At 67.1% G+C, this 112,269-nt stretch carries 112 protein-coding genes (1 of these 112 only partly in view); 57 read left to right on the top strand and 55 right to left on the bottom strand.

All coding sequences use genetic code 11. From position 1 onward, the window contains the following. The 3 genes from GVV86_RS08745 to GVV86_RS08735 all read right to left on the bottom strand — a co-directional run. Positions 1-580, bottom strand: the start of a protein-coding gene (locus tag GVV86_RS08745) for an ATP-dependent helicase (protein WP_159802632.1). 2,816 nt of this gene lie to the left of the window's left edge; only the first 580 of its 3,396 coding nucleotides appear in the window; its start codon is at positions 578-580; its stop codon lies off the left edge, out of view. 68 nt (positions 581-648) lie between these two features. Next, positions 649-3,954 carry an ATP-dependent helicase gene (locus GVV86_RS08740; RefSeq protein ID WP_159802535.1) on the bottom strand — a complete coding sequence of 1,102 codons (3,306 nt, stop codon included), beginning with the start codon at positions 3,952-3,954 and terminating at the stop codon, positions 649-651. 30 nt (positions 3,955-3,984) lie between these two features. Beyond that, a complete protein-coding gene (locus GVV86_RS08735; RefSeq protein ID WP_159802534.1) occupies positions 3,985-4,392 on the bottom strand; it encodes an MGMT family protein in 408 nt (135 codons plus the stop codon). A gap of 64 nt (positions 4,393-4,456) precedes the next feature. On the opposite strand from GVV86_RS08735, the gene GVV86_RS08730 reads away from it, so the two are divergent. From GVV86_RS08730 to GVV86_RS08715, 4 genes are all read left to right on the top strand, one after another. Next, positions 4,457-5,173: a 3'-5' exonuclease gene (locus tag GVV86_RS08730; RefSeq protein ID WP_159802533.1), complete on the top strand. Its 717-nt coding sequence runs from the start codon at positions 4,457-4,459 to the stop codon at positions 5,171-5,173. A 229-nt stretch (positions 5,174-5,402) separates the two neighbouring features. Further along, complete coding sequence (locus tag GVV86_RS08725) at positions 5,403-6,410, top strand: methionine ABC transporter ATP-binding protein (protein ID WP_159617987.1); 1,008 nt, start codon at positions 5,403-5,405, stop codon at positions 6,408-6,410. Then, a complete protein-coding gene (locus GVV86_RS08720) occupies positions 6,407-7,150 on the top strand; it encodes a methionine ABC transporter permease (protein WP_159617986.1) in 744 nt (247 codons plus the stop codon). The genes GVV86_RS08725 and GVV86_RS08720 overlap by 4 nt, the downstream gene beginning before the upstream one ends. Positions 7,151-7,310: 160 nt before the next feature. Continuing rightward, positions 7,311-8,153: a MetQ/NlpA family ABC transporter substrate-binding protein gene (locus GVV86_RS08715; protein ID WP_159802532.1), complete on the top strand. Its 843-nt coding sequence runs from the start codon at positions 7,311-7,313 to the stop codon at positions 8,151-8,153. A 98-nt stretch (positions 8,154-8,251) separates the two neighbouring features. Here GVV86_RS08715 and hemL read toward each other — a convergent pair whose 3' ends face one another. The 8 genes from hemL to hemE all read right to left on the bottom strand — a co-directional run bounded on the left by hemL (position 8,252) and on the right by hemE (position 16,930). Then, positions 8,252-9,574: a glutamate-1-semialdehyde 2,1-aminomutase gene (gene hemL, locus GVV86_RS08710; RefSeq protein ID WP_159802531.1), complete on the bottom strand. Its 1,323-nt coding sequence runs from the start codon at positions 9,572-9,574 to the stop codon at positions 8,252-8,254. Positions 9,575-9,585: 11 nt separating this feature from the next. Further along, a complete protein-coding gene (gene hemB / locus GVV86_RS08705) occupies positions 9,586-10,572 on the bottom strand; it encodes a porphobilinogen synthase (RefSeq protein WP_159802530.1) in 987 nt (328 codons plus the stop codon). After that, the gene (locus tag GVV86_RS08700; RefSeq protein ID WP_159802529.1) at positions 10,569-11,441 is read right to left on the bottom strand and encodes a uroporphyrinogen-III synthase; all 873 of its coding nucleotides are present in this window, start codon (positions 11,439-11,441) and stop codon (positions 10,569-10,571) included. Before GVV86_RS08700 ends, hemB begins: the two co-directional genes overlap by 4 nt. Before the next feature lie 5 nt (positions 11,442-11,446). Then, a complete protein-coding gene (gene hemC, locus GVV86_RS08695) occupies positions 11,447-12,394 on the bottom strand; it encodes a hydroxymethylbilane synthase (RefSeq protein ID WP_159802528.1) in 948 nt (315 codons plus the stop codon). After that, on the bottom strand, positions 12,394-13,548 hold the full coding sequence (locus GVV86_RS08690; RefSeq protein ID WP_159802631.1) for a ferrochelatase: 1,155 nt from the start codon (positions 13,546-13,548) through the stop codon (positions 12,394-12,396). Before GVV86_RS08690 ends, hemC begins: the two co-directional genes overlap by 1 nt. A gap of 44 nt (positions 13,549-13,592) precedes the next feature. After that, a complete protein-coding gene (hemQ, locus tag GVV86_RS08685; protein ID WP_159617980.1) occupies positions 13,593-14,318 on the bottom strand; it encodes a hydrogen peroxide-dependent heme synthase in 726 nt (241 codons plus the stop codon). Between the two features lie 72 nt (positions 14,319-14,390). Beyond that, the gene (gene hemG / locus GVV86_RS08680; protein WP_159802527.1) at positions 14,391-15,866 is read right to left on the bottom strand and encodes a protoporphyrinogen oxidase; all 1,476 of its coding nucleotides are present in this window, start codon (positions 15,864-15,866) and stop codon (positions 14,391-14,393) included. A gap of 2 nt (positions 15,867-15,868) precedes the next feature. Next, positions 15,869-16,930 (bottom strand): uroporphyrinogen decarboxylase, encoded by a 1,062-nt coding sequence (hemE, locus tag GVV86_RS08675; protein ID WP_159802526.1) that lies wholly within the window; start codon positions 16,928-16,930, stop codon positions 15,869-15,871. A 183-nt stretch (positions 16,931-17,113) separates the two neighbouring features. On the opposite strand from hemE, the gene GVV86_RS08670 reads away from it, so the two are divergent. Next, complete coding sequence (locus GVV86_RS08670) at positions 17,114-18,511, top strand: glutamyl-tRNA reductase (RefSeq protein ID WP_159802525.1); 1,398 nt, start codon at positions 17,114-17,116, stop codon at positions 18,509-18,511. A 173-nt stretch (positions 18,512-18,684) separates the two neighbouring features. Here the strand turns inward: GVV86_RS08670 and moeB are convergent, their stop codons facing one another. Continuing rightward, complete coding sequence (gene moeB, locus GVV86_RS08665; RefSeq protein ID WP_159617976.1) at positions 18,685-19,881, bottom strand: molybdopterin-synthase adenylyltransferase MoeB; 1,197 nt, start codon at positions 19,879-19,881, stop codon at positions 18,685-18,687. Positions 19,882-19,987: 106 nt separating this feature from the next. Between moeB and GVV86_RS08660 the strand changes: the two genes are divergently transcribed. Both GVV86_RS08660 and GVV86_RS08655 read left to right on the top strand, forming a co-directional pair. Then, the gene (locus GVV86_RS08660; protein ID WP_246669922.1) at positions 19,988-20,608 is read left to right on the top strand and encodes a TetR/AcrR family transcriptional regulator; all 621 of its coding nucleotides are present in this window, start codon (positions 19,988-19,990) and stop codon (positions 20,606-20,608) included. A 47-nt stretch (positions 20,609-20,655) separates the two neighbouring features. Further along, positions 20,656-20,880 (top strand): DUF3107 domain-containing protein, encoded by a 225-nt coding sequence (locus GVV86_RS08655; protein WP_120165026.1) that lies wholly within the window; start codon positions 20,656-20,658, stop codon positions 20,878-20,880. A 37-nt stretch (positions 20,881-20,917) separates the two neighbouring features. On the opposite strand, the gene GVV86_RS08650 is transcribed toward GVV86_RS08655, so the two are convergent. Further along, positions 20,918-21,652: a ferritin-like fold-containing protein gene (locus GVV86_RS08650; RefSeq protein WP_159617974.1), complete on the bottom strand. Its 735-nt coding sequence runs from the start codon at positions 21,650-21,652 to the stop codon at positions 20,918-20,920. Between the two features lie 124 nt (positions 21,653-21,776). Between GVV86_RS08650 and GVV86_RS08645 the strand changes: the two genes are divergently transcribed. From GVV86_RS08645 to GVV86_RS08635, 3 genes are all read left to right on the top strand, one after another. Continuing rightward, positions 21,777-23,279 (top strand): RNB domain-containing ribonuclease, encoded by a 1,503-nt coding sequence (locus tag GVV86_RS08645; protein ID WP_159617973.1) that lies wholly within the window; start codon positions 21,777-21,779, stop codon positions 23,277-23,279. Between the two features lie 243 nt (positions 23,280-23,522). Beyond that, positions 23,523-25,238, top strand: coding sequence for a DEAD/DEAH box helicase (locus GVV86_RS08640; RefSeq protein WP_159617972.1), 1,716 nt, complete (start codon positions 23,523-23,525; stop codon positions 25,236-25,238). A gap of 6 nt (positions 25,239-25,244) precedes the next feature. Continuing rightward, the gene (locus tag GVV86_RS08635) at positions 25,245-26,117 is read left to right on the top strand and encodes a DNA-methyltransferase (RefSeq protein WP_159617971.1); all 873 of its coding nucleotides are present in this window, start codon (positions 25,245-25,247) and stop codon (positions 26,115-26,117) included. Positions 26,118-26,132: 15 nt separating this feature from the next. On the opposite strand, the gene GVV86_RS08630 is transcribed toward GVV86_RS08635, so the two are convergent. Further along, complete coding sequence (locus GVV86_RS08630) at positions 26,133-26,975, bottom strand: PHP domain-containing protein (protein ID WP_159617970.1); 843 nt, start codon at positions 26,973-26,975, stop codon at positions 26,133-26,135. 83 nt (positions 26,976-27,058) lie between these two features. On the opposite strand from GVV86_RS08630, the gene GVV86_RS08625 reads away from it, so the two are divergent. Further along, positions 27,059-28,690 carry an aminopeptidase P family protein gene (locus GVV86_RS08625; protein ID WP_159617969.1) on the top strand — a complete coding sequence of 544 codons (1,632 nt, stop codon included), beginning with the start codon at positions 27,059-27,061 and terminating at the stop codon, positions 28,688-28,690. A 94-nt stretch (positions 28,691-28,784) separates the two neighbouring features. On the opposite strand, the gene GVV86_RS08620 is transcribed toward GVV86_RS08625, so the two are convergent. Further along, entirely contained in the window at positions 28,785-29,675 is an 891-nt protein-coding gene (locus GVV86_RS08620) for a YflT domain-containing protein (RefSeq protein WP_201291407.1), read from the bottom strand. Between the two features lie 126 nt (positions 29,676-29,801). Next, on the bottom strand, positions 29,802-30,161 hold the full coding sequence (locus GVV86_RS08615) for a hypothetical protein (protein WP_159617968.1): 360 nt from the start codon (positions 30,159-30,161) through the stop codon (positions 29,802-29,804). An 89-nt stretch (positions 30,162-30,250) separates the two neighbouring features. On the opposite strand from GVV86_RS08615, the gene GVV86_RS08610 reads away from it, so the two are divergent. Continuing rightward, on the top strand, positions 30,251-30,925 hold the full coding sequence (locus tag GVV86_RS08610) for a winged helix-turn-helix transcriptional regulator (protein ID WP_159617967.1): 675 nt from the start codon (positions 30,251-30,253) through the stop codon (positions 30,923-30,925). A gap of 45 nt (positions 30,926-30,970) precedes the next feature. Here GVV86_RS08610 and GVV86_RS08605 read toward each other — a convergent pair whose 3' ends face one another. After that, a complete protein-coding gene (locus GVV86_RS08605; protein WP_159617966.1) occupies positions 30,971-31,651 on the bottom strand; it encodes an SDR family NAD(P)-dependent oxidoreductase in 681 nt (226 codons plus the stop codon). Between the two features lie 102 nt (positions 31,652-31,753). Here GVV86_RS08605 and GVV86_RS08600 point away from each other — a divergent pair, with 102 nt between their 5' ends. From GVV86_RS08600 to GVV86_RS08585, 4 genes are all read left to right on the top strand, one after another. Next, positions 31,754-32,605 (top strand): helix-turn-helix transcriptional regulator, encoded by an 852-nt coding sequence (locus tag GVV86_RS08600; RefSeq protein ID WP_159617965.1) that lies wholly within the window; start codon positions 31,754-31,756, stop codon positions 32,603-32,605. A gap of 68 nt (positions 32,606-32,673) precedes the next feature. After that, positions 32,674-33,957 carry a magnesium transporter MgtE N-terminal domain-containing protein gene (locus tag GVV86_RS08595; protein WP_159802523.1) on the top strand — a complete coding sequence of 428 codons (1,284 nt, stop codon included), beginning with the start codon at positions 32,674-32,676 and terminating at the stop codon, positions 33,955-33,957. Then, positions 33,950-34,549, top strand: coding sequence for a DUF1003 domain-containing protein (locus GVV86_RS08590; protein ID WP_159617963.1), 600 nt, complete (start codon positions 33,950-33,952; stop codon positions 34,547-34,549). Before GVV86_RS08595 ends, GVV86_RS08590 begins: the two co-directional genes overlap by 8 nt. Next, complete coding sequence (locus GVV86_RS08585; RefSeq protein ID WP_246669921.1) at positions 34,546-35,667, top strand: Mrp/NBP35 family ATP-binding protein; 1,122 nt, start codon at positions 34,546-34,548, stop codon at positions 35,665-35,667. The genes GVV86_RS08590 and GVV86_RS08585 overlap by 4 nt, the downstream gene beginning before the upstream one ends. A 79-nt stretch (positions 35,668-35,746) precedes the next feature. Here GVV86_RS08585 and GVV86_RS08580 read toward each other — a convergent pair whose 3' ends face one another. Then, positions 35,747-36,130 (bottom strand): sec-independent translocase, encoded by a 384-nt coding sequence (locus tag GVV86_RS08580; RefSeq protein WP_159617962.1) that lies wholly within the window; start codon positions 36,128-36,130, stop codon positions 35,747-35,749. A gap of 54 nt (positions 36,131-36,184) precedes the next feature. After that, positions 36,185-36,808, bottom strand: coding sequence for an RNA polymerase sigma factor SigE (gene sigE, locus GVV86_RS08575; protein WP_159802522.1), 624 nt, complete (start codon positions 36,806-36,808; stop codon positions 36,185-36,187). 251 nt (positions 36,809-37,059) lie between these two features. Here sigE and GVV86_RS08570 point away from each other — a divergent pair, with 251 nt between their 5' ends. Further along, positions 37,060-37,698 carry an O-methyltransferase gene (locus tag GVV86_RS08570; RefSeq protein WP_159802521.1) on the top strand — a complete coding sequence of 213 codons (639 nt, stop codon included), beginning with the start codon at positions 37,060-37,062 and terminating at the stop codon, positions 37,696-37,698. A gap of 37 nt (positions 37,699-37,735) precedes the next feature. On the opposite strand, the gene GVV86_RS08565 is transcribed toward GVV86_RS08570, so the two are convergent. The 5 genes from GVV86_RS08565 to GVV86_RS08545 all read right to left on the bottom strand — a co-directional run bounded on the left by GVV86_RS08565 (position 37,736) and on the right by GVV86_RS08545 (position 41,128). Beyond that, on the bottom strand, positions 37,736-37,903 hold the full coding sequence (locus tag GVV86_RS08565) for a DUF3117 domain-containing protein (protein ID WP_081737717.1): 168 nt from the start codon (positions 37,901-37,903) through the stop codon (positions 37,736-37,738). 177 nt (positions 37,904-38,080) lie between these two features. Then, positions 38,081-39,301: a hypothetical protein gene (locus GVV86_RS08560; RefSeq protein WP_246199744.1), complete on the bottom strand. Its 1,221-nt coding sequence runs from the start codon at positions 39,299-39,301 to the stop codon at positions 38,081-38,083. Continuing rightward, positions 39,298-39,915: a DNA-3-methyladenine glycosylase I gene (locus tag GVV86_RS08555; protein ID WP_159802520.1), complete on the bottom strand. Its 618-nt coding sequence runs from the start codon at positions 39,913-39,915 to the stop codon at positions 39,298-39,300. Before GVV86_RS08555 ends, GVV86_RS08560 begins: the two co-directional genes overlap by 4 nt. Beyond that, complete coding sequence (locus tag GVV86_RS08550; protein ID WP_246199743.1) at positions 39,912-40,265, bottom strand: DivIVA domain-containing protein; 354 nt, start codon at positions 40,263-40,265, stop codon at positions 39,912-39,914. The genes GVV86_RS08555 and GVV86_RS08550 overlap by 4 nt, the downstream gene beginning before the upstream one ends. A 53-nt stretch (positions 40,266-40,318) precedes the next feature. After that, entirely contained in the window at positions 40,319-41,128 is an 810-nt protein-coding gene (locus GVV86_RS08545; protein WP_159617958.1) for an LOG family protein, read from the bottom strand. Between the two features lie 116 nt (positions 41,129-41,244). On the opposite strand from GVV86_RS08545, the gene GVV86_RS08540 reads away from it, so the two are divergent. The 4 genes from GVV86_RS08540 (at position 41,245) to GVV86_RS08525 (ending at position 44,570) form a co-directional block, all read left to right on the top strand. Beyond that, positions 41,245-42,021 carry an amino acid ABC transporter ATP-binding protein gene (locus GVV86_RS08540; protein WP_159617957.1) on the top strand — a complete coding sequence of 259 codons (777 nt, stop codon included), beginning with the start codon at positions 41,245-41,247 and terminating at the stop codon, positions 42,019-42,021. Positions 42,022-42,086: 65 nt separating this feature from the next. Then, on the top strand, positions 42,087-42,941 hold the full coding sequence (locus tag GVV86_RS08535; RefSeq protein ID WP_159617956.1) for a glutamate ABC transporter substrate-binding protein: 855 nt from the start codon (positions 42,087-42,089) through the stop codon (positions 42,939-42,941). Positions 42,942-43,017: 76 nt separating this feature from the next. Continuing rightward, on the top strand, positions 43,018-43,695 hold the full coding sequence (locus tag GVV86_RS08530) for an amino acid ABC transporter permease (protein ID WP_159617955.1): 678 nt from the start codon (positions 43,018-43,020) through the stop codon (positions 43,693-43,695). Then, positions 43,692-44,570 carry an amino acid ABC transporter permease gene (locus GVV86_RS08525; protein ID WP_159617954.1) on the top strand — a complete coding sequence of 293 codons (879 nt, stop codon included), beginning with the start codon at positions 43,692-43,694 and terminating at the stop codon, positions 44,568-44,570. The genes GVV86_RS08530 and GVV86_RS08525 overlap by 4 nt, the downstream gene beginning before the upstream one ends. 148 nt (positions 44,571-44,718) lie before the next feature. On the opposite strand, the gene dapE is transcribed toward GVV86_RS08525, so the two are convergent. Then, positions 44,719-45,813: a succinyl-diaminopimelate desuccinylase gene (dapE, locus tag GVV86_RS08520; protein WP_159617953.1), complete on the bottom strand. Its 1,095-nt coding sequence runs from the start codon at positions 45,811-45,813 to the stop codon at positions 44,719-44,721. 33 nt (positions 45,814-45,846) lie between these two features. On the opposite strand from dapE, the gene dapD reads away from it, so the two are divergent. Both dapD and GVV86_RS08510 read left to right on the top strand, forming a co-directional pair. Next, positions 45,847-46,824 (top strand): 2,3,4,5-tetrahydropyridine-2,6-dicarboxylate N-succinyltransferase, encoded by a 978-nt coding sequence (gene dapD / locus GVV86_RS08515; protein WP_159617952.1) that lies wholly within the window; start codon positions 45,847-45,849, stop codon positions 46,822-46,824. A 6-nt stretch (positions 46,825-46,830) separates the two neighbouring features. Then, positions 46,831-47,697: a hypothetical protein gene (locus tag GVV86_RS08510; RefSeq protein WP_201291406.1), complete on the top strand. Its 867-nt coding sequence runs from the start codon at positions 46,831-46,833 to the stop codon at positions 47,695-47,697. Positions 47,698-47,780: 83 nt separating this feature from the next. Here the strand turns inward: GVV86_RS08510 and GVV86_RS08505 are convergent, their stop codons facing one another. Further along, positions 47,781-48,392 carry a hypothetical protein gene (locus GVV86_RS08505; RefSeq protein WP_159802519.1) on the bottom strand — a complete coding sequence of 204 codons (612 nt, stop codon included), beginning with the start codon at positions 48,390-48,392 and terminating at the stop codon, positions 47,781-47,783. A gap of 124 nt (positions 48,393-48,516) precedes the next feature. Here GVV86_RS08505 and galE point away from each other — a divergent pair, with 124 nt between their 5' ends. Next, positions 48,517-49,530: a UDP-glucose 4-epimerase GalE gene (galE, locus tag GVV86_RS08500; protein WP_159802518.1), complete on the top strand. Its 1,014-nt coding sequence runs from the start codon at positions 48,517-48,519 to the stop codon at positions 49,528-49,530. A gap of 103 nt (positions 49,531-49,633) precedes the next feature. Here galE and GVV86_RS08495 read toward each other — a convergent pair whose 3' ends face one another. From GVV86_RS08495 to fdxA, 3 genes are all read right to left on the bottom strand, one after another. Next, entirely contained in the window at positions 49,634-50,917 is a 1,284-nt protein-coding gene (locus GVV86_RS08495) for a citrate synthase (protein ID WP_159802517.1), read from the bottom strand. Positions 50,918-51,071: 154 nt separating this feature from the next. Then, entirely contained in the window at positions 51,072-52,226 is a 1,155-nt protein-coding gene (gene dapC / locus GVV86_RS08490) for a succinyldiaminopimelate transaminase (protein WP_159802516.1), read from the bottom strand. After that, positions 52,223-52,549 carry a ferredoxin gene (fdxA, locus tag GVV86_RS08485; protein ID WP_159617946.1) on the bottom strand — a complete coding sequence of 109 codons (327 nt, stop codon included), beginning with the start codon at positions 52,547-52,549 and terminating at the stop codon, positions 52,223-52,225. Before fdxA ends, dapC begins: the two co-directional genes overlap by 4 nt. Before the next feature lie 220 nt (positions 52,550-52,769). On the opposite strand from fdxA, the gene GVV86_RS08480 reads away from it, so the two are divergent. Then, positions 52,770-53,000 (top strand): putative acetyltransferase, encoded by a 231-nt coding sequence (locus GVV86_RS08480; protein ID WP_159617945.1) that lies wholly within the window; start codon positions 52,770-52,772, stop codon positions 52,998-53,000. A 51-nt stretch (positions 53,001-53,051) separates the two neighbouring features. Here the strand turns inward: GVV86_RS08480 and GVV86_RS08475 are convergent, their stop codons facing one another. Further along, positions 53,052-53,600: a hypothetical protein gene (locus GVV86_RS08475; RefSeq protein ID WP_159802515.1), complete on the bottom strand. Its 549-nt coding sequence runs from the start codon at positions 53,598-53,600 to the stop codon at positions 53,052-53,054. A 275-nt stretch (positions 53,601-53,875) separates the two neighbouring features. On the opposite strand from GVV86_RS08475, the gene GVV86_RS08470 reads away from it, so the two are divergent. Further along, a complete protein-coding gene (locus tag GVV86_RS08470) occupies positions 53,876-54,370 on the top strand; it encodes a helix-turn-helix domain-containing protein (protein WP_159617943.1) in 495 nt (164 codons plus the stop codon). Here the strand turns inward: GVV86_RS08470 and GVV86_RS08465 are convergent. From GVV86_RS08465 to GVV86_RS08435, 7 genes are all read right to left on the bottom strand, one after another. Next, positions 54,367-54,870, bottom strand: a complete 504-nt coding sequence (locus tag GVV86_RS08465) for a hypothetical protein (protein ID WP_159802514.1) — start codon at positions 54,868-54,870, stop codon at positions 54,367-54,369. The two genes, GVV86_RS08470 and GVV86_RS08465, sit on opposite strands and share 4 nt — an antisense overlap. Positions 54,871-54,889: 19 nt before the next feature. Continuing rightward, on the bottom strand, positions 54,890-56,806 hold the full coding sequence (gene typA, locus GVV86_RS08460; protein ID WP_159617941.1) for a translational GTPase TypA: 1,917 nt from the start codon (positions 56,804-56,806) through the stop codon (positions 54,890-54,892). 210 nt (positions 56,807-57,016) lie between these two features. Then, entirely contained in the window at positions 57,017-58,738 is a 1,722-nt protein-coding gene (locus GVV86_RS08455; protein WP_159802513.1) for an ABC transporter ATP-binding protein, read from the bottom strand. After that, a complete protein-coding gene (locus GVV86_RS08450) occupies positions 58,735-59,727 on the bottom strand; it encodes an ABC transporter permease (RefSeq protein WP_159617939.1) in 993 nt (330 codons plus the stop codon). The genes GVV86_RS08455 and GVV86_RS08450 overlap by 4 nt, the downstream gene beginning before the upstream one ends. Continuing rightward, positions 59,720-60,646: an ABC transporter permease gene (locus GVV86_RS08445; RefSeq protein WP_120164991.1), complete on the bottom strand. Its 927-nt coding sequence runs from the start codon at positions 60,644-60,646 to the stop codon at positions 59,720-59,722. The genes GVV86_RS08450 and GVV86_RS08445 overlap by 8 nt, the downstream gene beginning before the upstream one ends. Before the next feature lie 133 nt (positions 60,647-60,779). Further along, positions 60,780-62,423, bottom strand: coding sequence for a peptide ABC transporter substrate-binding protein (locus GVV86_RS08440; protein ID WP_159617938.1), 1,644 nt, complete (start codon positions 62,421-62,423; stop codon positions 60,780-60,782). Between the two features lie 351 nt (positions 62,424-62,774). Further along, positions 62,775-64,586, bottom strand: coding sequence for an ABC transporter ATP-binding protein (locus GVV86_RS08435; RefSeq protein WP_159802512.1), 1,812 nt, complete (start codon positions 64,584-64,586; stop codon positions 62,775-62,777). Positions 64,587-64,681: 95 nt separating this feature from the next. Between GVV86_RS08435 and GVV86_RS08430 the strand changes: the two genes are divergently transcribed. Beyond that, entirely contained in the window at positions 64,682-65,311 is a 630-nt protein-coding gene (locus GVV86_RS08430; protein ID WP_159802511.1) for a PH domain-containing protein, read from the top strand. Positions 65,312-65,322: 11 nt separating this feature from the next. Here the strand turns inward: GVV86_RS08430 and GVV86_RS08425 are convergent, their stop codons facing one another. From GVV86_RS08425 to GVV86_RS08395, 7 genes are all read right to left on the bottom strand, one after another. Beyond that, positions 65,323-66,357, bottom strand: coding sequence for an ABC transporter permease (locus GVV86_RS08425; protein WP_159617935.1), 1,035 nt, complete (start codon positions 66,355-66,357; stop codon positions 65,323-65,325). After that, positions 66,354-67,895: an ABC transporter permease gene (locus tag GVV86_RS08420; protein WP_159802510.1), complete on the bottom strand. Its 1,542-nt coding sequence runs from the start codon at positions 67,893-67,895 to the stop codon at positions 66,354-66,356. The genes GVV86_RS08425 and GVV86_RS08420 overlap by 4 nt, the downstream gene beginning before the upstream one ends. A 184-nt stretch (positions 67,896-68,079) precedes the next feature. Further along, positions 68,080-69,873 (bottom strand): ABC transporter family substrate-binding protein, encoded by a 1,794-nt coding sequence (locus tag GVV86_RS08415; protein ID WP_159802509.1) that lies wholly within the window; start codon positions 69,871-69,873, stop codon positions 68,080-68,082. 597 nt (positions 69,874-70,470) lie between these two features. Then, a complete protein-coding gene (locus GVV86_RS08410) occupies positions 70,471-70,662 on the bottom strand; it encodes a hypothetical protein (RefSeq protein WP_159617932.1) in 192 nt (63 codons plus the stop codon). Positions 70,663-70,813: 151 nt separating this feature from the next. Beyond that, positions 70,814-71,005: a hypothetical protein gene (locus GVV86_RS08405; RefSeq protein WP_159802508.1), complete on the bottom strand. Its 192-nt coding sequence runs from the start codon at positions 71,003-71,005 to the stop codon at positions 70,814-70,816. A 325-nt stretch (positions 71,006-71,330) separates the two neighbouring features. Continuing rightward, positions 71,331-72,938, bottom strand: coding sequence for a cryptochrome/photolyase family protein (locus tag GVV86_RS08400; protein WP_159802507.1), 1,608 nt, complete (start codon positions 72,936-72,938; stop codon positions 71,331-71,333). A gap of 121 nt (positions 72,939-73,059) precedes the next feature. After that, positions 73,060-73,668 (bottom strand): TetR/AcrR family transcriptional regulator, encoded by a 609-nt coding sequence (locus GVV86_RS08395; protein ID WP_159802506.1) that lies wholly within the window; start codon positions 73,666-73,668, stop codon positions 73,060-73,062. Between the two features lie 156 nt (positions 73,669-73,824). Here GVV86_RS08395 and GVV86_RS08390 point away from each other — a divergent pair, with 156 nt between their 5' ends. The 5 genes from GVV86_RS08390 (at position 73,825) to GVV86_RS08370 (ending at position 77,842) form a co-directional block, all read left to right on the top strand. Next, the gene (locus tag GVV86_RS08390) at positions 73,825-74,769 is read left to right on the top strand and encodes an alpha/beta hydrolase family protein (RefSeq protein WP_159802505.1); all 945 of its coding nucleotides are present in this window, start codon (positions 73,825-73,827) and stop codon (positions 74,767-74,769) included. 43 nt (positions 74,770-74,812) lie between these two features. Beyond that, positions 74,813-75,835: an aldo/keto reductase gene (locus GVV86_RS08385; protein WP_159802504.1), complete on the top strand. Its 1,023-nt coding sequence runs from the start codon at positions 74,813-74,815 to the stop codon at positions 75,833-75,835. A 123-nt stretch (positions 75,836-75,958) separates the two neighbouring features. Next, positions 75,959-76,813 (top strand): alpha/beta fold hydrolase, encoded by an 855-nt coding sequence (locus tag GVV86_RS08380; protein WP_159802503.1) that lies wholly within the window; start codon positions 75,959-75,961, stop codon positions 76,811-76,813. Beyond that, on the top strand, positions 76,806-77,444 hold the full coding sequence (locus GVV86_RS08375; RefSeq protein ID WP_159617925.1) for a TetR/AcrR family transcriptional regulator: 639 nt from the start codon (positions 76,806-76,808) through the stop codon (positions 77,442-77,444). Before GVV86_RS08380 ends, GVV86_RS08375 begins: the two co-directional genes overlap by 8 nt. Further along, positions 77,441-77,842, top strand: coding sequence for a hypothetical protein (locus GVV86_RS08370; RefSeq protein WP_159617924.1), 402 nt, complete (start codon positions 77,441-77,443; stop codon positions 77,840-77,842). Before GVV86_RS08375 ends, GVV86_RS08370 begins: the two co-directional genes overlap by 4 nt. A gap of 55 nt (positions 77,843-77,897) precedes the next feature. Here GVV86_RS08370 and GVV86_RS08365 read toward each other — a convergent pair whose 3' ends face one another. Continuing rightward, positions 77,898-78,503 (bottom strand): TetR/AcrR family transcriptional regulator, encoded by a 606-nt coding sequence (locus GVV86_RS08365; RefSeq protein WP_159617923.1) that lies wholly within the window; start codon positions 78,501-78,503, stop codon positions 77,898-77,900. Between the two features lie 409 nt (positions 78,504-78,912). On the opposite strand from GVV86_RS08365, the gene GVV86_RS08360 reads away from it, so the two are divergent. Next, positions 78,913-79,848, top strand: coding sequence for a CPBP family intramembrane glutamic endopeptidase (locus GVV86_RS08360; RefSeq protein ID WP_159617922.1), 936 nt, complete (start codon positions 78,913-78,915; stop codon positions 79,846-79,848). 250 nt (positions 79,849-80,098) lie between these two features. Here the strand turns inward: GVV86_RS08360 and GVV86_RS08355 are convergent, their stop codons facing one another. Beyond that, positions 80,099-81,076, bottom strand: coding sequence for a DUF5996 family protein (locus GVV86_RS08355; RefSeq protein WP_246669920.1), 978 nt, complete (start codon positions 81,074-81,076; stop codon positions 80,099-80,101). A 321-nt stretch (positions 81,077-81,397) separates the two neighbouring features. Here GVV86_RS08355 and GVV86_RS08350 point away from each other — a divergent pair, with 321 nt between their 5' ends. From GVV86_RS08350 to GVV86_RS08325, 6 genes are all read left to right on the top strand, one after another. Continuing rightward, positions 81,398-81,763: a GNAT family N-acetyltransferase gene (locus GVV86_RS08350; RefSeq protein WP_246669919.1), complete on the top strand. Its 366-nt coding sequence runs from the start codon at positions 81,398-81,400 to the stop codon at positions 81,761-81,763. Positions 81,764-81,857: 94 nt separating this feature from the next. After that, positions 81,858-82,595, top strand: a complete 738-nt coding sequence (locus GVV86_RS08345) for a flavodoxin family protein (RefSeq protein WP_159617920.1) — start codon at positions 81,858-81,860, stop codon at positions 82,593-82,595. 320 nt (positions 82,596-82,915) lie between these two features. Further along, on the top strand, positions 82,916-83,281 hold the full coding sequence (locus GVV86_RS08340; protein ID WP_159802501.1) for a TetR/AcrR family transcriptional regulator: 366 nt from the start codon (positions 82,916-82,918) through the stop codon (positions 83,279-83,281). Beyond that, complete coding sequence (locus GVV86_RS08335; protein WP_159802500.1) at positions 83,278-83,637, top strand: hypothetical protein; 360 nt, start codon at positions 83,278-83,280, stop codon at positions 83,635-83,637. The genes GVV86_RS08340 and GVV86_RS08335 overlap by 4 nt, the downstream gene beginning before the upstream one ends. Before the next feature lie 65 nt (positions 83,638-83,702). Beyond that, positions 83,703-84,653 carry an alpha/beta hydrolase family protein gene (locus GVV86_RS08330; RefSeq protein ID WP_246669935.1) on the top strand — a complete coding sequence of 317 codons (951 nt, stop codon included), beginning with the start codon at positions 83,703-83,705 and terminating at the stop codon, positions 84,651-84,653. Between the two features lie 227 nt (positions 84,654-84,880). Beyond that, a complete protein-coding gene (locus GVV86_RS08325) occupies positions 84,881-85,882 on the top strand; it encodes a zinc-binding alcohol dehydrogenase family protein (protein ID WP_246669918.1) in 1,002 nt (333 codons plus the stop codon). Between the two features lie 223 nt (positions 85,883-86,105). Here GVV86_RS08325 and pbp4b read toward each other — a convergent pair whose 3' ends face one another. Then, positions 86,106-88,415 carry a penicillin binding protein PBP4B gene (gene pbp4b / locus GVV86_RS08320; RefSeq protein ID WP_159802498.1) on the bottom strand — a complete coding sequence of 770 codons (2,310 nt, stop codon included), beginning with the start codon at positions 88,413-88,415 and terminating at the stop codon, positions 86,106-86,108. A gap of 187 nt (positions 88,416-88,602) precedes the next feature. Continuing rightward, on the bottom strand, positions 88,603-89,490 hold the full coding sequence (locus GVV86_RS08315) for a MurR/RpiR family transcriptional regulator (protein ID WP_246669917.1): 888 nt from the start codon (positions 89,488-89,490) through the stop codon (positions 88,603-88,605). Positions 89,491-89,680: 190 nt separating this feature from the next. Here GVV86_RS08315 and GVV86_RS08310 point away from each other — a divergent pair, with 190 nt between their 5' ends. From GVV86_RS08310 to GVV86_RS08290, 5 genes are all read left to right on the top strand, one after another. After that, complete coding sequence (locus GVV86_RS08310) at positions 89,681-90,640, top strand: N-acetylmuramic acid 6-phosphate etherase (protein WP_281406943.1); 960 nt, start codon at positions 89,681-89,683, stop codon at positions 90,638-90,640. Between the two features lie 14 nt (positions 90,641-90,654). Further along, complete coding sequence (locus tag GVV86_RS08305) at positions 90,655-91,962, top strand: ABC transporter substrate-binding protein (RefSeq protein ID WP_159802497.1); 1,308 nt, start codon at positions 90,655-90,657, stop codon at positions 91,960-91,962. A gap of 56 nt (positions 91,963-92,018) precedes the next feature. Beyond that, positions 92,019-92,906, top strand: coding sequence for a carbohydrate ABC transporter permease (locus tag GVV86_RS08300; RefSeq protein ID WP_159802496.1), 888 nt, complete (start codon positions 92,019-92,021; stop codon positions 92,904-92,906). Further along, complete coding sequence (locus GVV86_RS08295; protein ID WP_246199738.1) at positions 92,903-93,790, top strand: carbohydrate ABC transporter permease; 888 nt, start codon at positions 92,903-92,905, stop codon at positions 93,788-93,790. Before GVV86_RS08300 ends, GVV86_RS08295 begins: the two co-directional genes overlap by 4 nt. Before the next feature lie 160 nt (positions 93,791-93,950). After that, a complete protein-coding gene (locus GVV86_RS08290; protein ID WP_159802495.1) occupies positions 93,951-94,460 on the top strand; it encodes a MarR family winged helix-turn-helix transcriptional regulator in 510 nt (169 codons plus the stop codon). 78 nt (positions 94,461-94,538) lie between these two features. Here the strand turns inward: GVV86_RS08290 and GVV86_RS08285 are convergent, their stop codons facing one another. Then, positions 94,539-95,489, bottom strand: coding sequence for an NmrA/HSCARG family protein (locus GVV86_RS08285; RefSeq protein WP_159617912.1), 951 nt, complete (start codon positions 95,487-95,489; stop codon positions 94,539-94,541). 612 nt (positions 95,490-96,101) lie between these two features. Next, positions 96,102-96,974, bottom strand: a complete 873-nt coding sequence (locus GVV86_RS08280) for an enoyl-CoA hydratase/isomerase family protein (protein WP_201291405.1) — start codon at positions 96,972-96,974, stop codon at positions 96,102-96,104. A 119-nt stretch (positions 96,975-97,093) separates the two neighbouring features. Here GVV86_RS08280 and GVV86_RS08275 point away from each other — a divergent pair, with 119 nt between their 5' ends. From GVV86_RS08275 to GVV86_RS08265, 3 genes are all read left to right on the top strand, one after another. Then, entirely contained in the window at positions 97,094-97,489 is a 396-nt protein-coding gene (locus GVV86_RS08275; RefSeq protein WP_159617911.1) for a winged helix-turn-helix transcriptional regulator, read from the top strand. Positions 97,490-97,964: 475 nt separating this feature from the next. Further along, positions 97,965-98,942 carry an ABC transporter ATP-binding protein gene (locus GVV86_RS08270; RefSeq protein WP_159802494.1) on the top strand — a complete coding sequence of 326 codons (978 nt, stop codon included), beginning with the start codon at positions 97,965-97,967 and terminating at the stop codon, positions 98,940-98,942. Further along, entirely contained in the window at positions 98,939-99,820 is an 882-nt protein-coding gene (locus tag GVV86_RS08265; protein WP_159802493.1) for an ABC transporter permease, read from the top strand. Before GVV86_RS08270 ends, GVV86_RS08265 begins: the two co-directional genes overlap by 4 nt. Before the next feature lie 394 nt (positions 99,821-100,214). Here the strand turns inward: GVV86_RS08265 and GVV86_RS18465 are convergent, their stop codons facing one another. After that, on the bottom strand, positions 100,215-100,406 hold the full coding sequence (locus GVV86_RS18465) for a nuclear transport factor 2 family protein (RefSeq protein WP_201291404.1): 192 nt from the start codon (positions 100,404-100,406) through the stop codon (positions 100,215-100,217). A 9-nt stretch (positions 100,407-100,415) separates the two neighbouring features. Between GVV86_RS18465 and GVV86_RS18460 the strand changes: the two genes are divergently transcribed. Next, complete coding sequence (locus GVV86_RS18460; protein WP_201291403.1) at positions 100,416-100,775, top strand: hypothetical protein; 360 nt, start codon at positions 100,416-100,418, stop codon at positions 100,773-100,775. Between the two features lie 87 nt (positions 100,776-100,862). Here GVV86_RS18460 and GVV86_RS08250 read toward each other — a convergent pair whose 3' ends face one another. Continuing rightward, positions 100,863-101,393 carry a CGNR zinc finger domain-containing protein gene (locus tag GVV86_RS08250; protein ID WP_159617907.1) on the bottom strand — a complete coding sequence of 177 codons (531 nt, stop codon included), beginning with the start codon at positions 101,391-101,393 and terminating at the stop codon, positions 100,863-100,865. An 89-nt stretch (positions 101,394-101,482) separates the two neighbouring features. Between GVV86_RS08250 and GVV86_RS08245 the strand changes: the two genes are divergently transcribed. The 4 genes from GVV86_RS08245 (at position 101,483) to GVV86_RS08230 (ending at position 104,827) form a co-directional block, all read left to right on the top strand. Continuing rightward, positions 101,483-102,343: an alpha/beta fold hydrolase gene (locus GVV86_RS08245; protein ID WP_159802491.1), complete on the top strand. Its 861-nt coding sequence runs from the start codon at positions 101,483-101,485 to the stop codon at positions 102,341-102,343. A gap of 358 nt (positions 102,344-102,701) precedes the next feature. After that, complete coding sequence (locus GVV86_RS08240) at positions 102,702-103,262, top strand: small multidrug efflux protein (protein ID WP_159802490.1); 561 nt, start codon at positions 102,702-102,704, stop codon at positions 103,260-103,262. A gap of 46 nt (positions 103,263-103,308) precedes the next feature. Continuing rightward, positions 103,309-103,989, top strand: coding sequence for an NAD(P)H-binding protein (locus GVV86_RS08235; RefSeq protein WP_159617904.1), 681 nt, complete (start codon positions 103,309-103,311; stop codon positions 103,987-103,989). Positions 103,990-104,077: 88 nt separating this feature from the next. After that, entirely contained in the window at positions 104,078-104,827 is a 750-nt protein-coding gene (locus tag GVV86_RS08230) for a MerR family transcriptional regulator (protein WP_159802489.1), read from the top strand. A 50-nt stretch (positions 104,828-104,877) separates the two neighbouring features. Here the strand turns inward: GVV86_RS08230 and GVV86_RS08225 are convergent, their stop codons facing one another. Further along, on the bottom strand, positions 104,878-105,828 hold the full coding sequence (locus tag GVV86_RS08225; protein ID WP_159620655.1) for an AraC family transcriptional regulator: 951 nt from the start codon (positions 105,826-105,828) through the stop codon (positions 104,878-104,880). Positions 105,829-105,947: 119 nt separating this feature from the next. On the opposite strand from GVV86_RS08225, the gene GVV86_RS08220 reads away from it, so the two are divergent. After that, positions 105,948-106,700, top strand: a complete 753-nt coding sequence (locus GVV86_RS08220; RefSeq protein ID WP_159620657.1) for an SDR family NAD(P)-dependent oxidoreductase — start codon at positions 105,948-105,950, stop codon at positions 106,698-106,700. A gap of 359 nt (positions 106,701-107,059) precedes the next feature. After that, positions 107,060-108,004, top strand: coding sequence for a MerR family transcriptional regulator (locus tag GVV86_RS08215; RefSeq protein WP_246669916.1), 945 nt, complete (start codon positions 107,060-107,062; stop codon positions 108,002-108,004). Between the two features lie 151 nt (positions 108,005-108,155). Here GVV86_RS08215 and GVV86_RS08210 read toward each other — a convergent pair whose 3' ends face one another. Together GVV86_RS08210 and GVV86_RS08205 are read right to left on the bottom strand one after the other, a co-directional pair. Further along, on the bottom strand, positions 108,156-108,821 hold the full coding sequence (locus GVV86_RS08210; RefSeq protein ID WP_159802488.1) for a response regulator: 666 nt from the start codon (positions 108,819-108,821) through the stop codon (positions 108,156-108,158). Next, positions 108,818-110,113, bottom strand: a complete 1,296-nt coding sequence (locus GVV86_RS08205; protein ID WP_246669933.1) for a sensor histidine kinase — start codon at positions 110,111-110,113, stop codon at positions 108,818-108,820. The genes GVV86_RS08210 and GVV86_RS08205 overlap by 4 nt, the downstream gene beginning before the upstream one ends. Before the next feature lie 213 nt (positions 110,114-110,326). Between GVV86_RS08205 and GVV86_RS08200 the strand changes: the two genes are divergently transcribed. The 3 genes from GVV86_RS08200 to GVV86_RS08190 all read left to right on the top strand — a co-directional run. Beyond that, on the top strand, positions 110,327-110,506 hold the full coding sequence (locus tag GVV86_RS08200) for a hypothetical protein (protein ID WP_159620663.1): 180 nt from the start codon (positions 110,327-110,329) through the stop codon (positions 110,504-110,506). Between the two features lie 198 nt (positions 110,507-110,704). Beyond that, positions 110,705-111,907: an AI-2E family transporter gene (locus GVV86_RS08195; protein ID WP_159620665.1), complete on the top strand. Its 1,203-nt coding sequence runs from the start codon at positions 110,705-110,707 to the stop codon at positions 111,905-111,907. Between the two features lie 215 nt (positions 111,908-112,122). Beyond that, on the top strand, positions 112,123-112,269 hold a 147-nt coding region (locus GVV86_RS08190; protein ID WP_159802486.1), incomplete at its 3' end, for an ATP-binding cassette domain-containing protein.

The following is a 112,269-nucleotide window of genomic DNA, read 5'->3' as shown; positions in this document are numbered from 1 at the left end:
CGGCCCGCACAACCGAGGGGGGCGTCAGGTGCTCGGCGCATTCCCCGGCCATGCCCAGCACGGCGTTCACGAGGGTCGACTTGGCGGCGGTGAAGTGGCTCCACTCCCCGCTGTAGGCCTCGACGACGGACACCGCGAGCTGCCAGGCCTGAGCGGTTCCGAGCATCACCGAATCGCGTTCCACCCCGATGCGGAGTCCGTAGTCCTGGACGATTCCATTGGCGAAGGAATGGTAGGTCGACACTGTCGGGTCCAGCCGGTCCTGCCCCGGGGCCTCCTCGCCGTCGAGGGCGCGGTACAGGGCCGCCAGGCGCTGCCGGATCCGGGTTCCGAGCTCGCCGGCGGCCTTGCGGGTGAAGGTCACCCCGAGGATCTGCTCGGGGCGGACCAGTTCGTTGGCGACAAGCCACACCACCCGGTCCGCCATGGTCTTGGTCTTGCCCGAGCCTGCCCCGGCGACCACCAGCAGCGGCTCCAGGGGTGCCTCGATGACACGCGCCTGGTCGGCGGTGGGGTACTGAACCGGCGAGGCCGGGTCGGTGTGGAGCAGCTCGGCCAGCGCCCGGGCCGAGAAGCGCATGCCTGCCGCCCCGGCGGGCCCGCCGGTGCCGCCGGGCCCGCCGGCGGGCCGCTCCTGGACGTCCCGGGTCACTCGGTGACCTGCTTTCCCTCGGCGCACAGCGGGCAGATCTCCGGAAGCCGGCACCCGCTGCCGCCGAATCCGGACCGGCCCGGGTCGTGCACCGAATCGAATTCGGCGGCGGCCATCAGCAGCGCCGCCTGGCCGATCATGTCCTTCGCCCAGGTGTCCCCCGGCTCAAGGGGGGGCTGTTCCTGCACCGAGGCGCCCTTCGCCGTCGTCCCGAGCTGCACCAGGGCGGCGCCGCCCGGGGTGTCCGACCCGGCGGCCTCGAGCAGGCCGCCTTCGCCCACCGCCGCCTGGTAGGCGGCCAGCTGCGGGTGCTGGCCCAGCTCATTCTTGGCCGGCGCGGACTTTCCGGTCTTCAGGTCCACCACTACGAGGCGTCCAGCGGTGTCGATTTCGAGCCGGTCGATCTGGCCTTTGAGCCGGGCCGTGCGCTCGGCGTCACCGGCCTGCACGGGAATGTCGACGGTGAAGTCGACCTCGGTGGCGACGAGGGACCTGCCGGCCTGGCGGGCGTCGACAATGTAGGAGGCGAGCTTGCGCACCATGGTTTCCGCCCGCCGATAGTCGAGCTTGCCCTCCCAGTTTTCCTTCATGCCCAGCGTGGGCCAGCGGCGCTGCAGCTCCGCGACGTACTCCCCGCCGCTGGCATGCGGGAGGTCCTGGGCGATCTGGTGCACCAGGGTCCCCAGCGAGCGGGCGAAGTCGGTGGCCGGTTCCCCGCCGGCGGCCGAGACGAACCAGTTCAGCGGGGAGCGGAGCACCGACTCCACCTTGGAGGGCGAGACCGGGATGGCCTCGTCGGGCGGGACCACCGGGCCGTCGGAACTCAGCGGCAGCAGGCCCCACCATTGGGAGGGGTGCGCACCGGGCACCGGCGGTGAGACCCCGGCCATGCGGCCCAGGTGCAGGACGGCTTCCGCGGCCAGGGCCGGACTCCGCACCGGTTCCTGCACGAACTTGCGCAGTTCGGCCACGAGGGCGCGCAGCGTGAGGGGACGCTGGACCTCGGTGCGGGCCCGCTCGTCCACTCCCGGTGGCAGCGGGTCCACGAGGTCGAGGAACTGCGAGGGCTGCTCATCCGGGGAGGACACCCCGATGCACAGCAGCTGATCCGTGGCGCGCGACACGGCGGTGGAGAAGGTCCTCAGCTCGTCGAACCGGATGTCCTGAAGCAGGCTCAGCGGGTCCCGGTGCTGGCGGAAGGAGGCACCGTGGTCGAGCAGGGCGCGCAGCTCGCCCGATCCGAGCAGCTCCCCGCGCAGCCTCAGGTTGGGCCACACCCCTTCCTGCAGCCCGGCGACAATCACCAGGGGCCAGTGCCGCCCGGCGGCGCTGGCCGGGGTCAGCACGGACACCGACGCCCGCCGGTGGGCCCGGGGAGCGAGGGTGTCCATCGGGAGTTCCTGGCTCAGGAGGTATTCGAGGAAGAGCCCCGCCGGTGCCCCCGGCATCTGGTCGACGAACCGCTCGGCGGCCTGGAACAGGGCAAGGACGGCGTCGAGGTCGCGGTCGGCGCGGGCGGAGGACGAGCCTTCGGCAACGGCAGCGGCGGACCAGGTGGCGGAGAGCCCCGAGGCCGACCAGAGGGCCCACACCACCGACTCCGGATCGCCGGCCGCGGCGAGCGCGTTCCGGCCCGCCTCGATCATCCGGGCGATGCGCTGCACCGGGCGGGCTTCCCGCGGCAGGGTGCCTGCCGGCACGGGCGCCGACAGCAGTTCCACGAGGAGTTCATCGCTGGTGCGCCCACCGCCCTCGGTGAGCTCTTCGCGGCGCAGCACCTGGCGCAGGCGCCGCAGCTCAAGCGGGCTGGCGCCGCCGATGCGCGAGGTGAGCAGCGACACGCACAGTTCGGGGGTGATCTCGGTGGCGCCCACGACCACCGAGAAGATGTCCAGGAGGGGGCGGACGGCCGGTTCGTCGCGGATCGCCGTCTCGGCGGCCGGCACATTGACCGGGAGCCCCTGGGCGGTCAGGAACCGCTGGACCGCCTGGACCTGCCCGCCGTTGCGGACGATCACGGCGATGTCATCGAAGCTGCGGCCGTCATACAGGTGCGCCTCGAGGATCCGCTGGGTGAGGTAGCGCTGTTCGTGGAACACGGAGTCGACGAGGTGGACCTCGACCCCGGGCGTTCCGCCGGCCGGGACGGATCCGGCGTCCGGCGGGGTGGGGGAGGTCCCGGCGATCGAGCCCCGCCCGGCCTGCTCGGGTGCCGGCCGCCCCGCCAGTTGGCGGTAGGCACTGCCGGCGCCGGCCGTGGCGATGCGGGAGGCGACATTCCGCCACGCCCCCAAAAGGTGCTCGTGCAGGGTGAAGGAGGTGGGAAGCACCACGGTGCGCAGGCCCTGCCCGGCGTCGAGGAGTTCCTCGAGCCGCCCGGTGAGTTCAGGTCGGGCTCCGCGGAAGCCCTGGACGGCGGTGTCCGGGCAGGAGGTGATGACCGCCTCGCTCCCCCGCGCCAGGAGGCCAAGCAGGGCGTGGATTGCCGGGTTCGCCTCCTGGTAGTCGTCGACGAGGATCAGTTTCAGCCGCGCCCGTTCCTCGTCGAGGAACTCCGGGTCCTGCTCCAGCAGCTGGCGCGCCCCGGTGAGGATACCGGCCGGGTCGAAGGCCTCGGGCATCCTCAGGTCGAGGACGTCGCGGTACTCCTGGTACAGGGCGGCGGCCGCGCTCCAGTCGGGCCGGTCGAAGCGCAGGCCCCACGCGTGGAGTTCCTCGGCGGACGCTCCGTACTCGCTGACCCGGTCGAAGAGCTCGCGGATCTCCTGCCGGAAGCCGCGCGTGCCCAGGGCCAGCGCCAGGCTGGCCGGCCAGGCAGGGGCCGGAGCGCCCTCGCCTCCGTGGCCCGCAAGGAGCTCCTTGATGATGAGGTCCTGCTCGGCGCCCGAGAGCAGCCGGGGAGGCCGGCTCAGGTGGGGCATCCGGCCCTCGATCTTCGCGCGGCGGATCAGGTCGAAGGCGTAGGAGCCCCAGGTGCGGGCCGGGGCCGTGCTGAGGCTTCGGTCAAGGCTGCTGGTGAGCTGATCGCGCAGCCGTGCCGCCGCGGCGCGGGTGGGGGCCAGGAGCAGGAGCCCCGAGGGCTCGAGCAGGCCCGAGTTGATGCGGTGGACCGCCAGGTCGACGAGCAGCCTGGACTTCCCCGCCCCCGGGCCGCCGAGCACGAGCGTTCCCCCGGGGGCCGGCGGAGCGGTCACCACCGACGCCGCGTCCGCGAAGCCGCGCGGGCGGCCGGGCTTCGCCGTGTCGGTGAACGCACCGGAGGTTTCGGCGTCGGTCCCGGGGCCGGAAAGGGTGGTGGTCATGCCTTAAGCCCATCACGAGGTACCGACAATTCAGGCGAGGGTCGGCGCTGTGTCGGTCTCGGACTGCCTGCGCAGCCGCTCCCGGATCCGCGTCAGCTCCCCCAGTTCCTCCGCCGAGGGCGTCCACCGGGCGGAGCGGAGGTCGACGGCGTAGTCGCCGTCCTGACCCGGGCCGCCCCGGGCGGCGCGCAGCGGGGTGCCCTCGGCGGTGTAGTGGGGGTGGGCTTCCCCGGCGAGCCCGCGGGGAGGGAATCCGCCCGCCCTGATCACCCGCCACCAGGGCACAGCCGATCCGCTGCGGCTCATCGCCGCTCCGACCTGCCGCGGCCCGCCGCTCTCGAGCAGTTCGGCGATATCCCCATAGGTCAGAACGAACGCCGGCGGGATGAGCCGGGCCACGTCGAGCACCGACTCCTGGTAGTCGGCAGCACTCCTCATGGTTTCAAGCCTAGCCGGAGCGTCGCCGCCGGAAACGTCGGTGGCTGCCGTTAGCGTGGAATCCATGACCAGCTGGCACTCCCTCCCCCGGGCAGGGTTCGACCTCGAAACCACCGGGCGCGATCCGTTGGACGCCCGCATCGTCACGGCCTCCATCCTGGTTGTGGACGGCGGCGGATCCGTCGTTGAGCAGCACGAGTGGCTTGCGGATCCGGCGGTGGACATCCCGGAGGAAGCGGCGGCGATCCACGGCATCAGCACCGCCTACGCGCGGGCCCACGGCCAGCCGGCCGGCACCGTGGTGGCGGAGGCGGCGGCGGTCCTGCGTCGGCTGTTCTCCGCCGGCGTTCCCGTGCTGGCGTTCAATGCCCGGTACGACTTCACGGTCCTTGCGCGCGAGAGCGTCCGGTACGGGATCGACGCGCCCACTCCGTCGCCTGTGCTTGACCCGTATGTGATGGACAAGCAGGTGGACCGCTACCGGCGAGGCAAGCGGACCCTGACTGCTCTGTGCGAGCACTACGGCATCGAATTCGAGAACGCCCACACCTCAGCCGCCGACGTGCTGGCCACCCTGCGCGTGGCCGAAACGCTCGCGGCCCGCTATCCGAGCCTTGCCCGCCCCGCCGGAGACCTGCACGAAGCGCAGGTGGTGTGGGCCGACCGCCAGGCCGCGAGCCTCGAGGAGTACCTGCGCCGCGCCGATCCCGACGTGGTCGTGGAGCGGGCCTGGCCCGTGATTCCAGCCCCGGCGGAGGAGACCCTGCTCGTCGCCGGCTGAGCCGGCCCTAGGCACCGAACGGCCCGGAGAGGTTCCGGAGGGCGCCTGGAATAGACGGAAGCGGGCAAGGCTGCGGCCCGGACTCCAAATTTCTTACGACACATGACGCGTGTCGGCGTGATCTCCAGCACACGATTTCCCCGCGTCCTGCGTCCGTGCGACTATCGAAGAGATATCTTCCTGCCGCAGCGCCGCGCCGAATCCATCCCCAGTCAAGCCATGAGGACACATGATTACGGTTACTGAGCTGCGCAAATCCTACCGCCAGGGCGGACGCACCATTGATGCCCTCGACGGCGTCAGCCTTGAGGTTCCGCGCGGGACGATCCACGGTGTCATCGGCCATTCCGGAGCCGGCAAATCGACACTGGTGCGCTGCCTGACCCTGCTCGACCGCCCCACCTCCGGGTCGGTCTCCATCGACGGCCGGGACCTCACCTCCGTTCGGGACTCCGAGGTGCGTTCGGCGCGCCGCCGGATCGGCATGGTCTTCCAGCACGCCAACCTCCTTGACTCCCGCACCGCCGCGGGCAACGTCGCCCTTCCCCTGGAACTCGTGCGGCTCCCCAAGAGCGAAAAGGACGCGAAGGTCGCCCGCCTGCTCGGCCTCGTGGGCCTTGCGGAATTCGCGGACGCCTATCCTTCCCAGCTCTCCGGCGGCCAGCGGCAGCGGGTGGGCATCGCCAGGGCGCTCGCCGCGGATCCGACGGTGCTGCTGTGCGACGAACCGACCTCGGCACTCGACCCGGCCACAACCAACGAGATCCTCGATCTGATCCGTGAGCTGGCGGACACCCTCGACCTGACCGTCCTGATCATCACCCATGAAATGAACGTTGTGAAGCGGATCTGCGACTCCGTCTCGCTGCTGGAGAAGGGCCGCGTTGTGGAACAGGGCCTCCTGCGCGAGGTGGCCGGCTCCCTCAACGGCAGGCTGGTCCAGGCGCTGCTCCCGCTGCCGCCCCACAGCCCTTCCGGCACCGGCCCTGTCCTCGACTTGCTCACCGCGGGCGGCCCCGGCTCGGGCCCGGTGCTCTCTGAACTCTCCCGGCGCTTCTCCCTCGACGTGACGCTCCTTGCCGGAAGCGTTGAAACCCTCGCCGGCGAGCAGTTCTCACGGATGCGCGTAGGGCTGGCACCGGCTCTGGAGGACAACGCTCCGGCCGGGCCCTTTGAACTGAACGAGGTGGTGTCCCATCTCCGGGCCCGCGGAGTCACGGTGGAGGTGGCGGCATGAACTTTCTTGAGGAGATTGCAAACAATCCCGGGCTGACCGAGGCGCTGCCCAAGGAGTTCGGCGCAACGCTTCAGATGATCACCATCTCCGGTTTCTTCACGGTGCTCATCGGACTCCCCCTCGGGGTCTTCCTCATCGCCAGTGCCCCGGGTGGGCTCCGCCCGATGCCGGTGACCCACCGCATCCTCTCGGATGTGGTCGTGAACATCACGCGCTCGGTCCCGTTCGCGATCCTCATGGTGTCCCTCATTCCGCTGGCACGCCTGATCACCGGCACCTCGATCGGCCCGGTCGCGGCCTCGGTGTCGCTGAGCATCGGCAGCATCCCCTTCTTCGCCCGGATCGTTGAGACGAGCCTGCGCGACGTGGCCGCCGGCAAGGTCGATGCGGCCCTGGTGATGGGATCCACCCGCATGCAGGTGATCCGCAAGGTGCTCCTTCCCGAGGCGCTGCCCGGGCTCATCGCCGGTTTCACCTCCACCCTCGTCGCCCTCGTCGGATACTCGGCGATGGCCGGCATCATCGGCGGCGGCGGCCTGGGCCGGCTCGCCTACAACTACGGGCTCCAGCGCTTCGATACCACCGTGATGGTGGTGATCATCGTGATCATCGTCGCGATCGTCCAGCTGATCCAGCTGGCCGGGGACCGGGCGATGGCCCGGGTGGACCACCGCAACGCCGCCACCGCGGGGGCGGGACGGCGCCGCCGGCGCACCCCGGCCGTCGAGGTCTCCGCCTAGGCGGGTCCCGCACTCCACCAGATTTCGACCTCCACAGGTCGACCGATGCAGGTTTCCGCATGCCGGACCACCATCCGGCCGCTGCGGTTCGGCAGCCAGTAGCCGCTAGCTGCCCCGTTCCCGGCCCCTGGGCGCCGGACTTCCGAAAGGAAACGCACCCGTGCGTAAACTGCTCTCCCTTGCCGCCACCGGCCTTGCAGCCACCCTCACGCTCTCCGCCTGCGGCGCCTCCGCTGCCGAGAATGAGACCGTCGAATCTCTGGATCCGGCCAACCCCGTCACCGTGACCGTCGGGGCCAGCCCGCTGCCGCACGCCCGCATCCTCGAATTTGTTGACGAGAACCTCGCCGAGGAAAGCGGCATCGACCTCGACATCGTCGAGTTCGACGACTACACCACCCCGAACATCGCCCTGAACGACGGGGACCTCGACGCCAACTACTTCCAGCACCTGCCCTACTTTGAGCAGCAGGTGGAGGGCCAGGGCTACGAGTTCTCCCATGGGGAGGGCGTCCACATCGAGCCGTACGCCGCCTTCTCGGAGAAGCACGACGACGTCTCAGAGCTTCCCGAGGGCGCCCGGATCGCCATCACCAATGACCCCTCGAATCAGGCCCGCGCGCTGACCCTGCTGCAGGAAGCCGGGCTGCTGACGGGGATCGAAGAGGACGCCTCGGTCCTCGCGCTCACCGAGGCGCAGAACCCGAGCGGCTACGAGTTCGTTGAGAACCAGCCGGAACTGCTGCTCAACGACGTCAAGGACCCGTCGGTGGACCTGGCGATCATCAACGGCAATTACATCCTCGACGCCGGGCTCAACACCGAGGACGCCCTGATCGTAGAGTCGACGGAGGAGAACCCGTACGCGAACTTCCTGGCCTGGAACACCTCTTCCGAGGGTGATGCCCGGATCGAGAAGCTCGACGAACTGCTCCACTCCGACGAGGTCCGTGCCTTCATCAAGGAGCAGTGGCCCAGCGGAGACGTCACCCCCGCCTTCTAGGAGGGACCTCCACACCGCTTAAACATCCACTGCGCAGTAATGCCGGACCCCGAGGGGTTTTCCGGTCATTACTGCGCAGTGGATGCGTTTAAGGCTCCCTAGGCCGGCTGGGCAGCCGCCGCGGCCTTGGCCGCCGCCGGAAGCGCCGCGAAGATCTCCTCCATGGCGGCGTCGTCGTGCGCCGCGGAAAGGAACCACGCCTCGAACACCGACGGTGGCAGGTACACCCCGGAGTCGAGCATCGAGTGGAAGAACGGCCCGTACCGGAAGGACTCCTGCGCCTGGGCGTCGGCGTAGTTGCTCACGCCGCGCTCCGAGGTGCCGAAGGCGACGCTGAAGAGGTTTCCGGCGCGCTGGATCGAGTGGTCCACCCCGGCGCGGTTCAACTCCTCCGAGAGCGCGGTCGACAGTTCGAGGGACCGGGCGTCGACGTGGCGGTAGACCTCGTCGGTCGCGGCCGTCAGCGTGGCGACGCCGGCGGCCATGGCCAGCGGGTTCCCGGAGAGCGTCCCGGCCTGATAGACCGGCCCGATCGGGGCGAGGTGGTTCATCACGTCGGCGCGGCCGCCCAGTGCCGCCGCGGGGATGCCGCCGCCGATCACCTTGCCGAAGGTCAGCAGGTCCGGCGTCCACGGTTCGGCGGCGTCGGGGGCTCCGCCGGTCAGCTTCCAGTACCCGCCGGGGTGGGTCCGGAACCCGGTCATCACCTCGTCGACGATGAACAGGGCGCCGTGTTCGGTGGTGATGCGGGACAGGAACGCGTTGAACCCCTCCCCCGGGGTCACCACGCCCATGTTCGCCGGCGCCGCCTCGGTGATCACGGCGGCGATGCGGTCCCCGTGTTCGCGGAACGCCTCCTCGACGGCGGCGGTGTCGTTGTAGGGAAGCACCAGGGTCTCGGCGGTCGTCGCCTCGGTCACCCCGGCCGAGCCTGGCAGCGCGAGGGTGGCCACCCCGGAACCGGCCGCGGCGAGCAGGCTGTCGACGTGCCCGTGGTAGCAGCCGGCGAACTTGACGATCAGGCTGCGGCCTGTGAAGCCGCGCGCAAGGCGGACCGCCGTCATGGTGGCCTCGGTGCCGGTGGAGACCATGCGCAGCAGTTCGACGGCGGGGACGCGCTCCTGCACGAGCTCGGCGAGGTCGGCCTCGGCCGGGGTGGAGGCCCCGAAGGTGAGTCCGTGGTCGACGGCGCGGTGCACCGCCTCGATCACCGCCGGGTGGGAGTGTCCGAGCAGCGCCGGGCCCCAGGAGCCGACGAGGTCGACGTAGGTCTTCCCGTCGGCGTCGGTGACGCGGGCGCCGTGGGCGTCGACGAGGAAGCGCGGGGTGCCGCCGACCGAGCCGAAGGCCCGCACGGGCGAGTTGACGCCGCCGGGCATGAGGGCACGGGCGCGGTCGTACAGTTCTTCCGAGGTGCTCATTGTCTCTTCCTTCAGCTGCGGGTTTCGTTGAGCCAGAGCGCCAGCTCCGAGGCCCAGTAGGTCAGGATCATGTCGGCGCCGGCCCGGCGGATGCCGAGGACGGACTCCTCGATGGCCCGGCGCCGGTCGATCCAGCCGTTGGCGGCGGCCGCTTCGATCATGGCGTACTCCCCCGAGACCTGGTAGGCGGCGACCGGGACCGGGGACGTCGCGGCGACGTCGGCCAGGATGTCGAGGTAGCTCATGGCGGGCTTGACCATGACCATGTCGGCGCCTTCCTCGAGGTCCAGTTCGACCTCGAGCAGCGCCTCGCGCCGGTTTGCGGCGTCCATCTGGTAGGTGCGGCGGTCGCCCTTGAGCTGGGAGTCGACGGCCTCCCGGAAGGGCCCGTAGAAGGCCGAGGCGTACTTCGCCGAGTACGCCAGCACGCCGGTGTTTGAGTGTCCGGCGGCGTCGAGGGCCTGCCGGATGACCGCCACCTGCCCGTCCATCATGCCCGAGGGGCCGAGCACGTGCGCCCCGGCGTTGGCCTGCTCCACGGCCATCTGCGCGTACACGGCCAGGGTGGCGTCGTTGTCGACCGACCCGTCCGGGGCGAGGACGCCGCAGTGGCCGTGGTCGGTGAACTCGTCGAGGCACACGTCGCTCATCACCACGAGGTCGTCGCCCACCTCGGCGCGCACGTCGGCGATGGCGCGGTTGAGGACGCCGTCGGGGTCGATACCCGCGCTGCCGGTGGCGTCGCGGCGGGCCGGGATGCCGAAGAGCATGATGCCGCCGACGCCGAGGCTGACGGCCTCGGCGGCGGCCCGCCGGAGCGTGTCGGTGGTGTGCTGGACGACGCCGGGCATCGAGGAGATGGACGCGGGCTCGGTCAGGCCCTCGCGGATGAAGGCCGGGAGGATGAGGTCGGCGGGGCTGAGCCGGTGCTCGGCGGTGAGCCGGCGCATCGCCGGGGTGGTGCGCAGCCGGCGCGGCCGGTGCTGGGGGAAGCTCATGGGGTGACTCCGTTCGTCGGCGATGGTGGTGGCGGGCTGACGGCACCGGCGACGGCGTCGGCGACGCCGCGGGGGGTCGGTGCGTCGGCGGTGGCGGCGAGCCGCAGCCCCAGGCGGGCGGCTTCGGCCGCCGTGCTGGGTCCGATGGCGACGGCGGCGAGGCCGGCGGGGGGTGTGCCGTTCAGCAGGGTGGAGAACCGGCGTGCCGTGCTGGGGGAGGTGAGCACCACGGCGTGGACGCCGGCGGCCGCCAGCTGCCGGTACCCGGCGGCGTCGAGCACGGCCGGCGCGGAGGGCGGCGGCGTTTCGGCTGCGGCCAGCCGCAGCGCGGGATCGGCGGGGTAGTTCACGGTGCGGTACGCCTCGACCCGGTCCACCCGCCACGCCCTGCCGGTGAGGCCCGCGTCGAGCGCGTCGTCGGCGAGGGACGCCTGCGGCAGCAGCAGCGCCCCGGGTCCGGGGGGAAGTTCGGCGAGCAGGCCCTGAGCGGAGCTGTTCCGGGCGGTCAGCGCCACCGGAACCCCGGCGCGGGAGAGGGCGGCCGCGGTGGCCTCCCCGACCGCGGCGGTCCGGGTGCCGGCTGGTACGGCTCCGGCCAGCGTTGAGCCGGTGCGCAGGGCCCAGCCTTCGAGGGCCGTGACCGTGGTGGCGCTGGTGACCACGAGCCAGTCGTACCCGCCCGCGGCGAGCCGCTCCAGGGCCCGTTCCAGCGGAGCGGGATCGTCGGGCCGCTCGAAGTCGATCAACGGCAGGCACAGCGGGAGCGCCCCGCGCCGGGCGAGTTCCCTGCCGAAGTCCACCGACCGGCCCGGGGTGCGCAGCAGGACCACCCGGAGGCCGTTGAGGCGCTGGCTGTCGGGCAACTGCATGGTCCTCAGACGCTGAGGGGCGCGATCCGGGCGGCCCCCGCCTCAAGGAGTTCCTCCGCGAGGGACACCCCGAGCCGGGCCGCGGCCTCGGGCCCCTCGTTGGGCGCGGAGCGGCTGCGCCGGAGCAGATGGCGCCCGTCGAGGCTGGCCACCACCGCCTCAAGGGTCAGCGTGTCGCCCTGCACCGTGCCGAGCGCCCCGATCGGCGCGGAACATCCGGCCTCGAGCCGCAGCAGCACCGCGCGCTCGGCCGTGACGGCGGCCCGGGTCTCGGCATGGTCGTAGGCGGCCAGGGCTGCGCCGAGGCCGTCTTCCTCGCCGTCGGTCCGGAACTCCACGGCCAGGGCGCCCTGCCCGGGAGCGGGAAGCATGACCGCCGGGTCGATGTACTCGGTGATGGCGGCCTCCCGGCCCAGCCGGTGCAGGCCCGCGGCGGCGAGGACCACGGCGTCCAGGTCGCCCACGCCGCCGTCGACGGCGCCGGCCACGCGGCCCAGCCGGGTGTCGACGTTGCCGCGGATGTCGACGACCTCGAGGCCCGGACGGGCGGCCCGGAGCTGGGCGGCCCGGCGCGGCGAGCCGGTGCCCACACGGGCACCATCGGGCAGGGTGGCAAGGGTCAGGCCGTCGCGCGCGCACAGGGCGTCGCGGGTATCGGCGCGCTCGGGGACGGCAGCGACCCGCAGCCCCGGGGCCGGGGTGGTGGGCAGGTCCTTCAGCGAGTGCACGGCGAGGTCGCACCGGCCGTCGAGCAGCGCCTCGCGCAGGGCCACGACGAAGACCCCGGTGCCGCCCATCTGGGACAGCGGCCCCTTCAGGACGTCGCCCTCGGTGCGGATCCGCACCAGTTCATAGTCCCGCCCCGCCAGTTCGGCGACCCGCTCGGCGACGGTGGTGGTCTGAGTGAGGGCCAGGGCGCTGCCCCGCGTCCCGACCCGGATGCCGGAAGACATCAGGATCCGGGATTGGGAAGGGGCGTTCCCACGGTCGAATCCACTGCGGCGATCGTCGGCTTCTCGCCCCGCCGGTTGGCGCAGCAGTTCGGCCGGCAGACATCGAACCAGGGGCCCAGCGCGGTGGCCGCGGGCCGGTCGGCGATGTTGTTCTCGATGGTGCGTTCGGAGACGAGGTCGATCAGCCCGGCGACAAATTTTTCGTGGGTGGCCGGGGTCGGCACCCGGTCCGCGACGAGGTCCAGCTCCCGGCAGGTCTCCAGCGCCTCCGTGTCGAGGTCCCAGGCCACTTCCATGTGGTCGCTGACGAAGCCAAGCGGCACGATCACGACCCCGCGGAAGCCGGCGTCGGCGCGTTCGCGCAGCGCGTCGTTCACGTCGGGTTCGAGCCACGGGATGTGCGGGGCGCCGGAACGGGACTGGTAGACCAGGGACCAGTCCACCCCTTCGGCCTCGGGGATGCGGTCGAGGACCGCCTGGGCGGTGGCGAGGTGCTGGGCGACGTACGCGCCATCCTCGTAGGCCGGGCCGCCGTCGGCGGCGCGGGGGCCGGAGGCCTCGGCGTCGCCGGTGGGGATCGAGTGGGTGGCGAACATGATGTGCACGGGCGCATCCGCCTCGCCGCGCTCGGCCAGTGAGGCGCGGACCTTCGCGAGTCCGCCGGCCACCCCTTCGACGAAGGGTTCGACGAAGCCGGGGTGGTCGAAGTACTGCCGGGTCTTGTCCACCTCGAGCAGGCCTTCGAGCCCGGTCTCCACGAGGGCCATGCCGAGGTCCTCGCGGTACTGGCGGCAGCTCGAGTAGGAGGAGTAGGCGCTGGTGGTGACCGCCAGGATGCGCCGGTGGCCGGCGTCGTAGGCCTCGCGCAGCGTGTCGGCGATGAACGGTGCCCAGTTGCGGTTGCCCCAGTAAACGGGGAGATCGATGCCGCGCCGGCGGAGTTCGGCCTCCATGGCCGCCCGCAGCGCGCGGTTCTGCCCGTTGATCGGGCTGATCCCGCCGAACGCGCGGTAGTGGTGGGAGACCTCTTCGAGGCGCTCGTCGGGGATGCCGCGCCCGCGGGTGACGTTGCGCAGGAAGGGGAGCACGTCGTCCTGGCCCTCCGGCCCGCCGAAGGAGGCGAGGACGATCGCGTCGTAGTTTTTCGGGGCCATCCGGCCGGAGTCGTCGACGCCGTCGAGCGGGTTGAAGGTCTGGGTCACTGGAGAACCTCTGCGATCTCTTCGGGGGTGATGCGCCGGCCGGTGTAGAACGGGACTTCCTCCCGCACGTGGCGGCGCGCTTCGGTTTCGCGCAGGTGGCGCATGAGGTCGACCAGGTCGACCAGTTCGGGGGCCTCGAGGGCGAGGATCCACTCCCAGTCCCCCAGCGCGAAGGAGGAGACGGTGTTGGAGATGACCTGGGGGTACTGCCGGCCCTTCATACCGTGGTCGTAGAGCATTTCGCGGCGTTCCTCGGTGGGCAGGATGTACCAGTCGTAGGAGCGGACGAAGGGGTAGACGCAGACCCACTCCGCCGGCTCGACGCCCCGGGCGAACGCCGGCACATGGCTCTTGGAAAACTCGGCGTCCCGGTGGACGCCCATGGCCGACCAGGCGATGGTGGTGCCGGCAAAGGGTTCCGACCGGCGGATCCGCCGGACTGCGGCCTGCAGGTCCTCGGGGCGCGGACCGTGCAGCCACACCATCACGTCAGCGTCCTCGCGCATGGCCGAGACATCGTAGAAACCGCGCACGGTCACCCCGCTGCCGAGGGTACCCAGGACCTCCGTGAGCGGCAGGCCCGTGGCGCCGGAGCCCGAGCCGGCCCGCCGGAAGACCGTCCACAGGGTGAAGAACTGCGCCGTCTGCGGCTCGTCACCGGCGCTTCCTGGGGCTTCGGAGGAGGTGGTTGGGGAGACCCTGTCGCCGGTTAGCTCGCTCATGCTACTAGTCTGCCCCCTGCACTGGAGCAAAGAAAATCTCGGTGTTCTACAAGACGTAGAAAGTAATGAAGATCACAGGAGATCGTCCTGCGGCCCCCCGGAAAGGCCCAGTTCGACGGCGAGCGCCCGCGCCCGGGCGGTGGCATCGTCGATGACCGACACCAGTCCGGTGCCTGCGAGCCAGCCGCCGGTGACCTCGAGTGCCGCGAGGGGGCGAACCGCCTCCCGGAGCCGGGCCACGCGGTCCCGGTGCCCGACGGCGGCGTGCGGGAGGGCTCCCGCCCAGCGCACGACGTCCCAGTCGAGTACGTCGGCGGCCTCGAGGCGGACCCCGAGCAGCGCCGAGGCGTCGGCGAGGGCCTGCCGGAACAGGTCCTCATCCCCTGTTGAGGCACCGGAATCCGCTGGGGAGTCCCCGGCCCGGCCATAGGAGACCCGCAGGATGTGCGAACCTGGGCCCGCCTGCTCCCGCAGCCATTTCCATTTGGCGGTCGAGTGGGTCAGTGCCTTGGCCTGGACCCCTGCCACGCCGCGCGCCACCAGGACACCGGTGCCCCGGGGGCTGGCGTCGAGTTCGGGCTGGTCGACGATCAGGGTGACCAGTGCGACGCCGGGCACCGGGTCGGGGCGTTCCGCCGCGGCCTGCGGCAGTACCCCGGCGAGCAGATCGACGGCGCCGGGGCCGTCGGCGGCCAGCACCACCGCGGAGGCGCTGACGCTGTGCTGGAGGGTCGAATGTTCGGTGGAGACGGTCCACCCGCCTCCGGGTGCGCGCCGGAGGGCCCGGACGGTTTCGGAGGTGCGCAGGTCGACTCCGCCGTCCCGCAGGGAGGCGACGAGGGCATCGCGCAGCTGGACCATGCCGCCGCGCAGCCCGGCGACCGCGGAGCCGGCGGGCGCCGCCTGCCGCAGGGCGCCGGCGGCCGCGCCCAGGGAGCCGAGCCGCGCCAGAGCCGGCCGCAGTCCGGGGGCGACGGAGTCGACGTCGAGCGTGTCGGGGTCGGCGGAGAAGACTCCCCCGGCGACGGGGGCCACCAGCCGGTTCAGGACCTCTTCGCCCATCCGGGCCCGCACGAGTTCGCCGAGGCTCACGCCCGGGCGGGTGGCCAGGGCTCCGGGCGGCAGCACCTTGTCGAGGGCAGCGCGCAGCGCTCCGGCCCTCCCGATGAGCGCGGCGGTGCCCGGCTCGGTGGGATCCGCGGGGATGCCCAGGACGCCGGAGGCGGGCAGGGGGTGGGCGCCGGCCGGGAGATCCCGCGCCGGCAGCTGCACCCACGCCCCGGGGGCGTCCGGGGTGACGATGAGGCCCTCGAGGCCGAGCTCGGCCGCGAGGGCGGGCACCGTGTCGGAGCGGGTGGAGAAGGACTCGGCGCCGCTGTCGAGGACGAATCCGCCGAGTTCGCGGCCGCCGAGGTTGCCCCCGAACCCGTCCGCACGCTCAAGCACGGTGACCTGCGCCCCGCGCAGCATCAGGACCCGCGCCGCGACCAGGCCGGCGACGCCACCGCCGACGACGACGACTGCCGGACGTGCGCTGCCCCCGGCCATGCTCAGGGCTCCACCGAGTGGATCAGCTTCACCACGCGCGTCAGTACGTCCGGGTCGGTCTCCGGCGGCACGCCGTGGCCGAGGTTCACCACGTGCCCTGGCGCGGCCGCCCCGGCCTCGAGCACGGCCAGGACGTGCTGTTCGAGCACCGGCCAGGGGGCGCCGAGCAACGCCGGGTCGATGTTGCCCTGAAGCGGGACGGTGCCGCCCAGCCTCCGGCTGGCCTCCGCCAGGTCCAGCCGGTAGTCGACGCCGATCACGTCGACGCCGACGTCGTGCATGGCTCCGAGCAGCTCGGAGGTTCCGGTGCCGAAGTGGATCAGCGGGGCCCCGAGCCCGCGGACGGCATCGAGGGCCCGGGCCGACGCGGGCGCGGCGTACTTCCGGTAGTCGGCCAGTCCGAGGGAACCGGCCCACGAATCGAAGAGCTGGGCAGCGCTCGCGCCGGCCTCGAGCTGGGCCCGCAGAAACCGCCCGGAGGCATCCGCCGCCCACTCGGCCAGCGCCTGCCAGGTCTCGGGGTCGGAATGCATCATCGTGCGCGGGCCCAGATGGTCGCGGGAGGGCTTGCCCTCGACCATGTAGGCGGCCAGGGTGAAGGGCGCCCCGGCGAAACCGATCAGGGGGGTGCTGCCCAGTTCGGCGACCGTCAGGGCGACAGCGGCGCGGATCGGATCGAGGGCCTCGTCGGTGAGGACGGGAAGGGCAGCGACGTCGGCGGCCGTGCGGACCGGGGAGCCAAGGACCGGGCCCACCCCCGGGACGATGTCGACATCGACCCCGGCGAGCTTGAGCGGGATCACGATGTCGGAGAAGAAGATCGCGGCGTCCACGTCGTGGCGGCGGACCGGCTGGAGGGTGATCTCGGCGGCCATCCCGGGGTCGAGGCAGGCGTCGAGCATCGCGGTTCCCTCACGCAGCGCCCGGTACTCCGGCAGGGACCTTCCCGCCTGGCGCATGAACCAGACGGGACGGCGGGACGGTTTCCGCCCGCGGTAGGCCGCAATCAGCGGGGAATCTACGGTGCGGCCGTCCACCAGCGGGTGGGATGCTCCAAGGGTCATACCCTGATTCTGCCCAAGATCCCGGGCGATGGTTAACCGGCGGGCGCTCCGGCGGGCACCCGGGTGGTGAAAATCACGTGCACCCCGGCACGTGGAATTCCGCGGAAGTCCCATGAAACGATGCCCGCACTTAGGGTTTCCTATTACCATCCGCAACCATCGGCTCGCTATGCTTGGAGAGCTGTGGTTCTACTTTCTCTCGTTGCGACTCACTCGAATGTGGACCTGGAAACCGTTGCCCGCCTGAGCGTGGGGGCGCCCCAGGTCCCTTCAGCCGTGCTCGCGGACGACCGCCCCGTGTCCGGCGCGGTGGTGCTCTCCACCTGCAACCGCTTCGAAATCTACTTCGAGGCCCCGTCCGAAGAGGACGTCGAGGCCGCCCGCTCCGCGATCATATCCACCATCAGCAGCTACTCCGGCATCCCCGAGCCCTCGGTGTCCTCCGCCTTCGTCACCAAGAAGGGCGGCTCGGTCGCCAAGCATCTCTTCGCGGTGGGGGCCGGCCTCGATTCCGCCGTCGTCGGTGAGCGCGAAATCGCCGGCCAGGTCCGCCGCGCGCTGATCGAGGCGCAGGCCTCGGGTGCGGCAAGCAAGGGCCTCGTGCGCCTCTTCCAGGCCGCCTCCCGCACAGCCAAGGACGTTGGGGCCCGTACCGTGCTCGGCAGCGACGGACGCTCCATTGTTTCCGTGGCGCTCGAACTGGCCGGGGACATCTCCGGCAGCGCCGACTGGTCGCAGAAATCGGTCGTCCTCTTCGGGACCGGCGCCTACGCCGGCGCGACCATGGCCCTGCTCAATGAGAAGGAGGCCGGCGGGGTCGCCGTGTTCTCCTCCTCCGGACGCGCCGAGGCATTCGTCGCCTCCCGCGGCGGCCGCGCCCTCGACGCGGACAGCCTCGCCGGGGCGATCCGGGAGGCCGATGTGATCATCGGCTGCAGCGGCAGCGACGCCCGCATCGAGGCCTCGGACCTCGCATCGATCCGGGAGGGCTCGTCCAGCCCCCTGGTGATCATCGACCTGGCGCTGAGCCATGATTTCGATCCGGCCGTCGCCAATCTGGACAATGTCGAGCTGATCACCCTGGAGTCCGTCCGGCTCGCCGCCCCCGAGGAGCAGGCAGAGACCCTGCGCCAGGCCGGTGAGCTGGTACAGGAGGCGGCCGATGCCTTCGAGGAGCAGCAGAACACGAGGGCCATGGACGCGGCGATTGTCGCCCTGCGCAAGCACACCCAGCAGGTGCTCGACGCGGAGATGAAGCGGGTGCGCTCACAGCACGGGTGCACCGCGGCGGCCGAGGAGGTCGAACTTGCGCTGCGCCGGATGGTGCGCCAGCTGCTTCACACTCCGACCGTGCGCGCCCGCGAACTCGCCGCGGAGGGACGCCAGGACGACTACACCGCGGCGCTCGAGGCCCTCTACGGCATCGATCTGCGCCCCACGGACGCCACTGAGGTCCCTGAGGCCCCCGCAGCGCCGTCCCGCCCCGCGCTGCACCCGGCCGGCGTTCCGCACCCGGCCGGCAGCGGGGACCCCGCCCAGTGCCCGGTCAGCCACGAACCGCCCGCTGCCGCCTCCGCCTGACCACGCGGGGCGATCCTCCGGGGCGCGCCACGCGGCCCGCATCCCTGTGTGAGCCGCCTAGGCCGACCCGTGAAGCGGAAACCCTGGCGCGTGGACTCTGGCTTGTGAACCTTGGCGCGTGAACCGCGGAGGAGACCGCCCGGCCGGCACCGCGTACAGGCCGGCCACCCCGCTCAGTAGACCGGCTGGCCCGGTTCGATCGCAGAGACCCAGGCCAGGATGCCGCCGTCGACGTTGAAGACCTGCCGGTGCCCCTGGCTGCGCAGGTGGCGCACCACCTCGGCCGAGCGCTTGCCGGACTTGCAGTGCACGTAGACCGGCCGGGACGGTTCCGGGGTATAGCCGCCGGCCAGCACCCGGTCCTTCGGAATCAGCTGCGCACCCTCGATCCGGACGATGCCGTACTCCCCGGGCTCCCGGACATCGATCAGGTCGAACGCCGCCTCGCCGCGCTCCCTGCCGCTCAGCAGCTCGGCGAGTTCCCGCACCCCGATCGACGGCACCTCCTCCTCCGCCGTCGGCGCCAGTCCGCAGAACGCCTCGTAATCCATCAGGGCCGTCACCGGCACGGCCGTGGGGTCCCTGCGCACCGTGATTTCCTGCCAGGACATCTCGAGCGCGTTGAAGATCAGCACCCGGCCCAGCAGGGTCCTGCCCACACCGGTGATGAGCTTGACGGCCTCGGTGCCCATGAGAGAGCCGATCGACGCGCACAGGACGCCGAGGACCCCGCCCTCGGCGCAGGAGGGAACGGACCCGGGCGGCGGGGCCTCCGGGTAGAGGTCCCGGTAGCCGGGGCCGTGCTTCTCCCAGAACACGCTCACCTGCCCGTCGAAGCGCAGGATGGAGCCCCACACATAGGGTTTGCCGAGCAGCGCGGCGGCGTCGTTGACGAGGTAGCGGGTGGCGAAATTGTCGGTGCCGTCCACCGCGAGGTCGTACCCGCCCAGCAGCTCCAGGGCGTTGTCGGAGGTCAGGCGTTCGGGGTGCAGGACCACCTCGACGAGCGGGTTGATCTCGGCCAGGCTGCGCTGCGCGGAGGCCGCCTTCAGGTCGCCCAGGTCGCCCACCCCGTGGATCACCTGGCGCTGCAGGTTTGAGATTTCGACGGTGTCGTCGTCGACGATGCCCAGGGTGCCCACGCCGGCGGCGGCCAGGTACTGCAGGACGGGCGAGCCGAGCCCCCCGGCCCCGATCACCAGCACCCGGGCGTTCTTGAGCCGCCGTTGCGCCTCCAGGCCGAACTCGGGGATCAGCAGGTGGCGCGAGTAGCGGACCATCTCCTCGGCGGTGAGTTCGGGGTGCGGATCGACCAGCGGCGGCAGCGGAGGACGCTCGGGCATGCCGGCGGCCCGGTGGTGTGCGCTCATGCATTCAATGTATGCCCGCACCGCCCGCGCTGCCAGCCGAATCGGTCCCTTGAAGCACCGTGGGTAAACTGAACCGAACGGAACTCCAGAACAGAGGTTGCAGGTTGTGAGCGCAGAGGCTTCACCGAATGGAAAAGCGCTGCGGCTGCCGCGCGACGAGCGCCGCCGCCAGCTCCTGAATGCCGCGCACGAGGTCTTCGTGGCCCACGGTTTCCACGGCGCGGCGATGGACGACATCGCCGAGGCCGCGAAGGTCAGCAAGCCGGTGCTGTACCAGCACTTTCCCGGCAAGCGGGAGCTCTACCTGGCGCTGCTGGAGAACCACCTCGCCGAACTCACCAGCCTGCTCATGGAGGCGCTCCGCTCCACCGGGGACAACAAGGTCCGGGTGCAGGCCACGATGCGCGCCTATTTCTCCTTCATCGCCCGTGACAGCAAGGCCCACCGGCTGGTGTTCGAGTCCGATGTCAGCAACGACCCCGAGGTCAGCGCCCGCCTTGAGGCGTTCAACGCCCACTTCGCCAACGCCATCGCCGAGGTCATTGCCGAGGACACCCAGCTGTCGCTGGTGGAGGCCACCCTGCTCGGGCGCGGCCTGGCCGGCATGGCGCAGATCAGCGCTCGGTTCTGGCTTGAAACCGACGGGACCCTCGATATCGAAACGGCCAGTGAGCTGATCTACCGTTTAGCTTGGCGCGGAATTAGTCGGTTCCCCAAGGAGATCTAGAGTAGGTTTCCAAGGGCTAAAGGTTCACTACACAGGAGGCACCCGCCGTGGAAATTAAGATCGGTATTCAGAACGTCAACAGGGAGATTGTTCTGGAGTCCTCCGAAACCGCCGATGCGATTGCGGAGGTCGTCGCCTCGGCGATGAACGGCGGCTCCGAACTCCGGCTCACCGATTCCAAGGGCCGCACGGTGATCGTCCCGTCGACGGTCCTGGGGTACGTCGAGATCGGCGCCGAGGAGCAGCGCCGCGTCGGCTTCGGGGCTCTCTAGAGTCCACCTCCCGGCCCGCCTCCGGCGGGCCGGGCCCTCAGGCCGTCAGGCCCAGGGCGCTCATCCTGCGCGAATGGTTGCGCGTGAGCTCGGCGAACAGCGCTGTTGTATCGGCGGCAGGGTCGGTCGTGTCGGCGAACAGCAGCCCGCCGAGGAATTCGCGCTCAATGCCGATCCGCTGGGCCTGGGTCAGGGCCTCCCCCACCAGCCGGCGCCCCCACAGGGCCAGCCGCGAGGCGAGCCGGGGATCGTCGGCGAGCGCCTCCTTGAGGCGCCGCCCGAGCAGCGCGGTGTCGGCGTCGGCGTCGATCCGGCCGATCAGCCCCCGGGTCTCGGTATCCAGCCGGCCAGCCAGGGCCCGGTAGAAATCCCCCGACATCGCATCGATCACGTACGCCTTCATCAGGGACTCGAACCAGTCGGCGGGCCGGGTCCGCTCGTGGAAGGCATCAACGGAGGCCACGAACGGCGCCATCGCCTGCTCCACGTCGATCCCCCGGGCTGCCAGATGGCTGCTGACCAGCTCGAAGTGCGAGAACTCCTGCACCGCCAGGCGTCCGATGCCGGCCCGGTCTGCGAGGGTCGGGGAGAATCTCGCATCCGAGGAAAGCCGTTCGAATCCGGAAAGCTCCCCATAGGCGATGACCCCCAGCAGATCCGCGATGAAGCGGGCGTAGCGGGGGTTCTGGACCCGGTCCGGGTCGGCTGCGGCGAAGGAGGTTTCAGCTCCGTCGGGGCCGGGCTGAACGCCTTCGTTCGTGCGGTTGTTCATTCACCTAACACTACAGAAGGCTAGGCCGTGCCGGGCCTTCCTCCCCGCGCCGCCCGACGAAGCGGCACCGCGCCCTCCGGGCCGTCCCCTCCCGGCGGCGCGGTGCGTGTATTACGGTGAGCGTGTGCCGTATTTGCATCCGGGTCTCGGGGACAGCGCCTCACAGCAGCACCTCGCCGTTGCCCTGAAGGCGCTGCGTGACGAACTTGAGCTGCGGACCGTCTTCCCTCCGGAGGTCCTTGCGGAGGCGGAGGCCGCGGTGGCGGCCTACGAGTTCCCGGCCGAGGACCTCACCGGACTGGACTTCATCACCATCGATCCCCCCGGCTCGGTTGACCTCGACCAGGCCGTGCACCTGCAGCGCCGGGGTGCCGGCTACCGCGTCTGGTACGCGATCGCCGACGTCCCGGGCTTCGTCCGGCCGGACGGGGCCGTCGATACGGAGGCCCGGTTGCGCGGCCAGACCGTATACGCCCCCGACGGGCGGATCTCCCTCCACCCCGAGGTGATCGCCGAGGACGCGGCCAGCCTCCTGCCCGGGGTGGTCCGCGGCGCCTACGTCTGGGAGTTCGACCTCGATTCCTCCGCCGCGGTGGCCACAGCGTCAGTGCGCCGCGCCTCCGTCCGCAGCCGGACCCAGCTGACCTACGCCGAGGTTGAGGAACACCTGCGCTCGGGCGGAGCGCCGGAGAACCTGGTGCTGCTGCGCGAGATCGGCCTCAAGCGCATCGAACTCGAGCTCCGGCGCGGCGGAGCCAGCCTGAACCTTCCCGCCCAGGAGATCGGCTTCGAGCGGGGCCGCTACTTCCTGATGACCGCCCCCGCACTGCCCTCGGAGGACTGGAACGCCCAGATTTCCCTGATGACCGGGATGGAGGCCGCCCGGATCATGATCGAGGGAGGCATCGGCATCCTGCGCACCATGCCGGCACCGGACGAGGCGGCGCTGGCGAAGTTCCGCCGTCAGGCGGAGGCCTGCGGCAGGGCGTGGCCTGAGGGGATGGCCTACGGCGGCTTCCTGCGGAGCCTTGACACCGACCGGCCCGAGCAGCTCGCCCTGATGCACGCCGCCGCGTCGCTGTTCCGCGGCGCCGGGTACACCGCCTTCGACGGCGAGGTGCCCGACGCAGTGGTGCAGGCCGCGATCGCCGCGCCCTACGCGCACACCACCGCACCGCTGCGCCGCCTGGTCGACCGGTTCGTGCTGGTGATCTGCGAGGCCCTGTGCGCGGGGCGGCCGGTGCCACAGTGGGCCCGGGATGCCCTGCCCGACCTGAATTCCCTGATGGCCGCGGCGAACCAGGCCTCGGCCCGGATGGAATCCGGGGCCATGGACGCCCTGGCGGCGGCGCTGCTGAGCGACGACGTGGGCAAGGACTTCACCGCCGTGGTGCTGGCCGGTTCGAAGCCCAGCAACGGGGACGCGGGGCCCCGCAGCCGCCCCTCGGGGACGGTGCAGTTGATCGATCCGGCGATCGAGGCCAAGTGCTACGGAGAGCTGACCGCGGGTTCCCTGGTCACGGTGCGGCTCGTCGAGGCCGATACCGCCCGCCGCGTCGTGCGTTTCGAACTGGCTGCACCGGCCGCCACGGGCGGCCTGCCCGTATCCGCTGCGCCCTCGGGGTAGACTGACGTCGTAGTAATGGATGCCCGGTCGTTATCGACATACCCCGATGACCCGCAGTACCTACTCGGTCCCGAGTTTTTCCCAGCCGGCGCTGGCGCTCAAACCGCCAGCCGGCACGCAGTTGCAAGCCCGCGATCGGCTTCCACTGGACGCCCTGCGCCTCCGATACGCTCCGAGCTGGATGCCAATCCCAGCTACCCGTCGAGCCTCGGTGGCCGCTTGGCCTTAATGAACGGTACGTAATTGAACACTCAGAACAGCCCGGTTGCGGATTCGCACCACCTCCTTGCCGATAACAGCGACGACGCCATCGACGTCGAGGACACGCTCGTCACCACCGAGGAACCCCATAAGGAGGTCCCCGAGACCTTCGCCGACTTCAACGTCCGCCCCGACATCGTGGAGTCGCTGGCCGACGCCGGCATCCTCCACCCCTTCCCCATCCAGGCGATGACCCTGTCGATCGCCCTGGGCGGCCACGACATCATCGGCCAGGCCAAGACCGGAACCGGCAAGACCCTCGGTTTCGGCATTCCCGCCCTGCAGCGCGTCGTCGGCCCCGACGACGCCGGCTATGACAAGCTGCCGGTCCCGGGCGCACCCCAGGCCCTCGTCGTCGTGCCGACCCGCGAACTCGCCGTGCAGGTCGCCGGCGACCTCACCACCGCGGCGAAGAAGCGCAATGCGCGCATCGTCACCATCTACGGCGGCCGGGCCTACGAGCCGCAGATCGAGGCGCTGCAGCGCGGCGTCGAGGTCGTCGTCGGCACCCCGGGCCGGCTGATCGACCTGCACCGCCAGAAGCTCCTGGTGCTCAAGAACGTCAAGATTGTGGTGCTCGACGAGGCCGACGAGATGCTCGACCTCGGCTTCCTGCCCGACGTCGAGACGCTGATCGCCGCCACGCCCCCGGTGCGCCAGACGCTGCTGTTCTCCGCCACCATGCCCGGCCCCGTCGTCGCCATGGCCCGCCGGTACATGACCCAGCCCACGCACATCCGCGCCGCGGACCCCGAGGACGAGGGCATCACCAAGAAGGATATCCGCCAGGTCATCTACCGTGCCCACAACCTCGACAAGGCCGAGGTCGTCGCACGGATCCTGCAGGCGCGCGGCCGCGGCCGCACCATCATCTTCACCAAGACCAAGCGCACCGCCGCGAAGCTCTCCGAGGAACTCATCGACCGCGGCTTCGCCGCCGGCGCGATCCACGGCGACCTCGGCCAGGGCGCGCGCGAGCAGGCGCTACGCGCCTTCCGCGGTGACAAGATCGACGTGCTGGTCGCCACCGAGGTCGCGGCCCGCGGGATCGACGTCGAAGACATCACGCACGTGATCAACTACCAGTGCCCCGAGGACGAAAAGGCGTACCTGCACCGCGTGGGCCGCACCGGCCGCGCCGGAAAGAAGGGCACGGCCGTCACGTTCGTCGACTGGGACGACGTGCCCCGCTGGGGCCTGATCAACAAGGCGCTCGGGCTGGACTCGCCCGAGCCGATCGAAACGTACTCCTCCTCGCCCCACCTTTTCACCGACCTCGACATTCCGGAGGGGACGAAGGGGCGGCTGCCGCGCGGCGCCCGCAAGCTGGCCGGTATCGACGCCGAGGTGCTTGAGGACCTCGGCGAGACCGGCAAGAAGGGCCGCACCGGAACGCCGACCGGCCGCGGAGACGGTCAGCGCCGGGACAGCGCCCGCAGCGACGGCCAGCGCAGCGAGGGCGGGCGCGGCGAGGGCGGGCGGAGCCGTTCGCGCTCCCGCTCCGGCGGCCGGGGTTCCGGTTCCGCCGACGAGGGCAGCGACGCGCAGGGCTCCCGCCGGCGCCGTTCACCGGCCGCGGAGGGCGCCGCCGACACGGCCGCCCCGTCGGCCGCCTCCCCCGAGCGTCCCCGCCGCACCCGCACCCGCAGGCGCAACGGCGAGGTCGTCGCCCAGCCCACCAGCGGCTCGGAGGAGTAGCTCCCGATGACAGAACCTGCCTGGACCCCGGGCGGCAGCAACCTCGTGGTCCACGCAGACAACGCCGCCTATCTCCCGACCCTGCCCGACGGCGCCTTCACCATGATCTACGTCGACCCGCCCTTCAACACGGGGCGGGCCCAGCGGCGTCAGCAGCTGAGCATGGTCCGCAATGCCGACGGTACCGGGGACCGGGTCGGGTTCAAGGGGATGAGCTACTCCACGGTGAAGGGCATGCTCGCCAGCTACGACGACGCGTTCGAGGACTACTGGAACTTCCTCGCGCCGCGGCTGGCCGAGGCATGGCGCCTCCTCGCCGAGGACGGCACGCTGTACCTTCACCTTGACTACCGCGAGGTGCACTACGCCAAGGTGATGCTCGATTCGCTGTTCGGCCGCGAGTGCTTCCTCAACGAAATCATCTGGGCCTACGACTACGGGGCCCGCGCCAAGCGGAAGTGGCCGGCGAAGCACGACAACATCCTCGTCTACGTCAAGGACCCGGCCCGGTACCACTTCGACAGCGCCGAGGTGGACCGCGAACCCTACATGGCGCCGGGGCTGGTGACCGCGGAGAAGGCCGCACTCGGCAAGCTGCCCACCGATGTCTGGTGGCACACCATCGTCTCGCCCACCGGGCGCGAGAAGACCGGTTATCCGACGCAGAAGCCGGAGGGCCTGCTGCGCCGGGCGGTCGCCGCGAGCAGCCGCGAGGGCGACTGGGTCCTCGATTTCTTCGCCGGGTCCGGAACCCTGGGCGCCGTCGCCGGGAAGCTGGGTCGCCGGTTCGTGTGCGTCGACCAGAACCCGCAGGCCGTCGAGATCATGCGCAGGCGCCTGGCCCCCTACTGCGAACCGGCCGGACGTAGCAGCGCGTAGCAGTCGGCGCCTGCCCTAGCGGACGCGGTGGCCGCCGGCGTGCTCAATAATGCGGTCGAGGGTTTCGGGCGCCGTCACGTTCTCCCCGAGCAGGTTCGGCTTGCCCGCGCCGTGGTAATCGCTCGAGCCGGTGATCAGCAGGTCGTACTGGGCCGCTGTGCGCCGGAGCGCGTCCCGCGCATCTTCGGGGTTGTCGCGGTGGTCGACCTCCAGGCCGAGCAGCCCCGCATCGATCATCTCGTTCAGCACCGCGCTGCCGATCACCCGCCCCCGGGCGAAGGCCGACGGGTGGGCGAACACCGGCACACCCCCGGCGCTGCGGATCAGTTCGACCGCCAGCGCCGGATGCGGAGCGTAGTGCCCCACCCAGTACTTGGAGCGCACGGTGAGGATCCGCTCGAATGCCTCGGAGCGGTCGGCGACGATCTTCAGGGCGACGAGCGCGTCGGCGATGTGGGGGCGTCCCACGGTGGCCCCGTCGGCCACATGGTCCTCGACCACGTCCCAGCTGATCGGGAAATCCTCGGAGAGCCGCTCGACCATACGCCGCGCGCGGCTCAGGCGCGCCGCGCGCGATTTCTCGATCTCCGCGAGCAGGCCGGCGTGGGCGGGGTCGTGCAGGTAGGACAGGACGTGCACGCTGATGCCGGTGTCGCTCTGGCACGACACCTCCATCCCCGGGATGAAGCGGATGCCTTCCGCTGAAGCCGCCTCCGCCGCCTCCGCCCAGCCCGCCGTGGAATCGTGGTCGGTCAGCGCGACGGCATCGAGCCCGGCCCGCCGCGCCGAACGAATCAGCGCCCCGGGGCTTTCCGTGCCGTCGGAGATGTTGGAGTGCGTGTGCAGGTCGATTCTCACCAACCCAATCTACGCCAGCGGACGCGGATTCCTCGTTCCTTGAAGGGGCGGCCCGCGCTTCAACACGCGCACGCCGCGGCGGTATGTTTGGCCGCCCGCGGGACCGGTGGGACCATGGACCAGTGAGTACAGCAGAGAATCCTCAAGCGTTCCAGCCCGAGCCCGGGGCCACCCCGGTCACCCCCGAAGACCAGCCGCTGTCGAGCCGCAACGAAAACCGGTCCCAGCGTCCGGACTCCGAGGCGTTCAAGGCCTTCATGGCCGGCAGCTGGGCACCCACCGATACCGCCCTGCCGGAGAAGGCGCCCGTGGCGGACTTCGCCGCGCAGCGCCGGCGCGCAGTTTCGGAGCAGTTCCCCGGCGAGCGGCTCGTCATTCCGGCCGGCCCGCTGAAGGTCCGCTCCAATGACACGGACTACCGCTTCCGCCCGCACTCCGGCTTCGCCCATCTGACCGGCCTCGGCCTGGACCACGAGCCCGACGCTGTGCTCGTGATGGAACCGGTCGGCGAAGGAACCGGCGACGACGGCGGCCACCACACCGCCACCCTGTACTTCCGCGAGCTGGCCGGCAGGGACAGCTCGGAGTTCTATGCCAACGCGCGCTACGGCGAGTTCTGGATCGGCCCGCGCCTGTCCCGCGCCCAGGTGTCATCCCTGCTGGCACTTGAGACGGCCGACCTCGACGGCCTCGAGACGGCGGTGACCAAGGGCGCCGGCGTGCCGCAGATCGGCGGCATCAGCATCCGGCTCCTCCGCGAGGTCGACCTCAACGCCGACGCGCTCGTCGATACCTCCCGCATCAACACCGGAGTGGACCTGGAGAAGGCCGACGCCCTCGACGCGAAGCTCGCCGAGGCCCTCTCGGAGCTGCGCCTGATCAAGGACTCCTGGGAGATCGAGCAGCTGCAGTCCGCCGTGGATGCCACCGTCAACGGCTTCCATGAAGTGGTCCGGCAGCTCCCCCGGGCCATCTCCCACCCCCGCGGCGAGCGCGTGGTGGAAGGGGCGTTCTTCACCCGGGCCCGGGAAGAAGGCAACGACCTCGGATACGACACCATCGCCGCCTCGGGGAACAATGCGACGGTGCTTCACTGGATCAGGAACAACGGCCGCGTCTCCGCCGGGGACCTGCTCCTGCTCGACGCCGGCGTTGAGGCCGAAAGTCTTTACACCGCCGACGTCACCCGTACCCTGCCGGTGAACGGCACCTACTCCGAGGTGCAGCGCCGGATCTACTCGGCGGTCCTCGAGGCCGCCGACGCCGCCTTCGCCGCCGCCCGGCCCGGTCGGAAGTTCCGTGATATCCACACCGCGGCCGTCACCGTCCTCGCCGAGCGCCTCAACGACTGGGGCCTGCTCCCGGTGCCGCTCGAGGAGGTTCTCGCCCCCGAGGGCCAGCAGCACCGCCGGTGGATGCCCCACGGCACCAGCCACCACCTCGGGATGGACGTTCACGACTGCGCCCAGGCGCGCCGGGAACTCTACCTCGACGGTGTGCTCACCGAGGGAATGGTGTTCACCATCGAGCCCGGGCTGTACTTCAAGAACGAGGACCTGTCGGTGCCCGAGGAATACCGCGGCATCGGCGTCCGGATCGAGGACGACATCCTCATGACCCAGGACGGTCCGGTGAACCTCAGCTCCGCCCTGCCCCGCGATCCCGACGACGTGGAGGCCTGGATGGCCGGCATCTACAGCCCGACCGGCGAGTAGGCGCGCCGGCGGCGAACCGCCCGGGCACGCGAAAGAGCCCGGCACCCCTGGGGTGCCGGGCTCTTCGCGTGCCGGAGCTGCTCGTGCCTGGTGTCTACCGGCCGTCGCGGGGAGGCTCGACCCTCGTCGAGCCATGCTGGCCCGCGTTCCCCTCCGGCCCGTCCGCAGCCGCTCCCTCCGGCTCCGCGGCCGGAGGCTGCCCGCCTCCCGGACCCTCGGCGCGGGGGACGTCCTCCTGGACGGGGGCGTCGACCCGGATTCCGTACTGGGGCCTGCCATCGGGAAGATCGGGATACTTGCCGCGCCGGGGTCCCGCCGGATCTCCAGGCGCACTGCCAGGACCGTCCGCAGCCGGTGTGCCCGCGTCGGGCCGGGCCGGGCCGGGGGTCTCCTCGGGACCGCCCGAGGGGATGCCGCCCTGCGGGGCGGGAGGCTGATAGCCTCCCGCGGGCTGGTCCCAGCCGCCCGCCGGACCTCCGGGATGCAGCGCCTGGCCGTTCATGGGAAGCTGCTGGAGCCGGCGGCGCGCCTCCCCCGCGACCGAGGGGTCGACAATCACGTCGTAACTAGTGGCGATGACCTGGTTCGTGGAGGTGAAGTCCCGCTTCCCCCGCTGGAACGCGTAGGTGATGACTCCGAAGAGAAGCCAGAACATCGCACCGAGCGCCATGGAGGACAGGACACTGGTGAAGGGTTCGCTGCCGCCGAAGAGGGTGAGGATGAGCCCGACGAAGAAGCCGAACCAGGCGCCGGTGGCCGCACTGGCCAGGGCCACCCGCGGGTAGCTGAGGCGTCCGGTGACCCGCTCCACCGTCTTCAGGTCGTTGCCGATGATGGAGACGCGTTCCACCGGGAACTTGTTGTCGGCGAGGTAGTCCACCGCTTTCTGCGCCTCGAGGTAGGCCGTGTAGCGGCCCACCGTTTCACCGCGCGGCAGAGCGCGGCCTTCGTCACGGGAAGGGGTGCGTCCAAGTACATTCGCCATGGGCCCATTGTTCACCACATCCGGACGCCCGGGATGGAGTATCGCTTGCAGTGAACTCGCGCCGCGGCCGCCGAAGGGCCGCAGGCGATGGTGGGAGGTTCCGGCGGGCCGGGACGGCGGTTCAGCCTAGGCGGCGTGCGCGAACGCCCGGTCGGAGGGGACGGCGTTTTCGCCGGCAGCGAGCGGAGTCAGCAGGAGTGAGGCCTGCTCCTCGGTGAGCAGCTCAGGACAGCTGAGCGCGAGGTGGGCCACCGCGAGGGCGGCAACCATCCAGTAGGTCCCCTCGACCCGTCCCATGGTGCGGGTGACCAGTGCCCGCAACGACGGCATGTCGACACGGTCCGTCCGGGAGGCAAGCCGCACCACCGTGCTGTGGAACGAGGTGTGGGACTGGACCACCTCATAGCTTGCGGCCGCGGCCTGAAGACGCTCCGGCGTCCACTCGATTCCGAAGATCCGGTCCAGCGGTGCAGCTGACTTCTCCATAATTCGCCTTCCGTGCAACGTTGATCCTGTTGCAGGATCACAGAATTTCATTTCCATACCAACCCGTGCAGCTGCGATATAATTCCTTCATGGCACAGCGAACTTATGACGACTCGTGCGGAGCGGCCCTCGCGATGGATGCGGTCGGCGAGCGTTGGTCGATGCTGGTGGTCCGTGAGCTCCTGCTCGGACCCAAGCGCTTCAGCGACCTGCGCGCCGGCCTGCCGAACGCCAGCCCGAATGTCCTGAGCCAGCGGCTCAAGGAACTTGAGGCCTCGGGCCTGCTTCGGCGTGTGAAGCTCGGGCCCCCGGCAAGCGTCTCGGCCTATGAACTCACCGACAGCGGGCACCAACTCGAACCGATCCTCCTTGAGCTCTCGCGATGGGGATCGAGGATCTCGCACCGGCCGGAGAAGGGCATGAGCACCGACGCTTTCATGCTGATGCTCAAGGCCCTCTACTTTCCGCCCGAAGGAGCCCGCTTCGACGCGAGGATCCGGATCCGGGTCAACGGGGACCAGTTCACCGTGGTGGTGACCCCCCAGGCCATCGACGTCAGCCGGTCCGGCGCGGGAACCGTCGACGTGGAGGTGACCGGGGATGTCCTGGCCCTCTGGGACCTGATTTTCAGCGGCGAGACCGTGCCCGACGCGCTCGAGTCCGAACGGATCGCCGTGGCGGGCGACGCCGGGCTGGCTGCCGAGTTCTTCACCCTGTTTTCCGTCGCCCCGCCGGCGGTGCTCTCACCCGTGCCGGTGGGCTGACGCAGGGCCCTCCCCGTCGACGGGACCGCACCGCACGTTGGGCCGTCAGTAGTTAATACGTCCGTGGCGGTTGTGAAATTCCCCGGTGGGTCCTTCGGGGCCGATGAGGGCGAGTGCGACGGTCGCATCGGTGCCCTCGGTCACCGTCTGGCGGCCGCCGTGTCCGTTGAAGTCGGTTGCGGTGTATCCGGGGTCGCTGGCGTTGATGCGGAACCCGGGCAGGTTTTTGGCGTACTGCACGGTCAGCGTGATGACCGCGGCTTTCGATGCCGCGTAGGGGATCGCCGGTACGGCGTGCTCATCGGTTCCCCCGGTGGTCAGGTATTTGGGCCAGCCCACTCCCGAGGCAACGTTCACGATGACCGGGTGTCCCGAGCGGCGCAGCAGCGGCAGCACGGCCTGAGTGGTGCGGACAATGCCCAGCACGTTGGTATTGAGGACATCGAACATGGTGTCCGTGGTGAGGTCATCGACGCCAAAAGAAGCCCCGAGGATCCCGGCATTATTGACGAGCACGTCCAGCGCCGGCAGTGAGTCCATGGCGGTGTCGATGCTGGCCTGGTCGGTGACGTCAAGCTGCACGAGGTGGGCGCCGAGGGCCCGCGCGGCGCCGCCGTTGGCGGTGTCGCGCATGCCGGCATACACGGTGTGGCCGGCCTCGATGAGGCGGCGGGCGGTTTCAAGTCCGAGGCTCTTATTGGCCCCTGTGATCAGTGTGGTTGTCATGCATCCATCGTGGGCCCCGCCGGGCCGGGCCCCAAGGTACCGCTCGACGGTAGGACCGGCAGTACCACCCACAATCTCCACGGTAGGAGCAGGATAGGTAACGTGAGCGAATTTGCGACTGTCCTGAGGTCCTGGCGGGACCGAACCACTCCCGCAGAGGTCGGGCTGCCCCCGGGATTGGGCCGCCGAAGCACGGGGTTGCGCCGGGAGGAACTGGCCATCCTGGCGAACGTGAGCGTGGACTACCTGGTGCGGCTTGAGCAGGGCAGAGCGAAGAACCCGTCCCCGCACGTCCTGGCGGCGCTGGCGGTCGCACTCCGGCTGACAGTGAGCGAACGGGACCACCTTTACCGGGCAGCCGGCGCCGCAGCCCCTTCTGCCCAGGTGGTGCCGCGCCATATAACCCCCGGCGTGCAGCGCATCGTCGACCGCCTCAATGATGTGCCGGTCGCTGTCTTTACTGCTGCTCACGACATCCTCCTGTGGAATCCCCTCTGGGCGGCGCTGATCGGAGATCCGTCCACACTCTCGAAAGCCGATCGCAATCTGGTCTGGCGGCACTTCACCTCGGGCCACCCTGGAGTAACCTTCGACACCCAGCACGAAGCGGATTTTGCAGGCGATCTCACGTCCGACCTGCGCGCAGCGGTAGGCCGGTACCCCCAGGACGCCGCACTCACCCAACTCGTGTCACGGCTGTCCGCCACGTCACCGGAGTTTCGACGCCGCTGGGCCGAAGCCCGCGTCGCGGAGCACCGGTCCAGCCGCAAGACGATCGCGAATACTCCCGTGGGCCCGATCACCGTCGACTGCGACGTCCTGAGCGCACCAGGCAGTGACCTAAGGATCGTCGTCTACACAACGACGCCCGGCAGCACCGATGACGACAAACTCAGACTCCTGCGCGTCACCGGCCTCCAGCGCTTCTCGACAGTGGGAACTGACCCCGGCTGAACAGCCCCGGCACCGGTGAAACCGTCACCGAATACACCGGATCCCGCTCCGCGAAGTAGCCTTGCCTTGTGAGTACCAATCCAACCCGCGTCTTTGTGGCCCGCCTCCTTGGCCTCGACGTTTTCGACCCCCTGGGCGATCGTCTGGGCCGGCTGCGTGATGTCGTGGTGCTCGACCGCGGCGCCCTGAAGGAGCCGCAGGTCGTGGGCATCGTCATCGAGGTTCTGGGCAAGAAACGCATCTTCGTGCCCATGACCCGGGTCACCTCGATGGATACCTCGCAGATCATCTGCACGGGCCTGGTCAACCTGCGCCGCTTCGAGCAGCGGGGGGCGGAACTGCTGGTGGTCGGCGAGCTGTTCGACCGGAGGGTCACCCTGCAGGACGGCTCCGGGGACGCCGTCATCGAAGACATCGCCATGGAGAAGAACAGGGCCGGGGACTGGCACGTCTCCCAGCTGTTCATCCGGCGCGGCGGGCCGACCTCGGCCCTGCGGAGCCTGCGCAGGAGCGGCGAGCGCCTGATCATCAACTGGCTCGACGCCTACCACGGGGCCACGAACGAACCGCAGGGGGCCTCGCAGTTCGTCGCCCAGCACGAGGACCTCAAGGCCGCCGACTTCGCCGAGGCCCTCCACGAGATGAGCAACAAGCGCCGCCTCGAGGTGGCCGGCGAGCTTCAGGATGACCGGCTTGCCGACATCCTCCAGGAGCTGCCCGACGACGACCAGGTCCAGATCCTCTCATCGCTCAATCGCGAACGGGCCGCCGACATCCTCGAGGAGATGGACCCCGACGACGCCGCGGACCTGCTCAATGAGCTCCCGGAGGCCCAGAAGGAGGAACTGCTCCAGCTGATGGAGCCGGAGGACGCCGACGACGTGCGCCGCCTGCTCGAGTACGAGGAGGACACCGCCGGCTCGCTCATGACCACGGTGCCGGTCATCCTCCCGCCCGAAGCCACGGTGGCCGAGGCGCTGGCGCACGTCCGGCGCGAGGAACTCACCCCGGCGCTCGCCTCGTCGATCTTCGTGTGCCGCCCGCCGCTGGAGACCCCGACCGGGCGTTACCTCGGCGTGGTGCACATCCAGCAGCTGCTGCGTTTCCCTCCGCCCGAGCAGTTGGGCAACATCCTCGATGCGGACCTCGAGCCGGTCAGCGACCAGGCCAATGTCAGCGAGGTCTCCCGCATCCTCGCGACCTACAACCTCAACTCGCTGCCGATTATCAACAAGGAGGGCCGCCTGGTAGGTGCGGTGACGGTGGACGACGTGCTCGATCACCTGCTGCCGGACGACTGGCGGGCCCAGGACGACGCACGCGCGCTACGTCGGGGAGGAACAAATGGCTGAGAGAATCCGCTCGACCTCGACCGGTCTTGACACCCCACGGGAGAGCCGCAAACGGGTGTTCCCCCGGCTGCGTCCCAACCCGGACCGGTTCGGCAGCGCCACCGAGAACTTCGCACGCTTCATGGGAACCCCCCAGTTCCTCTTCTATATGACGGTGTTCTGCGTGCTCTGGCTGGTCTGGAACACCTGGGGACCCGAGAACGCCCGGTGGGACAGCGCGGCGCTGGGCTTCACCGCCCTGACGCTGATGCTGTCCCTGCAGGCCTCCTACGCGGCCCCCCTGCTGCTGCTGGCGCAGAACCGGCAGGACGACCGCGACCGGGTGTCGCTGCGTGAGGACCGGCACCGGGCCGAACGGAACCTGTCCGACACCGAATACCTGACCCGTGAGATCGCCGAGCTGCGCATCGCCATCCGCGAGGTCGCCACCCGCGACTATGTGCGTTCGGAGCTCCGCTCGGCACTCGAGGAACTGCTTGAGGCGGCGGACGGCCAGGAGCCGACCCTTTCGAAGAAACCGCGGAGGAAACCGTCGGATAACACCATGAGCCTGCCCCGGGTCGCCCCGCCAATCGGAAGCGACAGCCAGTGATCACTGAGGCAGCAGTGCTCACGGCACTCGGCTCGGTGCTCGACCCCGAACTCCGCCGGCCCATCACCGACCTCGGGATGGTCGAGGGCGTCGAGGCCCCCGGCGACGGCACCGTGACCGTTCGTGTCCTGCTGACCATCGCCGGGTGCCCCCTTTCCACCACCATCACCTCGGACGTCGAGGCGGCCCTGGCGGGACTGTCCGGCGTCGAGCGCGTGCGCGTCGAACTCGGTGTGATGAACCAGGACCAGCGCGATGAGCTGAAGGCCAGGCTCCGCGGTCCGGGCGGGGCCCGGGGCATCCCCTTCAATGAGGAAGGGTCCCTGACCCGCGTCTACGCCGTCGCCAGCGGCAAGGGCGGGGTCGGCAAGTCGACCGTCACCGTCAACCTCGCAGCCGCCATGGCCGCGCAGGGACTGCGGGTGGGCATCATCGACGCGGACGTCTACGGATTCTCAGTGCCGGCGCTGATGGGAATCACCCAGCAGCCGACGAAGGTCGATGAAATGATCCTGCCTCCCGTGGCCCACGGGGTGAAGGTGATCTCGATCGGCATGTTCGTCAGCGGCAACCAGCCCGTGGCCTGGCGCGGACCGATGCTCCACCGTGCCCTCGAGCAGTTCCTGACCGACGTCTACTTTGGCGACCTCGATGCGCTCTTCCTCGACCTGCCCCCGGGCACCGGGGACATCGCGATCTCGGTGGCGCAGCTGCTGCCGCGCTCCGAGCTGCTCGTGGTCACCACCCCACAGAGTGCGGCGGCGGATGTGGCGGAACGAGCCGGGGCGATGGCCGCACAGACGGGCCAGAAGGTGGCCGGGGTGATCGAGAACATGTCCTGGCTCGAACTGCCCGGCGGCGGGCGGCTCGAGCTGTTCGGCGCCGGCGGCGGCGCTACCCTCGCCTCCCGGCTCACCGACACCCTTGGCACCGACATCGGACTGCTGGGCTCGGTGCCCGTCGAGGTGGCCCTACGGGAGGGCGGCGACGCGGGCCTGCCCATCGTCCTGACCGGGGAGGACTCCCCCGCGGCCGCTGAACTGAGGAAGGTTGCGGACGGACTAGCGCACCGCCCACGCGGGCTCTCGGGAACCAAGCTGACGCTCTCCCCGCGCTGAGCCCGGTCCTCACCAGACCCCCGGCGGGACTGACGGTCCAGGTCGCTTGGTTCAGGTTGCTCGGTCCAGCTTGCTCGATCTAGGTCGCCTCGGCGTCATAGGGGGCCGCCTGCCCGGCGGACAGCCGGGCCGCCTGAGGCGCGCTGCGGAGTTCTGCAGGGGCGACGGGTGCGGGCGCGCCGCTGCTGACGGGCTTGAGGACGTCGTCGAAATCTTCGAGGAGCGCTTCGCGGATGATCCGCCGGGGATCGTACTGGCGGGGGTCGAGCTTGCGCCAGTCGACCTCGTCCAGCTCGGGGCCCACTTCCTCACGCAGCTGCTCACGGGCGCCGGTGGCCATCCTCCGGAGTCCCTTGACGAGCCGGGCGAGCTGGGAGGCGTACTCGGGGAGGCGCTCCGGGCCGAGGATCACAACGGCAAGCAGCGCCAGAACGACAAACTCGAGACCGTTGATTCCCAACACGAGAAAAGACTACCTTCCTGGGCCGCACCCGGACCATTTGGTCCGACGCAGGGCCTAGCCGACGCCGGCGATGCGCGGGATCGACAGGGCCGGCCTCCGTGGAGCCCGGTGGGCAAGCTTCTCCCGGAGCATGGTGCGCCCCCGGTGGATGCGCGAGCGTACGGTTCCGAGTTTCACCCCGAGCACCGCGGCCACCTCGTCGTAGGCCAGCCCCTCAAGGTCGCAGAGCACGACGGCGGCCCGGAAGTCCGGGGGCAGTTCCTCGAGCGCGGACTGGACATCGATGTCGAGGTTGTTGAACTCGTAGCTGCGCTCGGGGCCGGGATGGCCGCTGGGGAGCCTGCTTTCGGCCTCCTCGGTGAGCCCGTCGAACCGGATGCGGGTCTTGCGCCGCGCCTGGTCGAGGAAGAGGTTCGTGGTGATGCGGTGCAGCCAGCCGTCGAGGGTGCCCGGCTTGAAGTTGGCCAGCGAGCGGAAGACCCTGACGAACACCTCCTGTGTGAGGTCCTCGGCGTCGAATTTGTTGCCGGTGAGCCGGTACGCGAGCCGGTACACCTTCGGTGAGTAGTTGGTGACGACTTCCTCCCAGGACGGCGCAACCCACTCACTGTCGCCCGTGCCGGCTTCGGCCGGAGGGATCGCCGGCCCCGCGGCCGCTGCCGCCCGTACTGTAGACATCAGTTTCCTCTTCCCGCCGTCGAACTGTTCCCGCTCCGGGCTGCTGCGAGCTGAAAATGCAGCCAGAAGGAGTTCGACGCCGTACGTGCGTTGGATGTCCCGGAAAGAAAATACTTTCGCATCAAGCTGGGAGCACGCTGATAAAAGCAGGTGCGTTGGATGGACACCGGTGCGCGCCCCGAGGGGCATTAACAGTAGGGTTGAAGCGGGGTGGGGGCCCGAACCAGAAATCACCGACAGAACGGACACCGATGGCCGCGGATAAGCAGAGCAGCTGGTCCTACACCGAAGGGCTTCCGGAGGAGGACGACGTCCTCCTGCGCGCCCGGGACCGATCCCACGAGCTCGGAGTGACCCCCGTGTCACCGGGTGTGGGAGCAGCGCTGACGGTGCTTGCCGCGGGGTCCAAGGCGCAGACCGCCGTCGAGGTCGGCGCGGGCGCCGGGGTCTCGGGCGTGTGCCTGCTGCGCGGGCTTGGCCGCAGCGCCGTGCTGACCACCATCGACTCCGACGTCGACCATCTGCGCACCGCCCGGGAGGCCTACGCGGAGGCGGGGATCCCCGCCAACCGCACGCGCACCATCTCCGGGCGCGCCGCCGATGTGCTCCCCCGGCTGACCGACGCCGCCTACGACCTTGTGTTCATCGACGCCGACAAGCCGAATCTTCCCCTGTACGTGGATCAGGCCATCCGGCTGCTGAAGCCCGGCGGAATGCTCATCGTCAATGACGCGCTCGATGCGGACCGCGTGGCCGAACCGGCCGTACGCGAGGCCTCGACCAATACGCTGCGCCAGGTCGGCAGGACCGTCCGGGAGCACGAGAGGCTCCTGTCGGCGCTGCTGCCGACGGGATCGGGCCTGCTGCTCGCCGTGAAACGCCAGGCCTGACCCGGCCGGCCGGGCGGCCCGACCCGACGCGGCGGACTCAGCCGGTGACGGTGAGCAGGCAGTCCTTAAGCTTTCCGGCTTCCTCCGCGTTGAGCTCGACAACGAGCCGTCCCCCACCGTCGATCGGGACCCGCATGATGAGGCTGCGCCCCTCCTTGGTGACTTCCATCGGTCCGTCGCCGGTTCGCGGTTTCATGGCAGCCATAAGGAGTGTCCCTTTCAACAGTGCGCTGCCGGATGAGGGCCGCGCGTCGGTAAGCGGTGTGCGCGGAACGCACCCCCTGAGAGAGAAGCGCGCCGATACACGTCATCACCAAACATTATCCAGCACAATCGCGCGCAGGGACTAATTCAGTGCGGTGCGGATCACAGTGTCGCGCCCTCAGGGGGGGAAGTCGCTGGTACCCCCTGAGGGGTTCCACATCCACAACAGGGCGATCCAGACGGCCTGCAGCAGCACCGACACCCCGAGGACCGCGCACCGGGCCGGCGTGGACCGAACGGCGAAGACGGCGGCCAGCGCGAGGGGAAACAGCGGCAGCAGGATGCGGTAGGTGCTGGTCTGCGGGTTCCAGAACGCGGCAAGGTACAGCAGGTAGGAAGCGCACCACCAGACGGGCACCCGCCCGAGGCGCCGCACCGGCTCCAGCCGCAGGAGCAGGACGCACGCGGCCGCGGCGGCCAGCACCGCCACCGGCCCACCGACGGGCCCGAGCAGGTTCGTCCCGGCCTGCAGCCATGGCAGGAAGGGCGCCAGGTGCGATCCCCGCCAGGCCGTCTCGGTCTCCACGTAGGCGTCGAACCGCCCGGTCACCGCCCATGCCGTGGCGGGCCAGCAAAGCGCCGCGGCACCCGCGGCCAGCGTCAGCACCGCGAGCCGGGCCACGGCCGGACCGGGGGGCTCCTCCCGGGACGGGCCGGCGGGCCTCCGCCAATACCGCACCGCCGCCCGGACCAGCAGGGCAAAGACGAGCACCGCGAACGGAACACCCGCCGGCCGGGCCAGGCCCATCACCAGGACCACCGGGACCGCGCCGAGGTAGCGGCCCGTCGCCACCAGATAGAGCGCCAGCACCAGCAGTAGCAGGTGGAGCGACTCCGCATACGGAACCTGGAGGACCGGCGCCACCGGCAGGAACGCCACGAACGCCACGCCCCACAGCGCTTCCCGATGGGCGGCGGCCAGGCGGAAGAGGCGGTAGAGCATCAGGGCGGCGGCGAAGCCGCAGGCGGTGGCCACGGCCGGGGCCAGGACATTCCAGCCGCCTCCGGTCAGGACAGTGAGCAACCGGACCAGTGCCGGGAAAAGGGGATAGAACGCCCACTGGTTCTGGAGCACGGACCCGTCCTCGGCGCGCGGCAGAACCTCGGGATATCCCTCGTCGTAGATCCGCCGGTACCAGCCGCTGTCCCAGAATTCGACGAAGGACAGGTAGTTCGGGGAGGCCGGCCCCCAGGGGCTGGCCGACTGGCGGGAGGCCGCAGCGGTGAGCAGGGCAGCGGAGACGGCACGGGCTGCGCCGAAGACGAGAAGGACCTGCACCGGCCAGGGCCACCGGAGCAGTGCTCCGCGCCTGCCGCCCTGCAGTCCCGGGCGCGTCACGGCACCGGCGCCGCCGCGCCGTCCGGCCCACCGGCGGCGGTCTCCGCGCGCACCCAGCAGGAGGCGAGATGGTCGTTCACATAGCCGGTGGCCTGCATCATGGCGTAGGCCGTCGTGGGCCCGACGAACCGGAAGCCGTGGCCGCGGAGTGCCTTCGCGAGCGCCGTCGACTCGGCGGTGATCGCGGGGACCTCCTGCAGTTCCACCGGCGCCGGGCGCGGGGCGGGCCGGTGGGCCTCGAGCAGACCGGCGAGGCTCACCTCCGGGGGCAGGGCCGCCAGCGCCCGGGCGTTCGCGATGGTGGCCAGGATCTTGGCCCGGTTGCGGACGATCCCGGCGTCGGCGAGCAGCCGGGCGACGTCCTCATCGTCGAAGGCCGCGACCCGGGACGGCTCGAACCCGGCGAAGGCCTCACGGAAGGCGGGGCGCTTGCGCAGGATGGTGATCCAGCTCAGCCCGGACTGGAAGGCCTCGAGGCTGAGGCGTTCAAACAGGGCGGCCTCGCCGTGGACCGGCCGGCCCCACTCCTCGTCGTGGTATCGCTCGTACTCGGCGCTGGAGACCGACCACCCGCAGCGCAGCTTCCCGTCGGAGCCCGCGGCGGCCGGTGTCACGGCTGTGCCCCGCCGTGGCCGGCGGGACCCTGGGAGCTCCGGCGCAGAGCCTCGATCTGGGCGTCCCGATCCGCGAGCGCCCCGGCGAGGGAGTTCAGGACCTCATGCACCTGGTCGGTGCGGTAGCCCCGCAGGGCCCTCCCGAACCGGATCGCGGTGACGTCCTCGGCGGCCGGGGTGTCCGGCAGCAGGATCGGCGGCAGCACCGGAAGCTGCCCGGCAAGGCCCGGAAGCACCCAGCCGGGGCGGGCGGACCGGCGCAGCGCGGTGCGCCCCTGCGGGAGCCGCCAGGCCGCGGCGGCCGTACCGGCCAGCAGGGCCACAGCGACGAGGACGAGGAAGATACTCACAGTGCCATCGTGCCAGAAAGCCCTCCGGCACCGGCAGCGGTTCTCGCCCGGCCTTACGGCGCGGTGTGGGTCTTGGTGTCGGCAATGACGAAATTGACGGCTTCCTCGGCGGTGTCGACGAGGTGCACCAGGCCCAGGTCCGCTTCGGCGATCATGCCCTCGGCGAGCAGGGTGTTCTTCACCCAGTCCCACAGCGGGGTCCAGTAGTCGATGCCGATCAGCACGATGGGGAACGAGGTGACCTTGCGGGTCTGCACGAGGGTCATGGCCTCGAAGAGCTCATCGAGGGTGCCGAAACCGCCGGGCAGCACCACGAACCCCCGCGCGTACTTCACGAACATCGTCTTGCGGGCGAAGAAGTACCGGAAGTTGATGCCGAGGTCGACCCACTCGTTCATTCCCTGTTCGAAGGGAAGCTCGATCCCCAGCCCGACCGACATGCCGCCGGCCTCGCAGGCGCCCTTGTTCGCGGCCTCCATAGCGCCCGGGCCCCCACCGGTGATCACCGCGTAGCCGGCACCGACGAGCCGCCGGCCCACCTCCTCGCCCACGGCGTAGAACCGGGAGTCCCGCGGCGTCCGCGCCGACCCGAAGACGCTGATCGCGGGGCCGAGTTCGGAGAGGGTGCCGAAACCTTCGACGAATTCGCTCTGGATCCGCAGCACCCGCCACGGATCGGTCTTGGTGAACATCGGCTCTTCCTCGGCGTCCAGGAGGAAGCTGTCCGACTGCGGCTCGGCCGCCTGCCCCCGGCGCAGTTCGACCGAGCCGCGTCGTCGGGGCTCTCCCCCGGGAGCCCGTGAAGGCACCTGGCGGGAGGGGGTGCTGGCGTCGGCGTCGGAGTCGCGGTTCAGGTGAGGCATCCTCCTAGGCTAACCGCCCGGCCCGCCGTTCGGGCTTTGGTTGCTCTTGAATCACAATTCCTCCTTTTGGGCGCGCTTGTATTGCCAGAGGGCATTCGTTCGCTAGATTCTTCTGCATGACAAGCGAACCGCAGCCGTCCACGTCCGCGTCTTCTGCGCACCCTCTCGTCTCTCTGAAGAAGGTCAACAAGCACTACGGTCCCCTGCACGTCCTCAAGGACATCGACCTTGAGGTTGCCCGCGGCGAGGTCGTCGTCGTGATCGGCCCGTCCGGTTCCGGAAAGTCGACCCTGTGCCGGGCCATCAACCGCCTGGAGACCATCGACGACGGCGAGATCCAGGTCGATGGCAAGGTGCTGCCCGCGGAGGGCAAAGCGCTGGCACGGCTCCGCGCCGACGTGGGAATGGTCTTCCAGTCCTTCAACCTCTTCGCGCACAAGTCCATCCTTGAAAATGTGACCCTCGGGCCGGTCAAGGTCAAGGGCATGAAGGGCGGCGAAGCGAAGGAGCTTGCCCTGTCGCTGCTCAAGCGTGTGGGCGTCGACAACCAGGCCGACAAGCTGCCCGCCCAGCTCTCCGGCGGCCAGCAGCAGCGGGTGGCGATCGCCCGGGCGCTGGCGATGAAGCCCAAGGTGATGCTGTTCGACGAGCCGACCTCGGCGCTGGACCCCGAGATGATCAACGAGGTCCTCGACGCCATGGTTTCCCTCGCCAAGGAGGGCATGACGATGATCGTCGTCACCCATGAGATGGGCTTCGCCCGGAAGGCCGCCGACCGGGTGGTGTTCATGGCCGACGGGCAGATCGTCGAGCAGGCAACCCCCGAAGAGTTCTTCACCAACCCCAAGAGCGAACGGGCCAAGGACTTCCTTGGCAAGATCCTCGCCCACTAGAGTTCCACGACTTACCCATACCGCATCGTCAAGGCCTCACAAGGGCCGCAACGCAAGGAGAAATCATGCGAAAGACCCGTTATGCAGCCGCTATGGCAGCGGCAGCAGCACTCACCCTCTCGGCCTGTGGAGGTGGCGGCGGCAATGAAGGAGGCGGCGGCGGCGAAACCGGCGGTGCCGGCGAGGGCGGCGGCGAGACCGTCAAGATCGGCATCAAGTACGATCAGCCCGGCCTGGGCTTCGACGAAGGCGGCTCGTACTCGGGCTTCGACGTCGATGTCGCCAAGTACGTCGCCGGGGAACTCGGCTACGCCGAGGACCAGATCGAGTTCGTCGAGGCCCCCTCGGCCAACCGCGAAAACCTGCTCTCGAACAACCAGGTCGACATGATCTTCGCGACCTACTCCATCACCGATGAGCGCAAGGAGACGGTCGACTTCGCCGGACCGTACTTCATTGCCGGCCAGGACCTCCTGGTGCCGGTGGACAGCGACATCGCCGGGCCCGAGGACCTCGAGGGCAAGAACCTCTGCTCGGTCACCGGTTCCACGTCGGCGCAGAAGATCAAGGATCAGTACCCCGGAGTCAACCTGGTGGAGCAGCCCGGCTACGCCGAGTGCGTCAGCGTGATGGGCGGCGGCCAGATCGACGCCGTCACCACCGATGACATCATCCTGGCCGGCCTGGCCGCCCAGGAAACCAACGCCGGCCAGTTCAAGGTCGTCGGCAACCCCTTCTCCGAAGAGCGCTACGGCGTCGGCCTGCCCAAGGGCAGCGACATGTGCGAGGACATCAACGCCGCGATCACCAAGATGATCGAGGAAGGTGCCTGGGAAGAAGCCATTGAGGCCAACACCGAAGGTGCGGATTACAGTTACAACGAGGAACTGAACCCGCCGGAGCCGGAAGACTGCGCCTGATCACCTCCCTCTATTGGTGGGGCGGCCGATCCCGGCCGTCCCACCAATGCATGTCCCCCAACGAATGAGGTGAACCGTGGATAATTTCCTGACGCTCTTCGAGACCTACAACGTCCCGGCGGCCTTCTGGGTGAACATCCAGCTGACCTTCTGGGCCGCTGTGTGGTCCCTGGTGCTCGGCACCCTGCTGGCGCTCATGAGAATTTCCCCGATCCCCAGCCTCCAGTGGCTGGGCGCTGCGTACGTCAACATCTTCCGCAACACTCCCCTGACGATCATCATCGCCTTCGGGGTGCTCGGTCTCTTCGGGCAGCTCCAGGTGTCCCTGACGGACGACTTCAACCTGAACTTCTTCCGCCTGGCCATCCTCGGGCTCACGGTCTACCACGCCGCCTTCGTCTGCGAGGCGATCCGCAGCGGCGTCAACACCGTCCCGCTCGGGCAGGCCGAAGCCGCCCGGGCGATCGGGCTCAGCTTCCTCCCGGCGGCCCGCCTGATCATCCTCCCGCAGGCCTTCCGGGGAGCCATCGCCCCCCTGGGCAACGTCCTGATCGCGCTGATCAAGAACTCGACGGTGGCGGCGGCCGGCTCGGTCGCGGCCGAGGCTTCGAGCCTGATGAAGACGATGATCGAGTTCCGCGGCGACCTGGTCATCCCGATCTTCTTCACGTTCGCCATCGGCTTCGTGATCCTCGTGATCCCGGTCGGACTCCTCACAACCTGGGCCTCCAGGAGATTGGCGGTGGCCCGATGAGCGCCCAGAACGTCCTCTTCGACGCCCCCGGCCCCAAATCGCGGCGCAATATCTTCATCGGCAACATCATCGGGGCGCTGCTCATCGCAGGGCTCCTCGCCTACGTGGTGTTCCTGCTCGGCGGGAAGGGACAGCTCGCGGCCGGCAAGTGGACGCCCTTCCTCGAGGGACGCACCTGGGAGTTCTTCCTGCTGCCCGGCCTGCTGAGCACGCTGAGGGCGGCGGCCATCGCCGTCGTCACCTCGGTCCTGTTCGGGCTGATCTTCGGCCTCGGCCGGCTCAGCCACGTGAAGCCCATCCGCTGGTTTGCCGGGCTCGTCGTCGAGTTCTTCCGGGCCGTGCCCGTCCTGCTGATGATGATCTTCCTGTGGCTGGCCCTCGGGCGCTCCAACCTCGTCGAGAACGCCCCCTTCTGGGCCGTCGTGATCGCCCTGACCCTCTACAACGGCTCGGTCATCGCGGAGCTGATCCGCTCCGGGGTGCAGGGCCTGCCCAAGGGCCAGCGCGAGGCGGGCCTGGCGATCGGCATGACCCAGATGCAGTCTTTGCGCACCATCGAGGTGCCCCAGGCGCTCATCGCCATGCTGCCCGCGCTGGTGAGCCAGTTCGTCGTCATCCTGAAGGATTCGGCGCTGGGTTACATCATCGGCTTCCCGGAGCTGCTGCAGAACGCTCGACGGCTCGGGGTCGGTGAGGGCAACCTCCTGCAGTCCCTCCTCATTGCCGCCGTGATTTTCATCATCATCAACTTCGCACTGTCGTCCCTCGCGACGAGGCTCTCCACGCTGCTGAGCTTCCGCAGCAAGGGCACGGCACGTGATGACAAGCAGGACGGGGTGATCGCCGCGGAGCCCGAGGGCACCCTCTCCCGCTGAGTCCTACCGGGCTTCTGCCCGGACGACGATGATTACGCAGGAAAAAGGGCCCCGGTCAGCTCGGCTGACCGGGGCCCTTTCCGATGGGAAACCCGAAAGCGGGAGCACCGCCCCGGGCGGTCCGCTGCCGTTGACGTTCCGCCGCGGATCAGCGGGAGAGCCAGGTGGTCAGCACGCGCAGGCACTCGCGCACCTCGCCGGCGTACACGTGCTCGTCGTCGCTGTGGGCCAGCAGGGCGTCGCCGGGCCCGAAGTTGACCGCGGGGATGCCCAGTTCGCTGAAGCGCGCAACGTCCGTCCACCCGTACTTGGGCTTCGGCTCGGCACCGACAGCGGCCACGAAGCTCGCCGCGGCCGGATGCTGCAGTCCCGGCCGCGCGCCGGCGGCGGCGTCGGTCCGCTCGATCTCGAACCCCTCAAGCACCCCCCGCACATACTCTTCGGCCTCGTCGGGGCTCTTATCCGGGGCGAAGCGGTAGTTCACCTCGATGACGGTGCGGTCGGGGATGACGTTGCCTGCAGTGCCGCCGCTGATCAGCACCGCGTTGAGGCTCTCGCGGTAGTCAAGCCCGTCCACCGGCACGGTCGCCGGCTGGTGCTCCCGCAGCCGCACGAGTACCTCTGCGGCCTTGTGGATGGCGTTCTCCCCGCGCCAGGCGCGGGCCGAGTGGGCGGCCTTGCCGGTGGTGGTGACATTGAAGCGGGCCGTGCCGTTGCATCCGCCCTCGACGGTGCCCGCGGTGGGTTCGAGGAGCACGGCGAAATCGGCACTCAGCCACTCAGGGTAGCGCTCGGCCAGCCGGCCCAGGCCGCTGAGCGAGGCCTCGACCTCCTCGTGGTCGTAGAAGACATAGGTGACGTCGCGGACCGGGTCCGTCAGCGTGGCGGCGAGCGCCAGCTGGACCGCGACGCCGCCCTTCATGTCGGTCGTCCCCCGGCCGAACAGCACCTCGCCGTCCCACCTGCCCGGGACCGTCGCCCGCGCGCCCGCCGCGGTGGGCAGGGGCACCGTATCAAGGTGGCCTGCCAGGATCACTCGCTCGCTGCGGCCCAGGGAGGTGCGCGCGATCAGCGCGTCGCCGTCCCGTACCACCTCGAGGTGCGCAAGGCCCCGCAGGGCTTCCTCCACCGCGTCGGCGATGGCGCGCTCCTCGCCGGAGACGCTGTAGATGTCAACGAGATCTGCTGTCAATTGGGCAACATCGACGCCGAGATCGAGGCGCCGCAGGCTGGGCTGAGTCATTTTCCCACCCTATCCCTCGGTAGACTTCTGCCCATGACCCAGAGCGCAGATCATTCCCCCACGCCCGCGCCCGGCGCACGGACCGCTTTTGGCCTCGGCCTCGCCACCCTCGCCGCCGACGGCAGCGTGCTTGAGGTGTGGTTCCCGGCCCCCCGGCTCGGGGAGGCCGAGGATCAGGAATCCGACCGGGCCCTGCGGAGCGAACTGGAGGCCCTCGCCGGGGCGGGCGCCGATCCGGTGCGCCGGACAACGAGCGCGCTGGTCTCCCCCTCGATCGACCTCGGCGCCCCGCCCGCCGACGCCGTCGACGCGTACCTGCGCCTGCACCTGCTCTCGCACCGGCTGGCCACCCCGAACAGCATCAACCTCGACGGCATCTTCGGTCTCCTGGCCAACGTCGTCTGGACGAACCACGGGCCCTGCGCCGCCGCGGACTTCGAGGGCGTGCGCCTTGCCCTGCGGGCCCGCGGCCCGGTGAGCGTCCTGTCCGTCGACAAGTTCCCGCGCATGGTCGACTACGTGGTGCCCACAGGCGTACGCATCGCCGACGCCGACCGGGTGCGGCTGGGAGCGTACCTTGCAGAAGGCACGACGGTCATGCACGAGGGCTTTGTGAACTTCAATGCAGGCACCCTCGGCACCTCGATGGTCGAGGGACGCATCTCCGCCGGCGTTGTCGTCGGCAACGGCTCCGACATCGGCGGCGGAGCCTCGATCATGGGGACGCTCTCCGGCGGCGGCACCCAGAAAATCACCATCGGCGAGCGCTGCCTGCTCGGCGCCCAGGCCGGGGTGGGCATTTCGCTGGGCGACGACTGCGTGGTGGAGGCCGGGCTCTACCTGACGGCCGGCACGAAGGTCACCCTGCCCGACGGCAGCACCACGAAGGCCGCAGCCCTGTCCGGGGAACCGGGCATCCTCTACCTCCGCAACTCAACCACCGGCGTCGTCGAGGCCCGCCCCCGCCGCGGCGAGGGCATCGCCCTCAACGCCGCCCTGCACGCCAACTAGCAGAGCATGCCTGCCACCGGCCCCTCGCGGGCAGTCCTCAGGCGCAGGAGGATCGGAGCCGCCGCGCTGCTCGCCGTCGTCGGCGGAGGCGTGTGGGCGGCGGCCGCTCAGTTTGAGCCCCCGGAGGTCCTCCGCACCGAACGGTGCACCGCCACTGTAGGCTCCGACAGCTATGACCTCACACCGGTGCAGGCGCAGAACGCCGCCCTGATCGCCGGGGTCGCCGTGGTCCGCGGCCTGCCCGCGCGGGCGGCCTCGATCGCGATTGCCACCGCAGTGCAGGAGTCCCGGCTCGAGAACATCGACTACGGCGACGAAGCCGGACCCGATTCGCGAGGGCTGTTCCAGCAGCGGCCCTCCCAGGGCTGGGGCACCGAGGCGCAGGTGATGGATCCCCTGTATGCGGCGGGCGCGTTCTACGACGCGCTGGTGCGCATCCCGGGCTACGAGACGCTGCCCATCACCGACGCCGCCCAGCGCGTCCAGCGCAGCGCCTACCCCACCGCCTATGCCGACCACGAACCGGAGGGACGGGCCTTCGCCTCCGCGCTGACCGGACAGTCCCCGGCCGCCCTGACGTGCGTGCTGCGCAAGGCCTCCGCCCCGGGCGATCCCGCCGCCGTGGCCGCGGCCGCCGAGCGGATCTTCGGCCCCCTCGGCGGTGTGGCCGACGGCAACGCTCTGGTGGTTCCGGCCACCGAGCCCGGGGGCTGGACCACCGCATCCTGGGCCGTGGCCTCGGCCGATGCCCTGTCCATCACGGAGGTCTCCTTCGCCGGCCAGGTGTGGACCCGCGCGTCGGGCGAGTGGAGCCCCTCCCCTACCGACGCGGAAAACCTCACCATCACCGTCGCCGGTGATCCGGCCTCCTGAGGAGGACTCCCGGACCGGCGCCTCGAACCCGCGCCCCGGCCTTGAACCTGCCCCTGGCCCTAGCCCTAGCCCTAGCCCTAGCCCTAGGCGAGCATCTTGATGACCGGCTCGACATAGCTGCGCAGGGCCCCCTCGTCCTCGCCCAGGTCCTGGCACATCAGCAGCCGGTCCGGCTCCACCCACCACGCCCGCCGCGCGCCCAGCGGGAGCTCGACGACGTCGAGGGTGAAGCCCCGGGCGCTGCGCCCCAGCTCGAGTTCGCGCTCCTGCACGAGGACGTCCAGCAGCGCTTCGAGCCGCTCTCCCCGGGCGCCGGCGTGAAGGGCGTACTCCGCACGGCGTTCCTCCGCCCACTCGATCGCGGAACCGAAGTGCGCCTCCGCCACCCGCTGCAGGGCCGCCATGCCGTCGAGCTCGTCAAACTCGGGCGGGATCGGCAGCGACGCCCCGGCAAGGTCCCCGCTGACCAGCCGGTGCCACCAGGCCTCCCACTCGACCCGCAGCGTCTCGGTTCCACCGGCCTCCTCGACCGGCCGGCCCAGCATTGATGCACGGACGGCGGGGCGGACCGCCGGGAGGCAGGGCTGGCCGATCCCGCGCAGTCCTGAGCAGTCACGGAGGTACAGTGCAACGAGCAGGACCTCCGAGGTATCGACGCTGAAGCGTCCGCCGTGCCGGGACGGCTGGTGCGTCATAGGCCTCCTTCGACCGATGTGCTGCTCCAAGAGTAGACCTGACTTCCCCGCCGCTCCAGAGCCTGAGGGTGCACCCGGTGCCCCGCTTTCCTGCTTCGGCCCGCGGGCAAACTAGAGTGGAGGCATGAAGATTCTCGTTACCGGTGGAAGCGGTTATATCGGCTCGCACACCGTCCTTGCCCTGCTCGAGGCCGGCCATGAGGTTGTCGTGATCGACAACCTCTCGAACTCGACGGAGACGTCCCTGCAGCGCGTCCAGAAGCTGGCCGGGCGCCCCCTGCGGTTCCACAAAGTGGACCTGCTCGACGAGCCGGCCCTGCGGGCGGTTTTCGCGGAGGAAGCGGTCGAGGCGGTCATCCACTTCGCCGGGCTGAAGGCCGTCGGAGAGTCGGTGGAGAAGCCGCTGACTTACTATCACAACAATGTGGGCGGCACCCTGAACCTCCTGCGGGTCATGGACTCCTACGACGTCCGGACGCTGGTCTTCAGTTCCTCGGCCACCGTCTACGGCGCATCCGAGCAGGTCCCGCTGATTGAAAAGATGCCGCTGGACGCGGTGAACCCGTACGGGCGGACCAAGGAGCAGATCGAAGACATCCTCTCCGACCTCGGCGCCGCCGACGGCCGCTGGAACATCGCCCTGCTCCGCTACTTCAACCCGGTGGGCGCGCACGAGTCGGGGCAGATCGGCGAGGACCCCACCGGGATCCCCAACAACCTGCTGCCGTTCGTGGCGCAGGTGGCGGTGGGCCGGCGGGAGAAGGTGCGGGTGTTCGGCAACGACTACCCCACGCCCGACGGCACCGGGGTGCGCGATTACATCCACGTCGTCGACCTCGCGGCAGGGCACCTTGCCGCTCTGAAGTACCTGACCGATCACCGCGGGGTGTACCGGTGGAACCTGGGCACCGGGAAGGGCTCCTCGGTCCTCGAGGTGCTCGAGGCCTTCTCGAAGGCCTCGGGGCGCGAAATCCCCTACGAGTTCGCTCCGCGCCGGCCCGGAGACGCCGCGGTGAGCTACGCGGACCCGTCGGCCGCGATGGCCGACCTCGGCTGGTCGGCGCACCGGAACCTCGACACCATGTGCGAGGACCACTGGCGCTGGCAGAAGAACAACCCTCAGGGTTACAACGGCTGACCAGCCTTTTCTGGACCGACTCGGGAACCGACGAAGGCGGCCACCCACCGACAGGTGGGTGGCCGCCTTCGTTATAAACGGTCCGGCCGTGCCGGCCGCGCGGCTAGCGCACGGGGTAGTTGCGCTCCGGGGAGCCCGTGTACAGCTGGCGGGGCCGGCCGATCTTCGTCTGCGGGTCCTGCATCATTTCGCGCCACTGGGCGATCCAGCCCGGGAGGCGTCCGATGGCGAAGAGCACAGTGAACATCTTCTCCGGGAAGCCCATCGCCTTGTAGATCAGGCCGGTGTAGAAGTCCACGTTCGGATAGAGCTTGCGCTCGATGAAGTAGTCATCCGCCAGGGCCTTCTCCTCGAGGCGCATCGCGATATCGAGCAGCTCGTCGTTGCCGCCGAGCTTGGAGAGGATATCGTGGGCGGTGGCCTTGACGATCTTCGCGCGGGGGTCGTAGTTCTTGTAGACGCGGTGCCCGAAGCCCATGAGCTTCACACCGTCTTCCTTGTTCTTGACCTTCTCCATAAAGTCCTCGGGCTGCATGCCCTTGGCCTTGATGTCGCGGAGCATATTCAGCACGGCCTCGTTCGCGCCGCCGTGCAGCGGACCGAACAGGGCGTTGATCCCGGCGGACACCGAAGCGAACATGTTGGCGTTGGAGCTTCCCACCAGGCGCACCGTGGAGGTCGAGCAGTTCTGCTCGTGGTCCGCGTGCAGGATCAGGAGAAGGTCGAGGGCCTTGGCCACCATCGGATCGACGTCGTACGGCTCGGCCGGCAGCCCGAAGGACAGGCGCAGGAAGTTCTCGACGAGGTTCATCGAGTTGTCCGGGTACAGCATGGGCTGGCCGATTGACTTCTTGTGGGCGTAGGCGGCGATCACCGGGAGCTTCGCCATCAGGCGGAAGGTCGAGAGCTCCACCTGCTCGTCGTCGAACGGGTCAAGCGAGTCCTGGTAGAAGGTCGAGAGCGCCGACACGGCCGAGGAGAGCACCGGCATGGGGTGGGCGTCGCGGGGGAAGCCGCCGAAGAAGCCCTTGAGCTCCTCGTGCAGCAGCGTGTGGCGGCGGATCCGGCCGTCGAACGCCGAGAGCTCCTCCGGGGTGGGCAGGTTGCCGTAGATCAGCAGGTAGGAGACTTCGAGGAAGCTCGAGTTCTCGGCCAGCTGCTCGATCGGGTATCCGCGGTAGCGCAGGATGCCTGCATCGCCGTCGATGTAGGTGATCGCCGACGCGGTCGCGGCGGTGTTCATGAAGCCCGGGTCGAAGGTGACGTGCCCGGTCTGCTTCAGCAGCTTCGAAATGTCGAAGCCGTGGTTGCCCTCAGCCGCAGCCATCGTGGGCAGGCTGAGTTCACTGCCGTTGAAGTGCAGCGAGGCACCGTTCTGCTCGGTCATTGACTCTCCTTCAGGAGCTGGGGTGGAACCATCACAACGAAGGAGGGAAAAATCCACACCGCGTTGGCTTATTCAGTCTGAAACGGTACCGGTATGACCGCCCTCTGCACTAATCCTCCATCGCGTGGTGTGACGGTGGCAACAGGGGCCGGCTTTACAATGCGCCGTGGAGCCTTTCCACGGCGGCGTCGATCCGCTCGTCCGTGCCGGTGAGCGCCACCCGCACGAATCCATGGCCCGCCTCCCCGTAGAAGGTGCCCGGGCCGACGACGATACCCCGCTCGGCGAACCGGGTGAGCGCCTCCCAGGTGTCTGTTCCGTCGCTGGCCCACAGGTACAGGCCTGCCTCTGAGCCGGACACTGTGAAGCCGAAGGATTCGAGCGCCGGCAGGAGCCGGGCCCGGCGGGAGCGGTAGAGGTCCTTCTGCTGCTGGACGTGCGCGTCGTCGGCCAGTGCGGTCCGCATCGCCTCCTGCACCGGGAACGGGACGATCATGCCGGCGTGCTTGCGCGAGTTGATGAGGTTGGCCAAAATCTTGCCGTCACCGGCCACGAAGGCCGCCCGGTAACCGGCGAGGTTCGACTGCTTGGACAGCGAGTACACGGCGAGCAGCAGGTCATTGCTGCCCCCGGAGACACGCGGGTCAAGGACGCTCGGCACGGGCTGCCCGCCCCGGGCGCTGTCCCAGTCGCCCCAGCCAAGCTCGGCGTAGCACTCATCGGAGGCGGTGACGGCGCCCAGGGAGCGGGCGTCGTCGACAATGTCCTTCAGCCCCTCGACGGGCAGCACCGATCCGGTGGGATTGCCCGGGCTGTTCACCCAGACCAGCCGGACCCGGCGGCGGACCTCCGCAGGCAGAGCGGCGAGCGAATCCGCGGCCACAGGCGTGGCTCCGGCGAGCAGCGCCCCGACGTCATAGGTCGGGTACGCCACCGTAGGCCGCACGACGACGTCGCCCGGGCCCAGCCCAAGCAGGGTCGGCAGCCACGCGACGAGCTCCTTCGAACCGACGGTCGGCATAATGTCAGCCGGGTCCAGGCCGGGAACACCGCGCCGCCGTTTGAACCAGGCGCTGATCGCCTCCCGCAGCGCCGCCGTTCCGTGGGTGGTGGGGTATCCCGGGGCATCCGCAGCACCGGCGAGGGCGGTGCGGATCAGCTCGGGCGTCGGATCGACCGGGGTGCCGATGGAGAGGTTAACCACACCTCCGGGATGCGTCGACGCCGTCTGGATATAGGGGGCCAGGGCCTCCCACGGGTAGTCGGGAAGGCTCAGCCCAAAGGCGCGCGTCTGCCCCCCAGCGGTCATGCGGGCTGGTTCTGCGGAGGGAGCGCGGCGATGATCGGGTGGTCCGTGCCGGTGTTCCCGACCTTGGCGGCACCGCCCGGGGAACCGAGGTCGTCGAAGAACTCGACATTGGCCTTGTAGTACTCGGCCCACTGCTCCGGGGTGTCGTCCTCGTAGTAGATGGCCTCGACCGGGCACACCGGCTCGCACGCGCCGCAGTCGACGCACTCGTCCGGGTGGATGTAGAGGGAGCGTTCACCTTCGTAAATACAGTCCACCGGGCATTCTTCAATGCAGGCCTTGTCCTTGACATCCACGCATGGCTGCGCGATTACGTAGGTCACTTCCCACGCCTTTCCTCGAGACTGTTTACTGCGGGCACACCCTTGGTGCTCCCTCCAGCTTACCCAGTCCGGGGCGACCGGGAGTGCCCGGCTCCGGCAGGCGGACCGCTCCCCCGGAGTGCCCGCCGCCTGCGCTCCTTCACCTGCGGCTCCCCGCTCCTCCTTGTTCGCCTCCCCTGCTGCGGCCCCCGGAGCCGGCCGGTCCGGATACGCTGAAGGAATGACAGCTCCGGCCCGCCTGCTCCAGTCCCTCCCGCAGGGAACCCGGGTGGTTGTCCGGTACCGGATCGGCGCGCAGCTGACCGACGCCCTGGGTGATCTGATCGCGCTCGACGACTATTCGTGCACCGTCCGCACCCGGCGCGGCGACGCCGTCGTGCCCCTGAGCGACGTCACCGCCGCGAAACCTGTTCCGCCTGCGCCTCCCCGGAGGGCAGCCCGTCCGCGCTGACCATCCCACGGCGGCCCTGGATTAGGTGAAGATTGCGGGCGCGGGCGCCGGTCAGGCCTGTCCGCGATGGCGGCGGCGGGCAAGCAGGCCAACCACCGCGCCGGCCCCGAGCACGCCCGCACCCAGCACGCCCACGCCGCGACCGGTGGCCGGGTCCGTGCCGCCGCTGGCCGGCACCCCGGTATCGGCGCCTCCCACCGGTACCTGCTCGATCTGCGGGCCCGGGAAAATGCCGAATCTCTGGACGTAGTTGATGAAGCAGGGGTAACGGCCATCGGGGAAAACAATACTTCCGGGATTCTCCGCGCACAGATCGATCCCCTCCGCTGTGATCACACCGCCCGGAACGATGGTTACAGCATTCGGGTCGACCATGGTGGCCTGGTCAAAGGGAACCAAGCTCGGCGAGTTGATCGGATATCTCGCACCTGGGGTGGCTTCCCAACCGATGAAACAAGGGTAGGTCCCGTTGGGAAAGACGATGCTTTCTGGTTTCGTAGCGCAGAGATTCGTTCCATCAGCGCTCAGCAGGCCGCCATCAGCGAAAACGACGGCGGCGGGGTCGACGACGGTCGCCTGATCGAATGGAACGAAATCCACCGGTTCCGGCGCGGCCAGCGCACTCGTTGACGCACCTACGAGTACAACTGCTGCCAGCGCGCCTCCGGCCATAATGTTTGTGAGATTCACTTCGGTTCCCCCTCTGATGCAGTCCACCGTGGACGGCAATGCGGCCAGTGAACCAGACGATGGTGCTGATTGCTAGGGCAACGGCATCCCGCGGATGCCCTGTGATCTGATCGAGATGTAGAGGGGAAGAGGGGCCGCATTGGTATTCACCAATGGCTGGCCCGCGCTACCGTATGATTTCCCTCATGCACACTGACGAGGATATTCAGGCGCGGGCCCGCGCCCTGAGTTCGCCCCTCCGCCTGCGGATCCTGCGCCTCTGCCTGCACAAGGCCCGGACGAATAAGGAGATCGCGGGCATCCTCAAGGTGAACCCGGCCACCGCGCTGCACCATGTGCGCACGCTCCTGGCCACGGGATTCCTGCGCGCCGAGGAACCCCGGACCGGCAACCGGGGCGCACGTGAGATCCCGTACCGGGCGACGGGCTTGTCCTGGGGGACCCAGCTGCCCAATGCGGCGCCGGTGCTGGTTGAGACCTTCCTCCAGGAGATCGAGGGACTTGCCCCGTCGGAGATCGATGTGTGGCGGCTCGGAATCCGCCTGAACCCGGAGAACCGGGCGGAGATGATGGGCCGCCTGCGTGAGATCTTCGAAGAGTACGCCGCCCGCGGAGCCGATCCCGACGGTACGGCGACCTCGATCCTGCTCGCCCACCACCTGGACCGCGCAGCGGACTAGTTCCCGGTCGGACCGCTTCCACCGGGGCGGTGCCCGCGCAGCGCCGCGCCGCACGCCGCGATCCCGGCGATAGTGGCCGCCGCCAGTCCGAACATCCAGATGTTCCCCGCCAGGACAGCGGCCGGTTTCGGGCCCGGTCCCTCGATCCCGGTCAGGATCAGGGTTTCAGCACTCAGTGAGACCAGCGCGACGAGTAGATACGCCGTTCCGCCGCTGAGCGCTGCGATGAGGATGCTTCGGGCCCACAGCCCGCACCAGGTGATGACGCTTCCGGCCAGGACCAGGGCGGCGGCCGCCCCCAAGGGCAGCGCCAGCTCACCGACCCTCAGCACCTGCGCGTGGAGCGCGGTCCCGAGCAGCGCCGCCAGCATCCCCCCAAGCAGCGCGCCGGCCACTGCCCGCCACCGCGCCGGCGCCGGGCCGGAGGGTCCGGCGGGGTTAAACGCCGGACGCCGGCCCCTCCGCGGAACGGAAGGACCGGCGTCGACGTCGTAGGGCATGATCCGGAAGGACCCTTACCTAGGCGCGGGCACGCGAGCGGGAGGCACGCATGCGCTCGTTGGCATCGAGGATCACCTTGCGGATGCGGATGGCCTCGGGGGTCACCTCGACGCACTCGTCCTCGCGGGCGAACTCGAGGGACTCCTCAAGGGTGAGGTTGCGCGGCGGGGTGAGGTTCTCGAAGGTGTCCGAGGAAGCCGCACGCATGTTGGTGAGCTTCTTCTCCTTAGTGATGTTGACCTCCATGTCGTCGGCGCGGGAGTTCTCGCCGACGATCATGCCCTCGTAGACCTCGGAGGTGGGCTGCACGAAGAACGAGCCGCGCTCCTGCAGGTTGATCATGGCGAAGGGGGTAACGACGCCGGCGCGGTCGGCGATCATCGAACCGTTGGTGCGGTACTCGATGTCGCCGGCCCAGGGCTCGTAGCCCTCGGAGATCGACGCCGCGATGCCGGCACCGCGGGTGTCGGTCAGGAAGCGGGTGCGGAAGCCGATGAGGCCGCGGGCCGGAACGATGAATTCCATCCGGACCCAGCCGGTGCCGTGGTTGGCCATGTTGGTCATGCGCCCCTTGCGGGCGGCCATGAGCTGGGTGACGCCGCCGAGGTATTCCTCGGGCACGTCGATGGTCATGTGCTCCATCGGCTCGTGGATCTTGCCGTCAATGGTCTTGGTGACAACCTGCGGCTTGCCGACGGTGAGCTCGAAGCCCTCGCGGCGCATCTGCTCGACCAGGATGGCCAGGGCGAGCTCGCCGCGGCCCTGGACCTCCCACGCGTCGGGGCGCGCGGTGGGCAGGACACGCAGGGACACGTTGCCGATGAGCTCCTTGTCGAGGCGGTCCTTGACCTGGCGGGCGGTGACCTTGGCGCCCTTGACCTTGCCGGCCAGCGGCGAGGTGTTGATACCGATGGTCACGGAGATGGCGGGGTCGTCGACGGTGATCAGCGGCAGCGGCTGCGGGTTGTCGACATCGGTGAGGGTCTCGCCGATGGTGATGCCCTCGATGCCGGCGACGGCGACGATCTCGCCGGGTCCTGCGGAGTCGGTCGGCACGCGGTCCAGCGCCTTGGTGGCCAGGAGCTCGGTGATCTTGACGGTCTTCAGCTCGCCGTTCTGGCGGGCCCAGGCGACCTGCTGGCCCTTGCGGAGGGTTCCGTTGAAGATGCGCAGCAGGGCGAGGCGGCCCAGGAAGGGCGAGGCGTCAAGGTTGGTGACGTGAGCCTGGAGGACGCCGTCCGGGTTGTACCGGGGGGCGGGGATGTGCTCGATGATCGTCTGGAACAGCGGCTCCAGGTTGTCGTTCGAGGGGGTGGTGCCGTCGGCGGGCTGCTCGAGCGAGGCGGCTCCGGCGCGCGCAGCGGCGTAGACGACGGGCACGTTGAGGATCGAGTCGAGGTCGAGGTCGGGGACCTCGTCGGCGAGGTCGGAGGCCAGGCCCAGCAGCAGGTCCATCGACTCGCTGACGACCTCCTCGATGCGGGAGTCGGGGCGGTCGGTCTTGTTGACCAGCAGGATCACGGGGAGCTTGGCCGCGAGGGCCTTGCGCAGCACGAAGCGGGTCTGGGGCAGCGGGCCCTCGGACGCGTCGACGAGCAGGACGACGCCGTCGACCATTGAGAGGCCGCGCTCGACCTCGCCGCCGAAGTCGGCGTGGCCGGGGGTGTCGATGACGTTGATGGTGATCGTCTCGCCCTTGGCGGACGGGCCGTCGTAGAACACTGTGGTGTTCTTCGCGAGGATGGTGATCCCCTTTTCGCGCTCGAGGTCGCCGGAGTCCATGACGCGGTCGGCGACGTCGCCGTGGGCGGCGAAGGAGTTGGTCTGCTTCAGCATGGCATCGACCAGCGTGGTTTTTCCGTGGTCAACGTGGGCCACGATGGCTACGTTGCGGAGATCGCTGCGGACAGCGGTGTTGCCTGTGGTTTCAGACATGCTTAATGACTCAATTCAGTATCTAAAGCGGGGAAATGTCGGCGGCAGCAATGCGCGCCCTGCGTCAAGTCTACGGGTTTGACAAAACCAGACCTAATGCGCGGGCCTCCGCGGGGGCCCTCCAACGACGAACGACGCCGGCGCTGCCCCGCATTCGGGGAGCACCGGCGTCGTTTCGGCCCTGAGCGAAGCGCCGTCAGATCAGCACCGTCACGCTGCTTCCGGGGGAAGCACCAGGCCAGCACCCGGGATCGCCGCGAGCAGCGACTGGGTGTAGGCGGTCTTCGGGCTGTCGAAGACCTCGTCGGTGGAGCCCTGCTCAACCAGCTTGCCCTTCTCCATCACGGCCACGTGGTCCGCGATCTGCCGCACGACCGCGAGGTCGTGGGTGATGAAGAGGTAGCTCAGGCCCAGCTCGGCCTGAAGGTCGGCGAGCAGATTCAGGATCTGCGCCTGCACCAGCACGTCGAGCGCCGAGACGGCCTCGTCGCAGATGACGACCTCGGGATCGAGGGCCAGGGCCCGGGCGATGGCCACGCGCTGGCGCTGCCCGCCCGAGAGCTCATTGGGGAAGCGCTGCATCATCGAGGACGGCAGTGCCACCTGGTCGAGGAGCTCGCGCACCTTCTTCTCGCGGCTCTTGGCGTTGCCGATCCCGTGCACCCGAAGGGGTTCCTCGATGGTGCGGTAGATGTTGTACATCGGGTCGAGCGAACCGTAGGGGTCCTGGAAGATCGGCTGAACCCGGCGGCGGAAGTTGAACAGTTCCTTCCGGCCCAGGGTGGTGATGTCCACCCCGTCGAACCGGATGTCCCCCGCCGTCGCCGTCTCCAGGCCCAGCACCATGCGGGCGACCGTTGACTTGCCGGAGCCGGACTCCCCCACCACCGCGGTGGTGGTGCCGCGGGCGATCGAGAACGACACATTGTCGACCGCCGTGAAGTCGGTCGACTTGCCCCAGCTGCCGCGGATCTTGAAGACCTTGGTGAGGTCCTTGACCTCGATCACCTTGTCCTTGGAGTCGGCCTTCTCGGCCGACGGCGCGAGCACGTCGTCCGTTGCAACGCCGAGCTTCTTGGCCGATTCGATGCGCCGGGAGGCGATCGAGGGTGCCGAGGCAACCAGCTTCTGGGTGTACGGATGGCGCGGGTTGGTCAGCAGCTCAAGAGCGGGACCGGCCTCGACGACCTGGCCCTTGTACATGACGATGACTTTGTGCGCGCGCTCGGCTGCGAGGCCGAGGTCGTGGGTGATCAGCAGCACCGCAGTGCCCAGTTCATCGGTCATCCGGTCGAGATGATCGAGGATCTGGCGCTGCACCGTCACGTCCAGGGCTGACGTGGGCTCGTCGGCGATCAGCAGGCGCGGCCGGCACGAGAGCCCGATGGCGATGAGCGCGCGCTGGCGCATGCCGCCGGAGAATTCGTGCGGGTACTGGTTGGCGCGCGACTCAGCGTCGGGAAGGCCGGCTTCGGACAGTACCTTCGCCACATCCTGCGTGGAGTACGGCAGGCCGTTGGCCCGCAGGGTCTCCTTGACCTGGAAACCGATCTTCCAGACCGGGTTCAGGTTCGACATCGGGTCCTGGGGGACCATGCCGATCGAGGAGCCGCGGAGTTCGACGATGCGCTTTTCGCTGGCGTTGGTGATGTCCTCGCCGTCGAAAAGAATCGATCCGCCCGAGACCCTGCCGTTGCCGGGCAGCAGCCCGATCGCGGCGAGGGCCGTGGTGGACTTGCCGGAACCGGACTCTCCCACGATGGCCACGGTCTCGCCGGGCATCACGGTCAGGTGCGCGTTGCGCACCGCCGGGACCTCCCCGTTCGCGGTGTCGAACGTGATCGCAAGGTCCCTCAGTTCGAGCAGGGGCCGCACCTCGGACGGTGCGGTCCGGACCTCGGTGATGCCGTCGTTTCCAAGAGTTGAGCTCATCGCTTGCGCGCCTTCGGATCGAGAGCGTCACGCAGGGCATCGCCCAGCATGATGAAGCTCAGAACGGTCAAGGACAGGGCCAGGCCCGGCCAGAAGATGGCACTGGGGTTGGACCTCAGTGACGACTTCGCGGAGAAGATGTCATTGCCCCAGGACATGACGTCCGGCGGCAGCCCGATGCCCAGGAAGGACAGGGTGGACTCGGCCACGATGAACGTGCCCAGGGAGATGGTCGCAATGACGATGACCGGGGCCAGGGCGTTGGGGATGACGTGCTTGACCAGCGCCGACATCGGGGAAACGCCCAGGGAGCGGGCCGCCATGACGAAGTCCGCGTTGCGGACCTCGATGACTGCGGCGCGGGTGATGCGCGCGATCTGCGGCCACCCGAAGGAAACCAGGATCACCACGAGCGTCCAGACGTTGCGGTTCTGCTGGAAGAAGGGAAGCTGCACGACGACGATGGCGCCGAGGATCAGCGGCAGGGCGAAGAAGATGTCGCCGACGCGGGCCAGGATCGCGTCGACCCAGCCGCCGAAGAATCCGGCGAGGGCGCCGATCAGGCCGCCGATGACCAGCACGCCGAGAGTGGCGAACAGCCCAACGGTGAGGGAGGACTGGGTGCCGTGCACGACGCGCGAGAGGATGTCGCAGCCCTGCTGGGTGAAGCCGAGCGGGTGCCCCGGTGCGGGGCCGCCGTCGGAGTTGGCCAGCAGGCAATTCGAGTTCGGCGGCTCGTTCGTGAACAGTCCGGGGAACAGCGCCACGACGAGGATCGCCAGGATGAGGACCGCGCTGATCAGGAACAGCGGCTGCCGGCGCAGGCTGCGCCAGGCCTCACGCCACAGGCTCGAGGGAGCGCCCTCGGCGGTGGCACTGTCGGTCGCCCGGACAGGGGTTTCCTCAATATCGGCGACATAGTGCTCGATCGGGTAGGCGGAGGTCTTCACCCTTCCCGCCGTCTTCAGGTTGTTCTCAAGCTCAGGCATATCGAATCCTTGGGTCAAGCCACGCGTACAGGAGGTCCACCAGCAGGTTCGCGAGGCAGAAGATGAGGATCAGGAAGGTGACGATCGAAACGACAGTCGGCCCGTCCCCGTTCAGGACGGCGCGGTACAGCGTGAGGCCGACACCGTTGACGTTGAAGATTCCTTCGGTGACGATGGCCCCACCCATGAGGGTCCCGAGGTCGGCGCCCAGGAAGGTGACAACGGGGATCATCGAGTTGCGCAGGATGTGCACGACGACCACACGCTTGCGGCTGAGCCCCTTGGCGGTGGCGGTGCGGACGTAGTCGGCCTTGACGTTCTCAAGGATGCTGGTGCGCGTCAGGCGCAGCACGTAGGCGAAGGACACGAGGCCCAGCACGACGGCCGGCAGGATCAGCTCGGAGACGGTGGCGTCGCCGCTGACGGTCGGGTTGGTCCACCCAAGCTTGACGCCGATCAGGAACTGCATCAGGAAGCCGAGGACGAAGATCGGCACGGCGATGACGACGAGGGAGAGCACCAGGACGGTGGAGTCGAACAGCTTGCCCTTGCGCAGGCCCGCGATGAGGCCGAAAACGATGCCGAAGATGGCCTCGAAGATGAGGGCCATGACGGCGAGCTTGGCGGTGGTCGGGAAGACCTCGGCGATGATGACGGCGATGGGGCGGCCGGAGAAGTTGGTGCCCAGATCGAAGGTCAGGACGCCCTTGAGGTAGAGCAGGTACTGGATCCAGAACGGCTCGTCCAGGTTGTACTGCTCGCGCAGCGCGGTGACGACGGCGGGGGTACATCCGCGCTCACCACAGATGGCCGCGGTTGCGTCACCGGGAAGGCTGAAGACCAGGAAATAGACGAGGAGCGTAGCTCCGAGGAAGACCGGAATCAGCTGCAGGAAGCGCCGGGAAACATACCAGGTCATTAGTGCGCACCTCCCGGCGCGTCAGGCGTTCGGACGGAACGCTCTTGGGGGTTGCTCATTTTGGGTTGGAACCTTTTCGTTGGATCACGGAAAATGGGGGCCCGCCAGAGGCAGGCCCCCATTCCGTGTCGGATTACTTGCCGGTGATGGCGTGGTACAGAGGTACGCCGTTCCAGCCGAATTCAACATTGTCCACGTTGTTGCTCCAGCCGCCCTGGGCGACCTGGTACCACAGCGGGATGGCCGGAAGGTCCTCGAGGAGGGTCTCCTGTGCCTCGTTCATTGCCTTGTTGCCCTCTTCGACGGACTCCGCAGCAAGCCCTTCCTTCAGGGCCTTGTCGAACTCCTCATTGGTGTACACGGAGTCGTTGGATCCGGCGCCGGTGGCGTAGATCGGTCCGAGGAAGTTGTACAGCGAGGGGTAGTCGGCCTGCCAGCCCGACCGGATGGCGCCGGTGAGCGTCTGCTCGGTCGCCTCGGTGCGGGCTTCCTTGAAGGTGGCGTACGGCTTGCCGGTGATCTCGATACCCAGGGTGTTCTTGACGCTGTTCACCAGAGCCTCAACCCAGGTCTTGTGATCGCCCTTGTCGGCGTTGTAACCGATGGTCAGGGGCTCGGAGGCGTCGTAAGGCTCAAGCTTCTCGGCCTCGGCCCACAGTTCCTTGGCCTTTTCCGGGTTGTACTCAAGGTTTTCGCTGCCGGGCAGGTCTTCCTCGAAGCCGGGGAGGACCGGAGCGGTGAATTCCTTGGCGGGCTCGCGGCCGCCGTTGAAGATCACCTCGGTGATCTCGTCACGGTTGATGGCCATCGACAGGGCCTGGCGGCGCAGCTTGCCTGCCTCGCCGTCCCAGTTCTTCAGGTAGTACGGGACGGCGATGGTCTGGTTGCCGGCGTACGGGGACTCGATCGAGCGCTCACCAAGATCGTTCTTGAAGTTCTTGATGTCCGACGTCGGAATGGTCTTCAGCACATCCAGGTTGTCCGAGATCAGGTCCTGGTAGGCCGTCGTGTCGTTCTGGTAGATCTTGAAGGTGATGCCGCCGTTCTTGGGCTCCTGCGGACCTTCGTAATCCTCGTTCGGCACGAGCTCGATCTGTTCGTTGTGCTTCCAGGCACCTTCGGCGGCGAACTTGTACGGGCCGTTGCCGACCGGGTTCTCGCCGAACGCCTTGGGGTCCTTCAGGGCGTCGGCGGGCAGCGGGTAGAACGCGCTGTAGCCGAGGCGCTGGGGCCAGTCCGATTCGGGCTGCGACAGGGCGACGGTGAAGGTCTTATCGTCGACAACCTTCAGGCCGCTCATCTCAGTGACGGTGGAGCCTTCGGCGCTGGCCTCCGCGTATCCTTCGATGCTCTCGAAGAAGTAGCTGCTCAGCTGGGCGTTCTTTGCTGCGGCGCCGTAGTTCCACGCGTCAACGAAGGAGCTGGCCGTGACCGGATCGCCATTGGTAAAGGTCATGCCCTCCTTCAGGGTGATCGTGTAGTTCTGGGCATCCTCGGTCTCGATGGACTCGGCGACCTCGTTCTGCACCTTGCCATCGGCGTCGTAGCTGACGAGCCCGGCAAAGATGAGGTCGAGGACTGCTCCGCCGCCGACTTCGTTGGTGCTGGTCGGGATCAGCGGGTTCTGGGGTTCAGAGCCGTCGACCACGATGACGGCATCGGTGTTGCCGCTGGTAGCTGCTTCGTCGGTGCTTCCGCCGCCGCCGCCGCATGCGCTCAGCGCGAAGACAGCAACCGCTGCCACGCTGAGAATTCTGGAATTGCGCGTGAAACGCATTCCGCCTCCTAGTTGTTAGGTTTCCCCCGGCGCTGTTACGGCCGGGGCTGTTGGACTCGAATGGTACGCATGAGCCAACTCACACCGGGAAATCATATGCCCCACGGGTTTGCCCCAAGAAACGCGGGCACGGCGGCAGCGGGCGAAAACTTTCAGCGAATACTCAGGAAACGGGCGGTGAACGGGCGCTGCCGCAGGTGAGGGGGACAGCGGCCGAGAAAGTCACGATTTGGTAACGCCCACGCCTCGATCGGCCCGCAGCGGCTTTTCGGTACAACGGTGTATCCGCCGCCACAGCCGGGACGGCACTCCGCCGGCTGACGGCGGAGCACCGCCGAGCGGTCGGTTTGCCTACTCCGCTGCCAGCAGCTGGGCGCGCAGTTCGCGCCGCTCGCGCTGCTTCTGCGGGTCCGGAAGGGGGACGGCGGCAAGCAGCCGCTGGGTGTAGGGATTTTGGGGGCTGCGCAGGATCTGATCGCGGGTCCCCTGTTCCACGATCCGGCCGCGCTGCATCACGCAGATGTGGTCCGCGAGGACGTCGACCACCGCGAGGTCATGGGTGACAAACAGGCAGGCGAAGCCGAGTTCGCGCTGCAGGTTCTGGAACAGTTCGAGCACCCGGGCCTGGACCGAGACATCCAGGGCCGAGGTCGGCTCGTCAGCGACCATGAGCTTCGGGCGCAGCGAGAGCGCCCGCGCGATGCCGACCCGCTGCTTCTGCCCGCCGGAGAGCTCATGCGGGTAGCGGTTACGGTAGCTCCGCGGCAGCTCGACCTGGTCGAGGAGTGCCTCGATGCGTTTCTGCAGTTCCGCACCCTTGGCCTCGCCGGCCAGGTACATCGGTTCGCCGATGCTCTCGCCGATCGGCAGCCGCGGGTTCAAGGACGACGACGGGTCCTGGAAGACCATGCCGACGTGGCGGCGGACCGCGGCCAGCTCCTTGGAGGCGGGCCGGAAGCCGGAGATATCGGTCCCCACGACGGATAGCGTCCCCTCGGCCACCGGAAGCAGGCCGACCGCCGCCCGGCCGATGGTGGTCTTGCCCGAGCCCGACTCCCCCACCAGGCCGATGACCTGGCCGGGATAAACAACGAGGTTCGCCCCCTCCACGGCACGGAACGCAGGCACCCTGCCCTGCTTGGGGTATTCGATCGCGACGTTCTTGAGTTCGAGGACCGGGTCCGCCTGGGGTGCCGACTCCTCGTGAAGGCCGGCCAGGACCTCCCGCTCGCGCCGTTCCAGTTCTTCGTGGTCGACGCCGACCAGCTCCGAGTGGGTCGCGGCGGCCAGTGCCGCCGTGATGTCGACGTCGTCCTGCCCTGCCCCCTGGCCGAGGTGCGGCACCGCCGCCAGCAGTGCCTGCGTGTACTCGTGCTGCGGGCTGCCGAAGATCTGATCAGCTGTCCCCGTCTCGACAATCTCGCCCTTGCGCATGACCGCGATGCGGTCGGCAAGGTCGGCCACGACGCCCATGTCGTGGGTGATAAGGACAATGGCGCTGTCCAGTTTGGTGCGCAGATTACGCATCAGGTCGAGGATTTCCGCCTGCACCGTCACGTCGAGCGCCGTCGTGGGCTCGTCGGCGATCAGCAGCTTCGGATCGCAGGAGAGGGACTGGGCAATCATGGCACGCTGGCGCTGCCCGCCGGAGAGCTGGTGCGGGTAGGACCGGAACGCCTTGTCCGGGTCGGGAAGCTCGACCATGTCCAGCAGGGCCAGGGCCCGCTGCTTCGCCGCGTCCGGGGACATCTCGTTGTGGAGGCGGAGGGTTTCGACGATCTGGAAGCCCACGGTGTACACGGGGTTGAGTGCCGTCATCGGCTCCTGGAAGATCACGGCCACCTCGCTCCCGCGCACCTCGCGCAGCTGCGCCGGCGACATGGTGAGGACCGACTTGCCGTTGAGCAGCACCTCGCCGGTGACCCGGCTGTTCGAGGGCAGCAGTCCGAGGAGGGACATAGAGCTTGCGCTTTTTCCCGAACCGGACTCGCCCACGATTGCCAGGACCTCGCCTGCGTTGACGTAGTAGTTCAGGTCGATCGCGGCCGGCACCCATTTCTTGTCGACGCCGAAGTCGACGCTGAGGTTGCGCACCTCCAGCACCGGCCCGCGCGGGTCCCGTGGGTCGTTTCCATCGGGACTGCCAATAACGTCGCTTGTCATGATGCGCTGTCCTTCCGCCCGGCACCCGGGAGTGGTATATCCGCCGTGGAATCTCCGGTTGACCCACCAGAGGAAAATGCTGGAATCATAGAGCGATGAGCAGCGCCACGGGCGGTCCCGTCACCACAGTGTTCCGACCGCGCACCAGCAAGGCCTTCACGGCGGTGGCCTTCGCGCTGACCGCGGTGGGCCTGGTGTCCGTGGTGGTGTCGGAGGGGGTCTCCGGACTGCTGGCGGGCTGGCCGCTCGCCGTCTTCGCCTTCGCGGCGTGGTGGCTGTTCTGGTACCCATCCGTCGAGGTGGATCCGGACGCCGTGACCCTGCGGAACCCGCTGACCACCGTCTCGGTGCCGTGGGCCGCGCTGGTGCACGTCGATACCAAGTTCGCGCTGAAGCTCGTCACGCCCCGCGGCTCCTACACGGCCTGGGCCGCGCCCGCCCCCGGAGTCTGGGGCACCCACGCCGGAAAGCCCGAGCATCTGGCCAACCTTCCGGGAAACAGTTACGGGCCGGGGCGTTCCGTGCGCCCGGGCGACCTCACGCACACCGACTCCGGCTACGCCGCGTTCCTTGTCCGCAGCCGGTGGGAGAAATTCATCGACAGCGGTTCCCTCGACGTCGACCTCACCGACTCGGCGGTGGTGGCCAGGAGTGTGAACTGGCTGCCGATCGGCGTGGCAGCGGCGCTCGTGGCGGCGTCCATTGCTTCTTTCGCCCTGGCCTGAGCCACTGCCCCTCACGCGCGCACCGGTCGATCCGCTTCCTTCGCCTTGCGCGCGTTGAACTTCTTCTGGCGCGGGTCGAAGGCGTCGCGGAGGCCGTCACCGATGAAGTTGATCGTCAGGCAGATGAGCACAATGAAGATGCCCGGGAACCAGAAGAGCCACGGGCGGGTCTGGAAGGCCTCCTGGTTCTGGCTGATGATCAGGCCCAGGGAGACGTCCGGTGCCTGCACGCCGAAGCCGATGAAGCTCAGGCCGGTCTCGAGCAGGATGGCCGCCGACATCAGCAGCGTGGTGTTGACGATGATGACGCCGACCGCGTTGGGCAGGATGTGTTTGAAGATGATGCGGGCGTTGGAGGCGCCGGCGATCTTGGCGGCATCGACGAACTCCCGCTCGCGCAGGGAGAGGAACTCGCCGCGGACCAGCCGGGCCATGCCGGTCCAGGCGAGCAGTCCGAGGACCACGCCGAGGAAGAAGACGGCCGAGCCGGGGCCGAGGGCCTGCCCCACGGTCCGGCCGAGGACCGCGGCGAGGACGATCAGCGGAATGATGATGACGATGTCCGTGATGCGCATCAGGACGGCCTCGGTCATGCCGCGGAAGTAGCCGGAGCAGGCACCGACCACGACGCCGACGATGCCCGAGATCGCTCCGATGAGGAGCATGATGATGATCGAATTCTGCGCTCCGCGCATGGTCAGGGCGAAGTAGTCGCGCCCGATCGAGTCCTGGCCAAAGGGGTGGTCGCCCCAACTGAAGGGCCCGGTGACCGTGGGCGCTCCCCCGTCGATCACCGGCAGGAACTGCGTGTGGTTGTACTTCCACCAGCCGGGGATACCGGCGAAGCCCAGCGAGGTGAAGGCCAGGAGGAAGATGATTGCGAAGACCACGAGGCTGATGATGGCGGCCGAGTTGTCGAAGAAGCGCCGACGGACGATCTGGCCCTGCGACATCCCCTTCGTCTCGGGGTCGGCAACGGGCCCCACTTCACGCGGAGAGGGGCCTACTTCTCCCCGGGGTGTCTCCGAGGAATCCTGGATGGTCATGCTTTCACCCTTACGCGTGGATCAAGGACCGAATAGACAAGGTCGGCTATGAGGTTGAAGACGAGTGCCAGAATCCCGACCACGAGGAAGAAGCCCATGATGGGGTTCGGGTCCGTCCGGTGCAGGGCCTGCACGAACAGTTGGCCCATTCCGGAGAAGGCAAACACCTGCTCGGTGATGACGGCGCCGCCGATCAGTGCGCCGATGTCGAAGGCGACAAGGGTGGCCAGGGGGATCAGTGCGTTCCGGAAGGCGTGGCGCATGACGACGGTCCGCTCGGACAGGCCCTTGGCCCGGGCCGTCCGGATGTAGTCCATGTTCATGATCTCGAGCATCGAAGCCCGTGAGTACCGGCTGTAGCTTGCGAGGGAGGCGAGCAGCAGTGCCAGGGTGGGAAGGAGGAGGTGGGTGAAGTTATCGATTCCCTGGATCCAGAAGTCCCCTTCAAGGCCCGGAGTCGAAGCACCGATCGTGGCGATCGGCCTGCCGCGCACCCGGGAGTTCGAGACGTAGGACGGCCAGGTCACCATGAACCGGTCGAGGACGATCAGTCCCGCCATGAGGAGCCCGGTCAGTGCGGCGGTGCGCATGCTCTGGGCCCGGTCGTAACCGCCGAACAGGAACCCCACGCCCATGCCCACGCCGATCGTGACCACGGCAAGGAGCAGCAACAGCCAGATCGTTGCCCCGCCCAGGAAAGGGTTGACGACGTAGTACGCCACCAGGCCGAGGGCCACCATGATCAGGGCTGAGTAGAGGGCCTTGCGGTTCTTTAGCCCGGCGGTCAGCAGGGTGATGCCGTAGGCCGCCGCCACCCCGAACACGAGGATGACGATCGGACCCAGGCCGGGGCGCGTGAACCAGTCGATGAGGCTGAGGAGGTAGAGGAGCCCTCCCGCGGCCACCGCACCGATCAGGAACGCGACCGCCTTTCGTTTGAGGGTGCCGCCGGCGAGGATCGTGAAGATCACCCCGCTGATCAGGGCCACGACCAGGAGGTTCGACAGGGGTATGTCCGGGTCGGTCAGAAAGTTATTGAATCCGATCGCGCCGAATTCCTTGAGCAGCACCGCCAGCCAGAAGATCGGCAGTGAGAAGAAGAGGAAGGACATGAAGGTCACGCCGTAGTCGAGCCCGCTGTACTGGCGCAGGGCGGAGATGATGCCGAGGGAAATCCCGATGATGATGGCTAGCACGGTGGCTGCCGTCACAAGCATGATCGTGTTGCCCACGGCCCGGGTGAGCGCATCGGTGACGGCTTCACCCTGGATGCTGCGCCCGAGGTCGCAGTTGCCTACGAAGGGCACCACGCACTGCACCGCGCCGGACAGCCAGCCGAAGTAGCGAAGCGGAGCCGGGGTGTTCAGGTCAAGCAGTTCAGAGCGGGCCTGGATGAGCTGTTCCCGGTTGGGGGCATTGCTGGCGCGCAGGTCCTCGAGGGGATCGCCGGAGGCCGCCGTCAGCAGATAGACGATGAACGAGGCGCCAAACAGGATTAGGACCGCTGTTGCTAGTCGCCGAACGATGTAGGTCACCATGCTTGCGAGGCCTCATGTCTGGTTGCGGGTTTGCTGTGACTCTGGTCGCATTCTAATCCACCCCCTCCGGGGCAGCCCGCACGTGACACGGCGGACACCGCCGCGGAACGCAGGAAGGTGCCGGAACCTAGATGGACAGGGTCCCGGCACCTCCCGTGGTGCGGTTAGAACTGCACTGGTGGTGCTACTGGACGACTTCCCAGTCCCAGAAGTTCCACCAGATACCGGTCTGGTTCGGCATGTATTCCATGCCCGCGACCTGGTCGGTGTGGGCGTTCAAGCCGGGCAGCTGGAACAGCGGCAGCCCGTACTTGGAGTCCCAGATCAGCTTGTCGATCTGGACCTGCAGGTCCTCCTGGGCGGCCGGATCCGTCTCGCGGATCAGCTCGTCCATCAGCTTGTCAGCCTCAGGGTCCGAGAAACCGTTGAAGTTCGAGCCTGCATCGCTCTTGAAGATCTGCGGCACACCGGCAACGCCGACGCCCGAGTTGATCCAGCCGAAGATGGTCGCGTCGTAGGTTCCGTTGCCCAGGGCGGCGCCCCAGTCGGAGGCGCCCAGGCCGCCGTCGACGATCTTGAACCCTGCCTGCGAGGCGGACTCCGCGATCAGGGTGTAGGCGTCGAGACGGTTGGGGTTGTCACGGTTGTACATGATGCGCACCTCGGGGGTTGCACCGGCAAGAAGCTCGCGTGCACCCTCGATGTCGGCTTCCGCGTACTCCTCGGACCCGTTGTTCTCGCGTGCTTCCTCGTAGCGCTCCTGGTCGGCGAGGTACAGCTGGGAATCCAGCGGAGCGGCCTCGGGGTTCAGCTTCTTGATGATCGTGTCGACGATCTGCTGGCGCGGCACCGTCTTCATGAAGGCCTCGCGCACGTTCTCCTCGGCGAAGACGCCGGAGAAGTTGAGGTCGAGGTGGTCGTAGGACAGCTCGTTGCCGCGGAGGACCTCTATGCCCTCGAGACCCTCGAGCTGCTCTGCGGTGTCGGCGGATGCCTGCGGCGCGATGATGTCGACCTCGCCGTTCTGCAGCGCCTGCACCTGGGCCGGAGCCTCACCGATGTAGCGGATGGTGACCTCGTCGATCTTCGGCTCGGGGCCCCAGTTGTAGTCCTCGTTGCGCACCAGGGTCATGCTCTGGTCCGGGGTCATGTCCGAGACGATGAAGGGGCCGTTCGAAAGGAAGAGCGAAGTGTCGGTGGGCAGGGACTTGGTGTCGAAGCCGGTGTTCCAGAAGTCGGCAACGGCCTGCAGCTCAGGGCGCTCCACTGGCTTCTCGGGATCGCCCTCGGGGGCGGTCTGGATGAGCTCGATGAGCGCGTCCTCGTCGGCGAGGCCCGCCTTCTCCGCAACGACGTGGGCCGGCATGCCGATGCCGCCCTCGGTCATGGTGCCGAACGCCGTCTCGTAGTCGGAGTAGGGCTCGGAGTAGTTGAGGGTGATGGAGCGTCCGTCGTCGCTGATCTCCGGAACGTCGGTCAGCCCGAGTCCGCTGGTGTCGCCGGCGTAGTCGAAGTAGCTCGAGCCGGAGGTCACCTCGCCGGCCTCGTCGGTGGTGGCGTCGTTGAAGTGCCCCGACTGGACAGCCCAGGCCAGCAACATGTCGCCGGCGTCGACGGGCTCCCCGTCGGACCAGGCCACCTCTTCGTTCACCGTGTACTTGACGCTGAGCGGGTCCTCGGAGACCACTTCGTAGGTGCCGAAGTCCTCGTTGGGGACCACCTCAAGGTCGTTGTTGATGTAGTTGAAGCCGGAATGGGTGAGGTAGGCGACGGTGCCGTTGATGTCCACGTTCCCCTCGGCGGTGCCGGAGTTGAACGAACTGAAAGCATTGACCTCAACTACCCGGATCTCGCCGCCGGTTGCTTCGCCCTCGGCGCCCTCATCGGTTTCAGTACCGGTGTTGGCGGCGCAGGCGCTAAGTGCGAGCGCAGCTGCCGCCGCGACCCCCACAGCTTTGGAAGTACGTCCGAAACGCATTCCGCCTCCTATTTCTTGGTGTGGAATCAGCCCCATCTGATGTTGCATGACGACCCGCGAGCCCTAAAGGTGGCGCGCCTCACATGTCCAGAAGCCTAGTGGCGGAGTGTTACCAGACGGTCTCGAATCCCTCAGCAGGAATAGGTTGTTACCGAGATGCAATCAAAGCCGGCCTCGCGGCGTCGTACGGCACGCTAGGCCGGATTGTCATATCAATTCCCCTGGCCGCCAGCCCGCATTGTCCATCCGGGATGTGGAGGCTAGTGTGGTCTGCGGCCGCCATATAGGTCTCGCAACGCTCATGGCGGTGGTGTTAAGGCCCGTCCGGTAGGGGTACCGGACGGGCCCACAACCGCTGCCCCCGGCTGAAGCGACGCCGCGAGCGGTTCCCCCGATGACCCGCCTATGGCGCAGCACCCCTCCGGACATGAGAAAGCCCCCAGCCAGTCTCGCTTGGCCAGGGGCTTCGCAGCAGTTGATTGCCGCCTCAGGCAGGTGCCGACCGGAATCGTGGGGGATATTCTGTCGACAACCTAGCCATCAGCTAGCTTCCCTTCTTCTGCCGCACTAGTCAATTCGCCCTACGGCTTGTCACTGTTACTCGCCAGTGGGGGCAACAACCTCGACCGTTGCGAATCTCTTGCCGGCTTCGCTGAATGGCATCGCGACGACCATGAATCCGTAGGTGCCCGGGGCGAGGTCGGCCCCGAGGGTGATTGGCATCGAGTAGTGGCCGTTTGCATCCGCATAAACCACCGGCTCATCCAGAAGATTGGCATCCGTATGCATCGGACCGAAACCCACGAAGATCTCTGCTCCGGGGGTGTAACCGTCACCAACGATGTTCCAAGTCGTTCCCGCTTCCCGTTCGACCCTGACGGCGTCCCATTCCGGAACGGGCGTCAGGTCAGGATAGGACGCTGGGGCCGGCTGCGGCGCCTCAGGAGACGGAGCGGGTGGTTCCACGGTGGGCGCGGGCACCGCGGCGGGCGTCGGCGCTGGGGTGGGAGTCGGCGCCGGGGTGGGCGTCGGAGTGGGAGTCGGAGTCGTCTCCTGGCTGGTGACCTCCGGCGAGGAGCTCGCTGACGGGCCCTGCGCTTGACCGGACGTAGTCGATTCGGGAGTTGCACACCCGGCGAGCAGAAGGGCTGTGATGGACAGGGCGAGGATTGGTCGCTTTTTCACTGAGGTGCTTTCGTCTTGAAGGGTGGCTCCTCTAAGTTGAGGCCCTCGAAGCACCGCAGTGGGCCGCAGGGGATTCGACTCAGTGGAAACCGGGACAGGGGGTGCTTCGGGCCCCTGTTTCTGCGTGCGTGGCCACCCCCGGCTGCCCCCACAGTCCGGACGGTGAGATGGACTCTACAACCGGGGAATGCCGTGCGCTGCCAGCATTTCATTACGGTCGTGCAACGCTTTGAGGAGCTGCGCTGCACGAATTCGCGGGGAACACACCACATTCACGGTTCACGAGCCGTATCGCGCGCCGGCGTCGTTTTCAGCAGTGCTGTCTCGTGTGCCCCGTCGAGGAACACCCGGGCGCGGCGTCGGTGGTCGTTCAAGGTATCCGGGTCCATGTTCTCAAGCAGGGAGACGATCATCCGCATGCGCGGGTTCCCTTTCAGAACTGCGTGGTGATCCTCGATGAACGTCCAATACAAGCCATCCCAGTCGGCCGTCCACTGCCCCGTGGGGAGGTCTGACATCTTCCGCAGGTAATTGCTGCCGGAGACATAGGGTTTTGTCGTGATTTCCTCGCCCGCAGCGAACTGGCTCATGGCATAGACATTGGGGACCATCACCCAGTCGTACGCGTCGATGAACAGCTCCATGAACCACTCGTATACCTGATCGGGGTGGATCCGCAGCAGGGACATTGCGTTGCCGAGCACCATCAGCCGCTCGATGTGGTGCGCGTACCCGGTGGCGAGTACCCGGGAAATGACCATGTCCACGGGCGCCAGCCCGGTGCGCGCATCCCACCACCCGTCCCCGAGTGCGTTCTGGTGCCCGAGGTGGTTCGAAGTACGCATCTGCCGGCCGCTGGTCCGGTAAGTGGCCCGCATGTATTCACGCCACCCGATCACCTGCCGCACGAACCCCTCCAGTGAGGCGAGGGGGGTATCGGCATCGGCTCCCTCGAGTACCGCCCGCACGACGTCCCGCGGGTCCAGCAGTCCGACGTTCAGCGCTGCCGTCAGCAGACCGTGGGCGATGAACGGATGCGCAGTGGAGATCGCATCCTCGTAGGGTCCGAACTCCTTCAATCGTTCGCTGACGAACTCCTGCAGGTGCCGGCGCGCTTCGTCGCCGCTGGTGGGCCAGGCGAACAGGTGGGGGTCCCCCGGAGCGTTCGGGAACTCGGCACTCACCCAGGCGATCGCGAGGTCCACCGCGGGATGCATCCGGTCACCAGCCCCGTCCCCCATCAGCGCCTCAATATCGAGGGTCCCTTCTGACCGGAGGACGGGATGGCGCGCAAAACGGCCCACCACGTGAGGGCTATAACCGCGCGGAAGCTTCTTTCGGTTTTCGGCATCGAAGGACCACCTCCCGCCGAGGGGTTCCCCGTCGTCGAGCAGAATGCCGAGTCGACGGCGCTGCCACACATAGAAGTCCTGCATCCGGGAGTCATTGTGTGCGAACCAGTCATCGATCTGCTTCCGGTCGGTGAGGAAGTTCGGTGTCTCGAACACGTCGTCCCGGCGCATCCGGTAGCCGCCGTCGGCGAGCGCTGCGAACAGGTCCCGCTCGAGCCAGTCATCGACCACGTCGAACCAGGTCACCTGCACCGGGTTCCGCTTCCGGACCAGCCCGGCGAGCTGATCGGAGGAGCTATGGCCGGCATCGCTTGCAAGGACGACGACCTCGTAGCCGCGCCCGCTCAGGCGGCGGGCAAAGCGGGCCATCGACGCACGGTGCAGCACCAGCTTGTGGGAATGGAACGCGTACTGACGGAAGAGAAGATCATGCTCGATGAGCACAAACACCGTGCCATCTGCAGCTTCAAGGTGCTGGTCGAAGAGCTGGTGCGGCAGGACGAGGCGCAGACGCGGGCCGGAGTTCATGGCCTAAGGATAGGCGGGCCCGGGCCCGCAGTGCGGAGAGGTGAATGCCTCCTCGTCTGTCCTCCTCCTGGGCCTGCGCTGGGCGCCTACGAGCCGGCGGGGTCCTGCCTTCCGGTTCCCTTTAATCGTCGGTCTGCGGCAGAGCGGGTCGACCCAGCCCCCTAATGAGCAGTTTGACCAGCCGGTCGGCGTCGTACCGCGGATCCTTGCCGGCGCCGGCACATAGATTGCCGACCCCGCGCATAAGTTCATAGGCGCTTATGTCCGGGTCGATCTCCCCTGCTGCCACGGCGGCTCGGAGCAGATGCGCGCACACCGGCACCAGCCGGTCGACGAAGTAGGTGTGCAGGGCGTCAAAGCCATCCCTGTCGTTTTGCAGAGCTGCGGCCAGGCCGTGCTTGGTGACGAGGAATTCGACGAAAAGGTCAATCCACCGGCCGAGCGCCGAATGAGGGGATTCGGTAGCGGCCAGCAGGGCCGGACCGGCCTCGGCACACGCCTCCACCTGGTGCCGGTACACGGCGATGATGAGGTCCGCGCGGGTCGGGAAGTGACGATAGATCGTGCCGACCCCCACCCCGGCCTTGCCTGCTATTTCGCGTACCGGCGCGTCAACGCCGGAGGCGACAAAGACAGCAGCGGCAGCGGCAAGGAGCACCTGTTCATTGCGTAAGGAATCCGCACGTTTCCGCTGAATCCCCTGCCCTGCCTGCCCGGCGTCCAGACTCATATCCCTGATCCTCTTTTGTCCACGTTGCTAAACGGAACAGCGTTCCGTATAGTCAAACGGAGCAACGTTCCTTTTAGTAAGTATGTCAGACCGGATAGCTCACCTACAGGCGGCGTCCGGGCGACACATCATCCCTCCCGACGGAAAGCCCGTGGCATGACAGATCTTCTCTCCTCGCATGCAGACCCGGCCGACGGTGCTCCGGTTCCGGTCATGTCTGTCAGCCCGGTGGTGCTGCCGGTCCGCGGCCGCGGTGACGACCTCCGGGTGCGGGTCTCCGCTCCGGTGACCGGGCGCGGGCTGCCCGTGATCGTCTTCTCCCACGGCAATGGTTCGTCTATGAGGGACTACGGCCCTCTGGTCGATCATTGGGCAGCGCACGGCTTCACCGTCATCCAGCCAACCCACCTCGACTCGCGGATGCTGAACCTCCACCCTCAGGACCCACGGTTCTCCGAGAGATGGCGCTTGCGCGTGAACGACCTCCAACAGATCCTTGACCAGCTCGACTCCATCGAAGCTGCCGTGCCGGGCCTGGCCGGGCGCCTGGACCACCGCCGGATCGCCGCGGCCGGCCACTCCTGGGGCGGCCACACAGTCGGCCAGCTGCTCGGTGCGCGGGTCATGGGGCCGGACGGCGGGCCGGGAGCGGACCTGTCCGACCCTCGGATCACGGCTGGCGTGCTGCTGGCCGCCCCCGGGAGGGGCGGCGCTGATCTGACGGAGTTCGCCGCAGCGAATTACCCCTTCCTGAACCAAAGCTTCACCGACATGACCGCCCCCGCTCTCGTCATCGCGGGAGATAGGGACCGCACCCCCCTCAGCGTCCGGGGCGCGGACTGGTGCGCGGATCCCTACCATCTCAGTCCGGGCAAAAAGAGCCTGCTGACCGTCTTCGGGGCAGAACACTCGCTGGGAGGAATTCCCGGCTACGGAGCTGCGGAGACCACCGACGAGAACCCGACCCGGGTCGCCTTCATCCAGCACGCCATCTCCTCCTACCTGCGCAGCGCGCTGTCTCCCACCGATCCGAGCTGGCGCGAGAGCGTCACCGCGCTTGACGAGAACCCGGCTCCGCTCGGCCGCATCGACAGCAAATAGCTCCTCACAACCCAACCCCACCCACATCGAAAGGGACACCCTCATGCAGTACAACACCCTCGGCCGCACCGGCCTGCAGATCAGCTCGCTCGCGCTGGGCGCCATGAACTTTGGGAAGATCGGCCGGACCACACAAGACGAAGCAACCGCGCTGGTGGACGCCGCCCTCGAGGCCGGGATCAACCTGATCGACACCGCCGACGTGTACAGCGGCGGCCAGTCCGAGGAAATGGTCGGCAAGGCGGTCGCCGGCCGCCGCGACGATGTCGTCCTCGCCACCAAAGCGGGCCTGCCCATGGGCGACGAGCGCAACCGCCAGGGCAGCTCCCGGCGCTGGCTGATCACGGAACTGGAGGCGAGCCTGCGCCGGCTCAACGTCGAGCACATCGACCTCTACCAGATCCACCGTTGGGACCCGAGGACCAGCGATGAAGAAACCCTCTCCGCTCTGACCGACCTGCAGCGCGCCGGCAAGATCCGCCACTTCGGCTCCTCAACCTTCCCGGCGTACCGCATTGTCCAGGCCCAGTGGGCCGCCAGCTCGCACCACCTGAGCCGTTATGTCACGGAGCAGCCCAGCTACTCAATCCTGCAGCGCGGCATCGAAACCCACGTACTTCCCGCCGCCCAGGAGTATGGCATGGGTGTCCTGGCGTGGAGCCCCCTCGCCTCCGGATGGCTCTCAGGCGCCATCCGCGAGGGCCAGGAGATCGGCACGAACCGCTCGGGCTTCATGCAGCACAGATTCGACGTCTCCATTCCCGTCAACCGGGCGAAGCTTGACGCCGTTGAACAGCTGGCCAGGGTGGCCGACGGCGCCGGCCTCACCATGATTCAGCTCGCGCTCGGCTTCGTCACAGCGCATCCGGCGGTCACCAGCGCACTGATCGGACCGCGCACCATGGATCACCTGCACTCCCAGATCGCCGCCGCCGACACCGTCCTGTCCGCAGAGATCCTTGACGCGATCGATGCCATCGTGCCACCCGGCACCGATCTCGCACCGCAGGAGAAGAACGACGCCCCGCCGGCCCTGCTCGATTCGTCACTGCGTCGGCGAAGCTGATTCCCCGCTCCCCCGAAACGACACCACTTTTCCAACCACCACATGGTGGCGCTGTGGGGCTTTGACAGATTCGGCTAAACGCTTTAGCTTTAAGCTATTACTATTAGCCATTTGGAGGCTGTCATGACCGAGCACATGAGCACCCCTGAGGGGACCATCGCCTACGAACTGAGCGGTGAGGGACCCCTCGTGATCCTCGCCCATGGCATAGGCGACAGCCGGCACTCTTACCGCTTCATCGCCCCGGCCCTGGTGGCCGCCGGCTACCGGGTCGCCAACATGGATATCCGCGGCTGCGGCGAATCCAGCACCGGCTGGAACGGCTACAGCCGCACCGACATCGCCGGTGACCTTGTCGCCCTGGTGCGTTCACTCGGCGGCCCGGCAGTAATTGTGGGCCACTCGATCAGCGGCGGCGCGGCCACCATCGCCGCCGCGACAGCGCCCGACCTGGTCGCCGGGGTCGCGGAACTGGCCCCCTTCACCCGCAGGCAGACAGCCGACCTCGGCGGCCTGCTCCGGCACAAGGACTACCGGGCCGGCACGATCCGGCTCGCGAAGGTCTTGATGACCGGCAGTGTGAAGGCGTGGCTGGCCTATCTGGACCTGGCGGTCCCGGCCAAACCCGCCGACTGGGAGCGCGAGTCCGGGCGCATCCGGGACACCGTGAGCCGGCCCGAGCGGATGGCGGACCTGCGCGCCATGATGAAGACGTCTCCGGCCGATGCCGGCGCCCAGTTGCCCAAGGTCCGGCGGCCGGTCCTGATTGTCGAGGGCAGTGCCGACCCCGACTGGACCGACCCCCGCGCCGAAGGTGAACGTATTATCGCCGACCTTCCCGACGGCGTCGGTGAACTTGCCGTCATCGAAGGGGCCGGGCATTACCCGCACACCCAGACCCCGGGCGAGCTGCTCGCCCTGCTGCTGCCGTTCCTGGGCAGGACGCTGCCATTTACGACCAAAGTGGACAATGCCTAGGGCCGGATTGGATGCCGCGGCCGTCACCGAAGCCGGCGCCGTCCTCGCTGACGAGATCGGCTTCGCCGAGCTCAGCATGAGCCTCGTCGCCGAACGTCTCGGAGTGAAGACCCCCTCGCTGTACAAGCACGTCGATGGGCTTGCCGACCTCGCCCGCCGCATCTGCGTCCTCGCGGTCACCGAACTGGGCGAGGCAGTGCGTGATGCAACGCAGGGCAGGGCACGCAGGGATGCCCTCGAAGGGGCGGCCCAGGCGCTGCGCGGCTATGTGAAGCAACATCCCGGCCGCTACGCCGCGACCGTCGGGGTCCGGCCCACTGGCCCGGACGATCCCCTCGCCGCGGCACTGGAACGTGCGCTCATCCCCCTTTCCGCCGTGCTGCTCGGCTACCGCCTGGATCCTGCGGACGAGGTCCACGCGGTGCGGATGCTGCGCAGCATGCTGCACGGTTTCGCGGCGCTCGAGATCTCCGACGGCTTCCAGCTGCGCACAGACGTCAACAGCAGCTTTACCTGGATGCTCGACTTCATCGACCAGGGCCTGCGGGCGGCAGCGGGCAATGCCGGGCATGGGCATGAGGTGCCCGCGCCAGGGCCCACCGCTGTGATCGACAATCGGCCGGCAGGATGAAAACCGCACGACAATCCACAGGACCCGGAACCAGGGCGCCCGGCCACGACCTCCTCCGCGGAGGGCTGCGCTTCACAGCCGAACTCATTGCCTGGGTCGGCTCCGCCTGGGCGCTGTGGCCGCACTCGATTCCACTCGCCATCGGAGCCGTGGTGCTGCTGATCGGGCTTCCCGCCGTGTTCAGCACCCCGGGCGACCGCCCCGGCGGGGATGGACCGGTCGCCGTCCATGGCATCGTCACCATCCTCATACTGCTGATCCAGCTCGTGGCAGCAACGATAACCGCCTGGATACTCTGGCCCGGGTGGATCGCCGCCGCGGTGACTGCGCTGTGTCTTCTCGTGACCCTCACCGACCACCCCCGCTGGCGCGAACTCACCCGCACCGCCCACGGGTAACCGCGAAGGCTGCACCGCGCCTGTGGCACCTGCCCCGGTCGCGGCGAGTCGCCGGCTAGTGTGTTCCGAGCACCGCGTCAACGGCGAGGTAGAGGGTGGTGGTTTCGGACTGCAGGAGCGGTCCACTCGAGGGCAGGGCCCGCTCGTACGCGAGTCCGTTGAGGACGGTGAGAAGAAACCGCGCCTGCGGTGTGTGATCGGCCCGTTGGAGGGCGCCATCTTCGGCGAGGACTGAAAGCCAGTAGGTGACCCGCCGCAGGGACTGACGCTCGATCCCCGCGTAGGTCGAGCGGAGGTCCGGGGTCTGTTCGGGCTCGATGAAGGCCGTGTACACCCCAGCCCAGGCTTTGCGGGCATCGGCTCCCACTCCGTTGGGAGCGAGGATCTGCCGCAGGCACGCCACCAGACGATCCCGGGCGGACAATGCGGAATCGCGGATCGGATCCTCGGGGAAGAAGTGGTCGTAAATCCGCGCCAGCAGGGCGTCCTGCAGGGCGTCCTGGGTGGGGAAGTGGAACCTCAGCGACCCGACACTGACCCCGGCGCGCCCCGCGACCGCGCGCACGCTGAGATTCGCCGCGGGGTTCTCGGCCATCATCGCCGCCGCCGCAGCAAGGACCTTCTCGCGCGAACTGACATCACCGCCGTCGCGTTTCTCCATCTATGCCTCCCGCTCCATGTTATCGATACATCGTGCTGGCCAGCGCTGCCGACGCACGCATCGAAGGATGAACTCGACAAGACCTACCGGGTAGATGCATGATCCTCGCTTATCACACCGTACTAGTACGCTGTGATAGTGTGTCCTATCGGTCTTGTTCACTGAGGACTCGGTGTTCGGTTGAACACCTTTGTCATGCGGTTCGGTGATGTTGGCCGACACTATTTTGAGAGGAACACATGATGGTTCTACGGATAGACGATCTTTTCGTCGGGGATCCCGGCTCTGCTTCGGGCCGGAGGTCGCTAAGTCACCTGGGGGGACGCCTCCCCGCGGCGCCGCGCGCAGGTGCGGCAGGGTGGGTGGTCCTGTGAGCAGCGGCGCAGTCCCTCAGGACCGGCCACACTCCGTGCAGGAGCAGGACGGCAGGAAGGATTCGGCTCCGATCTCCGACCGGCCCTTCGGCGTGCATATCCGAATGCAGCGGTGGAAGTCCCTGATCGTCCTCATCGCGGTGCCTGTGATCTTGCTCGTTATGCAGATCGCGATTTTTCAGTTTGTGACGCTGATCGAAGGTCCTGCTGATCCGCTGAAACCCGTGCTTACTCCGCTGACGATCCTTGCGGTCGGGATCAGCACCGCCCTTGCCGGGCTGATCACGACAGCGCTCATGGCCCGGTTGGCAAACATCCCGTGGCGGAGCCTTTTCCGCCATAACCGGTCCTTCGATTGGCGCCGCCTGCGCGTTTATCTTCTCGGTGCAGCCGTGCTGGTCGCGATCGGAGGCACTGTCACCAGGCTGATCGCACCTGAGTCCACCGGCACGGGTGCCGTCGAAATTGGAACCACCACCCTCCTCCTCATTCTCGTGACCCTGGTAGCGACACCGTTGCAGTCCGCAGGCGAAGAGGTGCTGTTCCGGGGAGCGGTCGTCCCGGCAGCCGGGGCCTGGTTCCGTGGCGTGCGCCCCGCAATTGCCTTCGGCATTATCGTCTCGGGGGTGTTGTTCGCCCTGGTTCACGTGTCAGTGGAGCCGTGGTTTGTCAGTTATCTTTTTGTCTTTTCCGCCTGCACAGTGATCGTGGGGCTCATCAGTGGAGGGCTCGAAGCGGCGATCGCGTTCCATGTCGCCAATAACGTCGTCGCGGGCATCGTCAACGCCGTGTTCTCCGGCAACGGCACGAGCGCGCTCGACCGGGGCGTCGATTCCGGTCCCGGGCCGGCCATGATCATTCTGATGCTCATGAACGTCGCCGTGGTGATCATGGTATGGCTGATGGAACGCGCGAAACGTTTCCCGGAACGATCCGGTTCCTCTATTGGCGGGACAAACCACCAGGCCTGACGGTATCAACGGTCTGTCGGGTTTCGGCCGTCCATCTGGGCGCCTCCGGGCACCAACGCGGGTTGGACCCACAGGAACCCGGAGCACAGTGGGCATCCCACTGTCTGGACCCGGATACCGTCGCCGAATCGCTTGGCGCTGATCTTTACGCCGGCCGAGGTTCAGCGAATCGCCTCCCCGTCGCCTCGTGCCAAGCACCGTCCTCTCGGTGCTATCCACTTTTGAAGTGGATAGCACCGAGAGTCCTGTCCTATCGGGTGTGCTTGGTGAGTCGGTCGGGATTGACGAGGAGTTCCTCGTCCCAGGATCCGGTGGTCGCCGCGGCACGGTAGGTGGCACGCAGGAACTCGAGCAGGGTGGCGTCGGGGTCCGCCGCGGTCCGCACGGCCTCGTAGGGCAGCAGGAACTGGCGGAATTCCTCGCTGTAGAACGCCCCCTCAACGCCGATGGGTATCTCCCGGTAACCCTCCGGCTCGGGATAGGCGTAGGAGTAGAACGCTCCTTCCTCACCGCCGCCGGCCCAGAAGCCGCAGCTGGAGAGTTCGTGGGAGTACCCCTCCACCATCACCCAGTCGGCGCAGTTCGGGGCACCGCCCGGGTGCGTAGGCGCGGGCCTGCCCGAGAAGCGCGTGCAGGCCATATCCATCGCGCCCCAGAAGTAATGCACCGGGCTGACCTTCCCGAGGAACTCGGCCCTGAACCGGGTGATGACGCGCTCGGCCTGGATCAGCTGGCCCCAGTAGGCGGTGACGGCTTCGGCGTCATAGGAGGTGTTGGCGTGGTCCTCGGCGAACGGGACGGCGGGATCCACCTCCGTGGGGACGGGCCGGATCGGCGCCTCGATCCCCAGCTCCGACAGCGCCGCCATGGTCCGCTCGTGGAACTGCGCCACCGACTGCGGCTCCAGCGGCACGCTGCGGTCCTCCCCGGAGCTGCTGCGGACCAGCAGGCGGTGCGCGACGACGTCGAACTCGAGGTCGAACATGCCGTTGCCGTACGGTATCGACGAGGTACCAAGGCCCCGCGGCGTCACGTACAGCGGCACCTGCCACCAGTGATTGACCAGCGGCGCATGCGCCATCCGGATCTTGCCGACAACCTGCAGCCACATGTGCAGCGTGGACCGGGTGTCCTGCCACTCCGAGACGCGCAGCGCAGGCCACCCGTTCCCCGCCGTAGTTGTCCCGCCTGCGCCCGCCATATCAGCCTGCGGCTCTGGTCGCGTCATACCCGTGTGCATTGTTGGTCCCGTCGTTTGTCGATGAACGTGCGAGGACGCACCGGTCCAGCGTCGGCCGCTGAAGGGTGCATGGGGAGATTCTAACCAGCCGCCCGGTCTGGCTGGCGCATCGTGACACGGGGGCATCACCCGCGCCGGCAGACGAGATTCGCGCAGGTCACAGGATCCTCCATCCCGCCGTTATCGGCGGGTCGACGACGTCCCGGACTCCCGCACCGACGCCCGCCCTGGCTGCGTGGGCAGCAACGGATGCTGGGTCGCGGAGCGAGGAGATTGAGCGTGCTTGGTACTCTTTTTCTGGGAGGGTCAGTGAATGAGTTGAACGTATTTCAGAACATTCCGCGCAGTCGATTCGAGGTACGGGCAGGCGGTCATTACGTTGGTCAGGCCGCTTACGTGGATGACGACCGCGATCATCGTATTTTCTTCCATACGGCCGTGATCGATGAGTATGCGGGGCAGGGGATTGCGGGGACGTTGGCTGAGTACGCACTCAGCAGAACGGTCGCTGAGGCGAGAATCATCGTTCCTGTGTGTCCGTACATCAAAAGTTACCTCGCCGGTCATCCCGAGTATGTGCCCGACGTTTTGGAGCCGACGGAACCGCTCCTCAAATTTCTCGAAGGCGCGCTCCAGTCTCGGAAACGGTCCGCTGCGCCGAAAGGACATGATTGAATCATCGGGACCAGCGATGGGACGACCTGATACTGGATCCGCGGTATCCGCGCCGGAACGTCCGTACCGAACAGCCTCGAAGGATACTCGATTGATGCCAGATCCTCAGCAGCCCCCGCACCGTCAGACGAACCCGGAGGGTCTGCGTGCTCTCTTCCTCAATTGCACGCTGAAACGCAGTCCCGAGCTGAGTCACACCTCGGGTCTCATTGATAAGAGTGCCGACATCATGCGGGCGAATGGGGTGGAGGTGAGCATCATTAGACCGGTTGACCTCGACATAGCGACCGGTGTCTACCCCGACATGACGGAACGGGGGTGGAACCATGACGACTGGCCGATCGTCGCAGCTGAAGTGAAGCGGGCCGACATTCTCGTCCTTGCCGGGCCCATCTGGCTCGGCGACAACAGCTCGATCACCAAGCGGACCATCGAACGCCTCTACTCGATGTCGGGTATGACCCAGGCCAACGGTCAGTTTCTGTACTACGGAAAAACGGCCGGGGCACTGCTGACCGGGAACGAGGACGGCGTCAAGCACTGTGCCATGAACATCCTTTACAGCCTCCAGCACATCGGCTTCTCCATCCCGCCCGCCGCCGATGCGGGATGGATTGGGGAAGCCGGACCCGGACCGAGTTACCTCGACGCAGGCTCGGGCGGACCGGAGAACAACTTCACGAACCGCAATACGACCTTCATGACCTGGAATCTGCTTCATATGGCGGACATGCTGCGGCGCAATAACGGTCTTCCTGCCTGGGGGAATCTCCCCGGGGAATGGAAAGATCGCGATCGTTCCGAGCCGCATCCCAACCCTGAATACCGCTAGTCCCACCGGACCCATCGATAGTCGCTTCAACGTCCGGGTTGTGCACAACCGCTGGCACGGCGTGGAGACCGAGTGCATCAATGGCGGCCTGACTGTGGTGCATCCGGTCCGATCGGTGCCCATTTGAATGCGCCCCCGCGCCCCAGGCGTCCTCGGTGCTACATGGTTTGTGATAGCAGAAGCATGGGTGTGAGCGATGGCGGAGCCCCGGAGTGTGCTTGGAGACCCAAGATGTGCGTTTCAGCAACACCCTTCCCGTTTCAGTCGTTCTCGGGCGGTAGTTTCTTGACCGGTCGTTCTTGAATGAGTATTCTTTAACCATGGGACGTCCGCGGGAGTTTGATATCGGGTCCGCCGTTGCCGCGGCGGCGAGGTTGTTCGCCGCCGAGGGATATGAGGGCTGTTCGATGGATCGGCTGGTGCAGGCCACTGGTGTGCATCGAGCGAGTTTGTACGCTGCCTTTGGCAGCAAGCGCGGCCTTTTTGTCGAGTGCCTGCGAACGTCCATGGCTGATGTCGAGGACCAGTACGGACTCCTGTTGGTGGCACTGGTGGAACTGGCGGCACGGGACGAAGAAGTACGTGCTCTCTGCGCCCAGACCACCGGGGTGTGGGGCGACGACGCGGCCCTGGAGCTTGGAACGCGATTGCTGGCGCGAGCCGGCCTGAACGGAGGAACCTCATGAATAAGGTCTCAATCGACGACACCCGCAAGGTCCTTGTGGTAGAACCACGGGGACTCGACAAGGTCTGGGGCTTCGTCCGACGCATCGAAGTACCCATCGATCAGGTGCGGGGAGCGACGCATGACCCGGGAATCACGGAGGAATACAAGGGAGTGCGTAGCCCTGGCTTGGGTATACCCGGCCACAAATGGGTTGGCACCTGGCGTAAGGACGGCGAGCGACATTATTGGAACGTCGCCGGCGGGAGGACCGCCATCGTGATCCAGACAACATCTCCTCGCTTTCAGCGCCTCTACCTCAGCGTTGAGAATCCGCGGGCCGTTGTGGACTCCATCAACGCGGCGGTGGCCCGGTGATTGGTGGTGGGACTGAGCGGGTGACGGATTCTTTTGACGTGTCGTGGCAGCTCGATGGCATCACCATGGAGGGGACAGTCGTCCGGCCCGACGGTGACGGGCCGTTTCCGGCGGTGATCCTGGTTGCAGGATCCGGGCCTACTGACCGGGATTGGTGTTCACCGGTGGTCCCCGGAAGGCATGGCAGTGGGCGGCTCATCGCGGAGGCACTCGCCCAGGCAGGCATTGCGTCTCTGCGCTTTGACAAGCGGGCCTCCGGCCCCCACGCAATGGACAGTGCCACGAAACTCCTCGGGAAGATCAGCATGCAGTCTCACCTGGATGAACTGGTCGCGGCCGTTCAGGTGCTCACCGGGCTGGACATGATTGACTCCTCACGCATCGTCGGGCTCGGCCATAGCGAGGGGGCCCTTCATGTCCTCCGTTACGCGACCAGCACTCAGGAAGTCCCCTTCGCGGGGCTGATGCTCGCGGCGCCCCCGGGCCGTCCGATACAGCAGGTCCTGCTATCTCAACTGGCTCATCAACTCGCCCAGATCCCCGGCGGCGCCGAGTTCCTTCCGATGATCGAGGAAGCAGCCGCGCGCTACGCGTCCGGAGAGCCGATGAATCCCGACCCCGCTTTACCGGACAGCATCAAGACGCTCCTCGCCGGCTTCGAGGCCCCGATGAACCTGCCGTTCGCGCGCGAACTGTGGGTCGAGTCAGCAAGTGATTACTTGAGCAGGGTGCGGATTCCCACGCTGGTGCTCATCGGCGGGCGCGACATCCAGGTCGATGTCCATGCAGACGGTGAACCGCTCCAGGAAGCCGCCGCCTCCAATCTGAAGGTGACCTTCGCCTTCCCGCCGACTGCGAATCACGTATTCAAAAGAGACACCCGCGACCCGGCCGACATCACCGCCTCACCATTGAGCGGCTACAACACGGACGGATCGCAACTCGACCCCGACAGCTTGGGGGTCATTCTCACCTGGCTTGGGAAGACATTCGACCGCACAGTCCTCCCAGCCTGACCCCCAGCGCTGCTCCCGGTCCGATAACCGCATACCCGTCATGCGTCGGGTCGCGCATCGGCCCGGAGGAACCGGTGAACATTTGGAGAGCACCGCAGGGGTACCGGTGCTGGCTGGCCCGAGGAACACGAGTCTGGCCTTCATTCGAGCGTCCGAACCGAATATAAGGCGAAATATGTACCGGGGGGCCTTGCACGTGTGCGTGGTCGAATCAGTACGGTGGACGCATGAAGACTATGAAAGCCGTCGGCTTCGACGCGGGGCTGCCCATTTCCTCACCCAACAGCCTTCGGGATCTCGAGTTGCCCGTGCCGGAAGCTACCGGTTTTGACCTGCTCGTAGAGGTCCGTGCCGTGTCGGTGAATCCCGTGGACACGAAGGTCCGGGCCGGCTCGCCGTCTCTTGAGACTCCCCGGGTGATTGGTTACGACGCTGTGGGAACCGTCGTCGCTGTCGGCCCTGACGTCACCAGGTTCGCTGTCGGCGACAAGGTCTACTACGCAGGATCCATCGGCCGGTCCGGAACAAATGCCCAGTACCACCTGGTGCGGGAAAACATCGTCGGCCACAAACCCCAGTCACTCAGCGACGCTGCTGCAGCAGCACTGCCGTTGACTGCCATCACTGCCTGGGAAGCACTGTTCGATAAGCTGAAACTCGCCCCGTCGGACTCAGGGACGCTCCTTGTAATCGGCGCCGCGGGGGGTGTCGGATCGCTGATCATCCAACTGGCCAAAGCCCTCACAGACCTGAAGGTCATCGCTGTCGCTTCGAGACCCGAGTCTTCGGAATGGGTTCAATTTATGGGGGCGGACGAGGTAGTTCCGCGTGACTTCGCCAGCGACGTCAAGCGGCTGGCGCCCAACGGAGTGGACTACGTCTTCACCTCCTTCACTCCAGCGAACCTGGAGGCCATTGCTGATGTGATCAAACCCCGAGGGCAGGTCGTATCTATCGATCAGTCCGGCGGCAGCATCGATGCACTGAAAAGCAAGAGCATCACCTGGCACTGGGAGCTCATGTTCACCCGTCCTCTGTTCGAACCTCACGACTACTACCAGCATCAGCTCCTCAACGAGTTCTCCGGGATGATCGACGCCGGACGCATCCGCTCAACGCTGACAACCCACATCGAACCAATCAACGCCGAGGGCCTTCGGCGCGCTCACGAGCTCCTCGAGAGCTCGACCATCACCGGGAAGGTGGTCCTATCCAATTGGCCCTCCTGAATAACCCGGAACGCCTGGCAATCAAGGACGGCCATTCTCCAGCGGCCATAGCTCATGAAGATTGGAGACGCTGGAGGAGTCATCCATATAGGCGAGCCCACACCGGTTCATGAAGAGCCCAACCCAGCAGCGAGGACGCAGCAGGGCCCTCAACCGAGGGCGGGCCTAGGGGGAACCCCTACCTTGCCGCCATCGAAGCTCCGAAGTCACCTGCCCAGGAATATCAGGATCCGGCGCCGGGCACTTCCGGGTAAACGGTCAGGGTTGTGGACAAGGCCAGCTCGACCGGCTCTGCGGGTTGAATGACCGGTGCGGGGAGCGAGACGCGTGCGGTGGCTGCAAACGTGCCGGGCCGCCCACCCTGGTAGGAATCGACCGACCAAACGAGCTGCGCCGTGTGGCGCTGACCGGTGCTGGTCGTGACTGTGGTCGAGATCGGCAGGGCGCCCAGGGCATCCTTGATCGAACGTCCAGATGGAATCGATACCGGCTGCACGGGAGCCACCACTGCGAGCGGAGAGTATTGGTTGCTGCTTTTCCCAAGTGCCCCGTAAATGCGGGCGGTGAGGGACACCAAGTCGGCGAGGGGGAACGCGGTCCCGGCGAAGCCGTTGGGCGGTGATACGACCGGTGAGTGCCGCACGCTGCCCAGGAGCGAGATCGTCATGTTGGCGACCGGGTCGATCACCGTGAGGGTGCCCGTCCAGCCCTGGTGGCCGTAGGTGCTGCGGCTGGGCCCGCCGGTGAAGTGGTAGAAGGACTCGGTCGTTGAGTTGACGCGCCAGCCGAGGCCTGCCGTTGCAGACCCGGGGGCTGCGGGGTCGACGGCGTGCGGCCGCGTGAAGGCGTCCACAACCTCCGCGGTGAACAGCTGCTGTCCGTTGTAGATTCCGTCGTTAAGCATGAGCTGAGTGAGAACGGCCATGTCCCCGGCGGTTGAGAACAGTCCCGCGTGGCCGGCGATCTGCCCCATGGTGTGGAAGGCTTTTTCGTCATGAACCTCACCCTGGAGGGTGTGGCAGCGCAGCGGGACCGGAGCGCCGTCGGGCAGGGTGCCGAACGTGACGTTGCCGTCGCGCGTGTTGCCGTTGAGTTCCGTCGCCGCGATGGAAGTCCTGGAGAACCCGTGGTCCAACGGCGCATAGGTGGTCCTCCGGAGCTGGAGTGGCCCGGCGATCTGGTCGGCGAAGTAGCTGTCGATCCGCTGCCCGGAGAGCTGTTCCACGAGGAGGCCGAGAATCAGATAGTCGACGTCGCTGTAGGCGAAGGTGGTCCGCGGGGCGTACATCAGCGGTGTTTTCGAGATCGCGTCGATGATTCCGGACCGGTCCGCGGGGTCGGCGTTCTGGTGGTACAACTCCCCTGCCGCGAGCCGGTTGGGGTATTCCGGGTCGGGGATCAGGCCGGCCTCGTGGTGGAGGATGTCGCGGATGGTCACGGCGTCCTTGCCCACCTGGCGGGCCGTGATGCCGCCGGTACCGCCGATTGTCCATTTGCCGCTGTACACGCTGTAGGCGTCGGTGAAGTTCTCCCACCCGGGAAAGGACTGGAGGGTGCGGTCGAGGTCCAGCGCGCCCCGGGAGACGAGCTGCTGAACCGCGTAATTGGTGGAATACATCTTCGTGTTGGAGGCCAGGTCGAACAGCGTATCGGTGTGCGTCGCCTCCCATTCCTCCGGCGGCAGCGGCCGCGCCGGCCGGTAGGCGCCATCGATGAAGGGGGTGTCGTACTTTTTCGAATACCCGTACGCACTCTCCTTCACCAGCTTGCCGTCCTTGACGATACTGAGCGACACCGTGCACGCGCCCGCCTCGACCTGGCTGGTGATGAACCCGTCGAGGTCCGCCAGCCGCCCGCTCGAGAAGCCGACAGATTCGGGCGATGCCGCCGCCCCTACGGCGTCGTAGGCGGCGCGTGCCCGGGGCAGCACGAACGCTTCGGCATCGGTCAGGAGAGTTCCCACGTGAAAAAGCGCTTCCACCGCGTCGAAGGAGAAGTAGTAGGTGCCGTGCGCTGCGAAGCCGTCGATGTCCCTGAACGCTGTGTCGGCGTGCTCGGCCGGCATGGTGCCTGAGGTATTGCACCCGGCACGGTCCGTTGCCGTGGACAGATCCACACAGTCCCGTCCGCGGCGAATCGTCAGGATCTCGAGGGTGCCCGGCGGCGCTCCGTCGAACGCGTAGGCGTTCCTGCCCTCCGACAGCTCGACGCCCAGCGTGCCCGGGAGCGCCGTAACCGGCAGGTACGCCTTGAGGCCTCGTCGGAGGACGGCGTTCAGCGGCAGCGGGATGGGCTGTTCGAAGACTCGGGGGTCTCCATCGATAAGCCATGCTTCTGCCACACCATCCGCTGCGCGCACGTACCGGCGGTCTGTGCCGTAGGCGCTGTCACCGGTGACGGTGAACCCGAGGTAGCCGTCCGCGCCGCACTCCGGGATGTGGAACTTCGCCGTGGTCCAACACCCCTCACGGGATGATGACCGGAGCTGCGCTTCGGCGCCGCCCAGAGAACTGACCTGGAATCGGTGAGCCATCTGGCTCACCGAATAGTAGCGAAGGACAAGCCGCGTCGTGGCCCCGACTCGGGGAAACCTCTGCCCGTCGGCCTCCGGCCGGCCCGTCGCTGCCATACTGACGGAAGCGCGCTTCGTCTTTCCGGGCATCAGTCCTCCGTGGAAATGTGCGTAGTTTGTCTGCGGTGACGGCCCGGCCGGGCGTTGGTCAGGTCCTGCGGGGATGGACTGCCGCGTATGTTTTACCCAGGGCATCGACGGCCTGGTCGTAGGCCTTCTGCGCCACCCCCATGAAGAGGCAGTCCACGACCATCATCTGGGCGATGCGGCTGCCCATGGCGCCCGAGCGGAACGGCGTCTCCCGGGCGGCGGTGGTGAGCGTGATGTCGGCGTGCTTGCCGAGCGAAGAGTCCCCATGGTTCGTGATCGCGATCGTGGTGGCTCCGGCGTCGTGGGCGATCCGCAGCGCCTCGACGGTATCCATGGTCTCGCCAGAGTGGGAGATGGCGATTGCGACGCAGTCGGAACTCAGCAACGCTGCGGAGGTCCACGACGAGTGCGCGTCCGACCAACTGTGGGCCACCAGCCCGATGCGGTGGAGTTTCTGCTGGAGATCCTGCCCCACCCATGCGCCGGCGCCGACACTGGAGATGTCGATACGGCGCGCCTTGCGGACGGCGCCAACCGCCTGCGAGAGGCGATCCACATTTAGGAGTTCCGCCGTGTCCGCGATGGACATCGCCTCGGCCGCCGCGATCTTCGCGACGACGTCGTGCAGCGTGTCTGTCTTGCTGATGTCTTCGTAGACCCCGTCCGGGACATCGTTCACCGTTCGCTCGCGCGTCGCCTCGCGGGCAAGGTCGAGCCGGAAATCCTGGTAGCGCGCATATCCCACCTTCCGGTAGAACCGCACCACTGAGGCCGTCGATGTCACGCAGACATCGGCCAGGTTGCCAATGGACAGCGACGAGGCGCGTTCGGGGTCGGCGAGCACGACGGCGGCAACCGCCTGCTCCGAGGGGCGAAGCGAAGGCAGCAGCGCCCTGATCCGGGCCAGCACGGCACGTGACATTGCAGCGGTGTCGATGTCTTCCAACGCTCCTCCTTCAGCTAGAGCAGTGCGCCCCCGGTTCACAAGGTACCAAGGTTCCAGGAACCGGGGCGTGTTAAGAAGTTTCTAACATGAAACCGATTCTGTACATCCTTGACATCGATCGACCCGAACCCTAGCTTTATGTGATGGCGATCACCGAGCAGGGCTTCATGCACTCGAAACGGAGAATCTTGTGAACCATCAGTCCATCGCAGACTCACGGCCAGGTGGGGCCTGGCTGGAGATCAGCACCGAGCGCAGAAACCCGGCGACCGTGGATCTCGACACTCGTTCCACGACCGCTATTCTCGAGGCGATGAATAACGAGGACGCAGTTGTCCCCGGCGCTGTCCGCGCCGTTCTGCCGCCACTCTCCCAACTCGTCGACCGCGCGGTCGAGGCAGTTCAAGGCGGACGCCGGGTGCACTACTTCGGCGCCGGCACCTCAGGGCGGCTCGGCGTACTGGATGCCGCAGAACTGTTGCCGACATTCAACCTTGAAGAAGGTGTGGTGGTCGCCCATCACGCCGGCGGCGACGCGGCCCTCGTCAGGGCCCTGGAAAACGTCGAAGATTCTTGGGAATCGGGGGCCTCCGATGCGGCTGATGTCGCTCCGGGCGATGTCTGTGTCGGTATTGCGGCCTCCGGCCGGACCCCGTACGTCGGCGGGGCACTTGAAACGGCCCGCCGACGAGGTGCTTCCACCGCCCTCATCACCTGTGCCCGGGAGCCGGAGCTTGGCTCCTTGGCGGACTTTGTCCTCATCGCCGACACCGGGGCCGAAATCCTCGCGGGTTCCACCAGGTTGAAAGCGGGCAGTGCGCAGAAACTGATCCTCAATGGTTTCTCCACGGCCCTGATGATCCGCCTCGGGAAGACCTGGTCGAATCTCATGGTCTCGATGGTTGCGACCAACGAGAAGCTCCGGGCGCGGACCGTTCGCATCCTGATGGAAGCGACCGGGCAGGAGGAGGACCTGTGCAGGTCCTCCCTCGAACTCAGTGACGGCGACCTCCGCGTCGCCCTGCTCTGCATGTTCAATGACGTATCACCTGAGGACGCACGCGCCGCGCTCGCCTCTACCCGCGGCAGCGTTCGTGCCGCGACAGAGTTCCTGAACACTCAGGGCTCCAACTCCACCACCACAGCATGAGGAGTAACTGGACAATGAATATCCGATCCAAGGTAGCGGTAACGGCCCTGGCACTCACCCTGTTGCCGCTGAGCGCGTGTGCACCCGGTTCCGGCTCCACCCCGGAGTCCGCAGACGGGTCGGCAGCCGCCGACTGCGCCAGCCCCGAGACGTTGAGCGTGTGGTCCTGGCGCCCTGAGGACGCCGAGGCCTACGCGAAGATTTTCGACGTGTATGAAGAAAAGAACCCCTGCGTGCAGGTGGACTTCCAGGCTTTCAAGAGCACGGAGTACAACCAGATCCTCTCCACCGGCCTGACCGGGTCCGACGGACCCGATGTCGCGCAGCTTCGAGCGTACGGCCAGCTGCAGCCGCTGATCGCGGGAGGGAACCTCACGGATCTCTCGGGCAACGTTCCGGGTCTCGAGGAATTCGATCCGACGGTCCTCGAAGGTGCGAAAGGCAAAGAGGACGGCAAGGTCTACGGCGTGCCGTTCGCGACCCAGGTGATGCAGGTCTTCTACAACAAAGCCATCTTCAAAGAACAAGGCATCGAGGTCCCCGAGACATGGGACGACTTCATGGCTGCGAATGACAAACTGCAGAAGGCCGGTATCACCCCGCTCTCCGTCGGCGGCAAGGACGCCTGGATGATGCCGTTCATCCAGGACATTTTCGGTTCGGCCCACTACGGCGGCGAATCCTTCCGGCAGGACGTCCAGGAGGGCACCAAGGACTTCACCGACGCCACGTATGTCGAATCCATCCAGACACTCAAGGACCTTCAGGGCTACATGCCCCAAGACGTGGTCGGCGTGAGCTACGCCGACTCCCAGATTCTCTTCGTCAACGAGCAGGCCGCCATGTTCCCCGGCGGGTCGTTCGAGCTGGGCTTCTTCCAGAAGCAGAACCCCGATCTCGACCTCGGCGTCTTCCAGGTCCCGGTGAAGGAAGGATCTGTTCTGGACACTCCTGTCTCGCCGGCCTATGCCGATGGCAGCTGGGGCATCAACGCGGCGTCGGACAAGCAGGAGGCATCGTTGGAGCTGGTCCAGTGGATGGCGTCCCGGGAATTCGGTCAGCTGGTCGCTGACGAGTTGAAGCAGTTCTCCCCCGTCCCCGGGGTCACCTTCGACGATCCGGTGATGAGCGACATCTGGAGCCTTTACCAGGAAAACCCGGCCCCCTACCTCATGCTGGTCGACTTCCGGTATGGCCAGCCGCTCGGCACGGAGCTGATGGGGACCGGCGTGCAGGAACTGTTCCTCGGTGACAAGGAGGCCAATGAAGTCGGCGGCGATATTCAAGAGGGAGTGTCGCAGTGGTTCACCCCGAGCAGCTAATCTCCGGGCGCCCGCAGGTGAAGCGCCGAAGGAGGTCCAGTGCCAGGCTCTCCCCGATGACGACGGCACTGTTCCTCCTGCCGGCGGTCCTCCTGTTCTCGGTGTTCGTGCTGTATCCGATGCTGACCGCGTTCAGTTATTCGTTCTTCAGCTGGCAGGGCACCACGAGGGCAGGATGGGCCTGGTTCGCGAACTTCACTACCCTGTTCACCGAGGCTCCGTTCAAGACGGACCTGCCGCGGGCACTCGGCCACAACCTGTTGCTGTTCGCCGGAGCGATGGTGTTCCAGAACACCATCGGCCTCACCATCGCGTCCTTCCTCTACCGGAGGAAGCGGTTCAAGAAGCTCTTCCAGACGCTGTACACCCTCCCCTATCTGGTCAGCCCCCTGGTGATCGGCTACCTGTGGTCGCTCCTGCTTTCACCGCTGTTCGGCCCGATCAACGAACTCCTGCGCCTCGTCGGGTTGGATAGCCTGGCCCAGCCCTGGCTCGGCCAACCGTCTACCGCTCTGTGGGCGATCGTCCTGGTCACGGCATGGCAGTGGCTCGGCTTTCCGATCCTCCTGTACGGGGCTGCCCTGGGCGGCATCCCCGAGGAGCTGAATGAGGCGGCGTCACTCGACGGAGCCTCCGGGTGGCAGCGGTTCCGCACCATCACCCTGCCGCTGCTCACATCCTCCATCGGCATCGTCACCATCCTGACCTTCATCGGTGCGATGGAAGCCTTGGCGCTGCCGTATGCGATGGGAGGGTCATCCGGTTCACCGGCCGGCGCAACGGATGTCCTCTCGCTCATCTTCTACCGGACGGCGTTTGAATCGGGCGCGACGAACGGCATCGGATTGTCCTCAGCCCTTGCAACCCTGCTTTTCCTGTTCATCTTCGGCATCGCGATGGTGTTCACCACCATGATCCGACGCAAGGAAAGGACTCTGTCGTGAGCGCTCCAGCAATCAGCCGTACACCACCGGCACAGCACGAGGCACCCCCTGCCCGCGTTCCGAGGAAGCGGAGTGCCTCTGCTGCGGCGACCTCGTTGTTCCTCTGGGGATACGCGGCGATCGCAGTGCTCCCCCTGCTGGTCATGGTGGTCAACTCACTGCGCACCACGCGGGAGATGGCCGCTGATCCGCTGGGGCTGCCAGCAGATCCCAACTTCGCCAGCTATTCCAAAGCCTGGGTGCAGGCGTCGTTTGGCACCTTCTTCACGAACTCACTTCTGGTTACGGTCTCCTCGGTGGTGCTCTCGACGACCGTCTCACTGCTGGCCGCGTACGCCCTGGCCCGGAGCCGTTCCCGCATCACCAGCGTGATCGAGGCGGTATTCCTCTCCGGTCTGATGCTTCCGGTCTATCTGGCGATCCTGCCCGTCTTCTACCTTCTTGACGGCATGGGACTCGTGGACAGCAAGATCGGCCTGATCCTCGTCTACGCGGCCCTTAGCGTCCCGTTCTCCGTGTTCGTACTTACCAGCTTCTTCCGCCAACTACCTGAAGAGCTCGAGGAGGCGGCCCGTATCGACGGCGCAGGAAGCATCAGAATGTTCTGGAACATCATGCTGCCGCTGGTGCGCCCGGCGATCGCCACGGTGATCGTTTTCCGCTTCGTCCCCATCTGGAACGACTTCTTTTACCCCCTGGTGCTCCTGCGCTCGAGGGAGAACTACACCCTCCCCGTGGGCCTGACGACCTTCTTCGGCGAATACCAGACCGACTGGCCAACCCTCTTCGCCGGCCTGGTCATCGCCACGCTCCCGCTCGTCATCCTCTTTCTGGTTGCCACCCGACAGATCGTGGCCGGGCTGACAGCGGGCATGAGCAAGTAAAGGGCTCGCGCACCAGGCCAACCCGGACCCATCACGCAAAGACAGGAGCCCTGCACACCCACTGCAGGGCTCCTGTCTTTGCCATGTGAAGTGACACCCGGGAGGATCGATCCGGTCTCAGGACGGCCACCACGTCGACCCAGGCAATAGGATTCTTGACATGTCAGAAGTATCTTCAGATCGCGCACTCGATGGCCCAGCCGCTGCGAGCGGGCGTCGCTCACCGACGGCGAATGAACTGCGTGCTTGGCGCGCGTTCATTGAGACATCGGAGGCCGCAAAGCAGTCGGTCGCCCTGCGCCTTCAGGCGGAGTCGGGTCTGTCGACAGGTGATTACGCGGTCATGGTCGCGCTGTACGACCAGCCCGAGCACAGCATGCGTTCGTCGCAGCTTGCTGAAGCCATCAGCTGGGAAAGAAGCCGACTCTCTCATCATCTCGCCCGCATGGAGCGGCGCGGCCTCGTCAGTAGGCATACCGCCGCCGGTGATAAACGTGGGGCCGAGATTCGGTTGACGGCAGAGGGTGCGCATTCCTATAGAAGGGCGTCGTCCCCGCACCTCCACGCAATACGCGACATATTCGCCGCCCCCCTTAGTGCTGTGCAGTTGAACGTCCTCGAAGACGCGATGCGCAGCCTCGCAGCGCATCTTGAGTCACTGAGGAGCTAGGAACTCCCAGCACCGTGAGGGGGGGCATCACCCATCCTGGGTGATCCCCCCCCACTCGTCGCTGTCTGCGCCAGCTGGTTATGCCACCTTCAGCGCCTGCGCGTTTTCGGCCGCCCAGGTGCGGAAGTCGTTCAGGCCAGGAACGAACCGGCGAAGCCATTCCAGTTCCCGGGCGCCGGTGAACTCGGTATCGAAGTCCCCGTAGTACTGGAACATGTTGCCCATTTCCTCCGCGCCGGGGAAGCCGAACCCTCGGAACGTGTCGTAGGGCACCGATTGGAAACGAACGGGCTCGCCGAGGGCATCGCCGAGCTGGCTGGCGTACTCGGCGCCGGTGAGGTGATCCCCTGCGAGGCTGAGGGTCTTCCCGATGTACTCCCCGCCGGCGGCGAAGATGGAGAACACAGTGCGCCCGATGTCCGCAACGTCAACCCCGGAGAGAAGCCGGCCTTCCTCGAAGGGAAGCGACAGCGTCAGGACCCCATCGTCTCCCCGGCGGGGAGCCAGGGCCTCGATGAAGTTCTGGAAGTAGAAGGTTGTGTTCAGGTACGTTGTCGGCACTCCGGCGTCGGCGAAAAGAGCGTTGCCCTCGCCCTTGGCATCGAAGTGCGGCACGTTGTAGTGATCCTGCAGCACCGGCATGCGCGGGTCATCGAGGGGAAGCAAGCTGCGGGTGTCCTCGAGGGTTGACCAGACGACATGCGCCACATCGGCCGCTGCCGCTGCACGGGCGAGGACGGCGGTCTCGTCAAGCTCCCGGCGGGCGGAACCATGCGCCCAGAAGTTCGTTACCAGGAACGCCCCGTATGAGCCCGTGAGCGCTGCAACGACGCTCCCCTCATCCTCGAAGTCCGCGCGGACAACATCCGCGCCAAGTTGGCGCAGGGCCTCGGCCGATGCAGAACCGGTGTCACGGGTCAGGGCACGAACCGCGAAGCGCTTCTGCGGATCGGCCAGAAGAGCGCGGACGACGCCACCGCCCTGAGACCCGGTCGCTCCGGCCACTGCAATGATTTTCTGCTCACTCATGATTTGCTACCCATCACTAGATTGTTGATGTGCTGACCCAACTGCTAACTACTTGACGCGTCAACCACAACGGTGGGCGTTCTATTCCGAACCCTCATCGCCCATCCCAGGATCGCCACAACAAGCCTGGTCGGCCACGCTGGTGGAGAAGACGAGGCCTCGCAGCCCATACTCCTCTCCGATGCTCCACGCTCTCAGGGATGGCGTTCGGGCCTGTACTTGTCCCTTCGGAGTCGCGGAAGTGTGGAGCGTGGGATGGAGGGTGCAGGTTTCAGCCGGGGCCGGAAGGGTCATTCAGTATGGTGACGCATCGACTAGTACGGTGTAACTATGAAGACTTCGACTGGACGTACAAACTCCCTTTTCCTGGTGCTTCTTCTTGGTGTGCTCACAGTTTTGTCCTGGCTTTTCATAAAGGAGCCATCCGGCACAGTGTTGACCGCCATCTTCGGGTCAACCTTCATAGTTTGCGCCGGCATCCTCGTCCTGAAACATCACAGAAGGTCGACCCGCTCGGGAAGTTGAGGTCGGCGGAGGACGAACAGATCGCTGGATTCGGGGGATGAAAGGATGGTGCTGGACAGGGTCAATGGAATGGGCTTCAACGACTACTCAGTCACGAGGCTTTGAATCTTTGCTCATCTGTCGGAGAAGGCCCTCGAGATCACGTTCCCCTTCGATTGTCTGGGCGCCGCGCTGGAGGCTGTCGCCAATGAGGTGCCGGGCTGCTGGAAGCCCGAACAAGGTACCCCATTCTGTTTCTTCCTGCTGGTAGCCCGTGAGCGGTGTGATGGGGGTGAATATCCGCTTGGCTGCGGCGAGTACGCCGTCCGGCAGAGCGGCGATATTGTGGGCGAGCCGGTCTACGAACGCATCAAGATCATTGGCAGGGATAGCGCGGTTGATCCACCCATAGGAGGCAGCGACATCCGCCTCGACAGCATCTCCGGTCAGAACGAGCTCCAGGGCGCGGTTCCGGCCGACTCGTTCAAGGAGGTACTGGGTGCCGCCTCCTGAGGGGATGATTCCCATCAGTGCTTCGATCTGCCCGATGCGGGCCGTTTCGCGGGCTGCGAAAGTCATGTCGGCTGCGGCGATGAATTCGGCACCGCCTCCACGGGCGATGCCCCTTAGCTTGACCACCGTGACCTGTGGTTGCTGTCGGAGGAGCTCACCGACAGCCTGAAAGACGTTGACTCCCTCCGGCGCCTCTGAGGCAAGCTGCCCCAGGATGTCCATCTGATCGCCGATGTTCATGTCGACGTGCGCGATGAAAAACTCCGGGTTCGCGCTGTCGAAGACAATCACCGCGACCGAGTCATCCTGCCGAAGTGCCAGCATCAGATCCCGGAGTTCACTCATCATGACAACGCTGAGCGCGTTCACGGGCGGGTTGTTCAGGGTGACGGACAAGACTCGACCGTCCTGCTCTGTCTGGAAAGTCTCGAACTCGGTGGCGTCCACCGACAGCCTCGATTCGCTCACGTGTTTCTCCTAGGTATTCGATAGGCATCTCGGTTTACAATGCATACCTAGTCTTGGAGTTTGTTCGAGGCTCGTCAAGAAGGCACTTTAGGCATCCTAGGGATACAGGAACACACCGAATGCAGCGGTTCAGCAACATCGTGGACACAACCACGGAGGTCTTCAGCCCTGACTGTGAGAGTCGCCCCATCCTCGATCAGATAGCCAACAAGTGGTCGATGATGTGCATGGCGGTACTCGACGAACCCAGGAGATACAACGAGATCAAGCGACGGCTCGGAGGCGTCACGCAGCGCGTGCTGACGCAGACGCTCCGCAAGTTGGAGCGTGACGGTCTCATCGAACGACGGGTGCTGCCGACCTCACCCGTGGGCGTCGAATATGCCATCACCCCGCTCGGTGAATCGCTGCGGGAACCATTCGGGCATCTCTACGACTGGACTGTGACCAACGCCCCGTCGATCCGCCGCAATCAGATCGCCTATGACCAGCGCAAAGAACTCGGTGGAACCTGATTCGTCCGCCGGAAGGCCCACCCGAAACCGGTCGATCCGCCGCACGGGTCCCGCTTATCGAGTAGCTCGCCGTCGCCCACCACAATGCCGCAGGGGCGGGCGGGTGTTTCGTGATCTACCGATACGGCGTACTAGTACGCTGTGATAGAGTGGGTCGAGATTTAGCCCCGCGTCGCCAAGGTATGCTCCAGGGCCCGGTGCAGTATCAGTGAGCACCTGGCATCGTCCCCTACTCCCGGGGTGGAACCTGCCCGTATCGGGCATTCGAATTTGACCCTGTTGTGTGAACACAGTTTCTAATACTTGGCGGGACTGAAACGCCATGATCCGTTTCGGTCTCCGCAAACTTATCGACCCAGCTGGCCCACGTCTCCGAGGAGGACGATTTGACGAACCGACCTTCATGTTGGAACACGCGGTGTCCAGATGTGCAGACAAAGACATTCACTCCTACATTGATGAGAAGGATTGGCCCATGATTGAAGCTCAGACCCTTACGAAGCGCTATGGCGCGAAGACGGCGGTGGATTCCGTGTCGTTCACCGTTCAGCCGGGGAGGGTGACCGGATTCCTGGGCCCGAACGGTGCGGGGAAGTCCACCACGATGCGCATGATCATGGGACTGGATAATCCCAGCGGTGGGCAGGTGATCGTCAACGGCCGGCCCTACGCAAAGCACAAGGCTCCGCTGCATGAGGTCGGGGCGCTGCTCGATGCCAAGGCGGTCCACACCAAGCGCTCGGCGTATAACCACCTGCGGGCGATGGCGGCCACCCATGGCATCCCGAACTCCCGGGTCAACGAGGTCATCGAGCTCACCGGGCTGGGCGCTGTCGCGAAAAAGCGCGTGGGCGGGTTCTCCCTGGGCATGGGCCAGCGCCTGGGCATCGCGGTGGCCCTGCTGGGGGATCCCCAGACGGTGATCCTTGACGAGCCCGTCAACGGCCTCGATCCCGAGGGCGTCCAGTGGGTCCGCCACCTCGCCCGGGACCTCGCCGCCGAGGGCCGGACGGTGTTCCTGTCCTCGCACCTGATGTCCGAGATGGCCCTGACGGCCGATCACCTGATCGTGATCGGGCGCGGACGGATCATCGCCGACGCCCCGATCCAGGACATCATCGACGGTCAAAGCAAGGCCCGGGTCCGGGTCCGCGCGGACCGGCCGCAGGACCTGCTCGGTGCCCTCGCCGGCGACGGCGTCGGCTCGCAGCTGCTGGAACCGGAACTGATCGAGATCACCGGCGTCGACCCACGCCGGATCGCCGAGACCGCCCAGCGCACCGGCGTCCTGGTCTACGAACTGACCCCCCTGCAGCTGTCCCTGGAGGACGCCTACATGCAGCTGACCCAGGCCGAGGTCGAATACCAGTCCCACAGCCTCTCCCCCACCGCCCCGGCCACCACCGAGGACACCACCCAGCTCACCATTCCCGTGGAAGGACGCCGACCATGAGCGCACACACAACCACATCGCCCTCACCAACCAAGAACGCCCCTCGGCCCCGGCCCGGCTCCGGCATCACCTTCACCCGGGTGCTTCGATCCGAGTGGATCAAGGTCACCACGGTCCGCTCGACGGTGATCCTGATCGCCTCGACCGTTTTGGTCATGGTCGGTCTGGCTCTACTGGGCGCCTGGGGATACGCCCAGATCGCACAGACCATGAATGACGGCGGCATGCCCGCCAACTTCCAGGCGCAGGGCCCCGGCGACCCTGCCGTTGATGCGCTCACCACACCGTCGTCGGGATTGATCTTCGGGCAACTGCTCATCGCCTCCCTGGCTGTGGTCCTGATCGCCTCCGAGTGGGCTACGGGAATGATCCGCTCCACCATGGTCGCGGTCCCCGGGCGCACCCCGGCTCTGCTGGCAAAGACTGCCGTCATTGCCGCCGTCGCCTTCCTCGTCGGCCTGCTCAGCGCCCTGGTGTCCTACCTGATCGCCCAGCCCATCCTTGGAAGCCAGGACCTTGACTTCGCCCTCACCCAGGACGGCGTCCTGGCGAGCATCATCAACACCGGAACCTACCTCGCCCTCGTAGCGGTCATCTCCATCTCCCTGGGCATCCTGCTGCGCAACACCGCCGGCGGGGTGGTCACCGCCGTCGGCATCTTCTTCGTCCTGCCCGTCATCATGCAGCTCCTGTCAGGTCTCGCCGAGTGGGTCACCGACGCCGCACGTTTTCTGCCCGGGGAGGCAGGCAACAAAATGGTCGCCGTCACCGCGGCCGATGACGCCCTGACCCAGCTCCAGGGCGGACTCGTCATGGGCGCCTGGGCACTGGCATTCCTCGCCGCCGCCCTCATCGTCACCAAGAAACGCGACGTCTAAGGAACCACCCGCACCCTGGCCCACGGCCGGAGCCACAAACCCTCGGTGAGGGAACCACAGAGCGAACGCTGCGGAACCCTCACCGAGCCCGCGACACCCACCCAGTGGAGGTCAGAACCACCAGGCCGCTCAATGACTGGACTGACTTCGCGAATGCCGTTACCTTCGGCGATGGTCGCAGTGACAGTCCTGCGGTGCGTGCCGGTCAAACTTCTCACATACGGTGCAGCCGCTAGCGCGTGTCGTGCCGTCGCCTTGCCGGAGCCTTCGCGGCCGGCCTGCCGGGCATGGTTACAGGAGGCGGTGCGGGCAATGCCGCATGTTCGGGCGTGGACTCCTTCGCTGCTTTCCGCTTGAGTTTCCTAGAGGCAGCCTCCGCGTCAACCGCCACCCATCAGAAGCCCTGGCCGTCCAGAGCCGTGAGGAAGACCTGCGGGTTCCAGTACTCGCGGTAGGTCGCGATCTCACCGCTGCGGAACGTCACGAAGGCCGCGTAGCGCATGGCGTAGGTGCTGCCGGTCCTCACGACCGTTCCTGCAACGCTCCACTCCATGACAACGACGTCGGGGTCGCCGGTCGTGTACATCGTCGTGGTGTGGAGCTCGTGGACGTCAGTCGTCTCGCCCTCGATGACCGACTAGCTGCCTTCGGGCACGAAGGGAAATTCGGCGACGACGTCCTCCGCGCACGAGTCGGTCCAGGCCATCATGTCCTTCGACAGGAAGAGGCCGAGGCCGTGCGGCAAGCGCGGGGAACTGACCATGACCGCGTGGCGATGGGGATCGCAGCAGGCGGGGTGGTGGCTGCGACCCAGCGGCCGGACCGCTTGAGCTACAGCGCGGTCATCCGCACCAGTGATGGCGCCGTCGTGCAGACCCAAGTCGGCCGTTCTTACACCTCGTCCACCGGCCTCGACACCTTGAAATCGTCGAACTTCAAGACGTCCGTCTGCTGAAACCTTGGCGCCCCTAGATGATTAAGTCCTATTGGAGTCAGTGGTCGTGGGACTGCTCGAACCGCGTGCCTCCATCCGGACCCGGCGTCAGTGGGCGTCCGTGGCGCGGCTGGTCCGCTGGCGGCTGGCATGCGCGCGGGCTTTCATACGGTTCCCACACGTGGTCATCGAGCACCACCTACCAGTCCCCGGTCGACTGCGATCGATGAAGAACAGGTTGCAGTCGCTGTTCGCGCACGCCTTGAGCCGACCCGGTGTCGACTCAGCGAAGCGGGCCCACGCCAGGGCCGCACGTGCTGCGAGTCGTTTCGGCGGATCCGCTTCCAGCCGCCACTGGATACCTGCCGGAGACGGCTCCGGCACGAGAGAGATATCGGAGAGCAACTCGGTCAGGCGCTCGGTCGCTCCTTCGGCCGCCCGGATGACGTCTTGAAGCACCTGCCTCATGAGCCGCAGCTGCTGCAGCTCGGCATCGGAACCGGTGCCGCCGAACCTCACCGCAAATTCTCCGGCTGCTCGCGCATGGAGCTCCTCGGTGATCCGGCCGCCGACGGCGGGGGCGCTGTTCAGCAGCGCCAGGAGAAGGTCTTCGTCCGGGCCCGCGCTCTGTGAAACCATCCTCACCCTTTCGCGTTGCTCACCTGCGAAGGGTGTCAACGTTTGTGCTACATTTCCACTAACCACTATATACCTTTTAGGAGTTAGTTTTGGCTACAGTCCATCACCGCGTCGCCACGGTCAACGGTCTCAGCATGTTCTACCGGGAAGCCGGGCCGGTGGGTGCACCCGTGCTGCTTCTCCTGCATGGATACCCGACCAGTTCCCACATGTTCCGGCACCTCATCCCCGCCCTGGCGGACGAGTATCACGTCATCGCGCCCGACCACATCGGTTTTGGACGCTCTTCGGCGCCGTCGGTGGATGAGTTTGACTACACCTTCGACTCGCTGGCGGAAATGACGGCCGGGCTGTTGGCGGGCCTTGGCGTCACAAAGTACACCGTGTACACCCAGGACTACGGAGCGCCGATCGCATGGCGGCTCGCGTTGGCCGACCCGGGGTCGATTGAAGGTGTCATCTCCCAGAACGGCAACGCCTATGAGGAAGGCTTCGTGCCGGACTTTTGGGCTCCCATCTGGGCGTATGGCGCCGACCCGTCCCCCGCGAATGAGCTCGCGCTGCGGCCGGCGCTCGAACGGGAAGCCGTGGAATGGCAGTACAAGCACGGGGTTCCCGATGTGACCACGATTGATCCCGACGCATGGGAACATGACCTCGCCCTTTTGGACCGGCCAGGGATGGACCGGGTGCAGCTGGCTCTGTTCGGTGATTATCACACGAACCGTACGCTGTACCCGGCAGTTCATCAGTGGCTGCGTGAATCGCAGGTGCCCGTCCTGGCAGTCTGGGGCAGGAACGACGAGATCTTCGGCCCGGACGGTGCCAAGGCCTTCCTCAAGGACGCCTCGCACGCCCAGGTTCAGTTGCTTGACGGAGGGCACTTCCTGCTGGAATCGAACCTCGACGAGGTCGCGCAGCTCATCCGCGACTGGCGCGCTCAATTCTAGCGACGCCGGCAGGCCTTCGGACGCCAATCGGCCCGTGGTGACAGATCACGCCGCCTGGTGCGAATCACTGAGGCGTCTCGGTTGAAGCGTGCGGCGACATGCTGTGGCGGGCTCCGCTGAGCCGTTCCACTCCATCGTCGATCCGTCAATCTCCGCTGCGCGGGGCGAATGTAGCGCACGGGATCGCGTAGTCCGCCGCCGGCCGCCGCTCCTGTGACGTGGGTTTGGTCACATGCCCTTGACCCTGTTGTTGGCACAGGGTCTTCAATGACGACATCAACACATTCAGGGCCCTCACATGAGGGCCCGACCAGGCCGGCGAGGGAACTCCCGGCCGGGAAACATCAAGGAGAATAGCATGTCTGCTTTATCTGAAGGCCTTCAGGACTTCGTGAATCAGGTCCCGGAGGTGCTGCAGCCGCTGGGTGTGGGCCTTGTCGGGATGATCCCCTATGTCGAGGGCGAGGGCTCGGCGGCCCTGGGCATCATCGCGGGAGTCAACCCGATCGTGGCAGGGATCGCCGGCGCCGTGGGCAATTTCCTCAGCGTCCTCGTGGTGGTGCTGCTGAGCTCGCGTGCCCGCCAGATGGTCGTCGCGCGGCGGGCAGGCGCCAGCGGACCCGACGGCAACGGACTAGGCGGCACCGTCCAGACGCTCGAGGCCCCGGGATCGGCCCCGCGGTCGGCCCGGCAGGCCAAGGGCCAAACCCGCCTGCGGGGATGGCTGACCAGGTTCGGCGTGCCGGGGGCAAGCCTGCTGGCGCCGCTGGCCCTTCCCACCCAGCTCACCGCAGCGTTCTTCATCGCCTCAGGGGTCGGCAGGCAGCGGGTGCTTGTGTGGCAGGCCATCGCCATCATCCTATGGACCGCCGCCGTCGCCGCGGCCGCGACCGGAGTCCTGGGCCTGCTCGGCTGGTAAGGCGTTCCGACGGCGACAGTCGATATCAACTTCAGGGAGTGAGCCTGTGAAAGTTTTCATTATGGGTATCAGTGGTGCCGTGGGTGGGCTCCTTGCAGAACGTCTGATCGAGAGAGGCAGTCAGGTGTCCGGACTGGTGCGCACTCAGGATCAGCAACGCCGGTTGGAAGTGCAGGGCGTCTCCACCCGTGTCGGCAACCTGGCTGACATGGATGCGGCAGCCCTGGCACCCCTCTTGAGCGGTGTTGATGCGGTTGTGTTTGCAGCGGGTTCCAATGGCGGCGCGAAGGAAGAGACGGACGCTATCGACAGGGTCGCGGTCGACAACGCTCTCGCCGCGGCAGAACGTGCCGGCGTTCGACGATTCGCGCTCGTTTCGGTATTTCCGGAAGCCTGGCGTGAACGGGACCTCAGCGACGACGAAGAATACTACTTCGCGGTCAAGAAGCTCATGGACATCAAAGTCAGCCAAAGCAGCCTTGACTGGCTGATCCTCCGGCCATCCCTCCTGCAGGACCGCCCGGGCCAGGGGACGGTCTTCCTTGGCCCCGCGGCCGTACACGAGGATATTTCGCGCGAGGATGTGGCGGAGGTTCTGACCGAACTCCTCCTTCAGCCGAAGGTGACCCGGCAGATTCTCGAAGTCACCAGCGGCCGAACGCCGATCACCGATGCAGTCCGATCGATCATCCCGAACCGGTCAACGTCGGGGGAACTCCTTCCTTGAGCGTGTGGTGGGAACATTGGGTTCAATCGATCGGAGGCTGGATGACGAACCCGCGCTGGCGAAGATGATCTAGGAAGGAGGGATAAGGATGGTTTGGAGCACACGGGAAATCGCGGATCTCGCCGGGACCACCGTGAACACGGTCCGTCACTATCACCAGATCGGCCTTCTCGAGCAGCCCGACCGGATGTCCAACGGCTATAAGCAATACCAGGTCAGACACCTCGTCCGCCTCCTGAAAATCCGGCGCCTGCGCGACCTCGGCGTCCCCCTGGACCAGATCGATCAGGTCGCCGTCGACGGTGACTCGTCGACCGAGGCCCTGCGGGCCATCGACGGCGACCTGCGGGTGAGCATCGAACGACTCCAACGCGCCCGGGCCGAAATCCAGGCCATCCTCCGCGGCTCGACCGTCACCGACGTTCCCCCGGGATTCGAGGACGTTGCCGCTCAAATGTCGGAGGCGGACCGGTCCCTGGTGCTGATCTACTCCCAGCTCTACGACAACGATGCGATGAATGACCTGCGCCACATGGTCGAAGCGGACACCGATAAGGCAAGCGCGGAACTCGACGCGCTGCCACCCGACGCGGAGGAAAGCCAGCGCCAGGAACTCGCCGAACGCTACGCACCCCTGCTCGCCAAGACACTCAAGGACTATGCCTGGCTGAGCGATCAGAAAGACCATGTGACCAAAAGCGCTGAAGTGACCCAGCACACCGTCGTCGAGGCAATCCAGGCACTCTACAATCCCGCACAGCGGGACGTTATCGTCCGCGCCAGCATCATCGCCAACGGCCTTCTGCGCAGCGCAGAACCCCCTGCAGAGGGCACATGACCCCATTGATTCCGTTTTCGCGAGGGGGTAGCTCCTAGTGGATACCCTTGTTAGCCTCCGTTCGCGGTTGAGCGCAGTGTCTGCCGTGCCTGATTCCGAAATTGGGCGGGTGATGATCCAACCACGCGGCGGAAGGCAGTGCTGAACGCGCTTTCCGACAAGTACCCAGTGGCTTGAGCGAGTTCCGAGATGGAGGAGCTGTCATGGGCAAGGGCGTCACTGGCAAGACTAATCCGCCATCGAATCAAGTACTCCAACGGCGGAACCCCAACCTGGTTCTTGAAGGCCTGAGCGAAAACGGACCGCGACATATGGCTGACCTGAGCCAGTTCGGTGAGGGTCCACGGATGCGCCACGTCCGCATGCATGGCGCGAAGGGCGGCACCGACACCGTCCTCGTCCAAGGCACGCAGCCAGCCTGTGGGCCGGTCCGCCTGACTGGCATGAGCGCGCAACATGTGGACGAGCAGGATCTGGGCCAGGTGATTCATCGCCAGCGATCCACCGGGGGCCGAGGCCTCGACCTCACTGGCCAACATTTCGATCAGATATGCCAGATGCCTTCCGCGAGGATCGGCCGCTCGGACAACCACAAGCGGCGGCAGGAAATCCGTCAGGACGGATACATTCCTCTCATCGAACGCGAGATGACCGCCGCAAAGATAGGTGTGTTGTTCGACGTCAGGGCCGATGCTTACGACGCCGGCCGTGGGGCCCTCCCACAGCGGCTTCGCAGGGCGCGGACGTGCCTCCAGCGAGCTCGCCATGACGTAGGGTGGCGGGTTGCCGAGAAGGTAGGTGTCACCTTCCTCGAGGAGCACCGGTTCGTGTCCGTCGATGGTCAACCAGCACCTGCCGCGGACGACGCCGCCCACCTTGACGTGGGGAAAGGCGTCAAAGCGCAGGGCCCACTCCCCCGCGGCCCGCAGGCTGGGCTCGAGGACCGTGCGAGGCCGCAACAGACCGATCGCATCGGCTACCGGATCTCCAAACCCGAGCATGGCATCCCCTTTCGGACGATATGTAAACAAGTGCGGACTATTTATGTTGAATCGTACCTCACGCTCCTGAAGTATTGATCATGTTCAATCCGACACGAGCCTCAACGAAGGACACATACATGGAACAGCTTGACGGCAAGACAGCGGTAATTACCGGAGGAAGCAGCGGCATCGGTCTGGCCACCGCCGTGAAACTGGCAGACGAGGGTTCGTTCGTTTTCATCACCGGCCGCCGCGAGACCGAGTTGGAAGCCGCCGTAAAGACCATCGGGGCGGACCGGGCCACCGCCGTTGTCGGCGACGTGGCAAAACCCGAGGATCTGGACCGGCTCTACGAAGCGGTCCAGGCGCGAGGAAAGGGCCTGGACGTGCTGGTGGCGAACGCGGGGATCGCTTCGTTCATGTCACTGGAGCAGACCACCGAGGAACACTTCGATTCAACCTTCGCGGTCAATGTTCGAGGCATGCTGTTCACCGTCCAGAAAGCGTTACCGCTCCTGAACGACCATGCCTCGATCATCCTGGTCGGATCGACCGCCGCCGACCGCGGCATGGAAGCGTTCGGTGCCTACTCGGCGTCGAAGGCTGCTGTCCGGTCTTTCGCACGGACGTGGTCCACTGAGCTCAAGGACCGTGGCATCCGGGTCAACGTGGTGTCACCGGCGTGGATAGAGACTCCCGGGGGTACCGCAGCATTCGGTGATGAGGATACCGCTCGGGCCATGAAGGAGCACGTCGCCGCCACGGTCCCCAAGGGCCGCATGGGTCAGCCGGAGGAGGCCGCCGCCGTCCTTTCATTCCTGGCCTCGGAACAGAGCAGCTACGTCGTCGGCTCAAACATCTACGTCGACGGCGGCACGAACCAAATCTGAGAAGGCCCCGCACGGAGAGCGGCAACTAACCTGAACCTGCTCTTCATCTCGCAGGCGCCTGCTCCCAGCTCCGAGTCCGTATCGCTGCGTTCAGCTCTCGGCACGCGGGATGACTTTTGCACAGTCATCCCGCGTTCGGGCGTGGGCCGGACTTTCATCCGATCGGTTTGCTCGAGCAATCGGAGGAGTCCACAAGTCACCGAGAACGCGTTCGCCGAAACCCCTCGCAGCTCTTTATTGGTGACCCTCAACCCAATGTCATGGCGGGTCCCGGTTCGTGGAGCATCGGCACGCATCCCTCGGCATAGGTGCCGTGCGGAGTGCTTGGAGTTGCACCTTCCGTAGCGTTATGTGGTTCGGTGGACTCACGTATCGCCTCACTGAGGAAGGCTCCGCTCATTTTTTCGTCCTTTATTCCGCCCCGTCAGGTCAAGATTGGTGACGCGGCATCGTTCGTCGGCACCACACCGCGGGCGATCCGTCACTACCACCAGATCGGCCTGCTGCCCGAGCCCGAGCGGGGCAGTGACGGCCGCCGCCGCTACGGCTACGACGAGATGATCTGGCTGCTGTGGATCCGCAAGATGACCGACGCCGGGATCGCCCTGGACGACATCCGGGACGCCTTTGCTGACACGGCTCCTGCTGGTGCCGACAGCGACCACGACGTTGCGGGCATCCTGGACCGGCTGGAGAGAACTCTCGTCGCCCGGGAAGCAGAACTGCAGCGGCAGCGGACTGCTGTTCGGCGCATGCGCACCCGCGGCAGCAGGATGGGTCTGCTCTCCGACTTTGTCACCAGCCGCCTTGAGAGCCTGCCCGAGGGCTCCCTGCGCCAGACGGACCTGGACAGCCTGCTGGTCATGGAGCGGATCTCGGGCCCGCTTGGTGCGGCCGTCAACGCCTCCCGTCTAATCGCCCTGGCCACCCACCCGGGTCTGCGGCAGGAATCCGAGCGCGTCGAGGCCGCCGAGGAGGCACTCGATGACACGGTCGCTGTCGATGACCCCCGGGTGGCACAGGTGGCCGCCGAACGACATGCCTTCGAACTGGCGCTGCACGCCGTCATCGAGGATTCCGGCCTGGCGCAGAGCGATGAAGCGCTCTTCGACTCCTGGGAGGCTCTGCACCCACCGACCTCGGAGAACCCGGAGGCCGAGGCCAGCCAAAGCTTTGGTAGCGGGCAGGAGACCATGAGCGTAGTCGAAGCAGTTGGAAAGATGCCCTTCGACTTCTCCCCGGCCCGCCTGCGTTGCATCGAATTGGCCGAAGAAATGGCTGCCCGCGAGTCACGCGCTCCTTAGACAGGGCCTAGTGTCCGATCCGGTCTGCTGAATCGCCTAGTTTGTGGGGGTGCATCTTCGTATTGGGGGGCCGGGTCGAACAGCGTATCGGCGCGCGTCGACCCCCAGCACGCCCACATGTTGGGGACGACAGTGGAGGCCGGCTCGCCTGCTACTCGACGGTCACGGTTCCTGTGCGGATGCCCCAGAGGACAATCTGGAGGCGGTCGCGGGACCCGGTTTTCTCGAGCAGATGGGTGAGATGGTATTTGACGGTGGATTGTTCCACGAAGAGTTGTTTAGCGATTTCGGCGTTTGAGAGGCCCTGCGCAAGGAGTTGCAGGACGTCGATTTCACGGTCGGTGAGCGGCGAAGGAAGCGGCTTGTGAACCCCGGCTGGTGGTGTCGGTGGGCGGCGCTGCACGAACTCCTGCAGAATCCGCCGTGTCAGCCGCTGGTCGAGGGTTCCGTCGCCCTGGGCGACCGAGCGGATGGCATTGAGCAGCGTGTCCTCGTCGGCGCCTTTGAGGAGGAAGCCCGCGGCCCCTGCTTCGAGAGCGGCGAAGGTGTCATCGTCGATGTCGAAGGTGGTGAGGATCAGGATCTCGCTGTCCAGGGTGGCGTCGGCGGAGATGATGCGTGTCGCGGCGACGCCGTCCATGACGGGCATCCGGATGTCCATACACACGACGTCGGGGCGAAGCTCCTTGGTCAGCCGGATAGCTTCCCGACCGTTTTCGGCTTCCCCGACGACGGTGATGTCGGCGGCTGAGTCGAGCAGGATCGATAGTCCGGCCCGAACGATGACCTGGTCGTCGGCGATCAGGACACGGATCATTGTGGTGCTCCTTGGACGAGGTTCGGGATTCGTAACCGGTTGCTCCAGCCGCCGGTTTCCGTACGCCCGGTGGTGAGTTCGGCTCCGATGAGCTTCGCCCGCTCGTGCATGCCGACGAGCCCGTATCCATGGTTTGCCCGGTCGTGAACCGGTGTCGGCTGGGCGTAGATGATATCCCGGTAATGGAGGCTCGACGTGTTTTCCACGGTCAGGACAGTGGCCTCGGGTAGGTACTCGATCGTCACCATGCATTTAGCGCCTGGAGCGTGGCGTGCGGCGTTGGCCAGCGATTCCTGCACCACGCGATAGATGGTCGCCTGGGCGACCGGCCCGAGATGGGTTGCATCCCCTGTCGATTCGAAAGTAACGCTTTGACCGCGGCGCACGGCGGCATCGATCAGCTCCGGCAGATCACCCAGGCCCGGGGTGCCGATGGACACCCGGATATCACCGGTGGCGCCTTCGGTTTCCGGGTCCGGGCGGAGTAGGCCGACAGTCCTGCGCAGATCGATCATCATCGCCCGGGCTTCTCCTTCGAGCTCACGGAGCATGGCCCGTGTGCGCAGCGGATCCTTCTCGATCAGTGTTCCTGCCGCCTGCGCGGTCACGATAATGCCGGAGAGGTGGTGTCCGGAGATGTCGTGCAGCTCCCTGGCGAGGGCGGTCTGCTCGGCCCGCCGGCGCTGAGCCTCATCCCGTACCTGTTCACGGCGGATCATCTCGTCCCGCTCACGCGCTGCAGTGGCGAGGTAAGCGCGGTTGCGGACGAGTTCAGCGACCACAGCCGGTGCCGCGTACTCGACGGCCAGACGCCCGGCGACCAGGGCGAAGGCGAGCAGCGGGGGTTGGGCTCCGCCCAGTGCCACCCCAAGGACGACGACGCTGCTCGTGAGCGCAACTGCCGCCAGGACGTACCACGCCCGGGGCCGTGGTACCCACCGAATGAGGTAGAAGGCGGAAATCACGACCGCCAGGCTCCCTTGCCCCAGGTCCACCCCGCCGGTAACGAGGAGAACCGTCTGCAGCATCACGACAATCGCGAACACCGGCATTGGGGCACGGTACCGAAAGAGAAGTGCAGCGGCCTGCCCGGCTACGAGAGCCGCCTGCAGCACCGTCAGAAGCAGTGGCTGAGGCGGCAGCAGGGGATCGATTCTTGCGGCGAAGAGGGAGGCGACCGCGACCGCGAGGACAACGGCGGGGAGGACGACAACGCGTTGAAGTGAGCGTGGATGGCCGGGCCCCGGCGTTGTGTCGGCCGCGCCGGGTTGGGCCGTTCGCCGGGTTCGCATGGACTTCACGGGATAAGTCAACCACGAACGCACCGGCATACCCGGACGCACCGTCAAGGCCGGGGAAGGACCCGACAACCGGACGGCGGCGGACTGTCCTTTTGGCTAGTGAAGGACTGTCCGCTTGGCTAGTGCAGGACTGGTCCTTTTGGCTAGTGAAGGACTGGTCCTGGGGCTGGGGTGCGGAGGGTGCGCAGCTGGCATCTTGGAAGTATGAACAAGCAAGAGAGTGAACCCCTCCTCGTAGAGCACCTTTCGAAGTCCTTCCGCGGTGTCCGCCGGGTCGAGGATGTTAGCTTCACCGTCGGCGCAGCCGCTACCGGAGCCCTCACCGTCCTGACCGCGCTTCTTCTGACCGGCGCCGCGTTCACACTGAAACGCCGCAGCCTCTAACGGCCGCATCTACCTTATGGATCGAGGGAGGGTCCGCGCATTCGGTACACATCAGGAACTGCTGGCGACCGATTCGCAGTACTGGAACCTCCTCGACGCCCTCAGCATCCCTGCAAACCAACCCGACAACTCAGATTCGTTCATCGCGAACCTGCACCGGCCAAGGGAAGATTCATTTGGCATTGAAAAAGGAAAAGCATGTCTAAGCAGCAAAATCAGGCGGTGGAGTACGACAAGGATGTGACGCCAGCTGCGTCCACGAGATCGCTGCCAATACGACGGATCCGCAGCGGAGCGTTACTGTCCGCACTGACAGCTATAGCGCCAATTTTGGGCAGAGCACTCATCCTCGCAACCGCGGTCATTGGGGTCTGTTACTTGCTATCGAAGGTGTGGGTGGTGGTTCTTCCACTCATTCTCGCGTTGCTGCTGACCTCGGTCCTCTGGCCGGTCACGCGGTTCTTACGTCGCGCTATGCCAGCGGCCGCAGCGGCGGCCATCACCATTGTCGCGTTGGCGGGTGCTGCGGTCGGGATCGGTTGGGCTACCGCGGCGTTGTCCATGAACGGGGTGCGGGAGCTGTCAATGCAGATGGCCGGAAACCTCCAGAACCTTGGGGCTTTCGCTGAGTCTTTGTCCTTCTCGAAAGCGGACCTCAACGAAGTCCTGAAGCCAGCGGTCACCTGGCTGCAGGAGAACGCGGGTCAGGTCCTGACACAGGTCTCCCTCGGCTTGGGAACAGTCGGTTCCCTCACCGTGACCTTCTCGCTGACGTTGATTCTCACTTTCTTCTGCTTGAAGGACGGAGACCGGTTTTCGGGGTGGCTTCTGCGGTGGACAACAGGTACGGCTCTCCTTCATACCGCGGAAGTAACATCCAGGAGTTGGCGGACATTATCGACCTACATATCCTCACAGGCAGCAGTAGCACTTGTTGACGCCGTCTTCATCGGGATCGGTCTTTGGCTACTCGGCATTCCGCTCGCTCTACCCCTTGCGGTGTTAATCTTCTTCGGCGGATTCCTTCCGATTATTGGGGCAGTAGCCACCGGGCTCCTCGCTTCCATCGTGGCACTCCTTACGGAAGGATGGATCACAGCCTTGATCGTGCTGGGCCTGGTCCTGCTTGTGCAGCAGCTTGAGAGCAACGTACTTCAACCACTGCTGGTCGGACGATCTTTGAAGCTTCATCCTGCAGTGGTTCTCACGGGCGTAGCAGCCGGCGCATCCCTGTTCGGGATCGAAGGGGCCTTCCTCGCCACACCCACTATCGCCGTAGTGATGATTGCATTCCAGTACGCCAGGGAGCAGATGCTCGAACCCGTGAGCAGGTTTCCACTGCTCACGACTGAAGAGACCGCCGGGCCGGCTAGCGGAAGTCTTTCATCGGTATCAACATGAGATGCCGCGAAGTATCCCATCATGGTGACGGCACTGTTGTCCTATATTCCTGGGCGAAGTCAACGAAGTAGGGCATCGGGGGGGCACCACAGCGGGTGCGTGGCTCGGACGGCGGCGGACTGTCCTTTTGGCTAGTGAACGACTGTCCCTGGGGCTAGTGAAGGACTGTCCCTGGGGCTGGGGTGCTGGGGGCGCGCAGCTGGCATCTTGGAAGTATGACCACGCAAGAGAATGTACCCCTCCTGGTTGAGCGCCTTTCGAAGTCCTTCCGGGGTGTCCGCCGGGTCGAGGATGTGAGCTTCAGCGTCGGCGCCGGCCGGATCACGGGCCTGCTCGGGCCCAACGGCGCCGGGAAGACCACC

The sequence above is a fragment of the Arthrobacter zhaoguopingii genome, assembly GCF_009828595.1.
In the GTDB taxonomy this organism is placed as follows: Bacteria; Actinomycetota; Actinomycetes; order Actinomycetales; family Micrococcaceae; genus Arthrobacter_D; species Arthrobacter_D zhaoguopingii.
This window is presented reverse-complemented; position numbering and strand designations above follow the sequence as displayed.

Coding starts and splice junctions, on each gene's coding strand:
- GVV86_RS08510 (WP_201291406.1), top strand. CDS start 46,831: ATGCCTGCCACCGGCCCCTCGCGGGCAGTCCTCAGGCGCAGGAGGATC.
- hemE (WP_159802526.1), bottom strand. CDS start 16,930: ATGACCCTTGGAGCATCCCACCCGCTGGTGGACGGCCGCACCGTAGAT.
- GVV86_RS08335 (WP_159802500.1), top strand. CDS start 83,278: ATGAATAAGGTCTCAATCGACGACACCCGCAAGGTCCTTGTGGTAGAA.
- hemL (WP_159802531.1), bottom strand. CDS start 9,574: ATGAGCACCTCGGAAGAACTGTACGACCGCGCCCGTGCCCTCATGCCC.
- GVV86_RS08370 (WP_159617924.1), top strand. CDS start 77,441: ATGAAAACCGCACGACAATCCACAGGACCCGGAACCAGGGCGCCCGGC.
- GVV86_RS08570 (WP_159802521.1), top strand. CDS start 37,060: ATGGCCGCGGATAAGCAGAGCAGCTGGTCCTACACCGAAGGGCTTCCG.
- hemC (WP_159802528.1), bottom strand. CDS start 12,394: ATGTCTTCCGGCATCCGGGTCGGGACGCGGGGCAGCGCCCTGGCCCTC.
- hemQ (WP_159617980.1), bottom strand. CDS start 14,318: ATGAGCGAGCTAACCGGCGACAGGGTCTCCCCAACCACCTCCTCCGAA.
- GVV86_RS08545 (WP_159617958.1), bottom strand. CDS start 41,128: ATGCCTCACCTGAACCGCGACTCCGACGCCGACGCCAGCACCCCCTCC.
- GVV86_RS08270 (WP_159802494.1), top strand. CDS start 97,965: ATGATTGAAGCTCAGACCCTTACGAAGCGCTATGGCGCGAAGACGGCG.
- GVV86_RS08305 (WP_159802497.1), top strand. CDS start 90,655: ATGAATATCCGATCCAAGGTAGCGGTAACGGCCCTGGCACTCACCCTG.
- typA (WP_159617941.1), bottom strand. CDS start 56,806: ATGTCTGAAACCACAGGCAACACCGCTGTCCGCAGCGATCTCCGCAAC.
- GVV86_RS08740 (WP_159802535.1), bottom strand. CDS start 3,954: ATGACCACCACCCTTTCCGGCCCCGGGACCGACGCCGAAACCTCCGGT.
- GVV86_RS08340 (WP_159802501.1), top strand. CDS start 82,916: ATGGGACGTCCGCGGGAGTTTGATATCGGGTCCGCCGTTGCCGCGGCG.
- GVV86_RS08195 (WP_159620665.1), top strand. CDS start 110,705: ATGTCTAAGCAGCAAAATCAGGCGGTGGAGTACGACAAGGATGTGACG.
- GVV86_RS08525 (WP_159617954.1), top strand. CDS start 43,692: ATGAGCGCCCAGAACGTCCTCTTCGACGCCCCCGGCCCCAAATCGCGG.
- GVV86_RS08410 (WP_159617932.1), bottom strand. CDS start 70,662: ATGCATACGGATGCCAATCTTCTGGATGAGCCGGTGGTTTATGCGGAT.
- GVV86_RS08690 (WP_159802631.1), bottom strand. CDS start 13,548: ATGGCCCCGAAAAACTACGACGCGATCGTCCTCGCCTCCTTCGGCGGG.
- GVV86_RS08240 (WP_159802490.1), top strand. CDS start 102,702: ATGTCTGCTTTATCTGAAGGCCTTCAGGACTTCGTGAATCAGGTCCCG.
- dapE (WP_159617953.1), bottom strand. CDS start 45,813: ATGACTCAGCCCAGCCTGCGGCGCCTCGATCTCGGCGTCGATGTTGCC.
- GVV86_RS08730 (WP_159802533.1), top strand. CDS start 4,457: ATGACCAGCTGGCACTCCCTCCCCCGGGCAGGGTTCGACCTCGAAACC.
- GVV86_RS08205 (WP_246669933.1), bottom strand. CDS start 110,113: ATGCGAACCCGGCGAACGGCCCAACCCGGCGCGGCCGACACAACGCCG.
- GVV86_RS08465 (WP_159802514.1), bottom strand. CDS start 54,870: ATGCCCTACGACGTCGACGCCGGTCCTTCCGTTCCGCGGAGGGGCCGG.
- GVV86_RS08725 (WP_159617987.1), top strand. CDS start 5,403: ATGATTACGGTTACTGAGCTGCGCAAATCCTACCGCCAGGGCGGACGC.
- GVV86_RS08265 (WP_159802493.1), top strand. CDS start 98,939: ATGAGCGCACACACAACCACATCGCCCTCACCAACCAAGAACGCCCCT.
- GVV86_RS08455 (WP_159802513.1), bottom strand. CDS start 58,738: ATGAGCTCAACTCTTGGAAACGACGGCATCACCGAGGTCCGGACCGCA.
- GVV86_RS08395 (WP_159802506.1), bottom strand. CDS start 73,668: ATGAGTCTGGACGCCGGGCAGGCAGGGCAGGGGATTCAGCGGAAACGT.
- GVV86_RS08345 (WP_159617920.1), top strand. CDS start 81,858: ATGCCAGATCCTCAGCAGCCCCCGCACCGTCAGACGAACCCGGAGGGT.
- GVV86_RS08275 (WP_159617911.1), top strand. CDS start 97,094: ATGCAGCGGTTCAGCAACATCGTGGACACAACCACGGAGGTCTTCAGC.
- GVV86_RS08400 (WP_159802507.1), bottom strand. CDS start 72,938: ATGAACTCCGGCCCGCGTCTGCGCCTCGTCCTGCCGCACCAGCTCTTC.
- GVV86_RS08505 (WP_159802519.1), bottom strand. CDS start 48,392: ATGACGCACCAGCCGTCCCGGCACGGCGGACGCTTCAGCGTCGATACC.
- GVV86_RS08535 (WP_159617956.1), top strand. CDS start 42,087: ATGCGAAAGACCCGTTATGCAGCCGCTATGGCAGCGGCAGCAGCACTC.
- GVV86_RS08620 (WP_201291407.1), bottom strand. CDS start 29,675: ATGGCGAATGTACTTGGACGCACCCCTTCCCGTGACGAAGGCCGCGCT.
- GVV86_RS08285 (WP_159617912.1), bottom strand. CDS start 95,489: ATGAGTGAGCAGAAAATCATTGCAGTGGCCGGAGCGACCGGGTCTCAG.
- GVV86_RS08290 (WP_159802495.1), top strand. CDS start 93,951: ATGTCAGAAGTATCTTCAGATCGCGCACTCGATGGCCCAGCCGCTGCG.
- GVV86_RS08200 (WP_159620663.1), top strand. CDS start 110,327: ATGAACAAGCAAGAGAGTGAACCCCTCCTCGTAGAGCACCTTTCGAAG.
- GVV86_RS08480 (WP_159617945.1), top strand. CDS start 52,770: ATGACAGCTCCGGCCCGCCTGCTCCAGTCCCTCCCGCAGGGAACCCGG.
- GVV86_RS08435 (WP_159802512.1), bottom strand. CDS start 64,586: ATGACAAGCGACGTTATTGGCAGTCCCGATGGAAACGACCCACGGGAC.
- GVV86_RS08425 (WP_159617935.1), bottom strand. CDS start 66,357: ATGACCATCCAGGATTCCTCGGAGACACCCCGGGGAGAAGTAGGCCCC.
- GVV86_RS08380 (WP_159802503.1), top strand. CDS start 75,959: ATGACCGAGCACATGAGCACCCCTGAGGGGACCATCGCCTACGAACTG.
- GVV86_RS08430 (WP_159802511.1), top strand. CDS start 64,682: ATGAGCAGCGCCACGGGCGGTCCCGTCACCACAGTGTTCCGACCGCGC.
- GVV86_RS08440 (WP_159617938.1), bottom strand. CDS start 62,423: ATGCGTTTCACGCGCAATTCCAGAATTCTCAGCGTGGCAGCGGTTGCT.
- GVV86_RS08495 (WP_159802517.1), bottom strand. CDS start 50,917: ATGACCGAGCAGAACGGTGCCTCGCTGCACTTCAACGGCAGTGAACTC.
- GVV86_RS08250 (WP_159617907.1), bottom strand. CDS start 101,393: ATGGTTTCACAGAGCGCGGGCCCGGACGAAGACCTTCTCCTGGCGCTG.
- GVV86_RS18465 (WP_201291404.1), bottom strand. CDS start 100,406: ATGTACACGACCGGCGACCCCGACGTCGTTGTCATGGAGTGGAGCGTT.
- moeB (WP_159617976.1), bottom strand. CDS start 19,881: ATGAGCGCACACCACCGGGCCGCCGGCATGCCCGAGCGTCCTCCGCTG.
- dapD (WP_159617952.1), top strand. CDS start 45,847: ATGACCCAGAGCGCAGATCATTCCCCCACGCCCGCGCCCGGCGCACGG.
- GVV86_RS08450 (WP_159617939.1), bottom strand. CDS start 59,727: ATGCCTGAGCTTGAGAACAACCTGAAGACGGCGGGAAGGGTGAAGACC.
- GVV86_RS08300 (WP_159802496.1), top strand. CDS start 92,019: ATGACGACGGCACTGTTCCTCCTGCCGGCGGTCCTCCTGTTCTCGGTG.
- GVV86_RS08220 (WP_159620657.1), top strand. CDS start 105,948: ATGGAACAGCTTGACGGCAAGACAGCGGTAATTACCGGAGGAAGCAGC.
- GVV86_RS08355 (WP_246669920.1), bottom strand. CDS start 81,076: ATGACGCGACCAGAGCCGCAGGCTGATATGGCGGGCGCAGGCGGGACA.
- GVV86_RS08390 (WP_159802505.1), top strand. CDS start 73,825: ATGACAGATCTTCTCTCCTCGCATGCAGACCCGGCCGACGGTGCTCCG.
- GVV86_RS08565 (WP_081737717.1), bottom strand. CDS start 37,903: ATGGCTGCCATGAAACCGCGAACCGGCGACGGACCGATGGAAGTCACC.
- GVV86_RS08385 (WP_159802504.1), top strand. CDS start 74,813: ATGCAGTACAACACCCTCGGCCGCACCGGCCTGCAGATCAGCTCGCTC.
- GVV86_RS08590 (WP_159617963.1), top strand. CDS start 33,950: ATGGCTGAGAGAATCCGCTCGACCTCGACCGGTCTTGACACCCCACGG.
- GVV86_RS08540 (WP_159617957.1), top strand. CDS start 41,245: ATGACAAGCGAACCGCAGCCGTCCACGTCCGCGTCTTCTGCGCACCCT.
- GVV86_RS08325 (WP_246669918.1), top strand. CDS start 84,881: ATGAAGACTATGAAAGCCGTCGGCTTCGACGCGGGGCTGCCCATTTCC.
- GVV86_RS08650 (WP_159617974.1), bottom strand. CDS start 21,652: ATGAACAACCGCACGAACGAAGGCGTTCAGCCCGGCCCCGACGGAGCT.
- pbp4b (WP_159802498.1), bottom strand. CDS start 88,415: ATGGCTCACCGATTCCAGGTCAGTTCTCTGGGCGGCGCCGAAGCGCAG.
- GVV86_RS08445 (WP_120164991.1), bottom strand. CDS start 60,646: ATGACCTGGTATGTTTCCCGGCGCTTCCTGCAGCTGATTCCGGTCTTC.
- GVV86_RS08735 (WP_159802534.1), bottom strand. CDS start 4,392: ATGAGGAGTGCTGCCGACTACCAGGAGTCGGTGCTCGACGTGGCCCGG.
- dapC (WP_159802516.1), bottom strand. CDS start 52,226: ATGACCGCTGGGGGGCAGACGCGCGCCTTTGGGCTGAGCCTTCCCGAC.
- GVV86_RS08720 (WP_159617986.1), top strand. CDS start 6,407: ATGAACTTTCTTGAGGAGATTGCAAACAATCCCGGGCTGACCGAGGCG.
- sigE (WP_159802522.1), bottom strand. CDS start 36,808: ATGTCTACAGTACGGGCGGCAGCGGCCGCGGGGCCGGCGATCCCTCCG.
- GVV86_RS08605 (WP_159617966.1), bottom strand. CDS start 31,651: ATGACAACCACACTGATCACAGGGGCCAATAAGAGCCTCGGACTTGAA.
- GVV86_RS08375 (WP_159617925.1), top strand. CDS start 76,806: ATGCCTAGGGCCGGATTGGATGCCGCGGCCGTCACCGAAGCCGGCGCC.
- hemB (WP_159802530.1), bottom strand. CDS start 10,572: ATGAGCTTCCCCCAGCACCGGCCGCGCCGGCTGCGCACCACCCCGGCG.
- hemG (WP_159802527.1), bottom strand. CDS start 15,866: ATGGCCGGGGGCAGCGCACGTCCGGCAGTCGTCGTCGTCGGCGGTGGC.
- GVV86_RS08635 (WP_159617971.1), top strand. CDS start 25,245: ATGACAGAACCTGCCTGGACCCCGGGCGGCAGCAACCTCGTGGTCCAC.
- GVV86_RS08700 (WP_159802529.1), bottom strand. CDS start 11,441: ATGCAGTTGCCCGACAGCCAGCGCCTCAACGGCCTCCGGGTGGTCCTG.
- GVV86_RS08330 (WP_246669935.1), top strand. CDS start 83,703: ATGGAGGGGACAGTCGTCCGGCCCGACGGTGACGGGCCGTTTCCGGCG.
- GVV86_RS08210 (WP_159802488.1), bottom strand. CDS start 108,821: ATGATCCGTGTCCTGATCGCCGACGACCAGGTCATCGTTCGGGCCGGA.
- GVV86_RS08420 (WP_159802510.1), bottom strand. CDS start 67,895: ATGGTGACCTACATCGTTCGGCGACTAGCAACAGCGGTCCTAATCCTG.
- galE (WP_159802518.1), top strand. CDS start 48,517: ATGAAGATTCTCGTTACCGGTGGAAGCGGTTATATCGGCTCGCACACC.
- GVV86_RS08230 (WP_159802489.1), top strand. CDS start 104,078: ATGGTTTGGAGCACACGGGAAATCGCGGATCTCGCCGGGACCACCGTG.
- GVV86_RS08225 (WP_159620655.1), bottom strand. CDS start 105,828: ATGCTCGGGTTTGGAGATCCGGTAGCCGATGCGATCGGTCTGTTGCGG.
- GVV86_RS08365 (WP_159617923.1), bottom strand. CDS start 78,503: ATGGAGAAACGCGACGGCGGTGATGTCAGTTCGCGCGAGAAGGTCCTT.
- GVV86_RS08470 (WP_159617943.1), top strand. CDS start 53,876: ATGCACACTGACGAGGATATTCAGGCGCGGGCCCGCGCCCTGAGTTCG.
- GVV86_RS08615 (WP_159617968.1), bottom strand. CDS start 30,161: ATGGAGAAGTCAGCTGCACCGCTGGACCGGATCTTCGGAATCGAGTGG.
- GVV86_RS08625 (WP_159617969.1), top strand. CDS start 27,059: ATGTTTGGCCGCCCGCGGGACCGGTGGGACCATGGACCAGTGAGTACA.
- GVV86_RS08415 (WP_159802509.1), bottom strand. CDS start 69,873: ATGCGTTTCGGACGTACTTCCAAAGCTGTGGGGGTCGCGGCGGCAGCT.
- GVV86_RS08610 (WP_159617967.1), top strand. CDS start 30,251: ATGGCACAGCGAACTTATGACGACTCGTGCGGAGCGGCCCTCGCGATG.